Annotated in this window: 107 protein-coding genes (2 of these 107 cut by a window edge); 37 read left to right on the forward strand and 70 right to left on the reverse strand. The window is 67.7% G+C overall.

Features of this window, described 5'->3' with window-relative positions; all coding sequences use genetic code 11:
- Window positions 1-1,390 carry the 3' portion of a phosphoenolpyruvate synthase gene (ppsA, locus tag FBY39_RS00375; protein ID WP_141929716.1) on the forward strand. Its footprint begins 998 nt before the window's first position, so 1,390 of the gene's 2,388 nt are visible here — the last part of the coding sequence; the start codon falls outside the window, past its left edge; its stop codon occupies window positions 1,388-1,390.
- 22 nt (window positions 1,391-1,412) lie between these two features.
- Here ppsA and FBY39_RS00380 read toward each other — a convergent pair whose 3' ends face one another.
- Entirely contained in the window at window positions 1,413-1,859 is a 447-nt protein-coding gene (locus FBY39_RS00380) for a pyridoxamine 5'-phosphate oxidase family protein (protein ID WP_222115638.1), read from the reverse strand.
- 328 nt (window positions 1,860-2,187) lie between these two features.
- Between FBY39_RS00380 and FBY39_RS00385 the strand changes: the two genes are divergently transcribed.
- From FBY39_RS00385 to FBY39_RS00410, 6 genes are all read left to right on the forward strand, one after another.
- Window positions 2,188-2,568 carry a helix-turn-helix transcriptional regulator gene (locus FBY39_RS00385; RefSeq protein ID WP_141929717.1) on the forward strand — a complete coding sequence of 127 codons (381 nt, stop codon included), beginning with the start codon at window positions 2,188-2,190 and terminating at the stop codon, window positions 2,566-2,568.
- Window positions 2,565-4,259: a SulP family inorganic anion transporter gene (locus FBY39_RS00390; RefSeq protein WP_141929718.1), complete on the forward strand. Its 1,695-nt coding sequence runs from the start codon at window positions 2,565-2,567 to the stop codon at window positions 4,257-4,259. The genes FBY39_RS00385 and FBY39_RS00390 overlap by 4 nt, the downstream gene beginning before the upstream one ends.
- 283 nt (window positions 4,260-4,542) lie before the next feature.
- Entirely contained in the window at window positions 4,543-5,247 is a 705-nt protein-coding gene (locus tag FBY39_RS00395; RefSeq protein WP_141929719.1) for a TetR/AcrR family transcriptional regulator, read from the forward strand.
- A complete protein-coding gene (locus FBY39_RS00400; protein WP_141929720.1) occupies window positions 5,240-5,632 on the forward strand; it encodes a hypothetical protein in 393 nt (130 codons plus the stop codon). Before FBY39_RS00395 ends, FBY39_RS00400 begins: the two co-directional genes overlap by 8 nt.
- Before the next feature lie 163 nt (window positions 5,633-5,795).
- Window positions 5,796-9,221, forward strand: a complete 3,426-nt coding sequence (locus FBY39_RS00405; RefSeq protein WP_141929721.1) for an LPXTG cell wall anchor domain-containing protein — start codon at window positions 5,796-5,798, stop codon at window positions 9,219-9,221.
- A gap of 464 nt (window positions 9,222-9,685) precedes the next feature.
- Complete coding sequence (locus tag FBY39_RS00410; RefSeq protein WP_141929722.1) at window positions 9,686-10,147, forward strand: BLUF domain-containing protein; 462 nt, start codon at window positions 9,686-9,688, stop codon at window positions 10,145-10,147.
- A 285-nt stretch (window positions 10,148-10,432) separates the two neighbouring features.
- Here the strand turns inward: FBY39_RS00410 and FBY39_RS00415 are convergent, their stop codons facing one another.
- The 6 genes from FBY39_RS00415 to FBY39_RS00440 form a co-directional block, all read right to left on the reverse strand.
- The gene (locus tag FBY39_RS00415) at window positions 10,433-14,044 is read right to left on the reverse strand and encodes an RICIN domain-containing protein (RefSeq protein ID WP_260837377.1); all 3,612 of its coding nucleotides are present in this window, start codon (window positions 14,042-14,044) and stop codon (window positions 10,433-10,435) included.
- A 132-nt stretch (window positions 14,045-14,176) separates the two neighbouring features.
- Window positions 14,177-15,940 (reverse strand): beta-galactosidase family protein, encoded by a 1,764-nt coding sequence (locus FBY39_RS00420; RefSeq protein ID WP_141929723.1) that lies wholly within the window; start codon window positions 15,938-15,940, stop codon window positions 14,177-14,179.
- Entirely contained in the window at window positions 15,933-17,480 is a 1,548-nt protein-coding gene (locus tag FBY39_RS00425; RefSeq protein ID WP_141929724.1) for an alpha-N-arabinofuranosidase, read from the reverse strand. The genes FBY39_RS00420 and FBY39_RS00425 overlap by 8 nt, the downstream gene beginning before the upstream one ends.
- Before the next feature lie 89 nt (window positions 17,481-17,569).
- On the reverse strand, window positions 17,570-18,916 hold the full coding sequence (locus FBY39_RS00430; RefSeq protein ID WP_141929725.1) for a sugar ABC transporter substrate-binding protein: 1,347 nt from the start codon (window positions 18,914-18,916) through the stop codon (window positions 17,570-17,572).
- A 91-nt stretch (window positions 18,917-19,007) separates the two neighbouring features.
- On the reverse strand, window positions 19,008-19,955 hold the full coding sequence (locus FBY39_RS00435) for a carbohydrate ABC transporter permease (protein ID WP_141929726.1): 948 nt from the start codon (window positions 19,953-19,955) through the stop codon (window positions 19,008-19,010).
- Window position 19,956: 1 nt separating this feature from the next.
- Entirely contained in the window at window positions 19,957-20,880 is a 924-nt protein-coding gene (locus FBY39_RS00440; protein WP_141929727.1) for a carbohydrate ABC transporter permease, read from the reverse strand.
- 122 nt (window positions 20,881-21,002) lie between these two features.
- On the opposite strand from FBY39_RS00440, the gene FBY39_RS00445 reads away from it, so the two are divergent.
- Complete coding sequence (locus tag FBY39_RS00445; protein ID WP_141933746.1) at window positions 21,003-22,040, forward strand: LacI family DNA-binding transcriptional regulator; 1,038 nt, start codon at window positions 21,003-21,005, stop codon at window positions 22,038-22,040.
- Between the two features lie 316 nt (window positions 22,041-22,356).
- On the opposite strand, the gene FBY39_RS00450 is transcribed toward FBY39_RS00445, so the two are convergent.
- The 3 genes from FBY39_RS00450 to FBY39_RS00460 are packed head-to-tail and all read right to left on the reverse strand — an operon-like array spanning window position 22,357 to window position 24,154.
- Window positions 22,357-22,725, reverse strand: a complete 369-nt coding sequence (locus FBY39_RS00450; protein WP_141929728.1) for a CrcB family protein — start codon at window positions 22,723-22,725, stop codon at window positions 22,357-22,359.
- Window positions 22,722-23,141, reverse strand: a complete 420-nt coding sequence (locus tag FBY39_RS00455) for a CrcB family protein (RefSeq protein ID WP_141929729.1) — start codon at window positions 23,139-23,141, stop codon at window positions 22,722-22,724. The genes FBY39_RS00450 and FBY39_RS00455 overlap by 4 nt, the downstream gene beginning before the upstream one ends.
- The gene (locus FBY39_RS00460) at window positions 23,138-24,154 is read right to left on the reverse strand and encodes a glycerophosphodiester phosphodiesterase family protein (RefSeq protein WP_141929730.1); all 1,017 of its coding nucleotides are present in this window, start codon (window positions 24,152-24,154) and stop codon (window positions 23,138-23,140) included. The genes FBY39_RS00455 and FBY39_RS00460 overlap by 4 nt, the downstream gene beginning before the upstream one ends.
- A 168-nt stretch (window positions 24,155-24,322) precedes the next feature.
- Between FBY39_RS00460 and FBY39_RS00465 the strand changes: the two genes are divergently transcribed.
- The 4 genes from FBY39_RS00465 (at window position 24,323) to ligD (ending at window position 29,301) form a co-directional block, all read left to right on the forward strand.
- A complete protein-coding gene (locus FBY39_RS00465) occupies window positions 24,323-25,240 on the forward strand; it encodes a Bax inhibitor-1/YccA family protein (RefSeq protein ID WP_141933748.1) in 918 nt (305 codons plus the stop codon).
- 93 nt (window positions 25,241-25,333) lie between these two features.
- The gene (locus FBY39_RS00470) at window positions 25,334-27,364 is read left to right on the forward strand and encodes an alpha/beta hydrolase (protein WP_141929731.1); all 2,031 of its coding nucleotides are present in this window, start codon (window positions 25,334-25,336) and stop codon (window positions 27,362-27,364) included.
- Window positions 27,365-27,438: 74 nt separating this feature from the next.
- Window positions 27,439-27,768, forward strand: coding sequence for a helix-turn-helix domain-containing protein (locus FBY39_RS00475; protein WP_141929732.1), 330 nt, complete (start codon window positions 27,439-27,441; stop codon window positions 27,766-27,768).
- A 303-nt stretch (window positions 27,769-28,071) separates the two neighbouring features.
- A complete protein-coding gene (ligD, locus tag FBY39_RS00480; RefSeq protein ID WP_141929733.1) occupies window positions 28,072-29,301 on the forward strand; it encodes a non-homologous end-joining DNA ligase in 1,230 nt (409 codons plus the stop codon).
- Window positions 29,302-29,412: 111 nt separating this feature from the next.
- Here the strand turns inward: ligD and FBY39_RS00485 are convergent, their stop codons facing one another.
- From FBY39_RS00485 to guaB, 11 genes are all read right to left on the reverse strand, one after another.
- The gene (locus FBY39_RS00485) at window positions 29,413-30,807 is read right to left on the reverse strand and encodes a glycosyltransferase (protein WP_141929734.1); all 1,395 of its coding nucleotides are present in this window, start codon (window positions 30,805-30,807) and stop codon (window positions 29,413-29,415) included.
- Window positions 30,807-31,253, reverse strand: a complete 447-nt coding sequence (locus FBY39_RS00490) for a nitroreductase/quinone reductase family protein (protein WP_141929735.1) — start codon at window positions 31,251-31,253, stop codon at window positions 30,807-30,809. Before FBY39_RS00490 ends, FBY39_RS00485 begins: the two co-directional genes overlap by 1 nt.
- A gap of 40 nt (window positions 31,254-31,293) precedes the next feature.
- The gene (guaA, locus tag FBY39_RS00495) at window positions 31,294-32,877 is read right to left on the reverse strand and encodes a glutamine-hydrolyzing GMP synthase (protein ID WP_141929736.1); all 1,584 of its coding nucleotides are present in this window, start codon (window positions 32,875-32,877) and stop codon (window positions 31,294-31,296) included.
- On the reverse strand, window positions 32,874-33,398 hold the full coding sequence (locus tag FBY39_RS00500) for a DUF3817 domain-containing protein (RefSeq protein ID WP_141929737.1): 525 nt from the start codon (window positions 33,396-33,398) through the stop codon (window positions 32,874-32,876). The genes guaA and FBY39_RS00500 overlap by 4 nt, the downstream gene beginning before the upstream one ends.
- Before the next feature lie 96 nt (window positions 33,399-33,494).
- Window positions 33,495-38,534: a metallophosphoesterase gene (locus FBY39_RS00505; protein ID WP_141929738.1), complete on the reverse strand. Its 5,040-nt coding sequence runs from the start codon at window positions 38,532-38,534 to the stop codon at window positions 33,495-33,497.
- Window positions 38,531-40,435: a fibronectin type III domain-containing protein gene (locus FBY39_RS00510; RefSeq protein ID WP_141929739.1), complete on the reverse strand. Its 1,905-nt coding sequence runs from the start codon at window positions 40,433-40,435 to the stop codon at window positions 38,531-38,533. The genes FBY39_RS00505 and FBY39_RS00510 overlap by 4 nt, the downstream gene beginning before the upstream one ends.
- A 273-nt stretch (window positions 40,436-40,708) precedes the next feature.
- Window positions 40,709-41,536 carry an SURF1 family protein gene (locus FBY39_RS00515; RefSeq protein ID WP_141929740.1) on the reverse strand — a complete coding sequence of 276 codons (828 nt, stop codon included), beginning with the start codon at window positions 41,534-41,536 and terminating at the stop codon, window positions 40,709-40,711.
- A gap of 8 nt (window positions 41,537-41,544) precedes the next feature.
- Window positions 41,545-42,663, reverse strand: a complete 1,119-nt coding sequence (locus FBY39_RS00520; RefSeq protein ID WP_141933750.1) for a GuaB3 family IMP dehydrogenase-related protein — start codon at window positions 42,661-42,663, stop codon at window positions 41,545-41,547.
- Window positions 42,664-42,906: 243 nt separating this feature from the next.
- Window positions 42,907-43,182 carry a DUF2277 domain-containing protein gene (locus FBY39_RS00525; protein ID WP_141929741.1) on the reverse strand — a complete coding sequence of 92 codons (276 nt, stop codon included), beginning with the start codon at window positions 43,180-43,182 and terminating at the stop codon, window positions 42,907-42,909.
- Window positions 43,183-43,214: 32 nt separating this feature from the next.
- Window positions 43,215-43,865, reverse strand: coding sequence for a TMEM175 family protein (locus FBY39_RS00530; RefSeq protein ID WP_141929742.1), 651 nt, complete (start codon window positions 43,863-43,865; stop codon window positions 43,215-43,217).
- 39 nt (window positions 43,866-43,904) lie between these two features.
- Window positions 43,905-45,407, reverse strand: a complete 1,503-nt coding sequence (gene guaB / locus FBY39_RS00535; protein ID WP_141929743.1) for an IMP dehydrogenase — start codon at window positions 45,405-45,407, stop codon at window positions 43,905-43,907.
- A 419-nt stretch (window positions 45,408-45,826) separates the two neighbouring features.
- Between guaB and FBY39_RS00540 the strand changes: the two genes are divergently transcribed.
- The 4 genes from FBY39_RS00540 to FBY39_RS00555 are packed head-to-tail and all read left to right on the forward strand — an operon-like array spanning window position 45,827 to window position 49,906.
- The gene (locus tag FBY39_RS00540) at window positions 45,827-47,110 is read left to right on the forward strand and encodes a branched-chain amino acid ABC transporter permease (protein ID WP_141929744.1); all 1,284 of its coding nucleotides are present in this window, start codon (window positions 45,827-45,829) and stop codon (window positions 47,108-47,110) included.
- 9 nt (window positions 47,111-47,119) lie between these two features.
- Window positions 47,120-48,097, forward strand: a complete 978-nt coding sequence (locus tag FBY39_RS00545) for a branched-chain amino acid ABC transporter permease (RefSeq protein WP_141929745.1) — start codon at window positions 47,120-47,122, stop codon at window positions 48,095-48,097.
- A 43-nt stretch (window positions 48,098-48,140) separates the two neighbouring features.
- Window positions 48,141-49,088, forward strand: a complete 948-nt coding sequence (locus FBY39_RS00550) for an ABC transporter ATP-binding protein (RefSeq protein ID WP_141933753.1) — start codon at window positions 48,141-48,143, stop codon at window positions 49,086-49,088.
- The gene (locus tag FBY39_RS00555; protein WP_260837378.1) at window positions 49,085-49,906 is read left to right on the forward strand and encodes an ABC transporter ATP-binding protein; all 822 of its coding nucleotides are present in this window, start codon (window positions 49,085-49,087) and stop codon (window positions 49,904-49,906) included. The genes FBY39_RS00550 and FBY39_RS00555 overlap by 4 nt, the downstream gene beginning before the upstream one ends.
- Window positions 49,907-50,403: 497 nt before the next feature.
- Here FBY39_RS00555 and FBY39_RS00560 read toward each other — a convergent pair whose 3' ends face one another.
- Window positions 50,404-51,669 carry an ABC transporter substrate-binding protein gene (locus tag FBY39_RS00560; protein WP_141929746.1) on the reverse strand — a complete coding sequence of 422 codons (1,266 nt, stop codon included), beginning with the start codon at window positions 51,667-51,669 and terminating at the stop codon, window positions 50,404-50,406.
- 254 nt (window positions 51,670-51,923) lie between these two features.
- Here FBY39_RS00560 and FBY39_RS00565 point away from each other — a divergent pair, with 254 nt between their 5' ends.
- Genes FBY39_RS00565 through FBY39_RS00575 form a run of 3 tightly spaced genes read left to right on the forward strand, consistent with a single transcriptional unit; the run spans window position 51,924 to window position 54,747 of the window.
- Window positions 51,924-52,136: a heavy-metal-associated domain-containing protein gene (locus FBY39_RS00565; RefSeq protein ID WP_141933755.1), complete on the forward strand. Its 213-nt coding sequence runs from the start codon at window positions 51,924-51,926 to the stop codon at window positions 52,134-52,136.
- A 53-nt stretch (window positions 52,137-52,189) separates the two neighbouring features.
- On the forward strand, window positions 52,190-54,412 hold the full coding sequence (locus tag FBY39_RS00570) for a heavy metal translocating P-type ATPase (RefSeq protein WP_141933757.1): 2,223 nt from the start codon (window positions 52,190-52,192) through the stop codon (window positions 54,410-54,412).
- Window positions 54,409-54,747 (forward strand): metal-sensitive transcriptional regulator, encoded by a 339-nt coding sequence (locus FBY39_RS00575; RefSeq protein ID WP_141929747.1) that lies wholly within the window; start codon window positions 54,409-54,411, stop codon window positions 54,745-54,747. Before FBY39_RS00570 ends, FBY39_RS00575 begins: the two co-directional genes overlap by 4 nt.
- Before the next feature lie 3 nt (window positions 54,748-54,750).
- Here the strand turns inward: FBY39_RS00575 and rarD are convergent, their stop codons facing one another.
- Together rarD and groES are read right to left on the reverse strand one after the other, a co-directional pair.
- Window positions 54,751-55,659 carry an EamA family transporter RarD gene (gene rarD, locus FBY39_RS00580; RefSeq protein WP_141933759.1) on the reverse strand — a complete coding sequence of 303 codons (909 nt, stop codon included), beginning with the start codon at window positions 55,657-55,659 and terminating at the stop codon, window positions 54,751-54,753.
- Window positions 55,660-55,920: 261 nt separating this feature from the next.
- A complete protein-coding gene (groES, locus tag FBY39_RS00585; protein ID WP_120775280.1) occupies window positions 55,921-56,217 on the reverse strand; it encodes a co-chaperone GroES in 297 nt (98 codons plus the stop codon).
- A gap of 142 nt (window positions 56,218-56,359) precedes the next feature.
- Between groES and FBY39_RS00590 the strand changes: the two genes are divergently transcribed.
- Window positions 56,360-57,547: a THUMP-like domain-containing protein gene (locus FBY39_RS00590; RefSeq protein ID WP_141929748.1), complete on the forward strand. Its 1,188-nt coding sequence runs from the start codon at window positions 56,360-56,362 to the stop codon at window positions 57,545-57,547.
- 35 nt (window positions 57,548-57,582) lie between these two features.
- Here the strand turns inward: FBY39_RS00590 and FBY39_RS00595 are convergent, their stop codons facing one another.
- From FBY39_RS00595 to coaA, 9 genes are all read right to left on the reverse strand, one after another.
- Entirely contained in the window at window positions 57,583-58,230 is a 648-nt protein-coding gene (locus FBY39_RS00595) for a hypothetical protein (protein ID WP_260837380.1), read from the reverse strand.
- Window positions 58,227-59,291, reverse strand: a complete 1,065-nt coding sequence (gene tsaD, locus FBY39_RS00600) for a tRNA (adenosine(37)-N6)-threonylcarbamoyltransferase complex transferase subunit TsaD (RefSeq protein WP_141929749.1) — start codon at window positions 59,289-59,291, stop codon at window positions 58,227-58,229. Before tsaD ends, FBY39_RS00595 begins: the two co-directional genes overlap by 4 nt.
- Window positions 59,288-59,875, reverse strand: coding sequence for a ribosomal protein S18-alanine N-acetyltransferase (gene rimI, locus FBY39_RS16635; protein ID WP_141929750.1), 588 nt, complete (start codon window positions 59,873-59,875; stop codon window positions 59,288-59,290). The genes tsaD and rimI overlap by 4 nt, the downstream gene beginning before the upstream one ends.
- Window positions 59,872-60,534 (reverse strand): tRNA (adenosine(37)-N6)-threonylcarbamoyltransferase complex dimerization subunit type 1 TsaB, encoded by a 663-nt coding sequence (tsaB, locus tag FBY39_RS00610; protein ID WP_141929751.1) that lies wholly within the window; start codon window positions 60,532-60,534, stop codon window positions 59,872-59,874. Before tsaB ends, rimI begins: the two co-directional genes overlap by 4 nt.
- A gap of 10 nt (window positions 60,535-60,544) precedes the next feature.
- The gene (tsaE, locus tag FBY39_RS16490) at window positions 60,545-61,069 is read right to left on the reverse strand and encodes a tRNA (adenosine(37)-N6)-threonylcarbamoyltransferase complex ATPase subunit type 1 TsaE (RefSeq protein ID WP_260837381.1); all 525 of its coding nucleotides are present in this window, start codon (window positions 61,067-61,069) and stop codon (window positions 60,545-60,547) included.
- Window positions 61,070-61,123: 54 nt separating this feature from the next.
- Window positions 61,124-62,248, reverse strand: coding sequence for an alanine racemase (gene alr, locus FBY39_RS00615; protein ID WP_186336909.1), 1,125 nt, complete (start codon window positions 62,246-62,248; stop codon window positions 61,124-61,126).
- Window positions 62,245-62,718, reverse strand: coding sequence for a holo-ACP synthase (locus FBY39_RS00620; RefSeq protein ID WP_141929752.1), 474 nt, complete (start codon window positions 62,716-62,718; stop codon window positions 62,245-62,247). Before FBY39_RS00620 ends, alr begins: the two co-directional genes overlap by 4 nt.
- Before the next feature lie 94 nt (window positions 62,719-62,812).
- The gene (glmS, locus tag FBY39_RS00625; RefSeq protein WP_141929753.1) at window positions 62,813-64,666 is read right to left on the reverse strand and encodes a glutamine--fructose-6-phosphate transaminase (isomerizing); all 1,854 of its coding nucleotides are present in this window, start codon (window positions 64,664-64,666) and stop codon (window positions 62,813-62,815) included.
- Between the two features lie 87 nt (window positions 64,667-64,753).
- Window positions 64,754-65,707, reverse strand: a complete 954-nt coding sequence (gene coaA, locus FBY39_RS00630; protein WP_396652233.1) for a type I pantothenate kinase — start codon at window positions 65,705-65,707, stop codon at window positions 64,754-64,756.
- 175 nt (window positions 65,708-65,882) lie between these two features.
- Between coaA and FBY39_RS00635 the strand changes: the two genes are divergently transcribed.
- Window positions 65,883-66,827, forward strand: a complete 945-nt coding sequence (locus FBY39_RS00635) for a Ppx/GppA phosphatase family protein (RefSeq protein ID WP_141929754.1) — start codon at window positions 65,883-65,885, stop codon at window positions 66,825-66,827.
- Here FBY39_RS00635 and FBY39_RS16815 read toward each other — a convergent pair.
- From FBY39_RS16815 to FBY39_RS00675, 8 genes are all read right to left on the reverse strand, one after another.
- The gene (locus tag FBY39_RS16815; protein ID WP_396652293.1) at window positions 66,824-67,084 is read right to left on the reverse strand and encodes a DUF4573 domain-containing protein; all 261 of its coding nucleotides are present in this window, start codon (window positions 67,082-67,084) and stop codon (window positions 66,824-66,826) included. The genes FBY39_RS00635 and FBY39_RS16815 overlap by 4 nt on opposite strands.
- A gap of 48 nt (window positions 67,085-67,132) precedes the next feature.
- Complete coding sequence (locus FBY39_RS00645) at window positions 67,133-68,728, reverse strand: HNH endonuclease signature motif containing protein (protein ID WP_141929756.1); 1,596 nt, start codon at window positions 68,726-68,728, stop codon at window positions 67,133-67,135.
- Window positions 68,729-69,070: 342 nt separating this feature from the next.
- Entirely contained in the window at window positions 69,071-70,426 is a 1,356-nt protein-coding gene (gene glmM, locus FBY39_RS00650) for a phosphoglucosamine mutase (protein WP_141929757.1), read from the reverse strand.
- Between the two features lie 14 nt (window positions 70,427-70,440).
- Window positions 70,441-70,914 (reverse strand): 30S ribosomal protein S9, encoded by a 474-nt coding sequence (gene rpsI, locus FBY39_RS00655; RefSeq protein WP_141929758.1) that lies wholly within the window; start codon window positions 70,912-70,914, stop codon window positions 70,441-70,443.
- A gap of 27 nt (window positions 70,915-70,941) precedes the next feature.
- Window positions 70,942-71,388: a 50S ribosomal protein L13 gene (gene rplM, locus FBY39_RS00660; protein ID WP_141929759.1), complete on the reverse strand. Its 447-nt coding sequence runs from the start codon at window positions 71,386-71,388 to the stop codon at window positions 70,942-70,944.
- A 225-nt stretch (window positions 71,389-71,613) separates the two neighbouring features.
- Window positions 71,614-72,312 carry a CPBP family intramembrane glutamic endopeptidase gene (locus FBY39_RS00665; protein WP_141929760.1) on the reverse strand — a complete coding sequence of 233 codons (699 nt, stop codon included), beginning with the start codon at window positions 72,310-72,312 and terminating at the stop codon, window positions 71,614-71,616.
- Window positions 72,313-72,338: 26 nt separating this feature from the next.
- A complete protein-coding gene (locus FBY39_RS00670) occupies window positions 72,339-72,875 on the reverse strand; it encodes a hypothetical protein (RefSeq protein ID WP_141929761.1) in 537 nt (178 codons plus the stop codon).
- Between the two features lie 336 nt (window positions 72,876-73,211).
- Entirely contained in the window at window positions 73,212-74,102 is an 891-nt protein-coding gene (locus FBY39_RS00675) for a CPBP family intramembrane glutamic endopeptidase (protein ID WP_141929762.1), read from the reverse strand.
- A gap of 34 nt (window positions 74,103-74,136) precedes the next feature.
- Here FBY39_RS00675 and FBY39_RS00680 point away from each other — a divergent pair, with 34 nt between their 5' ends.
- From FBY39_RS00680 to FBY39_RS00720, 9 genes are all read left to right on the forward strand, one after another.
- Complete coding sequence (locus FBY39_RS00680) at window positions 74,137-74,733, forward strand: low molecular weight phosphatase family protein (protein WP_141929763.1); 597 nt, start codon at window positions 74,137-74,139, stop codon at window positions 74,731-74,733.
- Between the two features lie 80 nt (window positions 74,734-74,813).
- The gene (locus tag FBY39_RS00685) at window positions 74,814-76,400 is read left to right on the forward strand and encodes a polysaccharide biosynthesis tyrosine autokinase (RefSeq protein ID WP_141929764.1); all 1,587 of its coding nucleotides are present in this window, start codon (window positions 74,814-74,816) and stop codon (window positions 76,398-76,400) included.
- Window positions 76,401-76,623: 223 nt separating this feature from the next.
- Window positions 76,624-76,821, forward strand: a complete 198-nt coding sequence (locus FBY39_RS00690) for a hypothetical protein (RefSeq protein WP_141929765.1) — start codon at window positions 76,624-76,626, stop codon at window positions 76,819-76,821.
- Window positions 76,822-77,188: 367 nt separating this feature from the next.
- Window positions 77,189-78,577 carry a sugar transferase gene (locus FBY39_RS00695; protein WP_313901672.1) on the forward strand — a complete coding sequence of 463 codons (1,389 nt, stop codon included), beginning with the start codon at window positions 77,189-77,191 and terminating at the stop codon, window positions 78,575-78,577.
- Window positions 78,578-78,593: 16 nt separating this feature from the next.
- A complete protein-coding gene (locus FBY39_RS00700; protein WP_141929766.1) occupies window positions 78,594-79,655 on the forward strand; it encodes a glycosyltransferase in 1,062 nt (353 codons plus the stop codon).
- A complete protein-coding gene (locus FBY39_RS00705) occupies window positions 79,652-80,803 on the forward strand; it encodes a glycosyltransferase family 4 protein (protein WP_141929767.1) in 1,152 nt (383 codons plus the stop codon). Before FBY39_RS00700 ends, FBY39_RS00705 begins: the two co-directional genes overlap by 4 nt.
- 71 nt (window positions 80,804-80,874) lie before the next feature.
- Window positions 80,875-82,197 carry a hypothetical protein gene (locus tag FBY39_RS00710; protein ID WP_141929768.1) on the forward strand — a complete coding sequence of 441 codons (1,323 nt, stop codon included), beginning with the start codon at window positions 80,875-80,877 and terminating at the stop codon, window positions 82,195-82,197.
- The gene (locus FBY39_RS00715) at window positions 82,197-83,231 is read left to right on the forward strand and encodes a hypothetical protein (RefSeq protein ID WP_141929769.1); all 1,035 of its coding nucleotides are present in this window, start codon (window positions 82,197-82,199) and stop codon (window positions 83,229-83,231) included. Before FBY39_RS00710 ends, FBY39_RS00715 begins: the two co-directional genes overlap by 1 nt.
- Window positions 83,232-83,236: 5 nt before the next feature.
- On the forward strand, window positions 83,237-84,322 hold the full coding sequence (locus FBY39_RS00720) for a glycosyltransferase family 1 protein (RefSeq protein ID WP_222115639.1): 1,086 nt from the start codon (window positions 83,237-83,239) through the stop codon (window positions 84,320-84,322).
- Here FBY39_RS00720 and FBY39_RS00725 read toward each other — a convergent pair whose 3' ends face one another.
- From FBY39_RS00725 to FBY39_RS00745, 5 genes are all read right to left on the reverse strand, one after another.
- Window positions 84,323-85,795 (reverse strand): lipopolysaccharide biosynthesis protein, encoded by a 1,473-nt coding sequence (locus FBY39_RS00725; RefSeq protein ID WP_160132844.1) that lies wholly within the window; start codon window positions 85,793-85,795, stop codon window positions 84,323-84,325. It lies immediately after the preceding gene.
- Between the two features lie 19 nt (window positions 85,796-85,814).
- Complete coding sequence (locus FBY39_RS00730; protein WP_141929772.1) at window positions 85,815-86,681, reverse strand: glycosyltransferase family 2 protein; 867 nt, start codon at window positions 86,679-86,681, stop codon at window positions 85,815-85,817.
- The gene (locus tag FBY39_RS00735) at window positions 86,678-87,694 is read right to left on the reverse strand and encodes a polysaccharide pyruvyl transferase family protein (RefSeq protein WP_160132846.1); all 1,017 of its coding nucleotides are present in this window, start codon (window positions 87,692-87,694) and stop codon (window positions 86,678-86,680) included. Before FBY39_RS00735 ends, FBY39_RS00730 begins: the two co-directional genes overlap by 4 nt.
- A 179-nt stretch (window positions 87,695-87,873) precedes the next feature.
- Complete coding sequence (locus tag FBY39_RS00740; RefSeq protein ID WP_141929774.1) at window positions 87,874-88,572, reverse strand: polysaccharide pyruvyl transferase family protein; 699 nt, start codon at window positions 88,570-88,572, stop codon at window positions 87,874-87,876.
- 146 nt (window positions 88,573-88,718) lie between these two features.
- Window positions 88,719-89,168: a VanZ family protein gene (locus tag FBY39_RS00745; RefSeq protein WP_160132850.1), complete on the reverse strand. Its 450-nt coding sequence runs from the start codon at window positions 89,166-89,168 to the stop codon at window positions 88,719-88,721.
- 122 nt (window positions 89,169-89,290) lie between these two features.
- Between FBY39_RS00745 and FBY39_RS00750 the strand changes: the two genes are divergently transcribed.
- Entirely contained in the window at window positions 89,291-91,075 is a 1,785-nt protein-coding gene (locus FBY39_RS00750; RefSeq protein ID WP_260837382.1) for a DUF4012 domain-containing protein, read from the forward strand.
- A 63-nt stretch (window positions 91,076-91,138) separates the two neighbouring features.
- A complete protein-coding gene (locus FBY39_RS00755) occupies window positions 91,139-91,684 on the forward strand; it encodes a cell wall protein (protein ID WP_141929776.1) in 546 nt (181 codons plus the stop codon).
- A 47-nt stretch (window positions 91,685-91,731) separates the two neighbouring features.
- Here the strand turns inward: FBY39_RS00755 and FBY39_RS00760 are convergent, their stop codons facing one another.
- Entirely contained in the window at window positions 91,732-92,445 is a 714-nt protein-coding gene (locus FBY39_RS00760; protein ID WP_141929777.1) for an endonuclease/exonuclease/phosphatase family protein, read from the reverse strand.
- Window positions 92,446-92,564: 119 nt separating this feature from the next.
- Here FBY39_RS00760 and FBY39_RS00765 point away from each other — a divergent pair, with 119 nt between their 5' ends.
- Together FBY39_RS00765 and FBY39_RS00770 are read left to right on the forward strand one after the other, a co-directional pair.
- On the forward strand, window positions 92,565-93,569 hold the full coding sequence (locus FBY39_RS00765) for a glycoside hydrolase family 6 protein (RefSeq protein ID WP_141929778.1): 1,005 nt from the start codon (window positions 92,565-92,567) through the stop codon (window positions 93,567-93,569).
- A gap of 120 nt (window positions 93,570-93,689) precedes the next feature.
- The gene (locus tag FBY39_RS00770; RefSeq protein ID WP_141929779.1) at window positions 93,690-94,652 is read left to right on the forward strand and encodes a response regulator transcription factor; all 963 of its coding nucleotides are present in this window, start codon (window positions 93,690-93,692) and stop codon (window positions 94,650-94,652) included.
- A gap of 146 nt (window positions 94,653-94,798) precedes the next feature.
- Here FBY39_RS00770 and FBY39_RS00775 read toward each other — a convergent pair whose 3' ends face one another.
- Window positions 94,799-96,244 carry a glycosyltransferase gene (locus FBY39_RS00775; protein ID WP_141929780.1) on the reverse strand — a complete coding sequence of 482 codons (1,446 nt, stop codon included), beginning with the start codon at window positions 96,242-96,244 and terminating at the stop codon, window positions 94,799-94,801.
- A 35-nt stretch (window positions 96,245-96,279) separates the two neighbouring features.
- Between FBY39_RS00775 and FBY39_RS00780 the strand changes: the two genes are divergently transcribed.
- Both FBY39_RS00780 and FBY39_RS00785 read left to right on the forward strand, forming a co-directional pair.
- Window positions 96,280-98,034 carry a cell wall metabolism sensor histidine kinase WalK gene (locus FBY39_RS00780; protein ID WP_260837383.1) on the forward strand — a complete coding sequence of 585 codons (1,755 nt, stop codon included), beginning with the start codon at window positions 96,280-96,282 and terminating at the stop codon, window positions 98,032-98,034.
- Window positions 98,031-99,200: a hypothetical protein gene (locus FBY39_RS00785; RefSeq protein WP_141929782.1), complete on the forward strand. Its 1,170-nt coding sequence runs from the start codon at window positions 98,031-98,033 to the stop codon at window positions 99,198-99,200. The genes FBY39_RS00780 and FBY39_RS00785 overlap by 4 nt, the downstream gene beginning before the upstream one ends.
- Here the strand turns inward: FBY39_RS00785 and FBY39_RS00790 are convergent.
- Together FBY39_RS00790 and truA are read right to left on the reverse strand one after the other, a co-directional pair.
- Window positions 99,178-99,774 carry a hypothetical protein gene (locus tag FBY39_RS00790; protein WP_141929783.1) on the reverse strand — a complete coding sequence of 199 codons (597 nt, stop codon included), beginning with the start codon at window positions 99,772-99,774 and terminating at the stop codon, window positions 99,178-99,180. The genes FBY39_RS00785 and FBY39_RS00790 overlap by 23 nt on opposite strands.
- A gap of 66 nt (window positions 99,775-99,840) precedes the next feature.
- A complete protein-coding gene (truA, locus tag FBY39_RS00795) occupies window positions 99,841-100,677 on the reverse strand; it encodes a tRNA pseudouridine(38-40) synthase TruA (protein ID WP_141929784.1) in 837 nt (278 codons plus the stop codon).
- A gap of 145 nt (window positions 100,678-100,822) precedes the next feature.
- On the opposite strand from truA, the gene FBY39_RS00800 reads away from it, so the two are divergent.
- Entirely contained in the window at window positions 100,823-102,868 is a 2,046-nt protein-coding gene (locus FBY39_RS00800) for an acyltransferase family protein (protein ID WP_141929785.1), read from the forward strand.
- Between the two features lie 83 nt (window positions 102,869-102,951).
- Here FBY39_RS00800 and rplQ read toward each other — a convergent pair whose 3' ends face one another.
- The 20 genes from rplQ to rplN all read right to left on the reverse strand — a co-directional run.
- Window positions 102,952-103,521: a 50S ribosomal protein L17 gene (gene rplQ, locus FBY39_RS00805; protein WP_141929786.1), complete on the reverse strand. Its 570-nt coding sequence runs from the start codon at window positions 103,519-103,521 to the stop codon at window positions 102,952-102,954.
- 35 nt (window positions 103,522-103,556) lie between these two features.
- Window positions 103,557-104,546 (reverse strand): DNA-directed RNA polymerase subunit alpha, encoded by a 990-nt coding sequence (locus FBY39_RS00810; RefSeq protein WP_141929787.1) that lies wholly within the window; start codon window positions 104,544-104,546, stop codon window positions 103,557-103,559.
- A 167-nt stretch (window positions 104,547-104,713) separates the two neighbouring features.
- Window positions 104,714-105,112 carry a 30S ribosomal protein S11 gene (gene rpsK, locus FBY39_RS00815; RefSeq protein WP_141929788.1) on the reverse strand — a complete coding sequence of 133 codons (399 nt, stop codon included), beginning with the start codon at window positions 105,110-105,112 and terminating at the stop codon, window positions 104,714-104,716.
- A gap of 33 nt (window positions 105,113-105,145) precedes the next feature.
- Window positions 105,146-105,520, reverse strand: coding sequence for a 30S ribosomal protein S13 (gene rpsM / locus FBY39_RS00820; protein WP_141929789.1), 375 nt, complete (start codon window positions 105,518-105,520; stop codon window positions 105,146-105,148).
- A gap of 146 nt (window positions 105,521-105,666) precedes the next feature.
- Window positions 105,667-105,783 (reverse strand): 50S ribosomal protein L36, encoded by a 117-nt coding sequence (gene rpmJ / locus FBY39_RS00825; RefSeq protein WP_141929790.1) that lies wholly within the window; start codon window positions 105,781-105,783, stop codon window positions 105,667-105,669.
- 97 nt (window positions 105,784-105,880) lie between these two features.
- On the reverse strand, window positions 105,881-106,102 hold the full coding sequence (gene infA, locus FBY39_RS00830; protein WP_017201569.1) for a translation initiation factor IF-1: 222 nt from the start codon (window positions 106,100-106,102) through the stop codon (window positions 105,881-105,883).
- Between the two features lie 257 nt (window positions 106,103-106,359).
- Window positions 106,360-107,349 (reverse strand): hypothetical protein, encoded by a 990-nt coding sequence (locus FBY39_RS00835; protein ID WP_141929791.1) that lies wholly within the window; start codon window positions 107,347-107,349, stop codon window positions 106,360-106,362.
- 462 nt (window positions 107,350-107,811) lie between these two features.
- Window positions 107,812-108,486, reverse strand: coding sequence for a DsbA family protein (locus tag FBY39_RS00840; RefSeq protein WP_160132853.1), 675 nt, complete (start codon window positions 108,484-108,486; stop codon window positions 107,812-107,814).
- A gap of 16 nt (window positions 108,487-108,502) precedes the next feature.
- Complete coding sequence (gene map, locus FBY39_RS00845; protein ID WP_141929793.1) at window positions 108,503-109,339, reverse strand: type I methionyl aminopeptidase; 837 nt, start codon at window positions 109,337-109,339, stop codon at window positions 108,503-108,505.
- Window position 109,340: 1 nt separating this feature from the next.
- Window positions 109,341-109,964: an adenylate kinase gene (locus FBY39_RS00850; RefSeq protein ID WP_141929794.1), complete on the reverse strand. Its 624-nt coding sequence runs from the start codon at window positions 109,962-109,964 to the stop codon at window positions 109,341-109,343.
- Window positions 109,961-111,283: a preprotein translocase subunit SecY gene (gene secY / locus FBY39_RS00855; RefSeq protein WP_141929795.1), complete on the reverse strand. Its 1,323-nt coding sequence runs from the start codon at window positions 111,281-111,283 to the stop codon at window positions 109,961-109,963. The genes FBY39_RS00850 and secY overlap by 4 nt, the downstream gene beginning before the upstream one ends.
- A 103-nt stretch (window positions 111,284-111,386) precedes the next feature.
- Complete coding sequence (gene rplO, locus FBY39_RS00860) at window positions 111,387-111,986, reverse strand: 50S ribosomal protein L15 (protein ID WP_141929796.1); 600 nt, start codon at window positions 111,984-111,986, stop codon at window positions 111,387-111,389.
- A complete protein-coding gene (rpmD, locus tag FBY39_RS00865; protein ID WP_045275468.1) occupies window positions 111,986-112,171 on the reverse strand; it encodes a 50S ribosomal protein L30 in 186 nt (61 codons plus the stop codon). Before rpmD ends, rplO begins: the two co-directional genes overlap by 1 nt.
- Window positions 112,171-112,857: a 30S ribosomal protein S5 gene (gene rpsE / locus FBY39_RS00870; protein ID WP_141929797.1), complete on the reverse strand. Its 687-nt coding sequence runs from the start codon at window positions 112,855-112,857 to the stop codon at window positions 112,171-112,173. Before rpsE ends, rpmD begins: the two co-directional genes overlap by 1 nt.
- Complete coding sequence (gene rplR / locus FBY39_RS00875) at window positions 112,854-113,213, reverse strand: 50S ribosomal protein L18 (RefSeq protein ID WP_141929798.1); 360 nt, start codon at window positions 113,211-113,213, stop codon at window positions 112,854-112,856. Before rplR ends, rpsE begins: the two co-directional genes overlap by 4 nt.
- A 2-nt stretch (window positions 113,214-113,215) precedes the next feature.
- The gene (gene rplF, locus FBY39_RS00880; protein ID WP_141929799.1) at window positions 113,216-113,752 is read right to left on the reverse strand and encodes a 50S ribosomal protein L6; all 537 of its coding nucleotides are present in this window, start codon (window positions 113,750-113,752) and stop codon (window positions 113,216-113,218) included.
- Window positions 113,753-113,758: 6 nt separating this feature from the next.
- Entirely contained in the window at window positions 113,759-114,157 is a 399-nt protein-coding gene (gene rpsH / locus FBY39_RS00885; RefSeq protein ID WP_141929800.1) for a 30S ribosomal protein S8, read from the reverse strand.
- 112 nt (window positions 114,158-114,269) lie between these two features.
- Window positions 114,270-114,860, reverse strand: a complete 591-nt coding sequence (gene rplE, locus FBY39_RS00890; RefSeq protein WP_141929801.1) for a 50S ribosomal protein L5 — start codon at window positions 114,858-114,860, stop codon at window positions 114,270-114,272.
- A 2-nt stretch (window positions 114,861-114,862) separates the two neighbouring features.
- Entirely contained in the window at window positions 114,863-115,222 is a 360-nt protein-coding gene (gene rplX, locus FBY39_RS00895) for a 50S ribosomal protein L24 (RefSeq protein WP_141929802.1), read from the reverse strand.
- 4 nt (window positions 115,223-115,226) lie between these two features.
- Window positions 115,227-115,343: the 3' portion of a 50S ribosomal protein L14 gene (rplN, locus tag FBY39_RS00900; RefSeq protein WP_141929803.1), read on the reverse strand. 252 nt of this gene lie beyond the right edge of the window; the window shows 117 of its 369 coding nt (coding positions 253-369); the start codon falls outside the window, past its right edge; the stop codon is at window positions 115,227-115,229.

Below are 115,343 nucleotides of genomic sequence, written 5' to 3' on the forward strand. Positions count from 1 at the left end.
ACCCGAGACCGTCGTGGCACGACGCGACGGGACGGTCGTGCGGCGCTACACACTGAGGGAGCACGGCGGCGAGGTCCTCGCGACCGGCCGTGCGGTCGGCGAGAGGATCGGGGCCGGACGCGTGCGCGTCATGCACGACCTCGCGCAGATGCACCTGTTCCAGACGGGCGACGTGCTCGTCGCCGACCGCACCGACCCCGACTGGGAGCCGATCATGAGGCGTGCGTCCGCGATCGTCACCGACAGCGGCGGCCGCACATGCCACGCGGCCATCGTGGCGCGCGAACTCGGCATCCCCGCCGTCGTCGGAACCGAGACGGGAACACATGCCCTGACCGACGGAGCCGACGTCACCGTGTGCTGCGCGGAAGGAGACGACGGCGTCGTCTATCGCGGCATCCGGGACTTCACGATCGACGAGACGCCACTCGACGTCCTCCCCGACCTCCCCGTCGATCTCATGCTGAACGTCGGGGTCCCCGACCAGGCGTTCGCGCTCGCGGAACTCCCGAACCACGGAGTGGGTCTTGCCCGACTGGAGTTCATCGTCGGGAGCACCATCGGCATCCACCCCCGCGCGTTGCTGGAGTTCGACACCCTGCCGGAGCCGCTCAAGACGCAGATCGCCGAGCGCACGGCTGCGTACCCGACGCCGCGCGACTACTTCGTCCGACGCCTCGCCGAGGGGATCTCCACGATCGCCGCCGCGTTCGCCCCTCATCCGGTGATCGTCCGCATGAGCGACTTCAAGACGAACGAGTACGCGACTCTTCTCGGCGGCGAGGCCTTCGAACCGCACGAAGAGAACCCGATGCTGGGATGGCGCGGCGCGGCGCGGTACACCACCCCGAGTTTCCGGGGGTGCTTCGATCTGGAGTGCGAAGCCCTCCGTCACGTGCGCGACCTGATGGGCCTGACGAACGTCAAGATCATGATTCCCTTCGTCCGGACCGTGGATGAGGCGGCCGCCGTCGTCGCTCTCCTCGCGGAGAACGGCTTGCGCCGCGGTGACAACGGACTCGAGATCGTCATGATGTGCGAGATCCCCTCCAATGCGCTCCTGGCGGACGCGTTCCTCGATCACTTCGACGGGTTCTCCATCGGCTCCAACGACCTCACGCAGCTCACGCTGGGCGTCGATCGTGATTCCGCCGCCGTTGCGAGCGCGTTCGACGAACGGAATCCCGCCGTGCTCGCCCTCCTCGAGCTCGCCATCGACGCGTGCAATCGCCGCGGCGCGTACATCGGCATCTGCGGGCAGGGCCCCTCCGACCATCCGGAACTGGCCGAGTGGCTGCTCGCCCGCGGCATCCGTTCGATGTCGCTCAACGCCGACGCGATCGCCGGAACCTGGATGCGGTTGGCGAGCGCGGCAACAGCGCACGCGTGAGTGTGCGCGGTTGCCGCGATATTCAGCTGTCGCGCGTCGATGCGACGTAGCGCGACGGTTCGGGCCCGCGGTCGAAGCGGCGCCCCGTGAGCGAGGCCGGGGTGATGCGGACCCACCGGTACTTGAGCGTCGGAATCCATGACCGAAGCGGAAGTGCATCGGCCGCGTCGATCTCGCGCTGCAGGTCCAGGCGCTGAGCGACGCCCTTCATGATGACGCTCGCCGCCGTCGTGTCGTCGTACTCCTCCACTTCGAACGCGACGCGCGGGTTCGCCGAGAGGTCGGTGAGCTTCGACCCGGGCGCCGTTCGGAAGAGGAGTCGAGGTCCGTCGAGGACGTAGTTCACGGGGTAGATCTCGGGCTCGCCGTCGACGCACACCGCCAGCCGTCCGAGCTCGCCCCGTTCGAGCAGGCTCCAGCACTCCTCGTCGTTCAGCACGGATACGACCGCGTCGTCCATCCCACTCATGACGTCACCTCCCCGTGACAGGGCCGCTCCGCGGCTCCTCCCCTCCACCGAAGCCCACGCCGTCGCCCGGAGCGGGGACGAAGGTCCCGCGAAAGCTCACCCCCCTCTCCGCCGAGAAGACTCGAACTGCGCGGATTTCGGCCTCGGGCAAGCAGTTCGAGTCTTCTCGGCGACCAGGGCCTCGGGGCTACGACCAGGGCCTCGGGCCTGCGACAGGGGCTCGGGCCTGCGCCAGGGCCTCGGGCCTGCGACAGCGCACGGGCCCGCGTGGCATGATGGATTCATCAACTCATCATCCAGACCGGATGCCGCGAAGGGACGAGGTGCCATGGACGGTCCCCTGAGCCACGACGGCCCGCTCTACGAAGTGAAAGCCAACCTCTTCAAGGGACTCGCGCACCCCGTACGGGTCCGGATCCTCGAGATCCTCATCGCGGCCGACGAAGTCGCCGTCGGCACCCTCATCGATGAGCTGCGGATCGAGGCATCCCACTTGTCTCAACATCTCGCCGTGCTTCGACGGCACCGCCTCGTCGTCTCCGAGCGACGGGGAAGCCAGGTCTTCTACCGTCCGGCGTTCCCCGAAGTGGCCACCCTGCTCCACACGGCGCGGAAGCTCCTCGGCGACATCCTGACCCAAGCGCAGCAGCACATGCGCGACGCGAAGGACCTCCCCGTCCTTCCCGAGCGGGTCACGGACTCGCGGTGAACGTTCGCGGCTACGTCGCGCCCCTCCTTCCCGGTCTCTCGGACTACCGCGGTATCGGACGCACCTGGCGCGGGGATCTCGTGGCCGGCATCACTGTCGGGATCGTGGCTCTCCCGCTCGCTCTCGCCTTCGGTGTCAGCTCCGGCGTCGGCGCTGACGTCGGACTCGTCACCGCGATCGTCGCGGGCATCGTCGCCGCCGTATTCGGCGGCTCGAACGTGCAGGTGTCCGGACCCACGGGCGCGATGGTGGTGGTGCTCGGCCCCATCGTCGCGACCCAGGGGCCCGAGGTCGTTCCGCTTCTGAGCCTCATGGCGGGACTCTTCGTGCTCGTCGCGGGGGTCCTCAAAGTCGGGCGTGTCGTGTCGTACATCCCGTGGCCCGTCATCGAGGGCTTCACACTCGGGATCGCCGTCATCATCTTCGTGCAGCAGATCCCTGCGGCCCTCGGGGCGACGCCGGGCCCGAGCACCAACACGCTCGTGGCGGCGGCCCAGGCACTCCCGACGGTGTCGTGGCCGGAAACGGGATGGTCGCTCGCCATCGCGCTCGGGGTCGCGGCGATCATGCTCGCCCTCCCCCGTTGGAACCGGCACATTCCGGCATCCCTTGTGGCGATCGTCGTACTGACGGCCGTTGCGACGCTGACGCACCTGCCGATCGCCCGGATCGGCGAGCTTCCGTCCAGCCTGCCCGCCCCCGCGCTACCGACCGTGACACTGCCCCTTCTGGCCGCGCTGGCGGGGCCTGCGCTGACGGTCGCGGCTCTCGCGGCGATCGAGTCGCTGCTCTCGGCACGCGTTGCGGCGTCGATCTCGAACACGGGACCGTACGATGCCGACCGCGAACTCGTCGGCCAGGGTCTGGCATCCGTGGCATCCGGTCTCTTCGGTGGGATGCCGGCGACCGGCGCCATCGCACGGACCGCCGTCAACCTCCGCTCGGGCGCCCGGACACGGCTCGCCGCGGTGGTCCACTCGCTCGTCCTGATCGCTGTCGTGTATCTCGCGGCGACGGCCGTGTCGCAGATTCCGCTCGCCGCGCTGGCCGGAGTGCTCATGATCACGGCGACGCGCATGATCTCCCGCTCGACGGTGCGGAGCGTCGTCAGCGCCAGCAGGTCCGACGCCGCTGTCTTCATCGGGACCGCCGTCGTGACGGTGTCCTTCGACCTCATCATCGCGGTCGGCATCGGGATCGCCGCCGCCGCGTTCTTCGCGCTCCGCACCCTCGCGGCATCCGGTGGCGTGCACCGCGAGGACATCCCCGGACCATCCCAGCCGACGGACGACGAGATCGCCCTGTTCCGCCTCGACGGCGCTCTGTTCTTCGGGGCCGCGGACCGGATGATCGACGAAGTCAACCGGATCCGCAACGTGACGGTCGTCATCCTGCGACTGTCTCAGCTGCAGGTCCTGGATGCCACGGGGGCCCGCGTCATCACGGAGCTCATCCAATCCCTCGAGCGGAGGAACATCACCGTGCTGATCAAGGGGATTCAGGAGCGCCATCTGCTCCTCGCGACCCGGGTGGGTGTCATCTCGTCGCTCCGTCATCAGAATCACCTCTTCGCGGATCTCCCCTCGGCCGTCGAGCATGCCCGCAGCCACGTCCGCCGCGCCCACGAGCACGACAGCCCCCACTCCGGCGCCGACCCCGGCCCGGGCCCCGACTCCGCCGAGAAGACCTGAACTGCGCGAATTCCGGCCCGAAACGAACGGTTCGGGTCTTCTCGGCGGACAGGCGTCGGCCCAGCGCGGGGCGGCGGGCCAGCGGACAGGCGCCGGCCCAGCGCGGGGCCGCGGGAAGCACACCGCCCGGGTGCAGCGGCGCGTTCACGGGAGGGAAACACACGGCACTGAGCGCGAAACATGCGAAGGCTAGCGTCGAGGCACCGCCTTCTCAGGGACGAGCAAATGAGCCAGCCCGCACCACCTCCCACGATCTCGCACACGCCCGCGTTAGCCTGGCAGCGTGCCTCCTGCCGCCGCGAGCTCCCGCGACGCACTGCTCGACGCCGCGGAGGAGCTCCTCGCCTCGGCCCCCTCCGAGCCGCTGTCGGTTCGCGCGGTCTGTGCGCGCGCGGGGGTGCAGTTCCCCACGCTCTATCACTTCTTCGTCAACAAGCAGGGCCTCGTGGATGCCGTCGCAGACCGCGGCTTCGTCTCTCTCGCCTCCGAGATCGAGAACTCGACGGCAGCCGATCCGCGGTCGATGCTCGGCGAGATCTGGAACGCGCACATCCGAGCGGCCCTCGCCACTCCCGCCCGGTACGCGCTGATGTACGGCTCGACGACGGTCGGCGAGGTCGCGGCGGGGGCGCACCGCGTCGAGCGGGTCGCAGCATCCCGACTCACGTCGATCGCCGCCGGCGGCCAATTGACGACGACGACGGCGTCGGCGGCCGTCTGGCGGCTTTCGACCGCCGCGATCGGGGCCTGCCTCGCGATCATCGCGGACCCCACGTTGCATCCCTCCTCGACGGATGCCGCACGCTCGGGCATCGTCGATTCACTCCTCCACGCGAAGGCGACGCCCGCCGCGAACACAACGCTCCGCGCTCGAGCCGCCGCATTGCATGCGGCACTGGCCGACGCTGCGACGCCCGACCTGCCGCTCGGCAATGAGGAGGCGGCACTGCTCGCGAGGTGGCTCCACCGTCTCGCGGAGGATGACTGAGCCGAGTCCGGCGCGCGCGATCCGGGATGCCACTCCCCCTGCCGTTGCATGGCTCAACGCCCTCGCGGGCGCCGACAGGGCGCGCATTTCCGGCCTCCTGCACCCCGACGTCGTGCTCATCGATGCGAACACCCAGTACGTCAACGGCGCCGAGTCGGTTCTCCGACGACTCCGCGCTGACGACGTCTTCCACGGCGCTCAGGTCCGCATCGGCGACCTCCACCACGCCGAGAACTCGATGAACGGCGACACTCTGACGGTCGCCGAGGTTCACCTGCACCTCCCCGTCTCCGCCGACGCGACGGCCGAGTATCGCCTCGTGATGGCACTCTCCGCCGATGCGGGGGTCGTTCGACGGATCGTCATCGACTCCGAGAATCTCTGACGCAGCGGCGAAAACGCCGCACCGGTAAATTCCGCGTTACCGGGGTGTAACGCGGCTATAGACATCTCTATAACATCGTTAGCCTCGCGAAGGGAGCCGATCCCGGTTCTCGTTCCGAGCGGTGCGCCCGAACGCACTGCGTCCATCTCTGCATCGGAGTCTCGTGCGAACTCACTCACCCCTGCGCGCGCGCATAGCCGTCGTCACGACGGCGCTCATCGCGCCCGCGCTTCTCTTCAGCTCCGCCCCCGCGGCATCCGCCGTCGCGCCCACTGACGGAGTCGTCGCCTCCGGTGACGACTGGACCGTCACCACCGCCCCGGGCGGCTACCTCGTCACGTTCCAGCTCGACGAGGCACTGCCGATCGTCAGCGATGCCCCCACGATCGTCGTCGACGGCGAGACCATCGGCCTCGCGACGGAATCCGCCGACGGCCTGTCGCTCTCGGTCGTCACGGCCGACCCGAGCGTCGCCACCGCGCGCGACGTCGAGAAGGGATGGGCCTCGGGAGACGAAGAGAAGGCCGCCGAGTCGCCGTCCGTCGAGACGACCACGGAGGAGACGAACGACGTCCTTCTCCGCCAGATGAGCCGCCTCGCTCCCTTCGCCGCGACGGAGGACCCCAGCGACCTCGGAGAGTTCACCGTCACCGAGGCCGAGTACGACTTCGGCGACCGCGCCGTCGCACTCGCCGGAATCGGCGGCATCCGTGGCGAGATGACCGGAAAGATGTACCTCACGAGCGCATCCGGCGAGCGCCCGACGGTCATCTTGCTGCACGGACGCCACGGCTCGTGCGCCACCGGCACGTCCAACCCCCTGCGGTGGCCCTGTGGACCCAACCAGGTCAACGTCCGCTCGTACCAGGGCTACGAGGGCACCGGACGCGCGCTCGCATCGCGCGGCTACAACGTGCTGTCGATCGCCGCGAACGCCGTCAACTCCAACGACAACCAGCTCGCGCTCGACTACGGCGCGAAGGCACGTGGGCAGCTCATCCTCGACACGCTGTCGATGCTGGATGCCGCCAACTCCGCCAAGCCCGTCGCCTTCGACGACATCAGCTGGCCCGCCGCCGACGGCACCGTGACGAGCGTCACGCGCACGCTCGACGAAGCCCTCACCTACGCCACGAAGCGCACCGACGCGCCGGCCGCCGCTGCCGGTGTGACGGCCGCGAGCCTTGCGGGCCGCTTCGATCTCGACAACGTCGGCATCATGGGGCACTCCCGCGGTGGCGAAGGGGCGACCTCGGCTGTCACGCTCAACCAGGCACTGGAAGACCCGTTCGGCATCGTCTCGGTACTGCCGCTCGCTCCCGTCGACTTCGGGCGCATGACGATCCCCGACGTGCCGATGGCCGTCTTCCTCCCCTACTGCGACGGCGACGTGTCGAACCAGCAGGGACAGCACATGATCGACGACTCGCGTCACGCCTTCGGGGATGACGTCCTGCGTTCGGCCGTGTGGATCATGGGCGCCAACCACAACTTCTTCAACACCGTGTGGACCCCCGGCCTGTACCCGTACTCGACGAGCGACGACTGGACGACGAGCGACACGACCTCGAGCTGTGCACGAGCGGATGCCACGCGCATGAGCCCCGAGCAGCAGTATCAGGTGGGCGTGTCGTACATGACCGGCTTCTTCCGCCTCACGATGGGCGGCGAAACGCAGTTCCAGTCGCTGTTCGACGGTTCGGCGACTCCGACCACGCCGCGGACCTCGTACGCCGACGTCCGCGTGATGGCCAGCCAGCCGGCATCCGCCACGACACTCGTCACCGACTTCGCTGGCGCGAGCAGCCTCATCCGCACGAGCGGTGCCGCATCGGCTCAGGTGTGCGCGAACGCCGAGACGAGCAGCTCGATCGCTCCGCCCATGCCGTACTGCACCCTGCAGGACATCGGCACATCGCGGGTTCCGCACTGGACCCCCGTGCGCTTCGGCCTGAACGTCACGGCGACCCCCGTGACGCGCGTGCTGTGGACCGGCGGATCCAACCCGGCGGCACCCAGCACCGGTGAGCTGCGCGTCTCCGTGCCGCAGGGCCAGCGCGACGTCTCGTCACGATCGCAGCTGACGGTCAAGATGGCTCCGGACCGCACGGTGCCCCTCGGCACCGACGTGACGATCAGCGTCATCGACGGGGCAGGACAGACCTTCAGCCGCAAGGTGTCGGAGATCAACCCGCTCGCCATCAACCGGATGCCCGGCGGCACCAACACGCGGCTCAACAAGATCGTGCTGCAGCAGGTGACCATCCCGGTTTCGGAGATGTCCGGCATCAACCTCGCGGATGTGCGCGAAGTGCGCTTCACGGCCGGGGTGGGCGCCGACGGTACGGGAGCGGGCGGGCTCTACCTGTCCGACCTCGCGTTCGACACCCCCACGAGTGCGCCCGCCGTCGTGCAGACGCGGACCGCGGTCAACATCGCCTCGACGACGATCGAGGAAGGCTCCGGCCCCGGCACCGCCGATGTCGCCGTCTACCTCAATCGCGCCGAGACGGCACCCGTCACCGCGTTCGTCAGCGTCCTCGGGTCGGCAACGGTCGCCTCGGCCGTGCAGCAGGTGACGTTCGCCCCCGGACAGACCTGCGTCACTGTCACGATTCCGACGGGCGGAGACAGCGCCGCATCGGCCAACCCGACGAGCGCGTTCACGGTGAGCGCGACCAACTCGACTCACGCCGTCATGGGTACGGACGCCTTCGGCCGTCTCATCGTGCGCGAAGACGACGGCGTGACCGGTGCGCTGCCCGAGGCGCCGACCGTCGGAGTGCAGGGTGACGCGTGTGCGGAGCTCGCAGCTTCGACGACGCCCGGTGAGCTCCTGACTTCCGCCGAGGATGTCGCCCCGGGCGAGCCCCTGACACTGACCGGCACGGGATTCCGCGCCGGTGAGACCGTCGCGTTCTCGATGGGCGACGAGATCGTCGAATCCGCGGTCGCCGACGCCGATGGCGTTGCCGAGGTCGAGGTCACGAGCGCCGAGGACGCCGAGCTCGGCGCCTACACGGCGTCGGCCCTGGGACTCGGATCGGGTCGCGTGCTCGAGGCGACCGTCTCGCTGCTCGCACCCACGTCGGTCGACATCGCCCTCAGCGAGGACAGCAGCCTCATCGAGGGCGAGCCGCTCACGGTCATCGCGACTGTGACGGGCGAGGTCACCGACGGCACGGTCTCCGTGATCCAGGTGTCGGATGCTCGGGCCCGGTTCGCCGCAGCGGAAGCCGCGGAAGACGTCGTGCTGGGAACGGCCGAGGTCGTCGACGGTGTCGCGACGGTGACGCTCGCCGAGGGTCTCGACGCGGGCTCGTACGCGATCGCCGCCCGCTTCGAGCGGACCGAGGTGGCTTCGGCATCCGTGTCGGACACACTCGAGTTCACGATCGTCGTCGCATCCGACGGCAGCGGCGGCGGCTCGGGCACCGGCGGCACCCCGGCAGCGGGCGGGTCGAGCGGCCCCCTCGCCATGACGGGAGGCACCGGCATGCTCGGCTTCCTCCTCGCGGGTCTCACGATCCTGGGTGGTGGCATCGCCGCACTGATCGTCCGACGCCGCCGCGTCGCGTCGATCGGCTGACCGGCACGCGCTGAGCCGAGCGGATAACGGGGAGGGTCGCCGAATCGGCGGCCCTCCCCTTCGTCCGTCCGCGGTGTCCCCGCCCATGTCGCGAGAAGACCCGAACTGCGCGTTTCGCGGCTGCAGACGCGCAGTTCGGGTCTTCTCGGCGGACGGGGCGCAGTACTCAGGCGAGGAGTAAACGGCCTGTGAAGCAGGATCGGGCCCTGATGTCGGACGCGGCGGTTAGCCTGAAGCAGATGGATACGGACCAAGATGACTGATATCGCCGACGCTCTCTGGGCCCGCGTAGATGAAGGGTTCTACGTCGGGAGCCACAACGGAACATTCCTCGGATGCATCGAGGTGTTATCCGACGGACGATTCGCCGCCCTCGACGCACACACACGCCCGCTCAGCACGCACACGCGCCTCGACGAAGCAATGCACGCGGTGGCGTCTACGGGAGCCGACGGGTCGCGCGAATGACGCGCTCCGCTCGCGACAGCACACTCTTCTCGCTCGTCTATGCGAGTACGGCGACTTCGCCGCTCGACGACGACGCCCTCGCGGCGTTGCTGCACCACGCCCGTGAGAGCAACGCCGCGAATGACATCACGGGTCTCCTGCTGTACCGGAGTGGACGGTTCGTCCAGTTCCTCGAGGGCCCGGAGCACAGCATCCGCACCCTCTACGGCAAGATCGCGCAGGATCCGCGTCACAGCGGCATGCGAACGCTTGACGAAGGCAAACCGACCGCACGACAGTTCGCGGACTGGACGATGGCGTATCAGCCCGTCGCAGATCCCTCGACCCCGCTTCCCCCGGGGTTTCGCAGCACGTTCGACGATCTCGACAGCGCGAACGACGCCGACAATGTCCTCCGCGCGACGCGCGAGCTCAGTCTCTGGTTCCGGGTTCGCAATCGCCCGATCGCCCCGGCCTGACGTCACGTTCCCGCGAGGGCCGAGGCCGGCGCCGGCGCCACCTGCATCCGTCGCTTCTCGTGAGCTTCCCCCTCACGCCGTCGCGCGCACATGCGGCCGCGCTGGAGTCCCACGTCTTCTCGGTGCCGCGTGTCACGGCCCTGCCCGAGAACGGGTCGCGTCTTCTCGCCGACCGGGCGTCGACCCCGGGCGAGGCCCGGCCCCCACTGCCGAGAAGACCCGAACCGTCCGCTGAGGAGCGGAATTGCGACGGTTCGGGTCTTCTCGGCAAACGGGGCCGGGGCCTCAGGAGGCGCAGCCTCCCGCGGGAAGCGGGGCCACGAGGGAACGCTCGACCTCGGCTCCGTCGACGACACCGGTCAGCGCGAGGCCGATCTCGCCCGCGGGGATCGACGCCATCCGAGAGTTGAGCGCCACCGACACGCGCTTGCCGGGGGCGAGGTCGCTGAACGACTTCGTTCCGTAAGGCGTGGTAGCCGTGATGTCCACCGGCACGTCGCTCGTGTTCGTCAGCGTCATCGTGACGTACGCCTTTCCGGCGATGCATCGGATGCTCGATGCCACGGTCGCCTCGAGAAGCGGCGGCTCCTCACGGCTGAACGTCACGGTGTACGTCCGCGTCGCACCGCCCGGCGCAGTGACCGTCACCGTCGCGACGGGATCGGCCTCACTCGCCTGCGCGATGGAGACGCTCGCGTTCCGATCGACGGGCACCGCGCGCACCACGGGGAGCGCGACACCCGCCCACGACGCCTCGTACTCGGCACGGTCGGGCGTGAATCCCTCGAGCCCAGCCCCGTCGAGCGTGAGCGCGGCGAGATCGGCGACGTCCGCTGTGCCGGCAGCGGCCGCGTAGATCTCGACCTCCGAGACGATCATGTGCGTCGCGGGATACGCCGTGAGCACGACGCGCACCTGGTCGGCCTGCACACCCGCCAAGGGGACATCGACGACGGGCGCCGTCCCGTTCCCGGGCGTCGGTACCGTGACGATGCCGGTCGGCGTCCACGCACCGGTACCGGTCCGGGTCTCGACCGTGAGGGTCTGCGCCCAGCTCGTGCTCGATCCGTCCTTGTAGAAGTGGATCTTCACGTGCTCGACGCGCTCCCGCTCGGCGAGCGCATACGTCAGGGTGTCGGTGGCGTTCTTCGTACCGGAGCGCCAGTTCGACCATCCCTTGTCGCTCGTGATGCCGTTCTTGGTGCGGTCGACGCTGTAGGACGAACTCTCCGTGAAGCTCGCCGTCGCCGTGCTCGCCGGAGCGACGTTGGCTTCGCCGGGCGTCGTGAGGATGACCGCGAGAGACGCTCCCAGCGTCGGGTTCGCGGGGTCCGAGGTCGTCGCCGTCCCCGTGACCCGCACGACACCCGTCGATGCGAACGACGCGTCGCTCAGGCCAGCCCAGTCCCACTCGACGGGCAGTTCGCTCGCCGCGTCACCGACGCGCACCGTGACGGTCGTCGGCGCATCGGACACGACGCGGTCGAGATCGACGCCCGCGTAGGTCGTCAGCGACGTCGGCTCGGTCGCGCGGTAGGAGCCCACCTCGACCGTCACGACCGCCTCGAACTCGGCCCCGAAGAGATCCGTACCGGTGCCGGTCACCGTCTTCGTCCCGGCGGTCGACCAATCGACACCGGAGGCGTCCCACTGGACCGCGGCCCGGCGCTCGACACCGCCGCGGTAGTTCAGCGTGACCTGTCCGGGAAGCGTCGCCGCGACACCCGTCGGGGTCGTCGTCGACACGGGAGAGACACTCGTGATCCCCGTGTCGGCGAGCGTCCAGCGCTGATTGTCGGCATCGCTCGTCGTCCACAGACCCACGCGCGACCCGTTGGCGGTGCTCTGACCGTTCACGTCGAGAACGCGCTGATCGGCGACGCTGAGCAGCGAGTACGTCTTCCCGTCACCCGTCGAGGCGATCCACTGGAGGGACGGATCGGATGCCGCGGCCTCGACCGCCGCACTCGAGAGCACGGCGTCTCCCCCGGCGACGCCGAGGAGGCGCCCATCGCCGGCCTGGAGTGCGAACCTGTGACGGTTCGTCCCCTCGCCGTCGATCGTGCGGACCGTCCAGGTCTGCGCCACGGCCGTCGCAGGCGTCGTCGCCCCCGTCCGGATGACGAGCGTCGACGGGTCCGCCGCGAGCGCGAGCCCGCTCTGGACGCCGAACAGCTGGTAGCTGTGACCGTCGCGGAGGGCGGGGGCGTCATCCGACACCTCCGACACTCCACTGATGACGAGGGTCGCGACCGACTTCGCCGGCACCGAGACGACAGCCTGTCCGCGCGCTGCGTCGACGGGCACCGGGGTGCCGGCCACGAGGGCGTTCGCGGTCGGGTCCGCAGCGGGCGACTCCGTCGTGATGATCGGCGTGACGGTCGCGCCCGGTGCGATGGAGCCGAACTTCGAGAGGTCGATCGTGAGGTCGCGCGCTGTCGTGTCGGTGTTGATGTGCACGAGCGTGACGTCGTCGGCGTCACTCGAGATCGCCGCGGTCGTCTGCGTGTTGTCGGTCTGGATCAGGCGGTCGCCGGGGTGGATGTAGTGCGTGTAGTTGCGGATGGTGTTGTACTTCGCGTTCGTGAGGACCTTGCACGAGGGGTCGGCGTCACCGTCGGCGAGCCGGCGCAGCGAGTTGCCGTCCGCGTCGCAGTCGAAGTCGATGAAGACGCTCCCCCAGTTCAGACGCTCGACCTTCTCCATGTTGTAGAGGTCTTCGACCGGCTGCCACAGCACCCACGCGGTCGGTTCGAGTTCACGCAGGTCGTCGGTGATGCGCGAGGCGATGCCGAGTCCGTTGTCTATGTTGGTCTGGTTGAACCCGACGCCCGACGTGTCCCAGTTGCCCTCGATCTCGCTCATCCACAGGGGCTTGTCGGCGCTCTTGGCGATGTCTCGCACGGCGACACGGCCGGAGGTCCCGTACGTGTGCACGTTGAGCTGCGACACGGCGTTCTTGGCCTCGGTGCTCCATCCGTTCCAGTTGGTCACGAAAGTGCCGGGGTTCGTCTCGTCCATCGCCGAGATCTCGACGTCGGTCGTGGCGGTCTCGAGCCGCGCCTGCAGCGCCTTGATCATCGCGTCCTGACGAGCGGGCCCGATGTGGGCGCCCTCTTGGCGGCTCGCCGTCGTGGGCCAGCCGTCCTCACCGATCCGCGTCGACCAGTAGTTGGTGTTGGGCTCGTTGAACGGGTCGAGAGTCTCGAACTCGATGCCGTGCGTCTCCTCGAGGTACTCGACGACGTTGACGAGGTAGGAAGCGAACGCGTCCATGTCTTCGGTCGCGAGCTGCTCGGACGTGGCGCTGTCGATCCCGCCCGACACGAAGCCGCTCTCCGTGAGGAAGTACGGCGGGGAGTTGCTGAACGCCTCCCACTTCGTGATCTTGTCGGCGAGGGCATCGATCCACCACCGCTGCGTCTCGTCGGCGCTGAAGTCGTAGTGCTCGGGGTTCTCACCGTCCCACGCGGCGGCGTAGCGATCGCGATCGGCGTACGTCGAGGTGATGGGACCCTCGGCGTCGGACTCGCCCAGCTCGGCCGCCCACCACCCGTCGACCGCCCCGCCGGGGCGCAAGTACGACGGTACGTCCGTCGCGTTCCCGCCGCCGATGTTGTAGCGCGCGATGTTGAGGTTGAGCCCGTCCTCGCCGAACACCTTCTGGAACAGGTCTTCGCGGACGTCTTCGGGGTAGCCGCCGGTCGCGTTGGCGAACCAGACGAGGCTCGTCCCCCATCCCTCGAAGGGATCCGAGGCATATGCGGGGTTGGGGGTGATCGTGACGGGGGTTCCCGCCGCGACGGCCGCCTGCGGAGCGCCCGCGAGCGCACCGGCCAGCAGGGCCGTCGTCGTAACCGCAGCGAGGATCTTCGCTTTACGTGACTTCATCGTCATCCGTTCCAGACGGCCATCGTGGTCGTCGATCGTGGTTTCCAGGAATTGTTTACGCAAACAATTAGCGGTAACACGGAGCATAGAACGCTGCCGGATGCTGCGCAACCGGCATCCCGGCCCCGGATTTCCGCCTTAAAACTCGGTATGCCCGAGATCGGGCTCCGAGACGAACCGCACGTGCGCCGGTGCCGCCTGGAGCTCGAAGATGATCAGTTCGTTCTCCCCCGCCCGGACGGCTGGTGCAGGGACGTACAGCGTGTGCTGGGGTCCGCGCGACCAGTACCGACCGAGGGGGAATCCGTTGATCCACGCGACGCCTTTGCCCCACGTGGACGTGTCGAGGTAGAGATCGGCCGGGGCATCCACCTCGAACCGCACGCGCGCGAACGCGGGCCCCACGACCGCGGCTCCGGGAGCGGAGGCTCCCTCCAGCGCAGTCCGGACGGGGTCGATCGACGAGACGTCGAACGTCAGGACGTCCCACTGCTCGACGGGTCGGCCGTCGACGCGGACGTCTCCGACGAGCCCCTTCGGCTCCCCGATGCGCGGGCCGTAGTTGACGCGCCCCTGGTCCTCCACGAGGAGCTGGAGCAGACCGGATGCATCGACGGGAAGCGCCAGCGCATGATCGTGGTGGTCGCGGGCGAGCACGCCGACGGGCACACCGTCGACGGAGACGAGAGCACGATCGCGTACCTCGTCGACCTCGAGCGCAGCGGACCCTTCGACATCGATTCGCGACCGGTACACCGCGAAGCCGGTGAAGGCGCCGAGCTCGTCCATCGTCGGCACGTGGGCGAACGACCGCCACTCGCCGAGCCGGTCGACGACCTCGGCGAGCGGCACCGCCTCGCCGATCGTCGCGGTCGGCGTCGGCGCCGGGCCGCGCGCGGAAGGGACATCGTCCTCCGCGAGGTCGGTGTACTTCGCGAGCACCTCGCGGAACGCCCAGTACTTCTCGGTGGGCGCTCCGGATTCGTCGAGCGGTGCGTCGTAGTCGTAGCTCGTGACGAGCGGCTGATACACGCCCTTGTCGTTCGCGCCGTTCGTGAAGCCGAAGTTCGTGCCGCCGTGGAACATGTAGAGGTTCACCGATGCGCCCGCGGCGAGCAGATCGTCGAGATCGCGTGCCGACTCCGCGACAGAGGTCGTGTGGTGGTGGGCTCCCCAGTGGTCGAACCACCCGTTCCAGAACTCCGAGCACATGAGCGGTCCGGTGGGCTGATGGCGCCGCAGGGTCGCGAGCCTCTCGATCGAACGGGAGCCGAACGACGCAGTCTTGTGGAGTTCCGGGAGACTGCCGTTCTCGAGCATCTCCGGTGTGGGCTGATCGACGGTCGTGAGCGGCACGGAGATTCCCACCCCGCGGTTGATCTCGATGAGACGCTGGAGATAGTCGCGGTCGGCGCCGTACGCGCCGTACTCGTTCTCGATCTGGACGAGGATGATGGGTCCGCCCCGATCGATCTGCCGCGGGACCAGCACGGGCGCGAGCTGGGCCATATATCGCTCGATCGCCGCGAGGTACTGCGGCTCGTTGCGCCGGACGCCCACGGTGCCCGACCGGAACAGCCATCCCGGCAGCCCGCCGTTGTCCCACTCGGCGCAGATGTACGGGCCGGGGCGGACGATCGCGTGCATTCCCTCGGCCGCGACATCGTCGAGGAAGCGTCCGAGATCCAGTCGACCGGTGAGATCGAACTCGTCGGCGCTCGGCGCGTGCGCGTTCCACGCGACGTAGGTCTCGATCGTGTTGAGCCCCATCTGCCGCGCCTTGCGGATGCGATCACGCCAGAGGTCCGGGTGCACGCGGAAGTAGTGCAGCGCGCCGGAGAGGATCTGGAAGGGGCGGCCGTCGAGTTCGAAGTTCTCGTCGCCGATGCGGAAGTCAGACAAGCGAGTCCTCCTCGGTCGCGGCCAGGTCGAGAACCGACCAGGACAGGGCGGGCACGGTCACCGAGACGACGCTCGATGCGCCGTCGTGCGTCACGTCGACCGCGGTGAGCGGAGCCATACCGACCGGCTGCGACGACACGGAGTTGGTGGCGTGGCGGTCTCCGCCGTCGGGCGTCGTCAGCGTCTCCGCATCGATCAGCACGGCCCCCGCCGCCGCCAGGTCGATCGTCAGTTCGGCAGCGTCGGTGGTCGATCGGTTGGTGATGAAGACACGGATCGACCCGCCGTCGACGGTGGCGACCGCATCCACGAGCGGGGCTCCCCCCACGAGCGCGGTGTCGTGAGTCGGCGCATCCACGACGGGGACAACGACGCGTCCCTTCGCGAGAGCGGCCGTCCGCTGGAAAGGGAAGAAGGTGGTCTGCCGCCACGCCGGGCCGCCGGGCTCGCACCGGATCGGTGCGATGACGTTGACGAGCTGCGCCTGATTGGCCATCGTCACTCGATCGGCGTGACGCAGGAGCGACGCGAGCAGGGAGCCGACGACGACGGCATCCGTGACCGAGTACTCGTCCTCGATGAGACGCGGATGCTCGGGCCACGCGCCCGTCAGCACGCGCGGCTTGTCGACCTCGTTCCAGCGCGTCTGGTACCAGACGTTCCACTCGTCGACGCTGATGCCGACGGGATGCGCGGAGTCGGGGCCCGCGCCCGCCTCGTCGATGATGGACGCGACGGTCTCGATGTACCGATCGAGCGCGGTGCCGGATGCCAGGAAGCTGTCGACGTCGCCGTCGCGCTCCTCGTAGTAGGCGTGGAGGGAGATGTGCTGGACGAGTCCCGCCGTGTGCCGGAGCACGGTCCGCTCCCACTCGCCGAACGTCGGCATCTCGGCGTTGGAGCTCCCCGCGGCGACGAGCTCGACCTCCGGATCGATGAAGCGCATCATGCGGGCCGTCTCCGCGGCGAGCCGTCCGTACTCGTCGGCGGTCTTATGACCGATCTGCCAGGGGCCGTCCATCTCGTTGCCGAGGCACCACAACCGGATTCCGAGCGGGGCGTCGGCGCCATGGGCGCGGCGGAGGTCCGACAGCGCGGTGCCACCGGGATGATTCGCGTACTCCAACACATCGGCAGCGGCCTCGATGCCGCGCGTGCCGAGGTTCACGGCGTACATCAGCTCGAGCCCGGCGTCGCGGGCCCAGTCGGCGAACTCGTGGAGCCCGACCTCGTTCGTCTCGCGGCTGTGCCACGCGGCATCCAGCCTCGCGGGACGCGCGTCGCGCGGCCCGACGCCGTCCTCCCAGCGATAGCCCGACACGAAGTTGCCGCCGGGATACCGCACGGTCGTCGCGCCCAGCTCGACGACGAGGTCCCGCACATCGGTGCGGAAGCCATCGGCATCCGCTGAGGGATGCCCGGGCTCGTAGATGCCCTCGTAGACGCAGCGCCCCATGTGCTCGACGAACGTGCCGAACAGACGGCGCGGCACGTCCGCGAGAGTGGCGCGCGGATCGATGGCCAGGCGGGCCGTGAACATCGGAGGACCTTTCGAAGAGTGGCGCGAAGGGATGCAAGGCGAGGGATGCGACGACCGTGCGGGCCGCCGCATCCCCCTCCTCACGGGGTTCAGTCGACGGTGAAGCCCTGCTGGTTGCCGTAGTCGACCAGCTGGTCCTGCCACTCCATGAGGCCGTCGTTGAGGTCGCCGGCGTTCAGGTACGACTGCCCGACGGTGTCACCGAAGATGCTGTTCGCGTAGACCTGGTAGGGCAGGTACTGCCAGCCGCTCGGAACGTTCCCCGCGGCGTCGACGAGCACCTCGTTGATCTTCTGACCGCCGAAGTACTCCGACTCGGCGTTGAGGAACTCCTCGGACTCCAGGTCGGCCGTCGTCGCCGGGAAGCCGCCCGATGCGAGGAAGACCTCGATGGATGCCGGGTCGGAGTTGAGCCACTTGAGGAAGGCCGCCGCGAGCGCGGGGTTCTCACTCTGCTTGAGGACGACCTGGCCGCCGCCGCCGTTCTCGGCCGACACGGGCGTCCCGTCGTAGGTCGGCATGGGCGCGACGCGCCAGTCGCCCGCACCGTCGGGGATGGAGGATTCGAACACACCGGGCATCCAGGCGCCGGTCAGCAGCGTCGCGATCGTGCCGTCGCCGAGGCCGCGGTACCACTCGTCGCTCCAGGCCGGGATGGTGGAGAGGAGGTCGCCTTCGACGAGGCGGTTCCAGTTGTCGGCCCACTTCTTGGAGCCCTCGTCCTGGAGGTCGATCGTGACGTCGGTGCCGTCGGCACTGAACGGCTGGCCACCTGCCTGCCAGATCATGCTCGTCGTGAAGCCGGCGTCACCCGTGTCGGCGGCGATGTACGCGTCGGGATTGGCGGCGTGCAGCTGCTCGGCCGCAGCGACGTACTCGTCGTACGTCGTGGGGACCTCGATGCCGTACTCGTCGAAGACGCTCGCGTTGTAGAACATGGCCATGGGACCGGAGTCCTGGGGCAGTCCGTAGACGGCGTCGCCGACCGTGACGGCGCCCCACGGTCCGGGGGTGTACTGATCCTCGAGGTCGCCGAACCCGTAGGGGGTGAGGTCGACGAGCGCGTCGGCGAGGGCGAACTGCGGGATCGCGTAGTACTCGACCTGCGCGACATCCGGGGCGCCCGAGCCCGCCGTGATGGCGTTCTGGAGCTTCGTGTACTCCTCGGTGTTGGTGCCGGCGTTGACGAGGTTGACGGTGACGTTCGGGTACTCCTCCTCGAACGCGGCGACCTGCGCCTCGGCGGACGGCGTCCAGCTCCAGTACGTGATCTCGCCGCCGGCCTCGAGCGCTGCCTCGAGCTCGTCGGCGCTGCCGCCGCCCCCGGCGGAACCGCCGTCCGATGAGCAGCCGGCGAGCGTCAAGCCGAGCGCGAAGACGGATGCTGTGGCCACGGCGACTGTGCGCAGGCGCCGTGAGGTGGTGATTGTCGACATCGGGTTTTCCTTTCGTGAGTTCACTTCGTTGTGCAGGGAGTGGGCGGGTGCCCGGGGAAGAAGGAAGGGCGTGGAGCGGTCGCCGTCAGGGTCACTGCTTGACGCTTCCCGCGCTGAGGCCCGACTGCCAGAACCGCTGGAGGAACAGGAAGGCCACGACGATGGGCACGATCGTGAGCAGCGACCCCGTGATGACGAGGTTGTAGATCGGCTGCGCGGCCACCCCCGAGGCCTGCGCGCTCCACTGGCTGAGGCCGACGGTGAGGGGGTACCAGGTCGGCTCGCTCAGCATGATGAGCGGGAGGAAGTAGTTGTTCCAGGTCGCGACGACGGCGAACAGCAGCACCGTGACGATGCCGGGGGCGAGAAGCCGCAGGGAGATCGTGAAGAACGTCCGGAACTCCCCCGATCCGTCCATCCGCGCCGCTTCGAGAAGCTCGGTGGGCACCGCGTCGACGGCATACGTCCAGATGAGATACAGACCGAACGGGCTGATGAGCGAGGGCAGGATGACGGCCCACGGCGTGTTCGTGAGGCCCAGCTGGCTGAACATCAGGAACGTGGGAACCGCGAGGGCCGTCCCGGGGATCGCGATCGCGCCGAGCACGACCGCGAAGACCGCCCGACGCCCGGGGAAGTCGTACTTCGCCATGCCGTAGCCCGCGACGGTCGCGAGGAGCGTCGCACCGCCCGCGCCGACGACGACGTAGAGCAGTGTGTTGCCGAACCACTGCACGAAGATCCCGTTGCGGTACGTGAGGGTGTCGACGATGTTCTGCCACAGGTTGAAGTCCGACCCGAACCACAGCCCGAAGGTCGAGAAGAGGTCGCCCTGGTCCTTCGTGGCGTTGATGAGCAACCACGCGAGAGGAACGATCGAGTAGATGATGAAGACGGTCATGACGATCGTGAGGACGATCGACTTCCGCTGCCGCGGCGGCGTGCGGCGGATGTAGTTGGGCCGACGCCGGAACGCCCTCGCGGGCGCCTGGACGATGGCCTCGGTCGAGTCGGCGGTGTTCGCTGCCTGGACGCTCATCTCAGCGCACCTCCTGTCGGGAGCCGCGCAATTGCACGATGTATGCGATCGCGGCCGTGATGATCCCCATCACGATGGCGACCGTCGCGGAGTAGTTGAACTGCTGGCCCGCGAAGGAGAGGTTGTACGCGTACATGTTGGGCGTGAAGTAGCTCGAGATCACGTTGGGGGCGAGGTTCTTGAGGAGGTTGGGCTCGTTGAACAGCTGGAAGCTCCCGATGATCGAGAAGATCGTGGCGATGACGAGAGATCCGCGCAGAGCCGGGATCTTGATGCCCGAGATGATGCGGAACTGATCGGCGCCGTCGATCTCGGCCGCTTCGTACAGCTCGGTGGGGATGACCTTGAGCGCCGAGTAGAAGATGAGCATGTTGTAGCCCAGGAACTCCCACGTGACGATGTTGCCGATGGAGGCGAGGATCCACTCGCTGCTGAAGGGCTGCAGCAGGTCGAATCCGATGAGGTCGTTGATCGAGCCCGACAGTCCGAACTGATTGCCGTAGATGAAGCCCCAGATGAGGGCCGCGACGACGCCGGGGACGGCATACGGCAGGAAGATCGCGATGCGGAAGAAGCCGCTGCCGTGGAGCCTCGCACTGTCGATGGCGAGAGCGGCGACGAGCGAAAGCGCCAGCATGATCGGCACCTGCACGACGAGGAACAGCGTGACGCGGAAGAGCGACTCCCAGAACTTCGGGTCTTGGAAGAGCGCCGCGTAGTTCTCCAGTCCGACGAAGGCGTTGCCGCCGACGAGCTGCTGGCGGAAAAGCGTGAGGATGAGCGCATACACGACCGGCGCCACGAGCACGGCGACGAAGACGATCATGAAGGGGCCGATGAACGCCCATCCGCGCCAGTCCCTGCGAGGACGAGCGGACCGGCGGACGAGCGGCTGAGCCGCGGGCGGTGCTGACGCCGTCGTCATAGTCCAATTCCTTCGTTGAAATCGATCCCGGATGTTTACGCGAACATCTCGGATCGTGAGCATAACATGTTTGCGTAACCATGCACACGATAGGCTTCAACGAAGACGGGGAACAGGGAGCGATGACGCTGATGGGCACCGACAGATCACGACGACGCGCGGCATCCATGGCCGACGTCGCTCGACACGCAGGCGTGTCGTCGCAGACGGTGTCCCGCGTGGCGAACGGTCTGAACAACGTCGACCAGTCGACCCGCGAGAAGGTGCTCGCGTCGATGCGGGCCGTGGGATACCGGCCGAACGGCGCAGCACGAGCCTTGAAGTACGGGCGTTTCCACACGATCGGCGTCATCATGTTCACCCTCGAGACGCTCGGGAACGTGCGGACCCTCGACGCGATCGCGACGGAGGCAGGGGCCGCCGACTACACGCTCACCCTCATGCCCGTCCCCGACCCGACGATGGGGGCGGTCTCCGGCGCCTATCGCCGACTCACCGAGCAGGCCGTCGACGGCATCATCATCGTGTTCGAGGCGTCGCTGCTCGACCGTGTGGAGATCACCCTGCCGCCGGGCCTTCCCGTCGTCGTCATCGACTCCAATGCGGGATCGGGTCTCGCCGTCGTCGATACGGATCAGGCGCTCGGCGCGCGCCAGGCCACCGAGCACCTGCTCGGGCTGGGCCACCGCAACGTGTGGCATATCGCCGGACCCACGTCGTCGTTCTCCGCCTCGCACCGCGCCGAGTCGTGGCGCGCGACACTCGAGCGCGCGGGGATCGAGCCTCCCGAGATGCACCACGGCGACTGGACGACCGAGGGCGGGTATCGCATCGGCCTCGAGCTCGGTCGCCGCCCCGAGGTGACCGCCGTGTTCGCCGCGAACGATCAGATGGCGCTCGGCGCGATGAAGGCGTTCCACGAGCTGGGGCGCGATATCCCCGGTGACGTCAGCGTCGTCGGCTTCGACGACATGGACGAGGCCCGCGCCTTCTGGCCGCCGCTGACGTCCGTGCGGCAGAACTTCCGCGAGGTCGGCAGGATCGCGATGGAGAACCTGCTCGCCCAGATGGCCGACCCCGACCGCGCCCCCGACATCACCCTCATCCCGACGGAACTCATCGTCCGCGAGAGCAGCGGCCCCCCGCGCCCCCGCGCCTGACCCCGGCATTCCCCCACCCCGGCCCGCCGCGCTCCGGTCCGCATCGCGCTCCGGCCCGCCGCGGCATCCGCTCGCCCGGTCCGCATCGCGCCCCGGTCCGCCGCGGCATCGGCTCGCCCGATCCGCCGAGAAGACCCAAACCGCGCCGAAATCGGCCCGGATACAACCGTTCGAGTCTTCTCGACGACGCGAGGCAGCCCCGACCGAAGACCCCGGGCCCTTCGCCGAGAAGACCCGAACTGCTCCCGAGAGAGCGAATTGGCGACGGTTTGAGTCTTCTCGGCAACGGGCGGGAGGGAGGCGCGGGGCGGACGAGTCAGAGCGCTCGGGCGAGGAGGAGCCCGAGAGCTGCGGCGAGCACCGTCACCAGCACCGTTGCCAGGGCGTTCGCGAGCGCGCTCCCCCAGGCACGGCGTTCGACGAGCAGCACGGTGTCCACGATCGCGGTGCTGAACGTCGTGTAGCCGCCGAGCACACCGGCCCCGAGGACGAAGAGCCACGCGGCCTCCCCCTCCGCGAGGCCCGTCACGAACCCGAGGAGGAGCGAACCCGTCGTGTTGACGACGAGAATCCCCCACGGGAACCGGGTTCCCAGCATCCGCGTGACGGCGGCATCGACGACGAACCGCGCCGCCGCACCGATGCCTCCCCCGAGCGCTGCCAGCACGAAGACGAGGGCGTTCATGGTGCGGCATCCGTCGTCGTGGGATGCCGCGGCGGCAAGCGCCTCCCGAGAACGAGCCCGATCGCGGCCAGCACCAGGCCGCCCGCGACACTGCCCACGGCATAGAGAACGCCCACCCCCGGCTCGGACTGGAGGAGGAGCGCCGTGTCCGTCGCGAGCGCGCTGTACGTCGTGAACCCGCCGATGGCGCCCGTTCCGACGAAGAGCCGCATCTCGCGCCGTCGCGGCGTCTCCTCGCGACGACCCAGGGCCCCGATGAGCAGGCCGAGTGCCAGTGACCCGACGAGGTTCACGGTGAGCACTCCCCACGGGATGCCACCCTCCCCCGCCGCCGTGAGCACGACCGCCTCGCGGGCCGCCGTGCCGATCACGCCGCCCGCGAACACGAGGAGCACGAGCCGCAGGGGAGGCCTCACGGACCCTCCCGGAAGAATCCGACGCCGAGATCCGGATGGTCGACGAAAACGCCGTCCACACCGGCATCCCGGATCACGCCCCACTCTCCCTGCCAGTCGCCGAAGGCGCCGGGCGAACGAGACGACCGGAACTGGCCGATGAGGAACGTATTCTCGGGGCGGCATGTCCACGTGAAGACCCGTAGCCCGCGCGCATGCGCGTCGGCGACGATCGGGGTCGGTCCCGTCAGCCGGCCGAGCTTGTCGGGGGCGAGGATCATCCTCTTGTCGACGCTGATCCCGTCGACGAGGCCGACGAGCGCGTCGAGGCCCGCGGGCGCCGCGGTCTCGCGGTACGTGGGCGCCCCCTTGCCCTTCCGAACCACAAGGTCGTACGGGCGCCCCGCGGCCTCCAGCAGGTAGATGTACAGCGCAGGGATGCCGCGTTCCCGCAGGCGCAGCAGCACGGTCGATTCGAACGCCTCGATCGTGAGCGGCAGCTGCCCGCGGCTCCAGCCGGCGGCATCGAGCTCCGCGTGGACGAGGTCGGCGACGTCCCACCCGAGGCTCTCGAAGTAGGTCGCGTGCTTGATCTCCAGCACGACGCCGACTTCGCGTCCCTGTTCGAGCGAGCCCGCGCGCACGAGGTCGAGGACGTCCCGGAGTCGCAGCACCGGCTGCTCGTCATCGAAGGAAGAACTCGAGGGACGCACCTGGGGAAGCCGCTCACGGCACCGCAGCCTCGCGAGTTCGTCCCACGTGAAGTCCTCCGTGAACCAGCCGGTGAGCTCTTTCCCGTCGATCGTCTTCGTCGCCCGTCGACCGGCGAACTCGGGACGCTCGGCGACATCCGTCGTCCCGGAGATCTCGTTCTCGTGACGCACGACGAGCACGCCGTCCTTCGAGACGACGACGTCGGGTTCGACGGCGTCCACACCCATCGCCAGCGCGAGGTCGTACGACGAGCGCGAGTGCTCGGGCCGATACCCGGGGGCGCCCCGGTGGCCGATGACGAGCGGATGGCGGCGCGGCACCGTCCCAGGCTAGTGCGCGCACCCCGTCGCATCCGTGTCACGCGGCCGCGTGAACGGCGCTCATAGCCCACTCACAGTCGTCGTCAGGGAGCCGTGGGGCACCCGTCCGGTATCGTTGACGCCAGTACAGCACAGCGCTGGCAACCCCGACTTTGGAGTGTGAGAGCAGTGGCCCTCAACAACCCCGCATTCAACAACCCGGCCTTCCAGGACCCGAAGGCCGTCCGCACGTACCCCGGCGGCTCGCAGGCGGCCAACCTGGGCGGCAACACGCAGTTCGCGACCGCCCAGCGAGCCGGCACCGACGCCGCCGCGCAGGCCCACCTCGAGGGCATGTACGCAGCCCCTTCGGCGGGCGCGGTCGAGACCGACCGCATGTCGTACGAAGACACCATTTGGAAGACGGTAGGCCTCTTCGGCATCCTTCTCGTCGGCGCCGTCGCGGGCTGGATCTGGACGATGGCACCCGTCGCCGAGACCGGCGCACCCACGATCCTTCCCTGGATCATCGGCGCGCTCGTCGGGTTCGTGCTCTCGATGGTCATCATCTTCACGTCGCGCAAGAAGATCCGCCCCGCGCTGATCTTCGCGTACGCCGCGTTCGAGGGACTCTTCGTCGGAGGCATCTCGGCCTTCTTCGAGATGATGTTCGAGGGCATCGTCCTGCAGGCGACGCTCGCGACCCTCTCGGTCGTCGGCGTGACCCTCGCGCTCTTCGCGAGCGGCAAGATCCGCGCGTCGAAGCGGGCGACGAAGATCTTCCTCATCGCGATGTTCGGCTACCTGGCCTTCTCGCTCGTGAACGTCCTGCTCATGGTCTTCAACGCTCCGATCGCGGGTGGCCCCTTCGGCCTGCTGAGCCAGGAGGGCCCGCTCGGCATCCCGTGGGGCGTCATCATCGGCGTGTTCGTCGTCATCATGGCCGCCTACTCGCTCGTGCTCGACTTCGATTCGATCCAGCGCGGCGTCCGCAACGGCGCCCCGCGTCAGTACGGCTGGCTCGGCGGCTTCGGCATCATGGTCACCGTCGTCTGGCTCTACGTCGAGATCCTGCGCATCATCGCGATCGTCCGCGGCAGCAACTAGTCTCCGCGTCAGCGTTCGCACGAAGGGTCGCCTGCGGGCGGCCCTTCGTCGTTCCCGCACGGCCGGTTTCTCGTCGCCGCTTATAGTGTCGGGATGAGTGCGTCGCGGCATCCGTTCACGAAACTGCTCGCGAGGACCCTCGTCGTAGCCGCTCTCACGGGAGCCTTCTCTCTCACGGATGCCGGTTCGCCTTCGCGCGCCACAGCAGCTCCCGTCCCTGCTCCCGCCGCGACGTACGACGTGGACGAGTGCGTCGAGGAACTCCCCCTCGCCTACCGCGACCGCGTGCGGTGCGGCACCTTGACCGTGCCGGAGCGTCGCGGCGACGGTGCCGACCCCGAGCGCACGCTCGAGCTTCCGGTCACGATCATCGAAAGCAATTCGGCCGATCCTGCCGCCGATCCGCTCGTCATCCCCACGGGCGGTCCGGATGGGGTGACGACCGGGGAACTGCCGTCCTTCCTCGCGGACGCCGAGTGGGCGACGGACGGGCGCGACCTCATCCTGATCGAGCAGCGCGGCGGGCTGCGGGCGGAGCCCTCGCTCGCGTGCCCCGAGCTGTCGCTGACGCAGTTCATCGATGACGGCACGCTCCTCTCCGGGGACGCTGCCGACGTCCGGCGCGTGCGGCAGATCGAGCGATGCCGTGATCGCCTCACGGAAGACGGCGTCGACCTCGGCGCATACACGAGCGCCGCGACAGCCGCGGACCTCGCCGAGCTTCGCGCCGTGCTCGGCTACGACGCCTGGAATCTCTACGCGCGTTCCTACAGTTCCCGCCTCGCGCTGACGACGATGCGCGACCGCCCCGATGGACTGCGCGCGGTCATCCTCGACGGCGCCTATCCGCCTCAGCTGAACCGCTACGAAGCCGCGCCCGCGGCGACCCTCGACGCCCTTTCGGCACTTCTGGCCCGGTGCGAGAGTGTCGAGCGCTGCCGGACGGCCTACCCGGAGTTGAGGGAGAGTCTGGAGGACGTCCTCGATCGTGCCGCCGACGCGCCGATCACGATCGAGGCGACGGCGCCGGTGGAGCGATCCGCGCTCCGCGTCGAGTTGACGGATGCCGCGGTGCTCGACGGCCTCACCTCGGCGCTTCGCGACCCGCGCTCGGCGCGCATTCTGCCGTTCGTGATCGATCAGCTCTCCGCAGGCAACGACGACGTCATCCTCCCGTTGGTCGAAGCGAACCTCGCGGGGTTCGAAGCGAGAACGGGTCTTGAACTCTCACTCGAGTGTGCCGAGGAGGTGCCGTTCAACGACGACGCGCGCATTCAGGAGGCTCTCGGCGCGGACCCCCTGCTCGATCATCTCCGCGTGCCTCCCGTGAGGGAGGAGTGCGAGGCCTGGGGTGTCGCGGCGCTCGGAGATAACGAGAGGGCGGCCGTGACCAGCGGCATCCCGACACTCATCGCCACGGGCGGCCTCGATCCTCAGACGCCGCCCAGCTGGGCCGCCACCGCCGCCGAGGGGCTCTCGCAGGGATTCGTCGTCGACTTCGCGAACATGGGCCAGGGCGCCGTGTGGCGGGCGGACTTCGACGCGTGCGCGGCATCCGTCGCGGCGGCTTTCCTGCGCGACCCGACCGTCGCTCCCAGCGCGCCGTGCATCGGGCGCGCCGCGAGCACCGCCTTCCTCACGACGGCGGACATCGACCCCTCCTCGGCGATGTACCGTCTGGACCGCGATCTCGCCCGCGACCGCGACCCCGTTCAGCTCGGGCTCGCGGCGGTGCTCCTCCTCGCGCTCGGCGCGACCCTCGTCTACGGCATGTCCTACGGCGTGATGTGGCTCGCGCGGCGACGCGGCCCGGCGCCGGAGGGTGCCGTCCTCGCCGCGTCTGTCGCGGCTGCGGCGAACCTCGCGTATGCGGGGGCGCTCGCGGCGATCGCGATCCGCGCCGATCCCGTCCTTCTCGACTTCGGACTGCCCGCGGGCGCATGGCCTCTCGTCCTGCTGCCGTTCGTCGGGATCGCGTCCACGATCGTGCTCGTCGTCCTGCTCGTTCGCGCGTGGCGCGGCGGAGACGGCACGAGCGGGCATCGGGTCGCACTCTCGCTCGCTGCGGTCGCGTCCATCGTGTTCGCCGTGTGGCTTCTCGCCCGCGGGTTCCTCTCACTGTGACGTCGGCCGACACGGCGTTCTGCCGTGAGCGGAACCTCCCGACGCGATCGCCGTGGCTCACGTACCGTATGGCCATGGCCGAGCTCATCCCGATGCCGACGAAGAGCGCTCCGACACCGGAACCCTTGTGGCGGGAGCTCGTGGGTGAGCGCCTGCGGCACCTGCGGCACGAGCGCGGCGAGCGACTCACCGACACGGCCGAGCGCGCCGGGGTGTCACCGCAGTATCTGTCCGAGGTCGAGCGCGGCTTGAAGGAACCCTCGAGCGAGATGGTCGCCGCGATCGCCGGCGCCCTCGATCAGTCGCTGCTCGACCTGGCCGCGGGCGTCGTCGAGGATCTCCGCGACCGCTCCCGTGCCACCGCCGAGCCCGCGCGCCGCACCCCCTTCGCCCTCTCCGCCTGATCCGCTCCCCCGCCCCGCCCCGCCGCAACCCGGCACCCGGCCCGCCGGCGTGAACCCGAGCCCCTGTCGCCGAGAAGACCCGAACCGTCCGATTTCGGCGTCCGCGCCAGCAGTTCGAGTCTTCTCGGCATCCGTACCCTCACCGTGCCGGGCCGACCCTCGCGCCGCGCCGCCGCCCGGCGCCCCGCTGCCGAGAAGACCCGAACTGCGCGATTCCGCGGCGAAAGGCCGCAGTTCGGGTCTTCTCGGCGGACAGGAGCCCGAGCCGGGCCGGAGCCGGGCCGAGGGGGTAGCGTGAGCGGGGTGAGCGCGCGCAAGGAAGTGTTCCTCGACGTCGGCGGCCACGAGGTGCGTATCTCGAGCCCCGACAAGGTCGTGTTCCCCGAGCCCGGGCTGACGAAGCTCGACATCGTCGAGTACTACCTCTCGGTATCGGACGCCGCGCTGCGCGGCGCGGGCGGACGCCCCATGGTCCTCAAGCGCTTCGTGAAGGGCATCGCCGAAGAGGCGTTCTTCCAGAAGCGCGTGCCCGAGAACCACCCCGACTTCATCGACACCGCGACGCTCCACTACGCGCGAGGCACCTCCGCGGAGGAGGCCGTCATCAGGGATGCCGCGGGCCTGGCCTGGATCGTCAACCTCGGGTGCCTCGACCTCAACCCCCACCCGGTGCGCGCCGAGGACCTCGATCACCCCGACGAGCTGCGCATCGACCTCGACCCGATGCCCGGCGTCGACTGGTCGCAGATCGTCGACGTCGCCTTCGTGGCACGCGAGGTGCTCGACGACGTCGGGCTCGTCGGCTGGCCGAAGACGAGCGGATCGCGCGGCCTCCACATCCTCGTCCGCATCGCCCCGCGGTGGGACTTCCGCGACGTCCGTCTCGCCGCGGAAACCCTCGCCCGCGAAGTCGAGAACCGCGCACCCGGTTTGGCGACGGCGCGATGGTGGAAAGAGGAACGCGGCGAGAGCGTCTTCGTCGACTTCAATCAGAACGCCAAGGATCGCACGGTCGCCTCCGCCTACTCCGTGCGACCGCTTCCGGATGCCCGCGTGTCGACGCCGCTCGAATGGGACGAGGTCCGCGTGCGACGTCCCGAGGAGTTCACCGTCCGCACCGTCCCGGCCCGCTACGCCGACATCGGCGATCCGCACGAAGGGATCGATGCCGCGCCGGGAACCCTCGACGGCCTCCTCCAGCTCGCCGCCGACCTCGGCCCCGCGGAGAAGCCCCCGCGTGGGACGGACGGGTCGGGACGCCGCGCATCGACGATGCCGCTCATCGAGATCGCGCGTACGAAAACGAAGCCCGAAGCCGTTGCGGCGCTGACGCAATGGAAGGCGCAGCATCCCGCCGCCGCCGCGCAGCTTCATCCCGCTGACGAACTGGTGGACGGAATGCGGGGTTCGTCGTCGCTCTGGTACCGCGTGCGCGTGAACCTGCAGCACGTGCCCGAGGCGGAGAGGCCCCCGCAAGAGAAACTGCTCGCCGATTACGACCCGTGGGCGGGCAAGACCTGGCCGGGTCGCTGACAAGACGGATACCGCAAGCCGGCGTGCCATAACTCCACCTCAGGTGCCCCTTGCGTCCCGGTCAGGGTGCCGCAGCCCCCGCTCAGACGGAGTTATGACACACGGCCCGTGTCAGCGGCGGCGGCTCGGGCGTCCGAGAACGTCGCGCGCGGCCTGCGCGAGCGCCGCCATGGCGTGTGCGGGGTCGACCGCTCGCGCCGACTGCACGGCTTCGACGGCCAGGCGGTGGTGCAGGTCCGGGTCGCTCAGCACGCTGACGATCGCGTCTGCGAGCGCGGGGACGTCACCGTCGGGAACGAGCACGCCACCGCCGCGGCCGAGGAGCTCCCGCGGGCCGTACGGCGCGTCGTACGACACGACGGGGCATCCGTCGGCGAGCGCCTCCACGATCGCGAGGCCCTGGCCTTCGTACGCGGACGTCGAGAGGTAGGCCGCCGCTTCACGCAGCACCCGACCCGGCTGCTCGGTCGAGCCCCGCAGCACGACGCGCGCTTCGAGGCCGAGCTCGTCGATGAGCGCCTGCACGGCAGCCTTCTCGGGGCCGTCACCGTAGATGTCGAGCGTCGCGTCGGGCACGCGCGCGACGACGTCGGCGAACGCCCGAACGGCGTGATCGAGCCGTTTTCCAGGCGCGAGCCGGTTGAGCATCACGACGCGGCCGTGCACCCTCTCAGACGAGGAAGGGACGGATGCCGCGGCCTCGACGCCGTGCGGCACGACAAGGTGCACGCCGGTGTCTGCGAAGCGGTCGGTCACGTCGGCCCGTTGGGCTTCCGTGGGCCACAGGACGGCGTCGAACCTCTCCGCGAGTGAGAACCACCGCTCCCACAGGGCATTGACGGGAGCGTCGGGCGTGTACGGCGGCTCCAGGTGGACCGTGTGCACGGTGTGCAGCAGTCGGACGGACTCGTCGTCCCACCCCGCGATGAGCTCGCCGAGCTGACGGGACTCGCAGATCACGATGACGGGCCGGTCCGCGGCATCCGCTCGAAGTCCCTCGACGACGGCGGCGAGCCATGCGCGATACAGGGCGCCGAAGCCGTCGACGACACCGGCGACGCGTCCGGAAGAGTCGTAGGCGACGACCGGGGCGTCGCTGATGTGCCAGTCGGGATCACCCGCGATGACGGGGAGCCCGACGGCCGGGCCTCCCGAAGCGTCGGCGACGACGCGGTACTCCAGGGCAGGATCAGGATCCCCCGGATGCACCGCGTCGAGGAGCCATCCGGCGGCACCGCCGTTGTCCGCGGCCGCCTCGTCGAAGAGGTTGCGCATGCGGTCGGGAGACGTGATGAGGTCGCGTCCGTCGAACGCCGCGCGGTGGCGGGCGTGATCAGCCGGGGTGCCGGGATCGACGGTCAGGAGCAGCGGCCCTCGCCCTCCGTGCACTCCCGCCGCCGCCATCTGACGGGCTCGAGCCAGGGTGGCGAGGGTGTATCCGCCGTCCATGTCGGGGATGAGCCGACTGGAGAGGATGACGTACTCCGCCTCGGGGAACTCAGCCATCAGGATGCCGCCACGATGCGGAAGACCGGGAAATCGGGCGCGATCTCGCGCAGACGCTCGTCGGGCGATGACGCGTCGACACCCTCGAAGAAGCGCCCCACCTCCCACGCCCATGCCGTGAGGTAGGCGCGCAGGATCGGCGGCTTCTCGGCGTCGGGCACTTCGTCGATACGGATCTCCTCGATGCGGCGCCCACTCGCGAGGCGTCCCTCACGGGAGACGCGGATGTTCCGGACCCACTGCGTATGACCGCGCGGCGAGACGAGATATCGTTCGCCGCCGACGCGGAGCGGATTGACGGGCGTCGATCGCCACTCCCCACTCGATCGACCGCGGACCGACAGCACGCGACTGCCGGCGAGCGGCAGCCCGATCTTCGTCAGCCATCCCACGACGCCGTTGAAGACTCCGTCGATTCCGGTCGGCTTGACGTAGCGACGTGTCATCGCGCCATCATCCCACGGGGCGCGTCTGTGTCGCCCGTCGTCACTCCCACTCGATGGTGCCGGGGGGCTTCGACGTGACGTCGAGCACGACGCGGTTCACTTCGCGGACCTCGTTCGTGATGCGGTTGGAGATGCGCGAGAGCACGTCGTAGGGAAGACGAGTCCAGTCGGCGGTCATTGCGTCTTCCGACGACACGGGGCGCAGCACGATGGGATGCCCGTACGTGCGGCCGTCGCCCTGCACGCCGACGGAACGCACGTCTGCGAGGAGCACGACGGGGCACTGCCAGATCTCTCCGTCGAGCCCCGCCTTGGTCAGCTCTTCGCGGGCGATGGCGTCGGCGTCACGCAGAATCTCGAGGCGGTCAGCGGTGACCTCACCGACGATCCGGATGCCGAGGCCGGGCCCCGGAAAGGGCTGGCGGCCCACGATCGCTTCGGGGAGTCCGAGTTCGCGGCCGATGGCGCGCACTTCGTCCTTGAAGAGGGTCCGCAGCGGCTCGACGAGTTCGAACTGAAGGTCTTCGGGAAGACCGCCGACGTTGTGGTGCGACTTGATGTTGGCTGTTCCGCTTCCGCCACCGGACTCCACCACATCGGGGTAGAGCGTCCCCTGCACGAGGAAGCGCATCGGCTCGCCCTCGGCGGCGGCTTCCGCGATGAGATCGGCCTGGACCTTCTCGAACGAGCGGATGAACTCGCGGCCGATGATCTTGCGCTTCTGCTCGGGGTCGCTGACGCCCGCGAGTGCGTTCAAGAACTGCTCGCGCGCGTCGACCGTCACGAGGCGCACACCCGTCGAAGCGACGTAGTCGTTCTCGACCTGCTCGCGCTCACCCTTGCGGAGGAGCCCGTGGTCGACGAAGACCGCGACGAGCTGATCGCCGACGGCCTCGTGGACGAGCGCCGTCGACACGGCCGAGTCCACGCCGCCCGAGAGCGCCGACAGCACGCGACCCGATCCGACCTGTTCGCGGATCCGCGCGACCTGCTCGGCGATCACGTTGCCGCTGTTCCAATCGGCGGGGAGGCCGGCGGCCTTGTGCAGGAAGTTCTCGATGACCTTCTGTCCGTGGTCGGTGTGCTTGACCTCGGGATGCCACTGGACACCGTACAGACGCTTCTCATCGCTCCCGAACGCCGCGACGGGTGTCGCCGCCGTCGAGGCGAGTACGTCGAAGCCCTCCGGTGCGCGTGCGACCTGGTCGCCGTGACTCATCCACACGTTCTGCGCGGTGGGCTGATCGGCGAGGAGCACCCCGCCGTCGTTGGCGACGACGGCATCCGTCGCACCGTATTCGCGAAGACCCGTGTGCGCGACCTCGCCGCCGAGGGCCTGCGCCATGACCTGGAAGCCGTAGCAGATGCCGAGCGTCGGGACGCCGAGCTCGAAGACGCCGCTGTCGAGCGACGGGGCACCGGGCTCGTACACCGACGACGGACCGCCGGACAGGATGATGCCGACGGGGTTCTTCGCGGCGATCTCGGCGGCCGAGGCCGTGTGGGGGACGATCTCGCTGTAGACGCCCGCCTCTCGGACGCGTCGGGCGATCAGCTGCGCATACTGCGCGCCGAAGTCGACGACGAGGACGGGGCGCTGCGACGTTTCGGTCTGCTCGGTCAACGGGAACCTTCCGCTGCGGGGATCGTGTCGGGGGATGCTTCGGCCGCTTCACGTGCTGCGAGATACCCGCGCACCTCGCGGGCGACGCGTGCTTCCATGAAGAAGGAGAGGAGGGGGACGATGCCGCCGAGCGCCAGGACCACGAGCCGCGGGAACGGCCAGCGCATGAGGCTCCAGACGCGGAAGCACGAGATCAGGTAGACGACGTAGAACCAGCCGTGGGCGACCAGGATGAACAGCGAGATGTTGAAGCCGTCTCCGACGGAGATCATCTCGCAGTCGTTGGTCATCGGGAGGAAGAGCGACCACCACTCGCATCCGGGACCCGCGATGACGGGAGCGAACCAGAGAAACCCGCCAGAACCGCCCGCGAAGAGCTCGACGTGCAGCGGCGTGTACTTGAGGATCATCTCGGCGACGAGCAGAAGCAGGCCGACGCCCGTGATGGTGGAGCAGATCTCGTAGAACCGCGTCGCTCCGCGGATCGCCGGGAAAGAGGCGAGCTTGGGGGCACGGGGCATGACGCCCATTCTACCCGGGGGCACTGACCCGACCGCGCCGACGGCGAACCGCCGCCTCACCCGAGCGAGCGGGGTGAGACGGCGGTTCGTGAACGCTCAGCCGGCGGCGGGGAGCGTCACCTGGATGAGACCGGCGGGGAACCGGTCACGCGCCGACACGTACAGCAGGTCGCGCTCGGCGTCGATGGAGACGCCGTAGACCTTGTTGCCGTACGCGTGGGCGCTGAGGCGCTGCACGAGCGACAGGTCGGCCGTCGAGTACACGCTCGCACCCGACGCGTCGAACGTGATGCCCTGGTGCCCGACGACGACGATGCCGGCTTCCGCGTCGACCGCGATCGAGCGGAAGTCCGCGTTCGGGTGCGCGAGGCGGTCGAGGAGCGCGTAGTCCGCTCCCCCGTAGACCCGGATGCCCTCCGTCGAGCCGGCCGCGTCGCTGTTGCTGACGTAGATCCGGTCGTTCACCGCGTCGTAGGCGACACCGTGGGTGCTCCACGCTCCGCCGTCCGCGGGGCCGGCGACCGTGCGGATGAGCTCGCCCGTCGTGGCATCCATGACGTCGAAGCCACCGCCGCGGACGGCGCCGAACACGCGACCGTTGACGAGGTCGACGTCCATCCCGCGCACGCCGCCCGTGAAGGCGAACGGACCACGGACGCGCTCGCCCGTCTCGGCATCCATGACGACCCAATTGCTCCCGAAGGCGACGTAGAGGTGGCCGTTGGCGGCGTCGTAGGCGATGTCGCGCAGGCCGTCCTGAACAGGATCTGCCGTGGGAGCGGAGATCGTGCGCACGACGGCATCCGTCGCCGGGTCGACGACGTGGACGCGCGCGGGGCGCATCTCGTCGGCGAGGTAGACGAACCCGGTCTCGGGATCGACCGCCGACCCGACGGGCCGCACCTCGGGCTCGGTCGCCTCCGTCGGGATCGCCGCGAGCGCTCGCGCGATCCACGGCTCGACCGGCTCCTCCGCCTTGGGCAGTTCGGCCGGAAGGGCGACCCGCACGATCCCCGCCGGGAACCGGTCGCGCGCCGAGACGTACAGCATGTGGGATGCCGGATCGATCGAGACTCCGTACACCTTGTTGCCGTACTTGTGCGCCGACAGACGCTCCACGAGCGTCAGGTCGCTCGCACGGTAGACGGACGCGCCGGATGCATCGAACGTGATCCCCTGGTGACCGACCACGACCGTTCCCGTCGCCGGGTCGACCGCGATCGAGCGGAAGTCCGCACCGCCGATGGCGAGCGTGTCCAGCAGGGCGTAGTCCGCACTGCTGTAGACGCGGATGCCCTGTGTCGATCCCTCTGCGTCGCTGTTGCTGACGTAGATCAAGTCGTTCGCCGCGTCGTAGGCGACGCCGTGCGTGCGCCATGCACCACCGTCGGCGGGACCGTCGACGGTCCGGATGAGAGCGCCCGTCGCGGCATCACGGACCTCGAAGCCGGAGCCTCGGAGTCCGCCGAACACACGACCGCCCGTGAAGTCGGCGTCGAGTCCTCGCACGCCGCCCGAGAAGGCGAACGGACCCGCCACCTTGGCGCCGGTCTCGGCATCCATGACGACCCAGTTGCTGCCGAACGCCACCGTGATGTTTCCCGTCGCGGCGTCGAACGCGAGGTCGCGCAGTCCGTCCTGGACCGGATCGGTCGTGGGCGCCGAAAGGGTGCGCACGACCTTGTCGGTCTTCGGATCGATGACGTGCACGCGAGCGGGACGCATCTCGTCGGCGAGGTAGAGCAGACCCGTCTCGGGGTCCACCGCCGAGCCGACGGGACGGATCTCATCGGCTCCCTCGGGCGTCTCGGTCGGGATCGCCGTGAGTGCGGTCGCCGTGTAGGGCTCCTCGACCGGATCGGTCGGGTCCGTCGGATCGGTCGGGTCGGTCGGGTCCGTGGGATCGGTCGGGTCCGTCGGGTCGTCGTCACCCGTGCGGATGCTGACCGTCACAGCCTTCGCGTCCAGTTCCTCGCCCGGAGGGTTCAGGCGGAAGTCGCGGTTGGCGACGAACACGCGCTGGTGCTCCTCATCAACCGTGATGCCATAGCCGTCCTTGCCGAACTCCGGTCCGACCTGGTCGACGAGGAGCGCACCAGTCTCGAGGGCGTGCACCGAGAAGCCGCCGCGATCCGCCGCCGTGCCGGTGTACCCGACGTAGAGAAGGCCGCGTTCGCTGTCGATGTCGACCTGGCGGGCACCCGCGCGCACTTCCTTCTCCCAGAGGAGGCGGAAGCCGTCGTTCGCGGCGAAGGCCTGGAGGTCGGGAGTACCCGGAACACCCTGGAACTTCGTCGTCACGACGGTGCCGGTCGCGGGATCGGCGGCGACGTAGTACGCATCCGCCGTCCCGTTGATGACACCGAGCGACTCACCCGTCGAGGCCCGGAAGACCTCGACACCGCGGGCAGGGACCGCCTGATAGACGAAGTCGTTGACGGGGTCGACATCCATCGAGCGCTGCGATTCGATGATGGGATACGGCCCGCGGACGACCTGCCCGAATGTCGCGTCGGCGATCGACACGACGACCCAGTTGCGGTTCTGCTGACCGACGTAGAGAAGCTCCTTCTCCTCGTCGACGCCGAGGTCGCGGATGTTCTCGGGGAGGGTCATCTCACGCAGCACGGCATCCGTGTCCGGATCGATCTCGAACACCTTCCGCCCGTTCTGGTCGCCCAGATACAGGACGTCGCGACTCTGGTGGTACGCGACTCCCGCCGGGAGCGCCGCTGTGTGGGCACCGCCGACACTGTTCGGCATGACCGAGTCGAGGTGCGTCAGGTGCTCGTACGCATACGCCTCCGCCGGCGGTGCGACGACGCGCGTGCTCTCGGTGACGGCGTACGGAACGAGCTCTTCGCCGGGAGGGTTCAGGCGGAAGTCGCGGTTGGCGACGAACACGCGCTGCTGCTCCTCGTCCACGACGATGCCGTAGCCGTCCTTGCCGAACTCCGGTCCGACCTGGTCGGCCAGCAGGGCGCCGCTCGCGAGCGAGTGCACCGAGAAGCCACCGGCGTCCGCGCCCGTGCCGGTGTATCCGACATAGAGGAGACCCTGCTCGCTGTCGATGTCGACCTGACGCGCACCGGCGCGCGCTTCCTTCTCCCACAGGAGGCGGAAGCCGTCGTTCGCGGCGAAGGCCTGGAGGTCGGGAGTACCCGGAACACCCTGGAACTTCGTCGTCACGATCGTGCCCGTCGCGGAGTCGGCCGCGACGTAGTACGCATCCGCCGTCCCGTTGATGACACCGAGCGACACGCCCGTCGACGCCCGGAAGACCTCGACGCCACGCGCGGGAACCGCGACGTACACGAAGTCGTTGACGGGGTCGACATCGATCGACCGCTGCGATTCGATGATCGGGTACGGTCCGCGCACGATCTCACCGAACGTCGCGTCGGCGATCGAGACGACGACCCAGTTGCGGTTCTGCTGGCCGACATAGAGAAGCTGGTTCTCTTCGTCGATCCCGAGGTCGCGGATGTTCTCCGGAAGGGTCATCTCGCGCAGCACGGCATCCGTGTCGGGATCGATCTCGAAGATCTTCTTCCCGTTCTGGTCGCCCAGGTATAGCACATCGCGCCCCTGGTCGTACGTAACGCCCGCGGGGAGCGCCGCCGTGTGGTCGCCGCCGACGCTGTTGGGCATGACGGCGTCGAGCTGAGCCGTCTGCTCGTACACGAAGTCGCCGGTCGGCTCCTCGGGATCGGTCGGATCGGTCGGGTCGGGATTGGGCTCGCAGCCGAGGCAGGGAGCAGGCGTTCCCGGGTCGATGACCTGGGGCTCGACGCCGTCGACGACGAGCTTCTTCCCGTCCTTCTTCGTGATCGTGAACCCGTCGAGGAACGATCCGTCCGCCGTGCGCGACTCGAACCGCAGAGTGCCGTTCGCGACATCGACGACCTGGTAGGTCTGCATCCCGGCGACGAGGCGGCGCAGATGAGCGTCGTTCTCGTTCCAGTGGCGCGGACCGGTCTCGTAGAACTTCGATCCGACGCTCGACGACACGTAGACGGGCCCCGTGTGGCTCAGCTCGGGATCCGCACCCTCGGGCAGGTTCTGCTCGTTGGCGAGGAGGTTGCCCCGCCCGTAGGCGTGGTCGTGCCCCGACAGCACGAGGTCGACATTGTGCTTTTCGAGGATGGGTCCCCACGCCTGACGGATGCCGAGATTGTTGCGGCCCTCGTCGAGCGAGTAGACCGGGTGGTGGAAGTAGACGACCGCCCACTCACCAGGGTTCTCGGCGAGGACGGTGTCCAGCCACGCCCCCTGGATCGCGAGCGCCTCGGTGCTCACGATGTTGCTGTTGAGCGACACGAAGCGCACGCCCTGGTGATCGGTGAAGTACACCGATCCTTCGAGGTCGTCGTAGATCTCGCCCTCGCCGGAGGGTCCGTTGTCGGGGTACGTGAACTGGTTCTGCCACTGCTGCGACAGGCGGCCCTCGTATTCGTGGTTGCCCGGCGTCGTGAGGAACTGCTGCGTGCCGAGCGTGTACGAGAACGCGTCGTACAGCTCACCCCACTGCGCATCCGACTCGGCGTCGTTCACGAGGTCGCCGATCTGCAGCACGAGGTCGGCGTTCGGCCGGTCGCGGAAGGCGTTGCGCACCACGCGCGACGCATCCGAGTGGATGCCGTTCTGGATGTCACCCAGATAGATGAACGAGAAGTTGTCCGCCGCGGCCGACGCCGTCTCGAAGTCCTGCCATTCGCTGTAGTTCGTGCCGTCGCCGACGCGATACATGTAGGCGACGCCGGGCTGCAGAGCCGACAGTGTCGCGGTATGAATGGCCTGCGTGTAACCGAGATCGGTGGTCTGCTCGACCCTCGACTGCGCGAGCGTCTTCTGCACCCCGGCCGGGTAGGGCGCGGGAGTGAGCGAGCGGAACTCGACGAAACCATCCTTGACCTCAGTCGATGAACGCCACGAGATCACCTGCTGCGTCGTCGGGTCTTCACCCGGCACGAGAGTAATGCGGTCGGGCACGCGGATGGGTGCGTAGCGCTCTTCAGCGGGAACGGATGCCGCCTGGGCCGGCGTCGCGACGAGCGCGCCACCCGCCAGGGCGACGGCGACAGCGATGCCGCCGGCCACGAGGCGCGGGAATGTGCGATGACGAGCCATCGTCATGCCGCCTTTCGGTTGCGGAGGAACGTGCGGGAAAGGACGATGCCGCCGCCCGCGGTGAGGAGGGCGCCGAGGGCGATGAGGCCGATCGGCAGCGCGCCGCCCGTGGCGGGGAGCGCGGCGGTGGGGGCACCGGGTGCGCGGGTCACGACGATGTCGACGCGAGCCGTCAGCCCGGACTCGAGGCCGCGCACGACGATCGAGTGTTCACCGGGCGCCGTGTCCTGAGGGATCGTGACGGTTGCCGAGATCGCGCCGGTGTCGGTCGCGGTCGACAGCGCGAGCGTCACGGGGGTCGAGTGCAACTCGACGGCGACGCGCTCACCCCCGCCGAACCCGGCACCCGATACGGTCAGCTGCCCACCGGGAGCGACCGACGTGTCGCTGAGCGACAGGGTCGGCTGTTCCTCGCCCGGATCGGTCGGGTCGGTGGGATCCGTCGGATCGGTCGGGTCCGTGGGATCGGTGGGGTCCGTCGGCAGCGCGGGAGGCGCGATGCCCTCGCGCGTCGAACCGGGACCGCCGGCCCACGCCACGTCATCCGTCACGACCTTGCCGTCGGCGGTCTTTGTGATGGTGAAGGAATCGAACAGCGCGCCGTCGACCGTGCGCGCTTCGAGGTGCATACGCCCGTCATCGGTGACGTCGACGGTTTGGAAGAGCTGCACGTCACGTCCCATGACGCGGAGGTTCGCGCCGTTCGTGATCCAGTTGTTGGTCTCGGCGGGATCGGGCACGTACATCTTCGGCCCCGCGACGCTCACGAGGTAGACGGGACCCGTGTGGCTCGTCTCGGGGTCGACCCCCTCGGGGAGATCCTGCTCGTTGGCGATCAGGTTTCCGCGACCGTAGGCGTGATCGTGACCCTGGACAACGAGGTCGACGTCGTACTTCTCGAAGATCGGAAGCCACGACTCCCGGAGCCCGGCGTTGTCGCGACCGCTCGTGACCGAGAAGATCGGGTGGTGGAACGTGACGACCGTCCACTCATTCGGGTTGTCGGCGAGGACGCCTTCGAGCCACGCCGTCTGGGCCGCGCGGTTCGCCGTGTTCATGGCTTGCATGCTGTCGAGGCTGATGAAGCGCACGCCCTGGTAGTCCACGAAATAGACCGTCTCGGCAAGCGTCGGCTGCCCCTCCGGTCCGTTCAGGGGATACGCGAACTGGGCGCCCCAGTACCGCGAAAGGTCAGGACCCGGGTAGTACTCGTGGTTGCCCGTCGAGGCGATCACGTTGAGGTACTGATTGGCGAAAGCGGCAGCCTCGTGCCACTCGCCCCATTCGGAGTCGCTCGTCTCGGTGTCGATGAGGTCGCCCGCGTGCACGACGGCACGTGCGTAGGGGCGCGCCTCGAACGCCGCTCGGAACGCGCGCGACGTGTACGCCTTGTTGTCGTTCTGCGCGTCGCCCTGGGCGAGGAAGCTGAACCCTCCGACGGCGTCTGCCGCGGTGGTGAACTCGAGCCATTCCGACCAGGTCTCACCGTCGCCGACCCGATACACGTATGTCGTGTCGGGTTCGAGTCCCTCGATCCTCGCGGTGTGGTGCGCGACGTCGTAGCCGAGGTTCGCCTCGAACTCGATCGTCGATGTCGCCGTCACGGTCTGCTGACCCGAGATGACACTCGGGCCGCTCAGCGCCCACTGCACCTGCGGGGTGGTGACGGCATCCGACGTGCGCCACGTCACCGACTGGCTGGTCTCCGGGGTCACCGTCGGCGTCAGGATGACGCGATCGGGAACCGCCGTCGGAGTGTGAACGATGGCGGGATCGATGGCGGGTGGCGCCAGGCCGCCTCCGGGGGTGGACGCCGCAACGGCGACACCCCCCGCCATGCTGGTCAGACCGAGGATCGCGACAGTTGCTGCTGCCGTGATCATCGCGGGACGGCCGAATCGGGGCACGCGGAATCACCTCTTGGAAACACCGGCTCGGGTGCCGGCTCGACGAGCGCCGGGGGGCGCGGCACGTCACGGAACGACGCGCTCGATTCAGAGTCTGGCGAGCGGGCGCGGCATCCTGAGGCGACTTCTTCCGCTCTTTGCCGAGTGTTCATTCAGCCGCATGAGACCAGCGTTCTCGAGGAGCGGGCACGAGAAAGGCAGCACTGACCGAACAGGCGTAGACAACCGCCCGTTCATCTCCCGGCCACGCGCCTCTGAACCAGCCGGCCGGGGTCAGGAACTCGCGGCGGCTTCGTCTTCGAGGTCTTCGAGCTCCTTCTCCCACGCGTCCTTGGCAAGGCGGTACCAGAGGTAGAAGGCGAAGCCCGCGAAGACGGCCCACTCGGCGGCGTAGAAGATGTTGAGCCAGTTGACGGGGTTCTGCTCGGCGGGCGGCGGCGATGAGATGTCGTCGAGGGATGCCGCCGCGGTCTGCGACGCGATGTAGGAGCGGTAGACGTCGAGCCCCTCGGTGTCGTGCCATCTGCTCAGCAGAGCGGCCGGTGACATCCGGCTCATCGCGAAGGGATCGGCGCCGCGTCCGGGGACGAAGGGACCTTCGTCGGAGATCAGGCGACCCGTCACCGTGACGGGTGCGCCGGCCTCGTCGTCGAGTTCTGCGGCAGCCGACTCCGCCGCGTCGAGCGTCGGCGCCCATCCGATCGCGACCGCGACCGAGGTCGGGACGAGGACGTCGGCGATCCGCAACTGCCCGGTCACCCAGTAGCCCTCGACGCCGTCGTTGAAGCGGGACTCGACGATGAGGAAGTCGCCGGGAACCCACGAGCCCGACACCTCGACGCGCTGACCGACGAGCGGCTCCGGGAGGTACTCGCCCGGGCCGGCCACGTCGGCGAGAGGACGGACGTCCTCCGTCGCCCCCGGCGGCGCGGGGTTCGTGTCGATCGCCCGCCCGAGCTGCCACTGCCCGAGCCACGCGAAGACACCCGCGACGACGAGACACAGCAGCAGCATCGCGATCCACTGCGGCCGCAGCATGACCTCGCGCAGCGTCGGCGGAAAGACCTCGGGCGGTTCCTCCGGCGCGGACACGTCAGACATGACGGACGTCATCGCGTGCTGTACGGCGCGACGACCACCTCGACGCGCTGGAATTCCTTCAGGTCGGAGTAGCCCGTCGTCGCCATCGACTTGCGGAGAGCCCCGATGAGGTTCGCGGTGCCGTCGGCGACGGGCGCCGGCCCGTAGAGGATCTCCTCGAGCGGCGCGACCTGCTCGACGCGAACGCGGCGTCCGCGCGGGAGCCGCGCGTGGTGCGCTTCCGGACCCCAGTGGTATCCCTGACCAGGCGCATCCGTCGCCCGAGCGAGCGCGACGCCGAGCATGACGGCATCCGCTCCCATGGCGAGGGCTTTGACGATGTCACCCGACGTGCCCACTCCACCGTCGGCGATGACGTGGACGTAGCGGCCACCCGACTCATCGAGATAGTCGCGACGCGCGCCGGCGACATCGGCGACGGCCGTCGCCATCGGAGCGTGGAGACCGAGGGTCGCCCGTGTCGTCGATGCCGCTCCCCCGCCGAAGCCGACGAGCACGCCCGCCGCGCCGGTGCGCATGAGGTGGAGGGCGGCCGTGTAGGTGGCGGCGCCGCCCACGATGACCGGCACGTCGAGGTCGTAGATGAACTTCTTGAGGTTGAGCGGCTGGTCGACGCTCGAGACGTGCTCGGCCGAGACGGTCGTTCCCCGGATGACGAAGAGGTCGACACCGGCCGCGACGACGGTCTCGTAGAGGTCCTGCGTGCGCTGAGGGGTGAGGGCACCGGCGACAGTGACACCGGCCGCGCGGATCTCGGCGAGGCGGTCGCGCACGAGCTCGGGCTTGATCGGCTCGGTGTAGAGCTCCTGCATCCGTCCTGTCGCGTCGCCCTTGTCCATGCCCGCGATCTCGGCGAGCAGGGGCTCGGGGTCGTCGTAGCGGGTCCAGAGGCCCTCGAGGTCGAGGACGCCGAGCCCGCCGAGCTGCCCGAGCATGATCGCGGTGCGGGGGCTCACGACGGAGTCCATCGGAGCCCCGAGTACCGGGATGTCGAAGCTGAAGGCGTCGATCGACCACGTGGTCGAGACGTCTTCCGGATTGCGCGTGCGCCGCGAGGGCACGACCGCGATGTCGTCGAACGTGTAGGCGCGACGCGCGCGCTTGGCGCGACCGAGTTCGATGTCCATGCTCACCCGATCAGCCTACTCGGGGCCACCCCCTACCCGCCGAGAAGACCCGAACTGCGTACTTTCGGACCCAAACCCGACGCTCTGCGTCTTCTCGGCAACCGGGCGCCGGGCCTCGGGCACCGGGCTCAGGCCGAACCTCGGGATCCGAGAAGACCCGAACTGCGCGGAATTGGGCCCGAGAACGACGTTCTGCGTCTTCTCGGCAACCGGACACCGGATGCCGGCGGTGGCAGCGCGCCTTCAGGCGGCGTAGCGGCCGGCCTTGATGGCGCGGGCCTTGCCCTTGGCCGCCTCTTCTTCGCGGTTCTTCGGCGGCGCGTTCGTCACGAGCGCGTCGAGGAGGTGCTGCGTCGCGTGCGAGATCTCGTGGACGGCGCGGTCGAAGGCCTCCTGATTGACCTTCGACGGCTTCGTCGTGCCCGCGATCTTGCGGACGTACTGCAGGGCGGCGGCGTGGATCTCCTCGGACGTCGCGGCCGGCTCGAAGTTGTGGAGAGTGTGGATGCTGCGGCACATGCCCCAGACGATACGCCGGGGCGCGGCATCCGTCAGCCCCCGGAATGCCCGGTCGACTCGACCCGCCCCGCACCACGTCGTCGGATCACCGCAGAGAGCGGCGCGTTGAAGACGTAGGCGAGGAACGCCCACGATCCGATCCAGGGGGCCAGGACGATCGTCACCGCGCCGCACGCGAGCGCGACGAGTCCGTCGCTTCCCCCCGCGGCAGCTTCCGCCTTGGCATCGTCCTTGAGCAGGTGCCCGTTCTTCGCGGCGGCCCACGTCCACGTGGCGACGCCCATCGCCGTCGCGAGGAAGAAGTTGATCGGCAGCAGGATGCGGCCCGCGAGGTACTCGGAGTACTCGTCGACGAGGCTCGTGGTGAAGGGGATCAGCACGATGAAGAGCAGTCGGCCGTTGTTGAGCCACAGCAGCACGGCATCCGCGCGCGCGATGAGTCGGAACTGCGTCATGTGGATGACCCACAGGCCGCTCAGCAGCGCGAAGCTGATGGCGAACGAGAGGAAGTTCGGCCACATCCCGCCGAGGGCTGCCCACAGGGATGCATCGGAGTCGACGGTGCCGAGCGCCGTCGTCGTGAGGTCGAGCACGAGAAGCGTCGCCGCGATCGCGATGACGGCATCCGTGTACGACTCGACGCGCGCGGCCGAGTAGAAGACAGGTCTCTGCTCGCGTGCCATGCCGCTCAGACTAGCGAGAGATATCTCTCCCGCAGCCGGTCAGCGCTTGTAGTTGGGCGCCTCGACCACGATCTGCACGTCGTGCGGGTGCGACTCCTTGAGGCCCGCCGCCGTGATCCGCACGAACTTGCCCTTCGCCTTGAGCTCGTCGATCGTGCGGGCGCCGACATAGAACATCGACTGCCGAAGACCTCCGACCAGCTGGTAGGCGACGGCCGAGACGGGTCCGCGATACGCGACCTGACCCTCGATGCCCTCGGGGATGAGCTTGTCGTCGTTGGGAACGTCGGCCTGGAAGTACCGGTCCTTGGAGTACGACGTCTTCTTGCCACGCGTCTGGAGCGCCCCGAGCGATCCCATGCCGCGGTACTGCTTGAACTGCTTGCCACCCTGGAAGACGATCTCGCCGGGCGATTCGTCGGTGCCCGCGAAGAGCGAGCCGATCATGACGGCATCCGCCCCCGCGACGAGCGCCTTCGCGATGTCGCCCGAGTACTGCAGTCCACCGTCGGCGATGACGGGAACGCCCGCTTCGCGCGCGGCGAGGGATGCCTCGTAGACGGCGGTCACCTGCGGGACGCCGACGCCCGCGACGACGCGCGTCGTGCAGATCGATCCCGGCCCGACGCCCACCTTGACGGCGTCGACTCCCGCGTCGATGAGCGCCTGAGCGCCCTCGCGCGTCGCGACGTTCCCGCCGATGACATCGATGTGTGCGAACGAGTCGTCGGCCTTGATCCGGCGGACGATGTCGATGACACCCGCGGACTGCCCGTTGGCCGTGTCCACGACCAGGACATCGACCCCCGCGTCGCGCAGCGCCTCGGCGCGCTCCCACGCGTCGCCGAAGAAGCCGATCGCGGCGCCCACGCGGAGTCGTCCGTGCTCGTCCTTCGTCGCGAGGGGATACTTCTCGCTCTTGTCGAAGTCCTTGATGGTGATGAGTCCCGCGAGCTTGCCGTCGTCGTCGATGAGGGGCAGCTTCTCGACGCGGTGACGTGCGAAGAGGGCGATGACGTCGTTCGCACCGATCCCGACGTGACCGGTCACGAGACCCTCGGTCGTCATGACGTCGCGAACGACGGTGGTCTGTCGTTCGAAGCCCGAGACGAAGCGCATGTCGCGGTTCGTGATGATGCCGACGAGACGCCCGTCATCGTCGATGACGGGGAGACCCGAGATGCGGTACTCGCCGCACAGGGCGTCGACCTCTTCGATCGTCGCGTCCGGCGTCGTCGTGATGGGGTCGGTGATCATGCCGGACTCGCTGCGCTTGACCCGGTCCACCATCGCCGCCTGGTCGGCGATCGAGAGGTTGCGATGGATGATGCCGAGCCCACCTTCGCGCGCGACGGCAATGGCCATGCGGGCCTCGGTCACGGTGTCCATGGCGCTGGAGATGAGGGGTGTCGCGACGGTGATGCGACGCGTCACGCGGGAGGAGGTGTCCGCCTCGCTCGGGATGACGTCGGTGTGCCCCGGAAGGAGCAGCACGTCGTCGTAGGTCAGACCGACGATTCCGAACGGGTCGTTGTACTCCATGTGATCTCCTGCGGCGGGGTGTGATCGGCCCAGGGGCCGCCCACGGGTAGCAAATTCGGGGTGATCTTGATTCTAAGCGGCGCGCTTGCCGATTTGTTCCCGCGTGACCACGAGATCCGCGCAGTTCGCGCGGTCGGGGTTCCGATGGCCGTGCAAGACGCGAAACTTGCCGTTTTGATTCGTCATCGTGCTCACCCTCGCGCACTTCGCGTGGTTCCGATTCGGTCACGGCTACAGAAAGAGAGGTGTGCGAAACACTCATGACACATTAGGGTCGTACCGTCGTTCATCACGGCCGATTGCGACCCGAGCTTCGGTGCGCGTGGTGCTGGCTTGGAGGTTCTGTGGGTCCTACGACTGTGATCGCTAGGCGACCGCGGCGATGGCTGCTTGTCGTCGCCGCCGCGCTGTTCGCGGCAATGATGCTTTTTCTCCAGGCGCCGCAGGGTGCCTGGGCGGATAGCGACGATCCCCCCGAAGAACAGGAAGTCACCGACTTCTACTTCGGCGGCATCGTCACGAACGATGATGAGCCCGTCGCGGGCGTCACCATGACGATCGAAGGCAACGGTTTCGACGCCGAGACCGTGACGGATGCCGAGGGGCGCTGGCGCCTCTACGTCCCCGAGAAGGAGACGTACGTCCTCACGATCGACGAGTCGACGCTCCCGGATGGGGTCATCGTCGACCCCACGCTTCTCGCCGAGGGCATCCAGCCCATGCAGGGGACGTCGGGCTCGTTCGAGGTCGAGTTCGGCCTGACCGGTTCCAAGATCATCAACCTGTTCTTGGGGGCGGGTGAGCGCGTGACGACGTCGTTCTTCGATCAGTTCGTCGAACGTGTCATCAACGGCCTCAACTTCGGTCTGCTGCTGGCCCTCGCATCGATCGGCGTCTCGCTGATCTTCGGAACGACGGGCCTGACGAACTTCGCGCACGCCGAGATGGTGACGTTCGGCGCCATCATCGCGGTCGCGCTCGGCGTGGGCCTGCAGATTCCGATGTGGTTGACGATCCCGATCGTCATCATCGTCGGCGGCGCGTTCGGCTGGGCTTTGGATGCCGGACTGTGGAAACCGCTCAGGCGCAAGGGCATCGGTCTCGTCCAGCTCATGATCGTGAGCATCGGACTCTCTCTCGCGGTGCGCTACCTCTACCAGTTCCTCATGGGCGGCGGCACGGTGCAGCTCCCCGACGCCGGGGCTCCCAAGATCCAGATCCTGGGACCCATCCGGCTGTCGGTCATCGACATGATGTCGATGGGCATCAGCATCGTCGTGATCGTCGCCGTGGCGTTCTGGCTCCTGCGGACTCGCGTCGGAAAGGCCACACGCGCCATCTCCGACAACCCGGGCCTCGCCGCAGCATCCGGAATCAATGTCGACGGTGTCATTCGCACGGTCTGGATCATCTCCGCAGCGCTGGCGGCCCTCGCTGGCATCCTGTGGGGCTACTTCCGTCCGGGCGTCCGCTGGGACATGGGTGTGCACATCCTGCTGCTCATCTTCGCCGCGGTCACCCTCGGTGGCCTCGGAACAGCGTTCGGCGCGCTCATCGGCTCGATCATCGTCGGCCTGCTCGTGGAGGTCTCGACCCTCTGGATGCCGTCCGACCTCAAGTACGTGGGTGCGCTCGCCGTGCTCATTCTCATTCTGCTCGTCAGGCCACAGGGAATCCTGGGCCGCAAAGAGAGACTCGGTTAGGAGGCGACCATGGATTGGGGAGGCATTCTCAACAACACCGCGGGTTGGCTGTTCAGCCCGACGACGATCGCCTATGCACTGGCGGCGACCGGACTTGCGGTTCACTTCGGCTATACCGGCCTTCTGAACTTCGGTATGGCGGGCTTCATGGCGATCGGCGCGTACAGCTACGCGATCTCGATCCTGTCGTTCGGGCTGCCCTGGTGGCTCGGCATCATCATCGGAATGGCGGGCGCAGCGGTCTTCGCGCTCATCCTCGGTATCCCGACGCTGCGACTGCGAGCGGACTATCTCGCCATCGTGACGATCGCCGCGGCCGAAATCGTGCGCCTCATGTTCACCACGACGGTGTTCGACGAGTGGACGAACTCGGCCGACGGGCTCGGCGGATACCACGAGGGATTCCGCGCGGCGAACCCGTTCCCGCCCGGAACGTATGGATTCGGCCCGTGGGTGTTCTCGGAGACGGCCCTGTGGGTGCGTGTCTTCGGACTCATCCTTCTGGCGATCGCAGTCTTCATCGTCTGGTCCGTCATGCGCAGCCCGTGGGGTCGCGTGCTGAAGGGCATCCGTGAAGACGAGGATGCCGTGCGCTCGCTCGGCAAGAACGTCTTCGCCTACAAGATGCAGTCGCTCGTGCTCGGTGGCATCTTCGGAGCCCTCGGTGGCGTCGTGTTCGCACTGCCGTCCGCAGTGGTCCCGGCCACGTACACGACGAGCCTGACGTTCTTCATCTGGACGATCCTGCTCCTCGGTGGCGCTGCCACGGTGTTCGGCCCCGCTCTCGGTGCCGTCATCTTCTGGGTGATCATGGCCTTCCTCGACGGCGTGCTCCCGGCACTCGCGTCGTCGGGCATCCTGCCGATCTCGCCCATCCAGGCGGGCACACTGCGCTTCGTCCTCGTCGGCGTCGCGCTCATGCTGCTCGTCATCTTCCGCCCACAGGGCATCCTCGGAAACAAGAGGGAGCTGACCTTTGTCAAGTAACAGCACTCCCCCCGACGCCGGCACTCCGCCGACGACAGGGAGCATCCGCCGCCCCAAGACCGAAGGTCTTGCCAAGGGCGCACCCGTCCCCGGGGTGGCGAAGTTCGACCCGATCCTCGTCGTCGACAAGGTCACGCGCCGCTTCGGCGGCCTCACGGCCGTCGACGTCGACCACCTCGAGGTGCCGCGAAACGCCATCACGGCGCTCATCGGCCCCAACGGTGCCGGCAAGACGACGCTCTTCAACCTGCTGTGCGGCTTCGACAAGCCGAACACGGGCACCTGGAGCTTCGACGGCAAAGACCTGAGCGGCATCCCGTCGTTCAAGGTCGCCCGCATGGGTCAGGTGCGCACCTTCCAGCTCACGAAGGCACTGTCGCTGCTGACAGTGCTCGAGAACATGAAGCTCGGCGCCCCGCACCAGAAGGGCGAGCGGTTCTGGTCGAGCATGATCCCGGCGATCTGGCGCAAGCAGGACACCGAGATCGAAGAGAAGGCACACGGCCTTCTCAAGCGGTTCAAGCTCGACGCGAAGTCCGAGGACTACGCCGCATCGCTCTCGGGCGGTCAGCGCAAGCTCCTCGAGATGGCCCGTGCGCTCATGAACGACCCGACGCTCGTCATGCTCGACGAGCCGATGGCCGGGGTCAACCCGGCCCTCACGGAGTCGCTGCTCGACCACATCCTCGATCTGAAGGATCTCGGTATGACCGTGCTCTTCGTCGAGCACGACATGCACATGGTCCGTCACATCGCCGACTGGGTCGTCGTGATGGCTGAGGGCCGCATCGTCGCGGAAGGGCCGCCCGACACCGTCATGCAGGACCAGGCCGTCATCGACGCGTACCTCGGTGCGCACCAGGACGTCGACCTCGGTGTCGTCACGGGTCGCGTCGAGGGTGAGCTGAACACCTCGGCGATCGAACTGCTGGAAGAGATCGACGAGGCCGAGGCCGACGATCTCGCCCAGGCTGAGGAGGAGAACAAATGAGCCAGCCATCGACAGGCTCGGTACCCGCCTCGGGTTCGAGCGATTCGCGCACCCGCTCGGGTGACGCTCCCCTGGGTGAGGGCGCCAAGAGCGACCGTGTCGTCGTCGAGGTGAAGAACCTCGACGCGGGCTACCTTCCCGGCATCAACATCATCAACAGTGCCAACCTGATCGCTCACAAGGGGGAGCTGATCGGCATCATCGGACCGAACGGCGCCGGCAAGTCGACGCTTCTGAAGTCCATCTTCGGCATGGTGAAGGTGCGCGGCGGCGAGATCACCGTCAACGGCGAGAGCATCGTCGGACTCAAGTCCGACAAGCTCGTCAAGCGCGGCGTCGGGTTCGTCCCGCAGACGAACAACGTGTTCCCGTCGCTCACGATCGAAGAGAACCTGCAGATGGGTCTGTATCAGCGGCCCAAGGCGTACTCCGAGCGCTTGGAGTTCGTCACGGGCATCTTCGCGGAGCTGGGCAAGCGCCTCAAGCAGCGCGCGGGTTCGCTCTCCGGCGGTGAGCGTCAGATGGTGGCGATGTCGCGGGCGCTCATGATGGACCCCGCCGTCCTGCTCCTCGACGAGCCGTCCGCGGGTCTGTCGCCGGTGCGTCAGGACGATGCGTTCATTCGCGTCTCCGACATCAACAAGGCGGGCGTGACGACGATCATGGTCGAGCAGAACGCGCGCCGCTGCCTGCAGATCTGCGACCGCGGTTACGTGCTCGACCAGGGCCGCGATGCCTACCACGGCACGGGCCGCGAGCTCTTGAACGACCCCAAGGTGATCGGCCTGTACCTGGGTTCGCTCGGTCAAGAGGACTGACACCGACAGAACGAGGGAGGGGGCGGATGCTGCGGCATCCGCCCCCTCCCTCGTTCTATGCCCGCTCCAGCTCTTTCGCTTGCCTCAAAGGGCGGGCTGCGCGGGGTTGTGACCGCCCTTTGAGACAAGTGAACCGCGGGATGCGAGGAGGTGCCGCTTTGCTGCCGCTGAGCCCCGCCGTGCCGCACTGACGCTGACGCTCGGACCTCTTCCCGCTCACTTGTCTCAAAGGGCGGCCTGCGCGGCGTTGTGACCGCCCTTTGAGGCAAGTGAACCGAGGGATGCCGCGGCGAGGACAGCTGCACAGCCCCTCCTACTCATGGGCTCGGCCGCACGCACAGGGCCTCCTGTTCACTTGTCTCAAAGGGCGGGCTACGCGGCGTCGTGACCGCCCTTTGAGACAAGTGAACCGCGGAGTGGCGTCCTCCCCACGGCAGAAGGCCCCGGTTCCTCGCGGAACCGGGGCCTCCTTAGCTAACGAATCAGCTGATCAGAGATCAGTTGATGCGAACGTAGTTGTTGCCGTCCTCGTACTGGTAGACACCGATCGTCGCTTCGGTCGGGTCGCCGGCCTCGTCGAACGCGACGCCACCGGAGTAGCCGTCGTAGTCCGCGACGCCGCCGCCGAGGATGATGTCGGCGCAGTCGGCGAACGTGTCGCACTTCTCGCCCTCACCAGAACCACCGGAGACCTCCTGGAGGCTGCCCGCGATGTCGGCCGGAGTGGTCGAGTTCGCCGCGAGAGCCGCGAGAGCGAGGAGGACCACAGCGTCGTAGGACTCGCCCGCGTACGAGAAGTCCTCGAGCTCCGACCCGTCACCCTGCTCGAGCCACTGAGCCGAGACGCGCTCCTGGAAGTCATCTGCGAGCTTCGGTCCGGGCAGCGTGCCCTTCGAGCCGGCGATGTCGACGGGCATGTCGGCACCCCACTGCGACAGGTTTCCGTCGACGAAGTAGAACTTGTCGCCGGCGAAGCCGCTCGAGACGAACGTCGGGACGATCGTCGACGTCTCCTCGAACCCGATGACCGCGATCGCGTCGGGGTTCTGGGCGAGGATCGACGAGACCTGAGCCGAGAAGTTCGTGTCACCGGCGTTGTAGGACTCGCTGGCGACGACCGATCCACCCGTGCTCTCGAACGTCTCGGTCAGCGCGGCCTCGAGGCCCGTGCCGTACGCGTCGTTGAGGTAGATGATGCCGAGCGACGAGTTGCCGTCTTCGGCGATGAGGTTTCCGAGGACCTCGCCCTGGAGCAGGTCGGACGGAGCCGTGCGCCAGTACAGGTTGTCGTCGTCCCACGTGGTGAAGTCGGGCGAGGTGTTGGCGGGCGAGAAGGTGATGACGCCCGCGCCGACCGCCTGGTCGAGGAAGAGCTTCGTGACACCCGAGGATGCCGCACCGATGAGCGCCTGCACGCCGTTGCCGAGGAGACGGGGAACCGTCGTCTCGTATGCCTTGTTGTCGGTGTCACCCGAGTCGCCGTACTCGACCTCGACGGTGATGCCCTTGGCGGCCTCGTTGATCTCGGCGACGGCCAGGCCGACACCGGCTTCCTCGGGCGGGCCGAGGAAGGCGAGCGAACCGGTCTGGGGCAGAACCGTTCCGATGCTCAGCGTGAGGTCACGCTCTTCGGTCGCGGGGGGTGCGCTGGTCTCGCCGCCCGTGCCGCCGCCGGCACAGCCGGCGAGGACGAGGGCGCTGGCGCCGGCGAGCGCAATGCCACCGAGAACGGTGGTCTTGCGCGAGCGGGTGAAGACGCTCATGTTTCTCCTTGTTTGAGTGAACACGGGCTCGGCTCGGGCGCCGACCCAGTAGCTCATAACCTAACGGCGCGCGGGTCTCTGCAATGTTGCCGTTCGTTAACGATGTGTAACGCGACCCAATCGTTATCAATCTGCACACTGCATTGAGAGAATTTCGAGCACGGAATACCCCTCGGGAGTATTCTGTTGGAGAATCACGTACCCCGGTAGGGTATGCGGGAAGACGCTTCGCGTTGGCGACGAGAGGGATGACGATGACGGAAATCAGCGAATACCGAGTGACGGGCATGACCTGCGGCCACTGCGAGGCCTCCGTGCGCCGTGAAGTCACCCAGATCGCAGGGATCGAACGCGTCGATGTGAGCGCACAGACCGGAGCGCTGATCGTCGAGTCCACGACGCCCGTGACGGATGCCGCGATCCTCGCCGCCGTCGACGAAGCGGGCTACGAGGCGGTGCGCGTCTAGTGGCATCCCCGACCTCCGCCTCCGACGCCCGGATCGAGCTGGACATCGGCGGCATGACGTGCGCGTCGTGTGCGAACCGCATCGAGAAGAAGCTCAACCGCATCGACGGAGTCGAGGCATCCGTCAACTATGCGACCGAGAAGGCGCTCGTCCGGGCGCCCGCCGGGTTCGACCCCGCCGTCCTCGTCGCGGAGGTCGAGAAGACCGGATACACCGCGCACGTGCCGCAGCCGCCATCCGCCGACGAAGACGAGTCGGCCGACCCCGAGCTGACCGGTCTGCGTCAGCGACTCATCGGCGCCGTCATCCTCAGCGTGCCCGTCATCGTGCTCGCGATGATCCCGGCGCTGCAGTTCACGTACTGGCAGTGGGCGTCCCTCGCCCTCACCGCCCCCGTCGTCGTCTGGGGTGCGTGGCCTTTCCATCGCGCTGCCTGGATCAACCTGCGCCACGGCGCCGCGACGATGGACACCCTCATCTCGCTCGGCGTCTCCGCAGCCTTCCTGTGGTCTCTCTACGCGCTGTTCCTCGGGCATGCCGGGATGCCGGGCATGACCCACGGCTTCGAGTGGACGGTGAGCCCGGGCGACGGCGCCGGCCAGATCTACCTCGAGGTCGCCGCGGGAGTGACGATGTTCGTCCTCGCCGGCCGCTATGTCGAAGTGCGCTCGAAGCGCCGCGCGGGGGCCGCCCTGCGTGCACTGCTCGAGCTCGGCGCGAAAGACGTCGCGGTGCTCCGGGACGGTACCGAGCGTCGGATCCCGATCGCCGAGCTGCGCACCGGCGACGAGTTCGTGGTTCGCCCGGGCGAGAAGGTCGCGACGGACGGCGTCGTCGTCAGCGGCGTTTCCGCGATCGACGCTTCTCTCGTGACCGGCGAGTCGGTGCCGGTCGAAGCGCGTGCCGGCGACTCCGTCATCGGGGCGACGCTCAACGCGGGCGGACGACTCGTCGTGCGCGCGACGCGAGTCGGCGCCGACACGCAGCTCGCGCAGATGGCACGCCTGGTCGAAGAGGCGCAGTCCGGGAAGGCGCGCGCACAACGGCTCGCCGACCGCATCTCGGGCGTCTTCGTCCCGATCGTGCTCGTGCTCGCCGTCGGAACTCTCGGCGCATGGCTCGCGCTGGGGTTCGACGCGGCATCCGCCTTCACCGCCGCCGTCGCGGTGCTCATCATCGCGTGCCCGTGCGCCCTCGGACTCGCGACACCGACGGCGCTGCTGGTCGGCACGGGGCGCGGAGCCCAGCTCGGCATCCTCATCAAGGGGCCGGACGTGCTCGAGCAGTCTCGCGCGCTCGACACGATCGTGCTTGACAAGACGGGCACCGTGACGTCGGGGCGCATGGCGCTCACCGACGTCCTGCCCGCGGAAGGGGTCGACCGCGCCGAGCTCATCCGCCTCGTGGGCGCTGTCGAGCACGCGTCCGAGCACCCCCTCGCCGTTGCGATCTCCCGGGCGGCCGAGGACGAGCTCGGACCACTCCCTTCCGTCGAGAGCTTCCAGAGCGTCGCCGGCGCAGGCGTTTCCGGCGTCGTCGACGGTCACGCGATCATCGCCGGGCGTCGCACGCTGCTCGCGGACTGGTCCGTCCCGCTCCCCGCGGCGCTCGAGGCAGCGATGTCCGCGGCGGAGGAGAAGGGCCGCACGGCGATCGTCGTCGCGTGGGACGGCGAAGCCCGCGGCATCCTGGTCCTCGCCGACACGGTCAAGCCCACGAGTCGTGCGGCCGTCGCTCAGCTCCGCTCACTGGGGCTCACTCCCGTGCTGCTGACGGGCGACAACCCTCGCGCCGCGCACGCGGTCGCCGAGGAGGTCGGGATTGAGATCGTGCACGCCGGAGTCCTGCCGGCCGAGAAGGTGGCGATCGTCGCGGGCCTCCAGAGCGAGGGTCACTCGGTCGCGATGGTCGGCGACGGTGTCAACGATGCCGCGGCGCTCGCGCAGGCCGACCTCGGCATCGCGATGGGGACGGGAACGGATGCCGCGATCGAGGCCGCCGACATCACCCTCGTGCGCGGAGACCTCGGCGCCGCCGTCGACGCCATCCGCCTGTCGCGTTCGACGCTGCGGACCATCCGCGGCAACCTCTTCTGGGCGTTCGCGTACAACGTCGCGGCGCTCCCCCTCGCAGCCCTCGGGCTGCTCAACCCGATGATCGCGGGGGCTGCGATGGCTCTGTCGAGCGTCTTCGTCGTCGGCAACAGCCTGCGTCTGCGATCGTTCCGCTCTCACACCGCGGATGCCGCAACCCGACCCACTCGGAGGACACCATGATCGACTTCCCCACCGATGCCCCGACCACCGACACCGATGCCACAGACGTCCATGCCTCGCACGGGTACATCACCGACAAGGAGAAGTACCTCAATCGGCTCAAGCGGATCGAGGGTCAAGCCCGCGGCATCCACAAGATGGTCGACGACGAGAAGTACTGCATCGACATCCTGACGCAGATCAGCGCCCTGACGTCGGCGCTCGAAGCGGTCGCACTGGGTCTCCTCGACGATCACCTCCGCCACTGCGTCGTCGATGCCGCACGGCTCGGCGGTACCGAGGCCGACGAGAAGATCACCGAAGCGACGCAGGCGATCGCGCGCCTCGTGCGCTGAGGATCACCGGCGAGCGCGCGACCGTCGCACGTGCACCAGTGAGTCGACGGTCAGCACGAGGAGCGCGATCCACACGAGCCCGAACCCGATCCACCGCTCGAGGGGCATCGGCTCGCCCAGGATGTAGGCGCCGGTGATGAACTGCAGGATCGGGGCGATGAACTGCAGCAAACCGATGACGGTGAGCGTCGTGCGACGCGCGCCCGCGGCGAAGAAGAGGAGCGGGATGGCGGTGATGGCGCCCGCGAGCGACAGCAGGATCGTGTGCTGCACGCTGACCGTCCCCATGGTCAGGCCCGTCGTCGCCCCCACGACGGTGAGCAGGACTCCCGCGACGGGAAGCAGCCACAGCGATTCCAACGTCAGACCGCTCACAGCGTCGACGGACGGGCCCACACGCTTCTTCACGAGGCCGTAGAGACTGAAGCTCGTCGCGAGGGTGAGGGCGATCCACGGGAACGACCGGTAGCCGACGATGATGACGACGACGGCGGCCGCCGCGAAGCCGATGGCGATCCACTGGGTCGTGCGCAGCTTCTCGCGCAGGACGAACACGCCCAGCAGCACCGTTGCGATCGGGTTGATGAAGTATCCGAGGCTCGTCTCGATGACATGACCGGTGAGTGCCCCGATCATGAACACCTGCCAGTTGACGTAGATGAGTGCGCCGGCGAGCGCCGTGAGCCCGAGAAGGCGCGGCTGCCGCATGATCCGGAGCAGGGCGCTCCACGAGCGCGTCACGGTGAGCAGAAGCGCGCAGAAGGCGAGCGACAGGAAGATGCGCCATGCCACGAGCTCCCACGGCCCCGTGGGAGCGAGCAGGACGAAGTACAGCGGCAGGAACCCCCACAGGAAGTACGCCGAGAAGGCGTAGACACCGCCGAGCGTCCGCTCTCGTGCCGCGAGAGCGATCGCTCCCGTATCGGTGACGGGGACGCCGCCCTCGGCTTCCGCCGCCGCGCCGATCCGGTCGAGCACCGAATCGCTCGTCGGGGATGTCGGGTCGGTCTCGCGGGTCACCGCACCAGCCTAGGACCGCACGCCCACACGACGGCGCGTCCTGCGTCGGCGGGACTGCCGTCCACCGAGCGATGTCTGCCAGAAGAGGGACGCTGCAGGCCGATACGACGAAGGACCGGATGCCGAAGCATCCGGTCCTTCGTGAAAGGGGTGTCAGCGAACGACGACCGCGAGCACGTCGCGTGCCGAGAGCACGAGGTACTCGTCGGCGCCGAACTTGACCTCGGTGCCGCCGTACTTGCTGTAGAGAACGCGGTCGCCGACGGAGACGTCGATCGGAACGCGGTTGCCGTTGTCGTCGATGCGACCGGGGCCGACGGCCACGACCTCGCCCTCCTGCGGCTTCTCCTTGGCGGTGTCGGGGATGACGAGACCACTCGCGGTGGTCTGCTCTGCCTCGACCTGCTTGATGACGATGCGGTCCTCGAGCGGCTTGATGGAAACCGACACGGTTTACCTCTTCTTTCTTGAGACTGAAGACTCGTTAGCACTCTGACGTCGAGAGTGCTGATGCAAGTCTAGGGACGAGTTGGCACTCCCGCAACGTGAGTGCCAACCCTGTGTCGTCGCGTGTCGGTCGTAGGCTGGCCGGATGCTGATGGCCGAGCTCACCGCCCTGCTCACACCCGAGGGACTCCGACTGCTCGACGCCGTCGACTCCGTCGACTCGACGGACGATGTCGCCCGCCTCGTCTCGGGCCTTCGCGCGTCGGGCCACTCCCCCGAGCTCGTGACCGCCGTCGTGACGCAGGCGCGCCTGCGCACGCGCGGCAGGGCGAAGTTCGGCGAGCTGGCCGACCGCATGCTCTTCACGCGCGCCGGTCTCGAACAGGCGACGCGCCTCGGCGTCGCCGTGCGCCACGCGGCCCGCTTCCGCAACGCAGGACTCGAGCGCGTGGCCGACCTCGGCTGTGGAATCGGCGGCGACGCCCTCGGTCTTGCTGGCCTCGGACTGCACGTCGACGCCGTCGATGTGGACGACGTGACTGCGGCCATCGCGGCATACAACCTCGCGCCCTTCGGCCAGGACGCGACCGTGCGTCAGGGAACAGCAGAGGACAGCGACCTGTCGGCCGTCGACGCGGTCTGGCTCGATCCGGCCCGACGGACCGCCGGCCACGGTGACACGAGCCGCACGCGCGCCGAGGACTGGTCTCCGTCGCTCGACTGGAGTTTCGAGCTGTCCACCCGGATGCCGACCGGCATCAAGCTCGGCCCGGGCCTCGACCGCACGAGCATCCCGGACCATGTCGAGGCCCAGTGGGTGAGCGCCGAGGGCTCGACGATAGAGCTCGTGCTGTGGTCAGGCGCCCTCGCGCGCGAGGGGGTTCGGCGAGCGGCACTCGTGATCCGGGGCGAGGCGGCGCACGAACTGACGGCGAGCGCGGATGCCGCGGACGAGCCGCCGCGCGCACTCGGCACCTACCTGCACGAGCCCGACGGAGCGGTCATCCGGGCACGCCTCATCGGCGACGTGGCGCGGTCTCTCGAGGCGGGCGTCCTCGACGAGAAGATCGCCTACCTGACGTCGGATGCCGCGGTGACGTCCCCGTTCGTGCAGTCGTTCCGCGTGCGCGAGACGCTGCCCGCCGACGCGAAGAAGCTCGGCCAGGCACTGCGGTCGCGCGGGATCGGGCGGCTCGAGATCAAGAAGCGGGGCGTCGACATCGACCCGGCGGTGCTGCGGCGGACGCTCAAGCTCAAGGGCGAGGAGGAGGCGACGCTCATCCTGACGCGCGTCGGGGCGAAGCGGATCGCGATTCTCGCCGACCGCGTGTGAGCTGAGCTTCCGCGCCCCGATCGAACAGGCGCCGCTCAGACGAAGAGGGTGCCGGTGCTGGACGCCCAGAGCAGCCAGCCAGCGCTGTACAGGAGCGACACCGCCGCCAGCGCGAGCGACCAGATCGCGAGGGCGCGGCTCTCACCGGGTCGGCGCAGGGACACGATCCCGACGATGAGTCCGATCAGCCCAAGGGGGAATCCCCAGCCCACGACGAGCGACACGGCCAGTCCCGCGATGGCGAAGGCGAGCGCCCAGCCGGCGAGGCCGCGCGTCGGGCGCGGCTCGGGCATGATCCACTCCACGGGGCGATCCTCCGTACCGGGCTCCGCGGGGGCCGACTCGACCGTGAGGCCGACGGGTTCGGTCGGAAGCCGCTGGAAGCCGCCTCGGTGCACCCCCGGCAGGACGGTCGCCTGACCCAGCTCGACGTCCGGCGAGGGCTGCTCGATGACGGGAGCAGGCGGGCGGGGAGGAAGCGGAGGCGAGTCGCCGGGGTCGACGGTCGCGCGGCGGCGCAGTCCTCCCGTGACCCCCGCATCGGAGCCGGCGGTTGCGGCATCCGCGGCCTTCGTCGGGGAGTCGGTCACCGGGCGCACGTCGGGCGCGGTGTTCGAGCGGCGCGTCGCGGGAGTGGCATCCGTCGTCTCCGGCTCACGGGGCCGACCGACGTCGTCGTTCATGCGACCCCCTCGGCGACCTGGATCTCGGTGACGGGAAGCGTCGAATCGGCTCCGAACGCGAGGGTCGACGGGCGACGGCCCGAGCGGATGAGGTCCGCCGCGAGGGCGGCGATCATCGCACCGTTGTCGGTGCAGAGCGAGAGCGGAGGGATCCGCACGGCGACCCCGGCCGCAGCCGCCCGTTCGAGGGCGACGTCGCGCAGCCGCCGGTTGGCGATGACGCCTCCGCCGAGCAGCAGGCGGGGAACGCCGTGATCGGCGCACGCGGCGAGGGCTTTCGTCACGAGGACGTCGACGACCGCTTCGCGGAAGGATGCCGCGACGTCGGCGACCGGAATCTCCTCGCCCGCAGCCTGCCGCTGTTCGATCCACCGCGCGACGGCGGTCTTGAGTCCCGAGAACGAGAAGTCGTAGCGGTGCGCGGCCATGTCCGACGCGCGGGAGAGCCCACGCGGGAAGCGGATCGCCGTCGGATCACCCTCTGCTGCCGCGCGATCGATCTCGGGGCCGCCGGGGTACGGCAGGCCGAGCACGCGCGCGACCTTGTCGAACGCTTCGCCCGCGGCGTCGTCGACCGTCTCGCCGAGCAGCTCGACATCGCTCGTCAGGTCGCGCACGAGAAGGAGCGACGTGTGTCCGCCCGAGACGAGCAGTGCGACCGTCGGATACTCGACGTCGTCGCCCGTCAGGATGTCCGCCGCGATGTGCCCCACGAGGTGGTTGACGGCGTAGAGGGGCCGGTCGAGCGAGACGGCGAGCGCCTTGGCCGCTCCGACGCCGACCATGAGCGCACCGGCGAGTCCGGGTCCGCTCGTCACCGCGACGGCGTCGAGATCGGACAGCGACACGGATGCCTCGGCGAGCGCCGCCCGGATGGCGGGCTGCAGCGCCTCGAGGTGGGCGCGCGCGGCGACCTCGGGGACGACCCCGCCGTAGCGCGCGTGCTCGTCCATGGAACTCGCGATCGTGTTGGACAGCAGCGTGCGTCCTCGAACGATCCCGATGCCGGTTTCGTCGCAGCTCGTCTCGATGCCGAGCACGAGAGGCTCGGTCGTGTTCATGTGCACCACCCCGTCCCGGGCAGGGCGCGGTCCTGAGGCGATCCGCCATCGTGAGGCGGTTCTGCCGCCCCAGCATCCTCAGAACCGCGGATCTCCTCGGCACCGCGCGGGTCGGCAGCGCCGCGGTGAGCGTGCCACCCCGACAGGTCGAGCTTCATGACGACGGCGTCGACGTCATCGGGCTGGTAGTAGTGCGGGCGGCGGGCGATCTCGAGGAACCCCTCCGAGGCGTAGAGCGACTGCGCGACGGGGTTGTCGGCCCGGACTTCGAGGAACACCTCGCGCACCCGACGACGCGCGGCCTCTTGGAGCAGGGCTCCGAGCAGGGCGCGCCCTCTCCCCCGACCCCGCGCGGCGTCGGCGATCGTGATGGTCTGCACATCGGCATCCTTCGCCGCCGCTGCGGCGCGGAGACCGGCGTAGCCGACCGTGCGATCGGCCAGGACGTCGACGATGTAGTAGCCGTGCGGCGACTGAAGCTCTTCGCGCATCATCGCGTCGGACCACGCGTCGGTGGGGAACGACGCGCGCTCGATCGCCATGATGGCGTCGAGGTCGGCGGATGTGGCGCGGCGGATCGTCACACGCCCACCTTCTTGGGTCCTGCCGAGAGGGTGACGTCGGGCGCGCGGAGGTAGAGCGCGTCTTCCGGCGCGACGACGCGGTCGGCGGCGAGGGCGCGGGCGGCGACGAGTGCGACCATGGCGGCCGAGACGGATGCCGCATCGCGGCGCTCCACGCCGAGTCGGCCGAGCAGGGCGTCGAGCTCGTCGCGGGGCACGAGCGCAGGTTCGGCGGTCCGCACGGGGAGTCCGTCGTCGTCGAGGCCGTCGTAGACCGTGTACGCGAACTCGCGGCGGCGTGCGTCGGTGACCACGGCGAAGCCGAGCGCGTCGGGGTCGGCGAGCAGGATCGACAGCGCGACGGCATCGTGGCTCACGACGGGGACGACCGGGATGCCGCGACCCATCGCGAACGCGCGGGCGGCGGCGATCCCGACCCGGAGGCCCGTGAAGGGCCCCGGCCCCATGCCCGCTGCGACATGCGTGAGGGTCACGGGGGTCGGGGCGACGGTGGCTCCGATCGGACCCAGTCCCGCGTCGGCGAGCGCTTCGACGAGGAGGTCGCCGATGACTTCGGCGTGTCCGAGCGGATTCGCGCTCGAGGACTCGGCGCGGATGAGCCCATCGGCCTCGACGACCGCGACGGCGGTGCCGAGAGACGTGTCGATGCCGAGGATCACGTCGTCCAGGCTACCGGCCCGCTTCCGCGGCATCGCGGCGCGAGATCGTCACGAGACGCGGCGTCTCGGCGTCGAGGTCCTCTCCGTGGCCGAATCCACCGCACGCCGTGTCGACGCCGCGGCCATTCCACTCGCGGTCGATCTCGACCTCCCACCACCGGTCGGCGACGGCCGCGGCGAACGGAGCACCCCATTCGGCGACGACGACCGACCCGGGGAAGTCGATGTCGAGGTCGTCGAGCTCGGCGCCCGACCCCAGCCGGTACGCGTCGACGTGAACGAGCGGCGGCCCGTCGACGAGCGAGGGGTGCGTGCGGGCGATGACGAACGTCGGGCTCTGGACGGGTCCGCGAACGCCCAGTCCTGCGGCGATCCCGCGCGTGAGGGTCGTTTTCCCGGCGCCGAGCGGCCCCGTCAGGATCACGAGGTCGCCGGGGCGGAGCATCCGTCCCATCTCTTCGCCGAGCTGCTCCATCTGCTGCGACGAGGTGATCTCGCGGGCTCCCGCGAGCGTGTCGAATTCTGTCGTGCTCACGCTTCCTCCAACGCTCGGACGCTCTGTTTCATGCCGGGAGATGCCGCCGGGGCGTCATGCCTGCATGTGCCGCCGGGGCACCCTGGGGCCGATGCGCGTGACGATCTCGTAGTCGATCGTGCCGGCGGCATCCGCCCAGTCCTTCGCCGCAGGCGCACCGAGCGTCGGATCGCCGAACAGGACGACCGCGTCGCCCACTCCGACGGGATGGTCGCCCACGTCGACGACGAACTGGTCCATCGCGATGCGCCCCGCGACCGCGAAGTCGCGGCCGCCGATGCGCACGGGTCCGCGCGACGAGGCCTGCCGCGGCACCCCGTCGGCGTAGCCGAGCGGCACGAGCACGAGGGTCGTCTCCCGATCGGTGCGGTGCGTGTATCCGTACGAGACGCCCGTGCCCGCGGGCACGCGGCGCACGGCGGCGACCGACGCCCGGAGGGTCATGGCGGGGCGGAGGCCGAGATCCGCCGACGAGCGATCCGCGAAGGGCGAGAGCCCGTAGATGCCGATCCCGACGCGCACGGCATCGAGCCGCGCCTCGGGGAGGTCGATCGCGGCGTGAGTGGCCGCGAGGTGGCGGATCGGGGGGCGCAGACCCACGGATGCCGCCTGGCCGACACCTTCCATGAACGCATGGAGGGCCGCTCTGTCGTCGTCGGGGGTCGTGTTGGAGAGGTGGCTGAAGATGCCGACGACGCGGAGCCTCCCGATGCGCTCGAGGCGCGCGGCCTCGGCGAAGACGATGCGATAGTCGGCGGGGGCGATGCCGTTCCGCGAGAGTCCCGTCTCGATCTTGAGGTGGACCGTGACGGGATGGTCTCCGGATGCCGCGGCCGCGGCGCGCGTGAGCTGGTCGTACGACGAGATGCCGAGCTCGATGCCCGCCCCTGCGGCTTCGCGGAAGTCGGCGCCGGGGGCGTGGAGCCACGCCACGACGGGCGCGACGATCCCTCCCCGTCGGAGGGCGAGTGCCTCGCCGATGTCGGCGACGCCGAGTCGCGCGGCTCCCCCGGCGAGCGCCGCGGCCGCTGCACGGACGGCGCCGTGGCCGTAGCCGTCGGCCTTCACGACGGCGAGCACCTCGACGCCCGTGAGCCGACGGAAGTGGCGGACGTTCGCCTCGATCGCGCCGAGGTCGATCGTCGCCTCGCGCATCGTGCCGGCCGGGAGCCCGCTCATACGCCGCTCCCGTCGTCGGCCCGGTCGGAGATTCGCGCGTTCGTCAGAGCATCCGGGCCAGATCCTCCGACCTCGGCAGGCTTATCCGACGCCTCGGTCGCGCCGGACACAGAGTCTCCGACCGACTCCGCGACGACATACGCCGTCGCGAGACCCGCATCGTGCGACATCGACAGGTGAAGGGCGGTGATGCCACGACCCGCGACCACGGCGGCGGTCGAGCCCGAGAGCGTGAAGCGTGGGCGCCCGGACGGCTCGGGGGTGACGTCGATCTCCGTCCAGTGCACGCCGTCCGACCCGCCGAGTGCCTTGATGAGCGCCTCCTTCGCGGCGTAGCGCGCAGCGAGCGAGCGCGGTGCCAGCGGCCGCTCCCCGGGCGTGAAAAGGCGGTCGAGCAGACGCGGCGTGCGCGCGAGGGAACGCTCGAATCGCGCGATGTCGACCAGGTCGATCCCGATCCCGACGATCATGTGGTCCTCCGCGGCGTCCGGTGCGCGCGGTCTGTCACCCGCAGTGTTCCCTGCGTGGGGGGCGACGGGACGCGGCATCCGTCACTTTATCGCTCTACTCGACGGTGACCGACTTCGCGAGGTTGCGCGGCTGGTCGACGTCGAGGCCCTTGGCCGTCGCGAGGCCCATTGCGAAGATGTGCAGCGGGACGACCGTGAGGAGAGCTTGGACCATGGGGCTCGACAGCGGGATGCGCAGCACCTCATCCGAGATCGGCAGCACGGCGGCGTCGCCCTCCTCGGCGATCGCAATGACGCGCGCACCGCGAGCGTGGATCTCGCGGATGTTCGAGACGACCTTGGAGTGGAGAAGCGGCGATTCGCGCGGCGACGGGACGATCACGAAGACGGGCTGCCCCGGCTCGATGAGCGCGATCGGACCGTGCTTGAGCTCACCCGCCGCGAAGCCCTCGGCGTGGATGTAGGAGATCTCCTTGAGCTTGAGCGCACCTTCGAGAGCGATCGGGTATCCGACGTGGCGCCCGAGGAAGAGCACCGAGCGCGTGTCCGCCATCCAGTGCGCGAACTGCTCGATGCGCTCCTGCTCGACGTCGAGGATGTGCTGGATCTTCTCGGGAGCGGATTCGAGCTCGAGGACGTGCTGCGCGACTTCGGTCGACGAAAGCTCGCCGCGAATGAAGCCGATGTGCAGTGCGAGGAGGAACTGCGCCGTGATCTGCGCCACGAAGGCCTTAGTGGATGCCACGGCGACTTCGGGCCCCGCGTGGGTGTAGACGATGGCATCCGATTCGCGGGGAATCGTCGCGCCCTGCGTGTTGCAGATCGACAGTGTCTTGGCACCCCGCTCGCGCGCGTACTTGACGGCCATGAGGGTGTCCATCGTCTCGCCGGACTGGCTGATCGACACGACGAGCGTGTTCGGGCCGATGACGGGGTCGCGGTAGTGGAACTCGTGGGCCAGTTCGACGTCGACCGGAACACGCGCCCAGGCCTCGAGGGCGTACTTGCCCACCATGCCGGCGTACGCCGCGGTGCCCGCCGCGATCACGACGATGCGGGTGATGTCGCGGAAGAGGTCGTCGAGTCCGTCGAGCTCCGGGATGGCGACGACGCCGTCGCGGACGCGGCCGCGGAGGGTGTTGGCGACGGCCTCGGGCTCTTCCGAGACCTCCTTGGCCATGAAGCTCGACCATCCGCCCTTCTCGGCGGCGGACGCATCCCACGTCACTTCGAACGGCTCGACCTCGACCGGGTTTCCCGTGAAGTCGGTGACCTCGACACCCGCAGGAGTGATCGCGACGATCTCGTCCTGTCCGATCGCGAGGGCATTCCGGGTGTGCTCGACGAACGCGGCGACGTCGGAGCCGAGGAAGTTCTCGCCCTCGCCGAGCCCGATGACGAGCGGCGAGTTGCGGCGCGCGCCCACGACGAGTCCGGGGTGGTCTTCGTGGACGGCGAGGAGCGTGAAAGCCCCCTCGAGCCGGTTGACGGTGGAGCGGAACGCCTCGACGAGGTCGCCGCCGTTCGCGCGGTACTCGCGTCCGAGGAGGACTGCCGCCACCTCGGTGTCGGTCTCGCTGCGGAACTCGTGGCCTTCGCTGACGAGGTCGGCTTTCAGGTCGGCGTAGTTCTCGACGATGCCGTTGTGGATGACGGCGAGCTTGTCGTCGTCCGCGAGGTGCGGGTGCGCGTTGGCATCCGTGGGTCCGCCGTGCGTCGCCCACCGGGTGTGGCCGATCCCGGTCGTGCCGCCGGCGAGTTCGTGAGCCTCGAGGTCGTCACGCAGCACTTGGAGCTTGCCGGCGCGCTTTCGCATGACGAGGTCGCCATCCGTGTCGATGACGGCGATACCGGCCGAGTCATAGCCGCGGTACTCGAGTCGGGCGAGGCCCGCGAGCAGGATGGGCCGACTGTCGCGGGGGCCTACGTATCCGACGATTCCACACATGGCGACAATCGTACGATCGTTGGTTTGCGAGGAGGCTGAACGAGCGTGTCGCGGCGCGGCGCGGTGCCTCAGCGGGGATGCCGCTGGCTACAGCTTGCGCAGGAGAACTCGTTCTACGGCATGGTTCGCCGCCTTCTGCAGCACGAGGGTCGCGCGGTGCCGCGTGGGGAGCACGTTCTCCACCAGGTTCGGCAGGTTGATCGTGTTCCAGAAGTACAGGGCGCGCTCGACGGCTTCGTCGTCGGTCAGGCTCGCGAGGCGGTTGAAGAACGAGTTCGGGTTGCTGAACGCCGCACGCCGCAGCGCGAGGAAGCGATCGATGTACCACTGCGTGATGTGCTCGGCGTCCGCGTCGACGTAGATGGAGAAGTCGAACAGGTCGCTCACCGCGACGTCGTTGGGTGTCGGCGGCGGCTGCAGCACGTTGAGTCCCTCGACGATGACGACGTCGGGGCGTCTCACGGTGACGTGAGCATCGGGGACGATGTCGTATCGCATGTGCGAGTAGAACGGCGCACGGGCTTCCGGGGCACCGCTCTTGACGTCGGTCAGGAACTCGACGAGAGCCCGCCGGTCGTACGACTCAGGAAAGCCCTTGCGGTCCATGAGGCCGCGGCGTTCCAGCTCAGCGTTGGAGTAGAGGAATCCGTCCGTCGTGACGAGCTCCACTCGGGGTGTTCCCGGCCAGCGGCTCATGAGTTCGCGCAAGAGCCGCGCGATGGTCGACTTGCCGACGGCCACCGATCCGGCGACCCCCACGATGAAGGGCGTTGTCGTGTCGGGCTCACCGAGGAACGCGGATGTCTCTGCCCCGAGCCGTTTGGTCGACTCCGCGTAGAGCGAGAGCATGCGCGACAGCGGAAGGTGCACCTGAGCGACTTCGGCCATGTCGAGCCGGTCGCCGAGTCCACGGATCTGGACGATCTCGGTCTCGGACAGGGGCTGGGCCATCCCCGACGCGAGTCGAGCCCACTCCGCGCGGGGGATCTCGCGGTAGAGCGAGTCGGCACGGGTGGTCTCGGTCGCAGCGTCGGCAGACATCGCGCCCATCGTAGCGGGCAGTGCGGCGGGAACGGCCGGGCCGGCGGGGGTGTGCCATAACTCCGCCTGTGCGGGTAGGGTCACGCGGTTCAGCCGCGCGATGGCGGGATTCTCCGCGACTGCCGCGTCGGATCAGGCGGAGTTGTGGCACGGGCAGCCCCGATAACCTGAACTCGTGCGCCTCGGAGTCCTCGACATCGGATCCAATACCGTCCATCTTCTCGTCGCGGATGTCCGCCCCGGCGGTCGTCCGTTGGCGACGACCAGCAAGCGCACGGTCTTGCGGCTCATGCGATACCTCGCTCCGGACGGTTCGATCACGGAAGAGGGAGTCGCCGCGCTCGTGTCGGCGGTATCGGCAGCGCGTGCCGTCGCGGCATCCGAGAAGGTCGACGAGCTGCTCGCGACGGCGACGTCTGCCGTGCGGGAGGCGACGAACGGTGCCGACGTGATCGCCCGTGCCGAAGAGGCACTCGGTCAGCCGCTCCAGGTCCTCGGGGGTGAGACGGAGGCGCGCTACACCTTCCTGGCCGTGCGCCGTTGGTTCGGTTGGGCGGCGGGCCAGATCCTGCTGTTCGATATCGGTGGCGGTTCACTCGAGCTGGCGGCGGGGTCTGATGAGTTGCCGGATGCCGCGGCGTCGGTGCCGCTGGGGGCCGGCCGCACGACGATCCAGTTCCTCCCCGTGGACCCTCCGGGCGAGGAGGATGTCGAGCGGCTTCGCGAGCATGCGCGGGAGACGCTCGCCCCGGTCGTGCAGTCGTTCTCGTCGCAGCCTCGTCCGGATCATGTGGTCGGGTCGTCGAAGGCGATCCGCTCCCTCGCGAAGCTCGTCGGATATCCGGTACCGGGATGGTCGGGGATCGAGCGGATGCTGCTTCCCCGTGCCTCCCTCGGCTCGTGGATTCCGCGACTCGCGCGCATCCCCGCGGATGCACGGCAGGAGCTTCCCGGAATCACGGCGGACCGTACCTTCCAGATCGTGGCAGCGGCGGTCGTCCTGCACACCGCGATGACGGCGATGGACGTGGATGAACTCGAAGTGTCGCCATGGGCCCTGCGCGAAGGTGTCCTGCTGCGGTACATCGAGTCGCTGTCCTGGAGCGCGCCCAGCGTTTAGCCCTGCGCGTCTCGCAGCACGTCTGCGAACGTCTTCCCTACGTGAAACCGGGTTCGCATCCCGCGCAACGGTGCCACCGTCCGCCATCCGCGCAACGGTGTCACCCTCCGCCATCCGCGCAACGGTGTCACCCTCCGCCATCCGCGCAACGGTGCCACCCTCCGCCATCCGCGCAACGGTGCCACCCTCCGCCATCCGCGCAACGGTGCCACCGTCCGCCATCCGCGCAACGGTGTCGCCGTCTGCCATCCGTGCATCGGTGCCACTGGACGCTCCACGCGCGCACGGCGAACGCGTAGCTCAAGCTATGCCGATCGCCGCGTCGAACTCACAGCAGCCCGATCTTCTTCCGCAGGGCCCGAATGGCGCTGCGCCCGTATGGCATCAGCGTCACGCCACCCCTTCCGCTCCGGCGGGGGCGGGAACCTCCAGGCCCATGACCACGACGCCTTCTCGGGTAGCGCTTGCGACGGGATGCCGCTCCCCGGCGGGCCGTGCAGCACGAACGCCTCCCGCCCGTGCCTCGTGATCTTCCAACCGTTGTTGTGAAGAAGCATGTGATGGTGTCGGCACAGGAGGATGCCACGGTCGATGTCGGTGCGACCGTGATCGGCACCCCAATGGTCGCTGTGATGGGCCTCGGTGTAGGACGCGGGACGATCGCACCCGGGCCATCGGCATCCGCCATCGCGAATCGCGAGCATGACCCTCTGCGAGCGACTGAAGAGTCGCTGTTCGCGGCCGAGCTCGAGCGGGTTGCCTTCGCCGTCGACGTGCGCCGCGACGGTACCCGTCTCGCACACCGCGCGATCGATGAGTGAGCCGGGAACTGCCACGCCCCGGTCCTCGGTGTACCCGGTGGCGAGGAGCCGGTCGTAGAGGTCGCGCTGCGAGGAGCCGTCACTGACCACCACGAGGCGGACGCCGGGCTGGCGCGCGCCGAAGACGTCTTCGGCGCTGGCAAGCGACCCGGCGCGAAGCACATCGAAGACGAGGTCATACGCGAGCTGCTCGTTCGAGCGCCCGTCTGACGCCAGCGCGTCGGCCTGAGCCTTCGCTTCGGAGTCGACGAACCGGGGCCCACCGCGACGCGGCCTGAGCGCGGCATCGATGATGGACTGGACCCACGCCGCCGCATCGTCGTCGAACACGAGATGACCGTGGTGCTGACCTGCCCGATCGGTCCACATGCGAAACGACCTCGCCTGATACCGGTCGGCGAAGCGTTGTTCGGCGCCGGCGGGGTCGAGGGCGTCACGTACGGCCCGTGATCGCGCGCGCAACTCTTCGACAGAGATGCCCGGCGCCTCGGCCAGCAGCTGCGATGCCGCGATAGACCAGACATGGACCGCTTCGTCGGCGGATTCTGCGTCGCCGGTCGGCGGCTCACCGAGACCGCCGCGGATCGCCTCGTGCTGATCGAGAGTGATCCGACCGCGCAGAAGACGGGCCCCCAGCGACGCATGCCACGGTTCGGGGACGCCGCGGTCAGTGGTCGACTCCGCAGCATCCGACAACTCCTCGGCGCCGGATGCCGGCTGCGCCACCGGCGTCACGGGCGTGGGGAGCAGCGACTCTCCCGCCTGCACAGCCTTTCTCGCATCGGCCGCCGTGCCACCCGTCAAGGATTGGATCATCGCTACCGGGGTGCGATGGCCCCGCGTGCCGGCGAGCCCGCGGTAGCCACGGTCACGGTGCGAGCGACGCGCGGCGACACCGGCAGCGATGATCGACAGGCGCTCCACGCTCGTGCGCAGAGCTGCCGATCGCTCGAGCACCGCGACGAGATCGTCGTCGCCCAGCGACTCGACTGCCGCGACCAATCCGTCAGCCTCGACATCGAGGCACGGCACCTCCCCCAGGCGACGGAGGAGTCGCTCGAGATCGGTCAGAAATGCCATACGTCAAGCATGCCAGGCGCATCAGTATCGTATTTTGGTTCGACGCGATCTGTGGATAAGTTCCTGCGCGGCGCGGGTCTCGATACGTCGGCTGCGCCGACTACTCGACCAGCGGGAACGCGGCAGACCCAACGGAATCAACCAGCGGCAACGCGGCAGACCCAACATAAGCAACCAGCGGCAACCCGGCAGACCCAACAGAAGCAACCAGCGGCAACCCGGCAGACCCAACAGAAGCAACCAGCGGCAACCCGGCCGACCCAACGGAATCACCCCGCGGGAACCCCGCCCCACCCACGGGGAACCTACTCCGCACCCCGCCCCGAACGGACGAACCGAGCGTCAGAGCGCCAGTCGGGCCCGGACGACGTCGGCGAGCCGGTCGGCGATCTCCTGGGCCTTGAGCGCGTCGGCCGCTTCGACCATGACCCGCACGAGCTGCTCGGTGCCCGACGCGCGCAGCAGAACGCGCCCCGTATCTCCGAGCTCCGCCTGGGCCTCCGCGACGGCCTCGCTCACGCCGGAGTCGTCGACGCGAGTGCGGTCGACGTCCTTGACGTTGACAAGCACCTGCGGGAAGACCGTCATGACGGATGCCAGTTGAGCCAGGGTCTTGCCCGTCCGTGCCATCTCGCTGACGAGGTGAAGGCCCGTCAGCAGACCGTCGCCGGTCGTGGCGTAGTCGCTCATGATCACGTGGCCGGACTGCTCGCCGCCGAGCGAGTAGCCGCCCGCTGTCATCCGCTCGAGAACGTACCGGTCGCCGACACCCGTCTGTTCGACGTGGATGCCCTGCTCGGCCATCGCGCGGTGAAGCCCGAGGTTGCTCATGACGGTGGTGACGAGGGTGTCGTCGACGAGGCGTCCGCGTTCCTTCATCGACACCGCGAGGATGGCCATGATCTGGTCGCCGTCGACGATCTTGCCGTTCGCGTCCACCGCGAGGCACCGGTCGGCGTCGCCGTCGTGCGCAATGCCGACGTCGGCGCCAACGCGCACGACGTGCGCGGCGAGCTGCTCGAGGTGGGTCGACCCGACACCTTCGTTGATGTTGAGGCCGTCAGGATCCGCCCCGATGAGCGTGACCTGAGCTCCCGCGTCACGGAACGTCTCCGGCGAGACTCCGGATGCCGCGCCGTGCGCGCAATCGAGCACGACGTGAATTCCGTCGAGACGGTGATCGAGCGAACCGAGCAGGTGGATGACGTAGCGGTCCTCGGCGTCGGCGAAGCGACGGATGCGACCGACCTCAGCGCCCACGGGCTGGAGCTTCGGCGCGTCGAGGGCGGCTTCGATCCGCTGCTCGACGACGTCAGGGAGCTTGACTCCGCCACGGGCGAAGATCTTGATGCCGTTGTCGGGCGCAGGGTTGTGGGATGCCGACACCATGACGCCGAAGTCGGCGTCGATGTCGGCGATCAGGAACGCCGCCGCCGGCGTCGGCAGGACACCCGCGTCGTAGACGTCGACCCCCGACGAAGCGAGGCCCGCCTCGACGGCGGCGGAGAGGAACTCTCCCGAGATACGCGGATCGCGTGCAACGACGGCGGTGAGTCGTCGCCCTGCTGCTTTCCGCGCCTCGGCAGAGCGGCCCTGGCCCAGGACGACAGCAGTCGCCTGGGCCAGGTTGAGAGCGAGATCCGCCGTGAGGGGGCCGTTGGCCAGCCCCCGCACGCCGTCCGTGCCGAAAAGCGGCATCGGATGCGAACCGATCAGCGCTTCGAGTACTGAGGCGCCTTGCGGGCCTTCTTGAGACCGGCCTTCTTGCGCTCCTTGACGCGAGCGTCGCGCGAGAGGAAGCCCGCCTTCTTCAGCGTCGGGCGGTTGTTCTCGAGGTCGATCTCGTTGAGCGCACGGGCGATGCCGAGGCGGAGCGCGCCGGCCTGACCCGAGGGGCCACCACCCGAGATGCGGGCGACGACGTCGTACGCGTCGGTGAGGTTGAGCACCGTGAAGGGGTCGGTCACGAGCTGCTGGTGCAGCTTGTTGGGGAAGTAGTCCTCGAACGTGCGGCCGTTGATCGTGATCGTGCCGGAGCCGGGGACGACGCGCACGCGCGCGATGGCCTCCTTGCGACGGCCGACGGCTGCGCCCGAGACGGAGAGCACGGGGCGCTCTGCCGCCACGACGGTCTGGTCGACGGGGGTCTCGGTCGAGTAGTTGCTGGTGTCTTCGATGTTCGCCACGAGTATGTCCTTAATAGTGGGCGGCGCTTACTGGGCGACCTGGTCGAGGGTGTACGTCGTCGGCTGCTGGGCACCGTGGGGGTGCTCGGCGCCGCGGTAGACCTTGAGCTTGCGCAGCTGCTGCGCACCCAGGCTGTTCTTCGGGAGCATTCCGCGAACGGCCTTCTCGACGGCGCGGACGGGGTTCTTCTCGAGCAGCTCGGCGTAGGTGACCGACGACAGACCGCCCGGGTAACCCGAGTGGCGGTAGGCCTTCTTCTGCTGGAGCTTCTGACCGGTCAGGGCGACCTTCTCGGCGTTGATGATGATGACGAAGTCACCGGAGTCCATGTGGTTGGCGAAGGTCGCCTTGTGCTTGCCACGGAGGAGAGCCGCCGTGTGCGAGGCGAGACGGCCCAGAACGACGTCGGTCGCGTCGATGATGAGCCACTCGCGCTGGACTTCGCCAGCCTTGGGGGTGAAAGTGCGCGTCACAGTAGTGCTGCTTTCTTGATTCGAACGGAGAGGTTCGTGAATCCCGCTCCGGGGCGCTTCGTCGATCGAGGATCGGGAAGGGCGCCAGTGGAGGGCTCACGTTCGCGGTGGCAGTCAGCAAGACCGCACACCAAAGGTTTAGCTTACGGCATCCGGCTCTCTGCCCCAAACCGGAGAGATCTGAGACGGACGGCGAGCCCCTCCCCCGGTGCATCGCCGTCCGTCTCAGACAAGGAGGAGCCCGACGCCGATCGCGTTGAAGACGACGTGGGCAAGCAGAGCAGAGGCGAGTCGCCTCGTGACGAGAAGAAGGATGCCGCAGGCCACGCTGACGAGCAGTGGCCCGAGGAGCGTGGCCATGGTCGTCGCCGCGCCGAGGCTCACCGCGTGGAGGAGCACGAACACGACGGTGGAGAGAGTGATCGCCAGGATGCCGGCGAGCGTGCGTCCGAGACCGCGGAGAGAGTCGGCGAGCGCCGCGACGATGACGCCGCGGAAGAACAGCTCTTCGACGATCGGCGTCACGAGCGCGGCGCCGAGCACGAGCACGACGAGATCGGTCATCGACAGTTCGACCAATCCCGCCTGCAGCGATCCCATGGTCGGCGCGACGAGTTCGACGAGCGCACGGAGAAGGAGGCCCACGGCGAGGCCGAGGCCGATGTCGCTCCAGCGCCAGATGAAGAGGACGCTCCGCACGCGGCCGGGTCCCGCCCAGACGGATGCCACGACGACGGCCGCGATCAGGGGAGCGGAGAACGCGGCGATGGAGACGAGCGACGCGAGCCAGTATGGCCATTCCGGCGGCGTGCGAAGGGCGAGCACGACGAAGGTGCTCGCGACGACGGCCGCGAGCGCGACGACGAGGGTGCGCGCGGGCCGCAGATAGAACGACGATGACCCCGGGCGGGTGCCCGAGGTCATCGTCAGTTGGTCGTTCAGGTCAGCCGTCAGCTCTTCTGGGTGCGACGACGGGCAGCAGCGGCTGCGGCGGCGATACCACCGAGGCCGACAGCGCCGACGCCTGCCCAGATGGCTGCGGCCGGAACCGCTCCACCTGTGGCGGGCAGTGCCGCACCGCTCGAGGGGCTCGGCGACGCCGCTGCGGCGACGGCAACGACGGTCGTGCCGAGGACGGTTCCGTCAGGCGCGGCCACCGAGACGGTGTACGAACCCGGGACCGTCGGCGTCAGCTGCGCCGAAGCGGTGCCGTTGACGACGGGCTTGGTCACGCTCGCACCGGGCGCGGAAGCGACCAGCACGATCGACGCGAGGGTCGCACCCGTGGGCGGGTTGACGGTGAAGGTCACGAACTCGTAGTCGCCGAGGCCGGTGGCGGTGATCGTGACGGGGGTTCCCGGCGTGACGGTGTTATCCGACGCGGTCACGGGAGCGGAGGGCGGGTACGTGTCGGCGAGCGCCGCAGAAGCGCTGCCGAAGATCAGCAGACCGGCGATGCCGGCAGCCGCAAGTGTCTTCTTCAGCATGTGTATATTCCTCACAGATTGGAGCATGGAGTTCGGTACGAGGGGGGCGGCGACGCTGGCAAATGAAATTCCCTGTCAGCCGACTCTAAACGACTCGCGAGGGCAATTCCAGGTTCCTAAGTTACCAGCAGGTAACAGCTTTCCCACGCGTGTCCGCCATTCGGGGGACGCCCGATCTGGAACATTAGACGGTGCTAATGTAGGCCGTTAGGGGGACAAATCCGCCCTATTTGTCATCCGTTTGGGGGACACGAAAGCGTCGATTCTCCGATTTTGTCCCCTCTTCGGGGGACACGCCTCGGCAACCCGCTGTGTTTCGGTGTGTGCCGGGTTGTTTCAGGAAAGAACAGCCTGCGCAGCGGCGAGCACGAGGTATGTGGCATTGAAGCCGACGTGCACGAGCACGGCTCCCCAGATACGGCCCGTGAGAACGACGAGGGCGCCGCACACGAGTCCGAGCAGGAGCACCGATACCGCCGCGGTGAGGTCCATGTCGCGAAGGAGCGCGTGGGTGAGAACGAAGAGTCCCGTACTGGCGAGGACCGCGGCGATCCCCGCGGCGAGCTCTCCGAAGCGGCGACGGAGGAGCCCGTAGACCGTCACCAGGATGACGGCTCGGAAGAAGAACTCTTCGACGACGGGAGCGATCGCGACGGCTCCGACGGCGTCTGTCAGCACCCACTCGGGGCTCGGTCGCCCATCCACGAGCGGCACCGACGGGAAAACCGCCGCTCCGTACTCGGCGGCTTCGACCCACCCCTGGATGATGCGCAGCGCGAGCGCCAGGCCAGCCGCGTAGAGCAGGTCCAACGCGCGGAATCGCAGGAGTCCGACGGGTCGAGACCGAACCAGCGCATAGATCGCCACGCCCCCGAACGCCACCCACAGGACGGCGAGCGACACCACGCCCGACTGCGGCGATTGCCACAACATGTCGATCAAAGTGGCCGCGCCCAGAGCGACCGCGAGAGCGAGAAGCGCAACGGCGAGGAGGCCCTCCCGCCACTGGCGCAGGGTGCGCGAACCGAGCCGCCAATCCGTGCGTGCCGGACGAGAGCGTCGCCGACGAGGTGCTCCAGAGTCGTCCATCGCGTCGGACGCAGCCGCTTCGCCGGGCGCAGGGATCGCGAAGGCGTCGAGCGTCGCGGCATCCGTCTCCGGACTCCCGCTGTGATGCGCTTGGGACGCGTCTCGTCGCCCCGTGCGATCGCTAGAGTGGTCAGCCACGCGACCACGTTAGCGTGCCCCGGAAAGGCGGCCGATGTTCCAGATCCTCACGGTCTGCACCGGGAACATCTGTCGCTCCCCCCTCGCCGAACAGCTCTTGCGAGCACGTCTGGGCGACCTGGGTGCCGTCGTCTCCAGCGCCGGAACCCGCGGTCTGGCGTCGTGGCAGATGACTCCGGAAGCGCAGCATCTCGCGGTTCATCTGGGAATTCCTGCGGCCGATGCCGACGCCCACAGGTCGCGCTTCCTCACCGAGCAGCATCTCGAGACACCCGACCTCATCCTCACGATGACGCGTGAGCACCGCCGCGCTGTGGCCGAGCTGGCGCCGGCGCGTCTGCGGTCGACGTTCACCATCCGGGAGTTCGCGCGCGTCGCGGCTGTCGTGCCCGCGGCCGAGATCGTGGCGGCCGCCGACGAGGGCGGGACGGATGCCGCGGCACGAGTGCGTTCGGCCGTGTCGGCGCTCGCCGCAGCCCGGGGTCTCAGCATCCCTCCGAGCGACCCGCTCGACGACGATGTGATCGACCCTTTCCGCCAGCCGTGGGAGGTCTACCAGCAGTCAGCAGCTCAGCTTCTACCTGCGATCGAGGCGGTCGCAGAGGTCGTGAGAGTGGCTGTTACCAGGTAGCTCCCGAAACATTCCGGCAACAGGACGTTGTGGTGGCTGTGTCAGGATGGGCCGCGAATGATGCGACACCGAGAGGCACCATGGAGCTCACCGACTACATCCGGATCCTTCGCAAGAACTGGATCATCATCGTCGTGGCGACGCTGCTCGGAGTCGCGGTCGCGGCCGGCTACTCGCTGACCCGCACGCCCCAGTACGAGGCCCAGAGCACGGTGTTCGTCTCGAGTCAGACGGGCGCCACGATCGGCGAACTGCAGCAGGGATCGAGCTTCACCCAGTCGCGCGTCACGACCTACGCCAACCTCGTGACGACCCCCATCGTGACCAACCCGGTGATCGCAGAGCTGGGCCTCGGGATGACGGCCAACGCCCTCGCATCGAAGGTGGAGGCGTCGAGCGCCGTCAACACGACGCTCATCACGATCACCGTCACGGACGACGATCCGGTGCTCGCCGCGGACATTGCGAACGCGCTCGGGGCGAGCCTCACGGCTGCCGTCGAGTCGATCGAGACGGTCGGCGAGACGGGGAGCCCCGTGCGCCTGACACGCGTGCGCGACGCGTTGCCGCCGCTCAGCTCGTCGAGCCCCAACGTTCCGCTCAACCTTGCGCTCGGTGGCCTCCTCGGGCTTGCCGCGGGCCTCGGCATCGCGGTACTTCGAGCGATTCTTGACACCCGTATTCGGACGGCACGCGACATCGAGCAGGTGACCGATCGTCCGATCATCGGTGCGATCGCCTTCGACCCGAAGGCGAAGGATCGTCCGCTCATCGTGCACGCAGATCCGCTCAGTCCGCGTGCGGAGTCCTTCCGCGGGCTGCGGACCAACCTGCAGTTCCTCGATATGGGCGGCCGATCCTCGTTCGTCATCACATCGAGCGTCCCGAGCGAGGGAAAGTCGACGTCGACCATCAACCTCGCGATCGCCCTCGCCGATGCGGGCAAGCGCGTCGCTCTGCTCGATACCGACCTCCGCAAGCCCAAAGTTGCGGAGTACCTCGGGATCGAGGGTGGGGCTGGTCTCACCGACGTTCTGATCGGACGCGCGCAAGTGAGCGATGTCATGCAGGTGTGGGGACAGCGCAGCCTCTACGTCCTCCCCGCAGGCAAGGTGCCGCCTAACCCCAGCGAGCTCCTCGGCTCTTCGCAGATGCGGTCACTTCTGGAACTCCTCGAGCGGGAGTTCGACGTCGTGCTCTGCGACGCGCCTCCGCTTCTGCCCGTCACGGATGCCGCGATCCTCGCGAAGGCAACGAGCGGTGCTCTTGTAATCGTTTCGGCGGGACGCACCAACCGGCACCAGCTGTCTGGCGCGGTCGAAGCTCTGGGCACCGTCGGCGCAAAGATCGCCGGAATCGTCCTCACGATGGTCCCGATGCGCGGCCCGGACTCGTACTACAACTACGGATACGGGTACGGCTACGGGTACGGCTACGGGCAGGAGAAGACCGCCTCAGAGCGTAAGCGCGCGCGAAAGGGACGCTCCGCGCCCATCGCCACCGTGCCCGCACTCGACGATTCCCCCGCAAGCGTGGACGTGCAGTCCATCCCCGCTCCTGCCCCCGGACCTGGCACGACGGCGGCGAACGGGGACTGGCTGGATTCCACCTTTGGTGACTCGGATTCCCCGCCGCCGACCGAACGCGGGCGCACGTCCCGTCGGTAGCTCCCGCGCCCCGGTGACCACGAAGTGTTCACCGGGGCGACCTACCGATGCCACAGGCGCCATTCATCCGCGAGAAACACAGATTCCGGCTCGCTGCGCGATTCCCACGGCCTCCAGGCTGCAGGGGACACCATCACAGTCGTCTGCGTCGGGCGCGCTCTCGCTCTCATCGACGCCGGATGGTGGACCTCGCCGTCGATCGGGCGTCGTCGCGGTTGCGCCTATGAGTCAGCAGATCACCGTCGCGGCACTGACTGACAACTGCGCGGGAGTCGAGTTGTTTCGCGAAACGCCGGGCGATCCGGCGTCGCAATCGCTGGCGTGCGTGCAGACCGATTCCACAGAGATCGCTCTGACCGTTTCACCGCCCGATTCGGGAATTGTGCTGTGGACGGATGATGTGGTCGCGAGGGTGCGCTGAGACAATTCGGCAGCCGCCCACGGCGCGCGCTGCGGATAGTTTCGGATGACGCTTCCGATAAATCACTGTTACGGGCAGCGAAGATTGTGCGCGCGCGGGTCCAACATTTGGTAACGTCACATTCATCGTCATCGTCGTGACATCACCCGAGATATCCGCGCGGCGTTGACCAAGTGATTCACCGAGTCGGCGAGGACTCCCGATCCAGAAGGGTGTACCTCCGGCAGTGGATATCTCGATCTCCGACGTGGCTCCGAAGTCTGCGGAGCATTCGCCGAACCGCGAAGTGAAGAGGGACGCAAGCGTTCCCCCGGCCGAACGAGCTCCGCGCGCGAGAGTCGGGTGGCGTCGGCGGTACGCACGCCGCTTGTTCATCACTGACTCTCTCGCGCTCGCGTGGGTCGTGTATGGGACGCAGTTGCTCTGGCTCGGCAACGACTCGCCTGAGGTGCGCGGCCTGACGATGGTCTCGTACTGGATGTTCTCCGCAGGGCTCGTCGTGGCCTGGATGATCGCGCTCGCGCTCGCCGACACGCGCAGTGACCGCGTCATCGGCGTCGGCAATACCGAGTATGTGCGTGTCGCCGACGCCAGCTTCCGCCTCTTCGGGTTGGTCGCGATCCTCGCCTTCCTCTTCCAGGTCGAGGTCGCCCGAGGCTACCTGCTCATCAGCCTGCCCCTCGGCATCGCTGTACTGGTTCTCGCGAGATGGCTGTGGCGAGGATGGTTGGGGGCACAGCGCACGATGGGCGAGTACGCAGCCCGAGTGCTTCTTGTCGGATCCTTGGAGTCCGTGACGCAGATCGCGAGCGAACTTGCTCGCACACCGAATGCCGGGTATCGCGTCGTCGGTGCCTGCGTGCCGTCTGGCAAGGTTGCCGACACGATTCCCGGAACGGCCATTCCGATCATGGGCAACGTCAACGCTGTCGAGAGCGCGATCGAGGTCACGGGAGCGGACACCGTCGCCGTGACGAGCACCGACGATCTCCCGCCGCAGAAGGTGAAGGAGATCTCGTGGGGTCTCGAGGCCGGGCGCCAGCACCTCGTGCTCGCGCCCAACATCACCGACATCGCCGGCCCGCGCATCCACACGCGACCGGTCGCCGGCCTTCCTCTGATCCACGTGGAGACTCCCCGCTTCTCCCGCGGCCAGCGAGTCGTGAAGCGTACCTTCGACATCGCGAGCTCGTCCGTTCTCATCGTGCTCCTGTCTCCCGTTCTCATCGCCGTCGCACTCGCCGTCAAGCTGACGAGCAAGGGGCCACTCCTGTTCAGCCACGAGCGGGTGGGCATCAACGGTCAGCCGTTCCACATGCACAAGTTCCGCTCGATGCGCGTCGGCGCCGACGCCGAGCTCGCAGCACTCTTGAAGCAGCAGGGAACCTCCGCCCAGCCGCTGTTCAAGATCCAGAACGACCCCCGGATCACGCCGATCGGCCGTGTCATCCGGAAATACTCGCTGGATGAACTGCCGCAGCTCTTCAACGTGTTGGGAGGCTCGATGAGCCTCGTCGGGCCCCGCCCACAGGTCGCCGCGGAGGTCGCGCTGTACTCGGACGCCGCTCGACGACGCCTCCTCGCTCGGCCAGGCATCACGGGGCTCTGGCAAGTCAGTGGGCGCTCGACGCTCGACTGGGACCAGACCGTACGCCTGGACCTCTACTACGTCGAGAACTGGTCGCTCCTCGGCGACATCGCAATTCTCGTGAAGACCGTCAAGACCGTCGTCTCCCCAGGGGAGACAGCACATTGAGATTGGGAAGTCGGCCGTGACCAGGGTTCTTCACGTCGTCGAGTGTTACGATGCGGGCGTAGGCCGCGCGGTCGATCGATGGATCACGCTTTCCCCGCAGCACGAGCACCACCTCCTCTGGGAGGGGCTGCAGTCTCCGGATGACGTGGAAGGCGTTATGTCTCATCTACGAATGCCGGCCGGCTTTCTCGCCCGCATCCGCGCGGTGCGGCAGATGGTCAACGGTATCCATCCCGACGTTGTCGTCGCCCATTCGAGCTGGGCGGGCGTATACACACGCGCGCGATCCGTCGACGCGCCAGTGCTGTACGCGCCTCATGCCTACAAGTTCGAGGACCCGTTGCAGCATCCACTTTTACGCGCTGCATATCGAGGTGCCGAGGGGATACTGGCGAAACGCACATATGCGACCATCACGCTGACCCCCCGGGAGGACGCTCTCGCGCGGTCGCTCGATCAGCAGGCACGTACCCTCCGGGTTCCCAACGCATCGACCTTGGCGCCAGGGGCGAGTCATCGTCCGAGTGATCGTGTCGACAACACCATCGCCATGATCGGTCGGATCTCTCCCCAGAAGTCCCCAGACTTCTTCCTCGAGGTTGCGTCGCGAGTTCGCGAACAGAACACTGACGCCCACTTCGTGTGGGCTGGTGACGGCGACGTTGGACTGCGCAATCAGCTGGAGGCCTCGGGTGTCGAAGTGACGGGGTGGCTAAAGGGCAAGCAGTTGCGCGACTTCCTCGAACGGCCATTCGTCTACTTTCATTCTGCCGGCTACGAGGGGTTCCCGCTCAGTGTCCTTGACGCCGCGGCGTTCGGGCACCCCGTCATCGTCCGTGACATACCGGCTTTCGATGGCCTCGACCTCTGGCGTTGCGAGTCGACCTCGTCGGCTGCGCGCGCGATTCTGTCCGTCCTCGAAAGGGGAAGCGGGCATCGCCGCGCCGCGTCGGCGGCTGAATCACTCGTCAAGCACATGAACGAAGAGGTGCAGGCAGCTGCAGTGGACGCCGTGCTGAGCGAGTTTCACAATCGATCGGCACGACGTCACGAACTCACGTCGGGTAGGCCCGAATGACTGGAGAGGCACCCACGTCCGCGCAATCTCGGCGCCTGATAATCGTCGATCACAGCGGCGCACCCGGAGGCGGACAACTTGGCCTCGCGCGGTACCTCGCCCAGCCCAGCGAGTACGAGCGCACCGCCATCTTCATTTCAGGCGGTGAGATCGCCGAGCGGGTATCGCTCGCTGGAGTGGAGACGATCGTCCTCGATCCTCAGCGGTCACACAGCCGTATGGGTTTGCTTCGAGCAATACCTCGCCTCAGGTCGACACTTCGAGCCATCGACGATGACGCCATCATCGTGTCAAACAGTGGATACGCCTCGCTCGCCCTGGCACTCTCACGCCTTCCGCATCGGCGGCTCGTGGCGTACCTGCGCACAGAGCCGACGCCCCCCGACTCTCACCCGGTAAAGAAGTGGTTTGACACCACCGTCGTCTACTCGCGATTCGCTGGCTACTTGGCAAACAGCAACTGGACGAAGGCTGCCATTCCGCCCAAACTAGCGAAGCGACCGTCGAGGGTCGCCTACCCCCTCTCTGGTCTGCGCGCGTCAGACAGTGCCGGGCGGAGGCCACCTCTCGCCGACAGCAGTCAAGTCCGGATCGCCTCCTTCAGCCGACTCGACCGCTGGAAGGGCCTCGACACACTGCTGGATGCAGCCGACCTACTCCACGGCGACGGGCTCTTGGGTCGTGAGCTTTCCGTGGACATCTTCGGCGGCAGTCACGACACCGACGGGTCGTACGCTGACGCTCTTCGAGCGCGGGCATCGAGCGCCGCATACCCAGTGACCGTGCACGGTCATATCTCCGACGTCTCCCCGCGGATGCGCGAGGCGGATATCGTGGTCGTTCCGTCATTGCACCCGGAACCGTTCGGGCAGGTCATCGCTCAAGCGATCTCGCATGGCTGTGTGGTCATCGTGTCGGATCAGGGCGGCGCCGTGGAGCAAGTGACAGACGGACACAACGGACTGACGTTCCGAGCCGGAGACGCTCTCTCGCTCGCTGATGCTATTCAGCGAGTCGTCCGAACACCTGGCTTGAGCGGGTCTTTGTCAACTCACGCCGCTCACTACGGTGAGCGGATGAGCGACTCTGCACTCGCATCCCATTTCGATCACGCCGTCTCGGACCTCGTCAGCGAGATAGGTGTGTGATGACGGTCGCCGCACCTGATTCGCGGAAGCGCCCCCTGGGACGATCCGCGCGGACTCCCGATCCAACCGGGATGGACAACGCTGTCGAGATTCCCGTGCTGATGCACTGGACATGGTCGCCCCTGGGACTTCTGCTTGTCATTCCGCTTCCGTCTCTCATCGGGTCGCTGCTGATCCCGGGCCGAGACTTCCGCAGCATGTGGGGCCAGCCTTCGCTTCTGTCCGGTGACTTCGCGCTGGCCTTGCTCGTTCTCGTCCTGGTCATCGGACTGCTCTTCGCTGCAGCGGGGCCCCTGTACCTCGGACGAACAACCATCCGGATGACGCAACGGCAGGTCACCTGGCTCTCGCACTCCGTCGTGGTCATCGCGACAGTGACATTCGCCGCATACGCCGTCTGGCTGGGACTAGGGGTCATTCGCGGCCTCTCCCCGTCGGTTCTCATCGGTGCGCTCAATGGCGAGTTCGGCGTGATGAGCACGATCAAGAACCGGTTCCTAGCCCCAGTGTCCGGAGTCACAACGTGGATGCACCTGGGAGTGCTCCTCGGACCACTTCTCATACTTCGAAAGCGGGCGACGGGCAAGAGCATCGCCGCTCCACTCCTGGTTCTGTTCGCGTTGGCTGCCTTCCGCGCTTTCTTCGTGAGCGAGCGCCTGGCGCTGGTTGAACTCGGCGCCGCCACTCTCGTGGCCTTCCTCATGGTTCGGGAGCGACCGCCCTGGCTCCTCGCACGCCTCCCCCGCGCCATTGCCTCCTTCGCTCTTGCCTGGGGGGTGCTTGTCGTCTTCTTCGCTGCTCTCGAGTACAACCGATCCTGGCTCAACTACTACGCCGAACAAGACAATGACGGATTGCTCGCGTTCGCTTGGAACCGTCTGCTGGGTTACTACGCCACTGCCGTGAACAACGGCGTTTTGTATGGGCAGGCCAGCCCGCCGGACTACAACTTCGCGTCACTGGTCCCCGGCGTGAGCGAGATTCCGCTCGTTGCGGGATCGAGCCGCTTCCGGCAGTACGAGCTCCTGCTCGAGTCGACCTCGAATCCGGAGTTCAACAACATCTCAGGGCTCACGGTTCCCCTCGCTGCGCTCGGTGTGTGGGGAGGGGCGGCGTTCTTCGGAGTTCTGGCGATACTGATCGTCACGCTGGCGCGCGGCGTCCGACGCGGGAGCGTCCTCAGCTTCCTGACGTACTCGGTCATAGCCATCGGGATACTCGAGCTCAGCAGGATCTACTACTACAGCTCATCGAGGTTCCTCGTCATCGCTCTGGGACTCGTTGCTCTCTGGCTCACCTACCCACGTCGACGACTCCCTACCCGAAGCGTCGCCCTCTCTCCGCCCAACCTCGCCGATTCGACACGACTCTCGAGAACTCTAGAAGGAGCCTGATGCGTCGAACTGGAACTCCCCTGACCGTCGTCCATGTGCTTCCGGACCCAGAAAAGTACCCGGGTCCTGTCGAGAACCCCTATACCGCCCTCGTCGTCAAGAATCTGGATCCGGCGACCATCCGTAGCGAGTACTTCCAGTGGACCCGCGTGTTCTGGACCAGGTTCGACATCGTGCACTTCCACTGGCCCGAGTACATGACCCGACACCGCCGCAAGTCGCTCGCTTTCGTGAAGTGCATGCTGCTCTGGGCCTTCATCCTTCGTGCACGCCTGACGAGATCAGCCGTTGTCAGGACGGTGCACAACGTCCGGCCTCATGAGCAGGGGACTCGGCTCGAGTCGATCGTTCAGGCAGCATTGGATCGAGCGACCACCCTCTGGATCGTGCTGAACCCAACAACGGTTACTACGGACGCGGGGCGAACTCGGCTCATTCCCCACGGCCACTATCGCGACTGGTATACGATGCCTTCCGAGACGGCTATGTCCGGCCAGGTCCTGACATTCGGTATGCAGCGCTCGTATAAAGGGACCGGCGCCCTCATCAGCGCCTTTCGAGAGCTCGACAGCGCCGAGCAGTGGCTGAAGGTCTGCGGAAAGCCGGCGACCGAACAAGACAAGCGCGACCTCGAGCACCTTGCGGCAGGGGCGTCCACGGTCTCAATTGACCTGAGATTTCTCGATGACGACGAACTGACCCGCGAGATCGCGCGGTCCGAAGTCATCGTGCTTCCTTATCAGGGCATCCATAACTCTGGCGCAGCGCTCCTGGCCCTTTCTCTAAATCGCCCCATCGTGGTACCACGGTCGGCGTCGACCGAGTTGCTCTCCGTCGAGTTCGGCCAGAACTGGGTACATCTTTATGACGGGCCACTCACCGCGAGCAGTCTCGCCGAGTCACTCGCGCATGTCCGGGGCGCCGACCGCGAAGACGAACTCGACATGTCCTCGAGGGACTGGGATCATCTCGCGAGGCAGCTCGAGGACGCGTACATTGAGGCCGCAGCTTTGGTGAAGTCGGGACATCGTTGATGCCTGTGTCCGCACCGATCTGGGTGAACGCGCGCTTCTTGACTCAACCTGCCACGGGCGTCCAGCGTTTCGCAGATCAGATCTCCAGGGAGCTCTTTCAGCTTGATCCTCGGATCGCGTTCGTCGCACCCCCGGAGTCCTCGCGTCCAGACTGGATTCCTGAGGAGAACTTCATAGTCGTCGGTCGTCGGCGAGGCCACGCTTGGGAACAGATCGACCTGCCTCGAGCGTTGCGGAGGGCGGGAAGACCGGTATTGCTGAATCTCGCCAGCACGGCGCCGATGAGCTACTCAAACCAGATAGCCACTCATCACGACATCACCTACGTTCGCTACCCGACGAGCTTCTCCCGTCCGTTCCGAGTCCTTTACCGCTTGATCGTGCCAAGATTCCTGAAGTCCAGCCGAGCACTCATCACGGTGAGCGAGTTCTCGAAGCGGGAGATCGCCTCTCACTATCGCATCGACCCCGACAAGATCGAGGTCGTGCCGAACGCGGTCGACAGCAGATTCAAGCAGGGAGAGCCGTCGTCCCCTCGACAGCCCTACATCCTCGCTGTGTCCTCACCGAACGAGCACAAGAACTTCGCGCGACTGCTGGCCGCATACGATTCGGTTGCGGATTCGATCTCATCTGATCTCCTCATCATCGGAAAGCAGACCTCGAGCTTCTCCGCGCAGGACTATGCCGCGAAGGAATCGGATCGGGTCCGGTTTACGGGTCGCGTGTCCGACGCGGAACTCATCGAGCTCTACCAGGGAGCCCACGCTTTCGTGTTCCCGTCCCTCTACGAAGGCTTCGGGATCCCGCCGATCGAGGCTCAGCGGTGCGGGGTGCCCGTCGCATCATCTGACGCGGCATCGCTTCCGGAGGTTCTAGGAGAGAGTGTCCTGTATTTCAACCCTCTCGACACCGAGTCGATCGCGAGTGCACTCGTCGAGATCGACTCGGACACGCAACTGCGTGCCGCTCTTCGCCAGTTCGGATTCGCGAACGCCGATCGATACAGCTGGCGTAGGTCGGCAGAACGGGTCCTGCGTGTCGCGAACGGGCTCTCTTCATCCGCGAGGCCACCCGCAACTGTCGACTGACTAGCCCCGACGACGAAGTCGAGCGGTGACAGAGCCTGCCGCGGACCGCATCAGGTTCCGGTTCTCGACTCCTGCAAGCACCCATAGCAATGCCGAATAGAGCGTAAGGCCGGCGACGCCAACCGGCACAGCGAAGGTCCAGAATGCATTCGATGCCACGGCCCACGGCGTGAACTGCAACGCGAGGATCGCTCCAAGCGGAAGGACCGCCGCAAGAGCGCACCGCCCGATCTGAAGCAGATACTTCCCGATGTGAATGCCAACGGCGCGCCGGAGGACGACGAGGCGAACCGGCCATGTGACGAACCGTGCAAGGCGAGAGAACGCCACTCCAAGGACCCCGAATGGCGCGAACGCGAATACTAGAAGCACGCTGACGACGTTCTGCAGGACAGCAAGCCAGAGCGCGGAGGCCGCTTTTCCCGTGGCGAGAAGCGCGTTCCGATCGAAGTACATCACTGCTCCGAGGGCCCAGCCCGGGGCGAGGATCCAGAGGATTGGCACAGCATCTCCCCACCCGGGCCCGAAAAGCGCGGGAACGATCTGCGCAGCGAGCACCGCAACCAGGCCGAATATGCCGACACTTACTGCGGAGGCCGCGAACGTGAGCTGACGGAAGATGCGGTTGAGGCGAACCGGGTCGTCCTGAACACGCGAGAAGGTGGTGAGCGAAACGCGAGCGATGACGGACGTCACCAGTTCGATGAGTATCGTGCCGAGTCGTTGAGCAAGGAAGTAGTACCCAAGCTCAGTCGGGGTGAAGAGGGCTCCGATCACGATCTTGTCGATGTTCGCCTGAATGGCGTCCATCAAGTCGACACCCAGGATCGCCCCGCCTACCTTCCAGAGCGCTCGGAGTGAAGTCCACGAGTACTGGAAGCTAGGCCGCCATTCCGTCGATGCCCACAGAGCGATGACCGCTGCCAGCGCTGCGACGAGCGTCTGCGCCACGAGGGCCCACACTCCCCATCCGACCAATGCCAGGGGGATCGAGACAAGCGCGCCGCAGAGCGCGCCGACGAACTGTCGAATCGAGAGCGGTTTGAAGTCGAGGTTGCGTTCCAGCAATGCCGCGGGCACCTGCGAAAGTGCGCTGATCGGGAGGGCGAGACTCAACACTTGCAGAATTGGTGCCAGTGTCGGAGCCGAAAGCAGAGACGCGATGAGCGGAGCGGATGCGGCAAGTGCGACGGCGAGCACGAGTGCGATCACCAGTGAAGTCCAGAACGCTGTCGATGCGTCACGATCGTCCAGTGACTTGCGTTGGACCAGCGCCCGACTGAAGCCAGAGTCACTGACGACCTGGAGAACAGCGGTGACGGACGTTGCGAGCGCCAGCAGTCCGAAATCGGCAGGCGTAAGCACCCTCGAAAGGATGACCAGCACGAGCAATGAGATCAGGCGAACTGACCACCGCTCGAGAACGACCCACCCAATGGAACGAGTCGCGCGGCCGCGCAGGTCGTCACTCATGCCGCGATGCCAAGCCGTGTCACGACGCGGAGCGGGAGACTTTGCGAGACAGGCGGGCAGCCACACGGCGCGTGGTGTCGAGGAACGCCCGCGGCCCAAGAGCAGCGAGGAAGCGCGAGGTCGGTGTCCCGGGGGCTCGAACGCCAAACTCAGACTCGAAACGCCGCCCCGCAGGACGGGAGATGCCTGTCAGGGCCTTGCCTGAGTGGTTCTCGCCCGTGTCCACGTTGTAGACCGCGCCGTGGAACGGCAACGGCAACAAGCTCCACCCCTCCCCGCTCAACCATGTGCGAGCGTCGCGATGGGCCCCGAGGATGCGGGGCAGTCGTTCGCCGTACGCTGCCGCGATTTCATCCTGGCTGGCGTCAAGCGTCAGACCGGCCGGTATCGCGTAAGCGTCAACGCTCACGATATGGCACGTTCCGCAGGTTCGATGGAACTCCCGAACCTGACGATACACACCAGCGGAATGCGAGTAGATCCAGCCCCGCTCGATCACCCAACCCGCCTGACCCGGGTTGGCCTTAGTGAAGCTTACGAGCCGGCTGCTCACATAGTCGTCGGCATCGAAGATCATGATGTAATCGGGTGCGTGATCCTGGGCCGCAATCAACCCGAGGCCGATCTTCGTACCTTTATCCCACACGAAGGACTTGAGGTCCGTCTGCGGCCCTGAGGGCGGCGCGGGCGCGGGGAAGTCAACCTGCACGAACTCAACGTGAGGGGGAAGAGCAAAGGACGGTCGCCGGTTGCCGACGATGATCACCACAAAGTCGTCGTCGTCCTGGGCGCAGACGGAGGCCAGGGTCTCCTCGAGGAGCGACTCGACCTTGCCGTAGTCAGCGGAATTCTGCGGATGACGCAGGGATGTTACGAACGCAATCATGAAACAGCTGCCGCCAGCAAGGAGCGTGCTTCATCAAGATCTGACACGAGATGCGCTGTCGAGAACGCGCCCGAGTAGTCACGCATGATCTGACTCACCTTCTGGTAATTATTGTCGAGCACGACGTGCGGAATCCCCATGAGAGCGGCCAGGACATGCGCGTGAAGACGATCTGTTGTGACCATCGAAGCGGAGCTATAGAGGTCGACCGCTGAAGCGATGTTGACGGAGTTTATCGATGAGATGATCGAGTGAGCGATGCGATTCGGTATCACAACAGGCATGAAGCGCAGACGTTTGCGGCCCTTCGAATAGAACCGGGTGACCATCGATGCGGATCGGTACAGACGCCAAGACCTCGAACTGTCCATCAAAGCGACCCAGTCCGTAACCGTGATGTCGGCACCGGGGAGCCAGGCGTCGGTGACCGACGCCAGGCCGGAGGACGCTTCCTTATCTGCTCGCGCGATGACGATGACTCGGCCGGGCTCCGCTTCAGACCGCTCGATCGCGGGCGCGTCCCAACCGAGGGCCATGTCAGGGCAGAAGGACACGCCGACGTCCGGCAACTGTTGCGCGGCCCTCTCCATCGAGAGAGAGTCCCGGATCAGAACGTGAAAGTCGGGGTGGGCACCAATGATCTCGTTGGCACTCGCGGCGCGATCCTCGTCGCCGAAAAGGATCGATTGTGGCAGCTGGATCACCTTGTAATCGACAAGATCCCGCGCGACCTTCTCACGAAGTATCTGGTGCCCGGGCCACAGGTCTCCGAAGTTCCCGCCTCCGTGCAACAGCACGACGCCTTCGGGCATCGCCCGGCGAAGCGCATCAGGATCGTACGACCAGAGGTCGCAAATGTAGCGAATCCTGAGCCCGAGGCGTTCGAAGTATGCAACCTCGCCCGCCCAAATCAATGAGTCGCCGATGTTTCGCTGATTCGGTGCATCGATCAGCGCAACGTCTGTGACGCCGCCTAGTTGCGCGGAAAGCGCATCCATCGTCGTCTTTCGCACGTTCTGAAGGTGCTGAAGGTCCTCGGGAGCTAGCAACGTCCGCCCTTTCTGACGGTTCAAAGATGATGCGAGCTCCCCCAGGTCGGGCAACGCAAGCGACGCCGAACGGCTGTGCCGACAGTGCCCGTAGCCCGCCATCACTCTAGGGCATAGGTGACGGCCACCACGGCCAGAAGCGATCAGAATTCACGTGATCGTAGCCAAAGGTCACGCGGAAACGCGTCCAGCAACGGCTGCGGATCCCAATCGAGACGGGGCGCGCGAGCGTCGAGGGCGTCCGAAACGGATTGACTGAACGTCGGCAGCGACCGCCCGGTGCCTTCGTAATAGTCCTCATACTTGAACATCGATTCGGCTCCCGGGCGTACGGGAGAGACAGCGACACCAAGTGCATCAGCGATCACGATCCCGTGAAGCGAAGACGTGACAACAACCCGGGAGGCCGCGATCGTGCGCATCACTGTCATGAAGTCGCGGCGAGGACTGAGAAGTCCCGGCGCTCCCTGCCAGGACGCGAAGTCGTGCAGATTCGGCAGGCTCGTGACTTCGATCGTCGGACTTTCCGCACGAACAACCCCGAAGAGAGACGGGGCCAGCAAACCCGGGTCACCGAAGACCGCTGGAGCGACGATCCCCCGAGCCATGAGGGCTTCCGCCGTCAAGGGACCGCGCACCGCACGCACGTCTATATCTCGGGACCCGACGAGTTCTCCCGACACCTTGCCGTTGACTCCCGACCCCCAGATGACATCGCCGTCTTGAGCGAAGTGCAACACGCTGCCTACGGACAGAAGACGGACTCGTCGCGCTGCCGAGGGCTCTTTCGGCGCGAGCGCTGCGGCTACCGCGGGACCGAGCATGTCGCCGAAGTTGTTCACTGGTCGGCGAACAGGCAGAAGGCGCCCGAGGGGCCCGCGAACGACGGGGCGCTGTGGGTTCCAATGGAAGAGCTCTACTCCGCCGATGTCTGTCACTGACTCTCCACACTCCTCTGATCGTGTCGACGCCGCCGACCGGTGCGACCCTATCGTGCTCGCGTGTCTGGCATGTTCCGAGACGTGACGCCCACGAGGACGGCGCCGAATGCGGCGCCCAGAACGTTCGCAACGACGTCCAGCAGGCTCGCGGTCCGCTGCGTGAGGAACAGCGCCTGGCCGACCTCGATGACCCCGCTTGCAGCCAACGCCAGCGGCACGGCAAGAATCCACCGCCGACGAAGGATGAGCCCGGCGAGGATGCCGAGCGGCACGAACATTGCCACGTTCGCACCAAACTCGATACGCGGGTAGGTGAGCCATGGCACCGCCTCGCTGATCGCGCGCAAAAGTCGCGCGATTCCGCGATCTATCGGCACAGGCCAGAATGCGATGGCGGCGAGCGCGAGAGCATAGAGACCAAGCAGAACTGCAGCGATCGGTCTCCTGCGAGAAGAATCGGTGTCGCGGATAGACGTTGCTGACGCGTTGGTATCCACCGGGAACTCCCCTCTTGGGACGCTGCCACGGTGCCGCGCAATGACTGCGACGATAGCGCCTCGTGTGTGCCCGTGCACGCACATCGCCCGACTTCCCAAGGACGACCGTTTATGGTGGACGGGTGACCGAGTCCGCGACCACCCGGCCCATGCGTATCGCGGGCCGCGTTTTCGCGTGGGCGCTCGGCGCCTTTCTCGTTCTGATGCTCATCGGTGCACTGTGGGTCGCGGCACGCGGTGCGCTCGCATACGGCCACTTGCGCGCTGTGCAGGAGGACGCTGCGACGGCGCGTGAGCAGCTCGCCGACCCGGCCGCGGCGGCATCCGTCATCGAGTCGATCTCGCGCGAGACGTCGGCTGCCCGCGGCCTCACGAGCGATCCCGTGTGGTCGCTCGCTGAGGGGCTTCCGTGGGTCGGTCCGCAGCTCGCTGCCGTCTCGACGATCGCGGCCGCGGCTGATGACGTGGCGAGCACAGCACTCACTCCACTCGTCGATGTGGCGGCGTCGTTCTCGATCGACGCGCTGCGCCCCCAGGGCGGGCGAATCGACCTGAGCGGGTTCGTCGAGATGCAGGATGCCGCGCAAGCGGCCGCCCGCGGGCTCGGCGGCGCGTCGCAGGCTGTGGACGCCCTCGACCGGCCTGCACTGCTCTCCCCCCTGCGCGACGCCGTCGACGAGGTCGCGGGCCTGCTCGACGAGAGCCTCGTCGCCGCCGACGCCGCCGCTCGCACGACCGCGTTGCTACCGGCGATGCTCGGCGCCGACGGCCCTCGCGACTACCTCGTGCTCTTCCAGAACAACGCCGAGTGGCGGTCGCTGGGCGGAATCCCCGGTGCGATGGCTCTCATCCACACCGACAACGGCACCCTGACGCTCGCGGCTCAGGACTCGACGGAGGGCTTCCCGCGCTACGACGAGCCCGTGCTCGATCTCGGCCCCGAGGTGACCGCGATCTACGGCGAGCGCCCGGGTCGCTGGATGCAGAACGTTACGCAGGTGCCCGACTTCAGCGTCTCGGCAGCGCTTGCCCGCGAGATGTGGCTGCGTGAGCACGGTCAAGAGGTCGACGGCGTCATCTCGATCGACCCCGTTTCTCTGTCCTACCTGCTCACCGCGACGGGACCCGTGACCCTCGCGGGTGGCGACGTCCTCACGTCCGAGAACGCTGTCAGCATGCTCCTCAACGAGGTGTACCTGCGCTACCCCGACCCGGCCGACCAGGACGCCTACTTCGCGAGCGCCGCTGCCGCGGTCTTCGGCGCGTTGGCGTCAGGGCAGGCCGAGCCAGCTCCGCTCGTCGAAGCCCTCACGCGAGCCGCCGACGAGCGCCGCCTCATGCTGTGGAGCGCGCACGAGGCCGATCAGTCGCTGCTCGCCGACACGACACTCGCCGCCGGACTTCCGGTGAGCGACCGCACGGCCTCTCGTTTCGGCGTCTACCTCAACGACGGCACGGGCTCCAAGATGGACTACTACCAGCGTGCGACGTCCACGATCGAGTGGCAGTCGTGCGCGACCGGCGCGTCAGGCACGACGGGCGAAGCGAACCTGACCGTGACGCTCGCCAACGAGGCTCCCGCGGATGCGGCATCCCTCCCCCGCTACATCACGGGCGGCGGCAACTACGACGTCCCCGCGGGAACGGCGCGCACGATCACGTACGTGTACCTTCCCGAGGGCTTCGACCTGATCGGATCCGAGCTGACGACGGGTGCCGGATTCGGTGGCGGAACGCACAACGGCCACCGCGTCGTGAGCTTCACCGTCGACCTCGCACCGGGCGAGAGCGCGACCGCCGTTCTGACGGCACGCACGACCGAGCCTTCTGCTTCGACGCTCATCGTCGACGGCACCCCGACCACCTCGTCGGTCGACGCGGTTGCCGCATCCTGCGACACTCCGTAGACTTCACCGCAGGCGCCGTCGCTTTTCTAGCGACCGGCGCCTTGTTTCGGGGGGAACAAAGCTATGCATGCACGACCTTGGTACACCGCGTCAGCCCTTGCGCTGACCGCGACGATCCTCGCGGTGCCCGCCGCGGCGTCCGCCACGACCATCTATCCTCCGTCGGGTTCGTGCACCACATCGCCTGCCGCGGTGGGTCCGGGTGAGACCCTGCAGTTCGCCTGCCAGGCGGCTACCTTCTCGTCGAATGAGACGGTCACGATCACGGTGACCGGAGAGAACGGCGCCGGAGCACGCATCGGAATGGTGCGTTTCGCCATCACGACCGCGAGCGGCACCGCCGAGGCCTCGGCGGACGGCTCGCTTCGTTCCGTCCCGATCACGCTCCCGTCTGACGCAAGCGGCACTTACAACATCGCTGCGCTCTCGGCGACGTCGGTGGGCGGCACCGCCGCCGCCACGATCGCCACGGCAGACGGCGCCCTGCCGGTCACCGGACTCGGAGGCAGTGCAACGCTCGGCATCCTCGTCGGCGGAGGCGCCCTCGTCGCTGCCGGACTCGCGCTCGGAGTCGCCGCTGTCATGCGGCGCCGCGCGCACGCCGACTGACTCGCGCACCGAGAAAGACCCGGGCGCCGCGAGCTGCGGCATCCGCCTCAGGAGGCGATAACCGCCTGCGCGGTGACCGTTCGACTGATCCCTGGCTCGGGGTGCGCTGTCACGAGGATCGGCAGGTGGTCGCTGCGGCCCTGCGGCAGGGTCCGCACGCGGTCGATCTCGAACCCCACCGAGGTCGCGAAGTCGTAGTGCCCTCGGAAGAACCGGTAGCGAGTGTAGGTGCGCGAGTCGCTGAGGTTGAGTTCGTATCCCTGCGCCCGAACCGTCTGCCCGAGGTTCTCTTTGAACACCGGGTAGTTGTAGTCGCCCACCATGAGCGCGGGAACACCCTCGCCCAGCTGCTGCAGTTCCGCCAGTGCGGTGCGGATCTGGTGTCGCCGGAGTGAATTGAGCGCCGTGAGCGGGGCGGCGTGGAACGACGCCACGATCACTTCGCGGTTGTGGTCGATGTCGTGCAGCCTCACGCCGAGCAGTCGTTCCTCGGCGGGCTTGAGCACGCGGTCGTGCAGCGACTTCTTGAGCGCGAGAGAGCGGACCTCCAGCGGACGGAAAGTGCTCTCGCTGTAGTACACCGCGAGTCCGAGTCGGTTACGCTGCGTCGAATCGGCGAGCTTCAGCCCCGAGATGTCGTCGGGGATGTCGGTCGTGTCGACCTCTTGGAGGCACAGCACATCCGCCGAGTAGCGCTCCACGAGGGCGGCGAGCTCGCCGGCGGCGCGGTGCTTGCGCAGGTTGTACGAAATGACCTTCATGACGAGACAACAATACGAGCGCTCGCGCGCGAGGGCGAGACACGCAGGCGACCATCAGGACACTCAAAGGCGAACACGGGGTATCAACGCTTCGGGAACTGTGCCGATAGAGTCCCCCCGTGACGACACCTCGACAGCGCCGTTCGCTCATCCGCCCGCAACTCCTCTGGGTCGTGGGTGGCGCGGTCGTCGTTGTCGGGGCGATCATCGCACTCGCCGTGACCCTCTGGCCGGCCGTCTCGGCGGCAGGAGCGCCCGGCCCCGGCACGAAGATCCTCGCCTCCGCTCACTCGAAAGCGAGCCTTGCGGCCGAGGAGCTCCCCGAGGGCATCGAGCGTGAGGCGGCGCAGTTTCTCTCCGAGCAGCCGACGGCGTACTGGCTGACCCCCGAAGCCGAGCCCCTCGAGAGGGTCACGCAGCGCATCGCGAGCCTGGCCGACGAGGCCCGCGCGCAATCGGCACGCCTCGCCGTCGTCGTCTACGGCCTTCCGGGTCGCGACTGCGGCAACTTCTCGGCGGGCGGTCTCGCTCCCGCCGACTACGAGGAGTGGACGGGCGCTATCGGGAAGGCGCTGACGGATGCCGCAGACGTCGAGCCGATCGTGATCCTGGAGCCCGACAGCCTCGCCCTCGCCCCCGAGTGCGGGAACGTCGAGGAGCGGGTGGCACAGCTCACGAACGCGGTGGAGGCCCTGGCATCCGATTCGACGTGGATCTACCTCGACGGCGGCCATTCGAACTGGCTTCCCGTGAGCGAGATGGCCGCCCTCATCCGGCAGGTGGGCAATCAGGATGCCGTGCGGGGATTCGCGACCAATGTCTCCAACTTCAACGCGACAGACGACGAGATCGGGTACGCCCACTCCCTGTCGGCGCGCACCGGAGACCTGCACGCGATCATCGACACCTCCCGCAACGGCGCGGGCTCGAACGGTGAATGGTGCAACCCGCAGGGGCGTCTGACGGGAGAACCCGGCGGCACGATCGGCGACGACATCGTCGACACGAACCTCTGGATCAAGCCGCCCGGCGAGAGCGACGGCACGTGCAACGGCGGTCCAGCCGCGGGGCAATGGTGGCCGGAAGGGGCGCTCGAGCTGACCCAAGCGGCGCCTCACCGCTGACAGACACGCCCGGAGGGTTTGAGGGGTCGCCCATTCTCGCGATATCCTCAGGTCACGCGTGGAATTCCACTGGGGTCGGGCACCGCGCAGGTTTGCATCCGTGAGAGAAGGCACCTGCACATGAACCCCTCTGGCGACGACCAGCTCAAAACCGCCGTCATCATCGAAGACGACCCCGAGATCCGCCATGTTCTCGCAGAGGTCCTGGAGTCGGCGGGGTTCTCGACGGTGTCGGTCGGCAACGGTCTCGATGGCGTCCGCGCCGTCCTGAAGTACCAGCCCATGCTCACGACCCTCGACGTCAACATGCCCGGGATCGACGGCTTCGAAGCCGCCCGCCGCATCCGGGCCCAGTCCGACACCTACATCATCATGCTGACGGGACTGTCGGACGAGGCCGACGTCGTGACCGGACTCGGAGCCGGCGCCGACGACTACCTCCTCAAGCCGTTCCGGCCGCGCGAACTGCGCGCGCGCGTCGAGGCGCTCATGCGCCGCACCCGCATCACCGACGGACTCCCCGCGGCCCCTGTGGCCCCGAGCCAAGGCCGCGTCGGCCCATCGTTCCCCGGCGCTCGCCCCGTGACGAGCACGATTCCCACGATTCGCGAGACACCCGTCGATCGCATCGACCGTTCCGTGCCGTTCGACTCGGCCGTCCGCGTCGGCGGGCCCGCGCGCGGACCTCAAGAGATCGTTCGACTCACCGAGACGGGATCCGACGTCGCGACGCTCCCCGCCGACACCGGGTGGTTGACGCACCGCGACCTGCACCTGGACCCCGACAGCAGGACCGTCCGGCGCGGCGGCGATGACGTCGAGCTGACCCGGACCGAGTTCGACCTGCTCGCGACGCTCCTCGAATCGAAGCGTCGCGTGCGCAGCAAAGCCGATCTCACGCTCGTCCTGCGCGGCGAGTCCTATGTGACGAGCTACTACGTGGGGGATGCCGACAAGCGAGCCGTCGAGGCTCACATGACGAATCTGCGCCGGAAGATCGGCGACAACCCCACCAATCCGCGCTACATCGAGACCGTCAGAGGCGTCGGATACCGCCTCACGTCTGAGAGCAGCGGAACATGAAGGGACGACCGGGACACCCTCCCCAGAGGATGCCCCGATCGTTCTCTCCCCCTTTTCTCGGGGCGGGCCCACGCACGCTGGATCGGATTCGGGTTCCTTTCCACCGCTCCCAGACGCGGGAGCCCCAAGCCTGTGACCTCCGTACCTCAGACCTTGTAGCCGTGTTGGCGTCGGATGAGTTTGAAGAACATCGACAGTGTCTGCAGGACCGTGACGGCACCCACGATCGGCCAGCCGATCCACAGGATCGTCGACTGCACCATGGGTCCGAGCATCGACCAGATCACCGCGAGCGCGACGACCACCGCGACGACTACGATGAGCGGCGTCCAGTGGCCGAGACCGGCCCCGCGCTCGGCCTTCGCCTGCATCGCCCAGTTGTCGACCTTCTTGTGCGACAGGAAGCGCGTCCACGACCGAGCGAAGTAGCTGAGCCGCAACCACATGTAGACCTCTGCGGGCAGCAGCGTCACCGCGAACAGGATGTCGCGGGCGTTGCGGTTCTTCATCGTCATCGCCATGCGGAGGTTCAGCAGCATCGCCATCCCGATGGGAATGAGCCACCACGCCGAGAAGACGAACGCGTTGATCGAGAGCGACCCCGCGAGCAGCGTCACGAACGCGACACGCACGAAGAGGTTCGTCAGCATCCCGAGGTTCTCGAGCCAGCGCACGCGCAGGTTCGGGTGGAACGGCTGGCCCTTCGTGTCGCCGCGCTGACCCGGCCACATGAGCTCGATAGCACCGTAGGTCCACTTGACCTGCTGAGCGTCGAGGGCCCGGAGCGTCGTCATTCCGCCGACGTCGGCGCGCGCGTAGGGGCTGATCTTCGTGAGGTAGCCGGCGCTCTTGATCTGGAGAGACAGGAGCGAATCCTCGACCTCGCTGTCCTTCACCCACGGAGTGGACTGGTGGTTCTCCTTCATGACCTCGCGGAGAGCCTGCGTCGAGAAGATCGAGAACTGCCCGCCGAGCACGGCCATGTTGCGGCCGCGCAGCAGGTTGTGCATGTTGAACGCGGCGAACTGCGAGCGCTGACCCGTGATGAGGAACTTGGAGATGAAGCCCTTGATGGGCCGGTCGTCGATCGAGTAGATGGCGGAGATGCCGCCGATGCGGGTGTCCGAGACCGCCTCGGCCTCGAGGTACTCGACAGCCTTCGCGTCGGCGACCGTGTCACCGTCGACTCCGAGCAGGTAGTCGTAGCCCTCGACGAGCGTGTAGCCGTAGTTGAGCGCGCCGACCTTCTTGTCGGGGTTCTTGCCGATGTCGTGCACGAAGACCTCGGTGAACTGCTCACCGAGCTCGGTGACGAGCTCATGCGGCCCCGCGAACTGCGACGCGAGCTTGACCGTCGCGTCGGAGGTGTTGTTGACCACCACGTGGATGACGTCCGGGACGCGCGTCTGCCCGAGGAGGCCTCGGATGACATCCGCGATCGACTCCTCCTCGTTGTAGGCCGGGATGATGCATCCGATCGTCGAACGGTGGACCGACGTGTCATCGAGCACCGCCTGGAAGTCCTCGGCGAACCCGGCCGAGCGCACGGGGATCAGCTCTCCCGCGGTCTCGTGCTCCGTGATGCGCTCCATGCGACTGTCCTATCCGATCGGAGGTGTTCGTTCTGATGAGGAAGACTCTGCCGGACCTGACGCAAGCTCCCCCTGTCGAACCCATGACATCGCCGCAAGGTTTCCGCAAGATCGCCGCAACGCTCGAATCGGGCGCGATACCGACGGCGGCACCCGGAAGCCTCGAGCGCCCCGACTCACGGACCCGCTCCATCTGGCTGACGCAGCTCATGCTCACGATGGCGATCGTCATCATCACGGTCCTCGTCCTGATCGCGCATCCCGAGACGGCGGACCAGTGGAATTTCGGTGTGGGCGTTCTCACAATCATCGTCCTCACGATCGTGACCCTCGCCGTGCCGTGGAGCCGATTGCCACGGAACTACGTGCTCGCGGTTCCGTACATCGACGCACTCGCCGTCGGCCTCATCGCCGCCAACACGGATCTGCGATTCGGGTACATCTGGGTGCTTCCCGTCATGTGGGTCGCGATGCACTTCGGAGCCGACGCGCTGGCAGGACTCCTCGCGACCATCTGCGCCATCCTGATCGTCCTCGTCGGAGGCAATCCGTCGCCCGAAGCGGGCCTGCGCCTGGTCGTCGTCGTCCTCTCGCTGTCGTTCATCGGGATCACGGCGCACCTCGCCACGCGACGGGCGCGCGCACTCCGGGCGCTTCTGCGCCGTCAGGCCGTTCGCCTCAACCGCACGGTCGAGCGCCGGTCCGACCAGGATCGCCGCACGACCGAGATCCTCAACGGCATCGACACGGCGGTCGCGCGCATCACCCTCTCGGGGCGCGTACTCGCGATCAACAACGCCTATGCGGAGCTGTACTCCATCGATGCGGCCGACACCTCGGCACCCGCGCGATCCGTCGAGTACGACGGCCTGCGCGGCATGCCGATCCCTCCCTCGGAGCGCCCGCTCGCGCGTGCCGGCCGGGGCGAGATCTTCACCGACGCACGCGTCTGGCTGTTCACCCCCGGCGGCGAATGGCGGGTGCTCTCCGTCACCTCGAAGCGGCTCGCCGCGAACGAGAGCGAAGGCACGACGATGCTGCTCCTCGCCCAGGACGTCACGGCGATCACCCACGCGCAGCGGGAGCGCGAGCGGCTCACCGCCATCGCATCGCACGAGCTCAAGCATCCCCTGACGGTCCTCATCAGCACGGCCGATCTCGCCCTCGAGAGCGACGAACTGACCCCGCGCATCCGCGAGCGCATCGAGACGATGCTCCACGCGAGCGAGCGGATGCTGGACATGACGACGAGCATGCTCCGCACGTCGCGCACGGCGTTCTCGGCGCGCGATGCGCAGGACGACATCGACGTGCGCCAGCTGCTGTGGGACTCCGTCGACTCCTTCCGCCCGACCGCTGCGACCCACGACGTCGAGTTGCGGCTCATCGCCGACGAGCCGCTCCTCGTCGTCGCAGACGGATTCCGGCTCCGGCAGGTGATCGACAATCTCGTCAGCAACGCGATCAAGTACACCCCCGCCAACGGCGGAGTCAGAGTCGAAGGGCACGTCGACGGCGAGCACGTCTCGCTCGTCTTCGCCGACACCGGGATCGGCATCTCGAAAGCCGACATCTCCCGCATCACGACGCCGTACTTCCGCACGGAAGAGGCGAAGGACACCGCGGGGGGAACCGGCCTCGGACTCAGCATCGCGAAGGAGATCGTGACGGCTCACGGCGGCTCCCTCGCGATCGAGAGCACCCTCGGCGGAGGAACCAAGATCGAAGTACGCCTGCCCCGCGGACGACACACGACTGTCGGCGCTTCGACGAGGGAGGAACGGCGATGATCGTCCCACCCGCTGTCGACACGGCGATCGTGCTGACCCTGGCGGCAGTGACGACGCTCGCGACCATCGCGACGGTCGGACTCGGATTCCTCTCGCGCCCAGGGCGACCGACGCTGCTGTGGTCGATCGGGTTCGCCGTCGCCATGACCGGCACCTTCGCCGTCGCCGCAGGGCACCTGAACGGCGACGAGATTCTTCGCCGCGCGGGACTCGGGATCCTCATGGGCGCACCAGCCCTCCTCTGGTCGGGCTTCCGCGCGCACTGGGGGCTGCGCCCCTGTGCGTGGTTCGGGCCCATCGTCACGGCGGCATCCGTCATCCTCCTCACCCTTCCGCCGCTCCAGCCTTACTTCCCCGAGCTCTACCGGTGCGTGTTCTTCCTCGCGGCGCTGTTCGCGGGACTCTTCGTCGTGGATTGGGCGCGTGTCGGGTCGCGGACACGCGATCCCCTCACCGCACCCCTCGCCGCGGCGTCCATTGCCTTCGTCGCCGTCGGGATCGGTGTCGCGGCCAGCTGGATCTCCGACGCCCCCGGCATGCGCGACTTGGAACTGGCGCGCGTCACCTCATCGATCGGGATGCTGGTCTACGTCTCGTGCGCCACGGCAGCGGTCGTCGCCATCTCCACCCGTCACGCACGCGCGGCGCGACGGGATGCGGCCGTCGGCGATTGGGACGCCTTTCGAGAACTCGCGGGCGTGCACTCCCGCGAGGCGATACGTCGTGGCGAACCGCTCTCGGCCATCTACCTTCAGCTCGACGACCTGGACGACATCCGCCGCGCGGAAGGTCCGGGACTCGTCCTCCGCCTGACCCGGCTGTTCGTCGACGAGGTTCGCGAGGTCTTCCCGACCAGCGCGCTGATCGACTCGCCGAGCCCCGGTTCTGCTGTCGCGCTCGTGAGCCTCGGCGACTCCGCCGTCCGAAGCCGATTGCGCACGCTGCTCGAGCGGATATCCACGCTGGACACGGGCGGCCGGCTGCCGATCCACCCCTCGGCAAGCGCCGGGTGGGCACCTTCCTCGATCGTCGGCTACGAAGTCGACGCGCTGCTCTACATGGCGCGCGAAGCGGCTGTCGTCGCATCGCAGGACGGCGGCGACCGGTGGGAGCGCGTCGGCGTCACGGTCACCGATCGGATCCTCAGCCGCTCAGCGCAACCGTAAGCGTGTCGCTCACGGTCTGCTTCGCGTACTCGGTCGATGTCGGCGTCGTCTGCACGAGGAAGTCATAGGTGAACTGCAGCGTCACATGCGTCGCTTCGGCCGGGACCGGTCCGACGTTGAACGTCTGCGAGTAGCTGTACGGAGACAACACGAGGTATCCGGGCGCGACCGTCGCGGTGTCCGTCTGAGGTTCGAGCGCCGCGAGCGTCGCATCGCCCGTGCCGGGGACGGCGAGCATCTGCGCACGCTGCAGGTACACCTTCTGGCCGTCGGCGGGGGTCACGGTCGTGGTCATGCTGATGCTGACGGGCTTGATGGCATCCGCTGTCCACCGATCCATCGACAGGCTCGACCAGTAGTCGACCGTCGCCGCCACGGCACCGGCCGTCAGATCGCGCTGCGTCGCACCGGTCGAAAGGTCGTTGGGCACGGGCGTCGGGACCGACGTCGACGTGCTCGTCGAGGTCGGTGACGCCGAAGAACTGGGGTCCCAGGGCGCGGGACCGCACGCCGCAAGGCCCGCGACGGCGAGGAGGGCGAGGGCGGCGAGAGAAGAGCGACGGACGGCGTGCATAGGTCTCCGATTCGACGGATCCCGCGACGGCAGGACGTGCCGCAAGTCTATCGACGCACCGGACCGCTACTCGGCGTCGCGACGGGCGCGCGTCTGCTCGGCTCGTGCGGCGAGGAGATCCTCGGCGGGATAGCCGACCTCGGTGAGAGTGAGTCCCCGTGCCGCGAGCACCTTCACTTCGGGCACGCGCTCACCGGCATCGCGAATGGATACCACGTCGTCGACGTCGAGCTTTCCCTCACCGACCGCGACGCACGCTCCGACGAGTGCACGCACCATGCTGTGGCAGAAGGCATCCGCCTTGACGTTCGCGACGAGAACTCCCCGGTCATCGCGCCGCCAATCGAACTCCAGAAGAGTGCGGATGGTCGTGGCCTCGTCGCGTGGTTTGCAGTAGGCGGCGAAGTCGTGGAGTCCTCGCAGCGAGCGCGCCGCGGCATCCATCGCGTCGACGTCGAGTCGTGAGCGCACAGACGTCGTCCGCAGCCGCTCGAGCGGATCGTATCCGGTCACCTCGTCGGCGAGACGGTACTCATACCGTCTCCACACGGCCGAGAAGCGCGCGTCGAAACCGGCGGGCGCCTCCGTCACGCGTCGGACGGCCACGTCGGAGTACGTCCCCGTGGCACCCGTCACCCGCGCGGCGAGTGCGTCGACGGCGGATGCCGGTGCGCGCCGGGCTTCGAGCCGCGCCCGCTGGGTGTCGTCGAGATCGAGGTGGGCGACTTGACCGGCCGCATGCACACCCGCGTCCGTACGCCCCGCGACGACGAGTCGAGGCTCCCCGCCGAGGATGCGCGTGAGCGCATGCTCGAGCGTTCCCTGCACGGTACGCAAGCCGGGCTGGCGTGCCCATCCGCGGAAGTTCGTGCCGTCGTAGGCGATGTCGAGCCGGATCCGCACCCACCCAGCGTACTGAGACTGACGTGTCGGCGGCGCGGGGTGTCCGCGTGCGACGCTCGTCGTCGTCGCTTCCGCGCGGGATCAGTGGAGTGTCGGGGCCGCGACATAGACTGTCGGTCGCCCACGCCGAAGATCAGGACTCCCCGTGCCCACGACCCCGACTCCCCGCTATGCGGGTCTCGACGGTCTCCGGGCGATCGCCGTCGGGCTGGTCGTGGTGTACCACCTCTTCCCGCCCTTCGTGCTCGCCGGCGGGTTCATCGGCGTCGACGTGTTCTTCGTCATCAGCGGATTCCTCATCACGACCCTCCTGCTTCGGGAGCACGCGGCGACAGGGAGGATCCGGCTGGGTCAGTTCTGGCTCCGCCGCGCACGACGCCTCCTTCCCGCACTCGCGCTCGTCGTGACCGTGTGCGCGACCGCCGCCTGGATCATCGGCGGCGACATCCTCGTGCGCCTGGGCGAGCAGGTGCTCGGCGCATTCACGTTCAGCTACAACTGGCTGTCGGTCGCCGCCGGCGCCGACTACTTCTCCGGGACAGCGCCCGAACTCTTCCGCAACTTCTGGTCACTCGCCGTCGAAGAGCAGTTCTATGTGCTGTGGCCGCTCGTGCTGCCGCTGTTCCTTCTCGTCCGCGGGCGTTGGGCGCGGGTCACGGCTCTTGCGGGACTCGCCGCGGCATCCGCTGTCTGGATGGGAGTCGTGACGGCGTCGGGCGGGATCACCCGCGGCTACTTCGGCACCGACACTCATGCGTTCGGGATCCTGCTCGGAGTCGCGGCGGCGTTCGCCCTGGAGCCCGTCCTGACTCGCGCCGCATCGACGACGCCCGTCGTGGTGCTTTCGGGTGGGTGGAAGGTCGTCGCCCCGCATGCCGACCCCGCTCGCGCACGACTGCGCACGACGACGACCTCCGTAGGCGTGACGGCTCTCGCCGTCATTCTCGCCGTGGCCTTGATCCCCGCGACGCCGACGCCCGCGACCTTCCCGGGAGCCGTGCTGCTCGCGAGCCTCGCGGCGGTCGCCGCTGTCGCCGCCGCCGTCTGGCCGGGGTCGGCATTCGGTCCCGCTCTCGACAACCGCCTCATGCGCTGGATCGGCGACCGCTCGTACGGCATCTATTTGTGGCACTGGCCCCTCCTCGTCCTGGCGGTCGCGGCCTTCCAGCGGTCGGGACCGGAAGCGGGATTCTCCCCCGTGCTCGGCGTCTGCGTGCTCGTCGTCACGCTTGTCGTCGCCGAGCTGTCGTACCGTCTGCTCGAAATGCCGATCCGACGACTCGGCTTCCGAGGTGCCGGTCGCGCACTCGTCCGTCGCCTGCGCGGAAACCCCGTGCGACGTCTCGGCGCCGTCACCGTCATCACGGCAGCCGTCCTCGCTGTCGGGGGAACGTCGGCCGCGATCGCTGCGGCACCGGATGCCGGAAGCGCCCAAGCCGTCGTCCAGGCCGGCGTCGACGCCCTCGAAGAGGCCGACCGCGCGTACACGGCGACGCCCGTGCCGAGCTCCCCTCCCGCTGAGCCGAGCGCCGCACCCCCCGCCCCGTCGGGGGCACCATCGGCTCCTGCGCCCCGCGAGACGATGCGCGGCCCCTTGACGTCGGTCCCCGCCCCGACCCTCGAACCCGTCGTGGTGACCGGCGACCAGGTCACGGCGATCGGCGACTCGGTCATGCTGGCGTCGGCGCCCGCGCTTCTCGAGAGGCTCCCCGGGATCTCGGTGGATGCCGCGGTGTCTCGGTCGTCCTGGGCCGGACCGGGGATGCTCGAGTCGCTCGACGCCGCCGGCGCGCTCCGGCGCTATGTGGTCATCGCCCTCGGCACCAACGGGCCCGTCGATGCCGGTTCGCTCGAGCGGATGATCGAGATCGCGGGCCGCGACCGTCTCGTCGTCCTGGTCAACGCGTACGCACCGCGCAACTGGATCGACGGCGTCAACGCCGACCTCGCGGCTGCGGCAGAGCGGCATCCGAACGTCGTCGTCGCCGATTGGGCGGGTGCGATCGGCGGCCAGACCGACCTTCTCGCCGGCGATCGGATCCACCCCGGCAGTGCGGGTGGCCGGGTCTTCGCCGACCTGGTGGCCGACACCATCGAGGATGCCGAGAACGAGCGAGCCGAACGGCGCTACGACCTCCAGGCCCGTCTCTACGAGAACCTGCGGACTCGGCCGGTGCCGGAGGCCGAGTAGTCCGCATCCTTGCCCCTGAGGCAACGAAAGAGGCCCGCGTCCTTTTCGGACGCGGGCCTCTTTCGTATCGTGCGTGTCTTCGCTTACGCCTTGTCGCTCTTGACGGCGTCCTCGGCGTCAGCCTCGGCAGCAGCGCCCTCTTCCGGCGACTCAGCACCGGCGTCGGCCGCGTTGTCCTCGGCGGGAGCGTCCTCGACAGGAGCGTCCTCGACGGTCTCCTCCGCGGGCTCTTCGGCGGCGGGAGCGGCGGGCGCCTCCGCAGCAGACTTCTTCGCCGACTTCGGCTTCTTCGTCACGGGCTCGAGAACGAGCTCGATGACGGCCATGGGGGCGTTGTCGCCCTTGCGGTTTCCGACCTTCGTGATGCGGGTGTAGCCACCCTCGCGGTCGGCGACGAGCGGCGCGATCTCGGTGAAGAGAACGTGCACGACGTCCTTGTCACCGATGACCGACAGCACCCGACGGCGCGCGTGCAGGTCGCCGCGCTTGCCGAACGTCACGAGACGCTCGGCGAGCGGGCGAAGCCGCTTGGCCTTGGTCTCGGTCGTCTTGATGGACTTGTGCGTGAACAGAGCTGCCGCGAGGTTCGCGAGCATCAGGCGTTCGTGGGCAGGACCGCCGCCGAGACGGGGACCCTTCGTGGGCTTGGGCATTATCAATTACTCCAGTGTCAAAGTCGATCGAAAGATCAGACGGTCTCGTCGTCGTAGCCGCCGTAGAAGTGCGCACCGTCGAACCCGGGAACCGAGTCCTTCAGGGACAGACCGAGCGAGACGAGCTTGTCGCGCACCTCGTCGACCGACTTCTGGCCGAAGTTGCGGATGTTCATGAGCTGCGTCTCCGAAAGGGCGACGAGCTCAGACACCGTGTTGATTCCCTCACGCTTGAGGCAGTTGTACGAGCGGACCGAGAGATCGAGGTCTTCGATCGGCATCGACAGCTCGTTGGAGAGAACGGTCTCGACCGGCGCGGGGCCGATCTCGATGCCCTCAGCCTCGACGTTCAGCTCGCGGGCGAGACCGAACAGCTCCGTCAGCGTGCGACCGGCCGAAGCGACCGCGTCACGGGGAGCGATGCTCGACTTCGTCTCGACGTCAAGCACGAGCTTGTCGAAGTCGGTGCGCTCTCCTGCACGCGTCGCGTCGACGCGGTACGAGACCTTGAGCACGGGCGAGTAGATCGAGTCGATCGGGATCTGACCCGCCTCGGCGTACTCGTTGCGGTTCTGCGTCGCCGAGACGTAGCCGCGGCCACGCTCGATCGTGAGCTCGAGCTCGAAACGCGCCGTGTCGTTGAGCGTCGCGATCACGAGCTCGGGGTTGTGCACCTCGACACCCGCGGGAGCGGAGATGTCGGCAGCGGTGACTTCACCCGCACCCGTCTTGCGCAGGTACGCCGTGATGGGCTCGTCGCGCTCGGACGAGACGACGAGCTGCTTGATGTTGAGGATGATCTCGGTGACATCCTCCTTGACACCCGGGATGGTGCTGAACTCGTGCAGGACGCCGTCGATGCGAATCGACGTGACGGCTGCGCCGGGGATCGACGACAGGAGGCTGCGACGCAGCGCGTTTCCGATCGTGTAACCGAAGCCGGGCTCGAGCGGCTCGATGACGAAACGGCTGCGGAACTCCCCGTTCTTCTCCTCGGTCAGAGTGGGACGCTGTGCGATGAGCACTATGTGTTCCTTTCGATCACGTGCCCGCTATATGACACGTGCGGTGGGTGAGGTGTTGAGTTTTTCTCGTGGGATGCCCGGGACCGAGCATCCGAGTCTCGATACGGCCGGCGCGCTCTCCGCAGCGGATGATGCCGGGGAGCGACGCGAGACCGTGCGGAAAGTGCTTAGACGCGGCGGCGCTTGGGCGGACGGCAGCCGTTGTGCGCCTGCGGCGTCACATCGCTGATCGAACCGACCTCGAGGCCCGCAGCCTGGAGCGAGCGGATCGCCGTCTCACGACCCGAACCCGGGCCCTTCACGAAGACGTCGACCTTCTTGACGCCGTGCTCCTGCGCCTGGCGTGCAGCGGACTCCGCGGCCATGCCGGCGGCGTACGGCGTCGACTTGCGAGAGCCCTTGAAGCCCACGCCACCCGAAGACGCCCAGCTGATGACGGCGCCCGACGGGTCGGTGATCGAAACGATCGTGTTGTTGAACGTCGACTTGATGTGGGCGTGGCCCAGCGCGATGTTCTTCTTCTCCTTGCGGCGCGGCTTGCGCGCGGCGGACTTGGCCTGTGCCATTGCTCTGTTCTCCTAAACCCTGGGGACCGCGCCTTAGCGCGCCTTCTTCTTGCCGGCGACCGTGCGCTTCGGGCCCTTGCGGGTACGCGCGTTCGTCTTCGTACGCTGACCGCGCACGGGAAGGCCGCGGCGGTGGCGCAGACCCTCGTAGGAACCGATCTCGACCTTGCGGCGGATGTCGGCGGCCACTTCGCGGCGGAGGTCACCCTCCACCTTGTAGGTGCCTTCGATGTAGTCGCGGAGAGCGACGAGCTGGTCGTCGGTGAGGTCCTTGACGCGGAGGTTCTCGTCGACCTCGGTCGCGGCGAGGATCTCGTTCGAGCGGGTACGGCCGATGCCGTAGATGTACGTGAGTGCGATCACCACGCGCTTGTCGCGCGGGATGTCTACGCCGGCAAGACGTGCCATGCGAATCTCCTAGGAGTTGTGGAGGTGTGGAGCATCATCGGTGCCCGGGCCTCCGCCCGAGGTGTCCCCCGCTCGCGCGGGATCTGATGGTGCCGTTGTCGTATTGAGTTGTATGTCGGGGCGGATGCCGGAGCATCCGCCACCGATCAGCCCTGACGCTGCTTGTGACGCGGGTTCGACTTGCAGATGATCATGACGCGACCGTTGCGGCGGATGACCTTGCAGTGGTCGCAGATGGGCTTGACTGAGGGCTTGACCTTCATGGTGTTTTCCTGTTTCGCTGTCTTCACCGGCATCCGGATCCGGCACGCCGCGGTTCGCGGCATCCGTTCCCGGACGGGGTGTTACTTCTCGACCGGTCTAGCGGTAGCGGTAGACGATGCGCCCGCGCGTGAGGTCGTAGGGCGAAAGCTCCACGACGACGCGGTCTTCGGGGATGATGCGGATGTAGTTCTGCCGCATCTTTCCGGAAATCGTCGCGAGGACCTTGTGACCGTTGCTGAGCTCAACGCGGAACATCGCGTTGGGCAGCGCCTCGGAGATCACGCCCTCGATCTCGATGACTCCGTCTTTCTTCGCCATACGCTCGCTAACACTCGAGCAGACCGGTCGGTCTGCGGATGGATGGGTTCGGTACTTCGACACGCCAATAAAGGCGCAAGGCACCAAAGATCGACTATACGTGATATCGGACCCACCGGCAAACCACCCCAGCCCCGCAGCGCCCTCCTCCGCCGGCGCATCGCCGAAACGACACTCCCCGCGCGAGCCGATGCTTCTCGTGCGCACATTCCGCATCGGCTCGTGTGCGCCGTGCCGTCTCGCGACGCCGCGCAGCGTCATCCCGGTGGCCGGACGTGGAACGCCGCCAGGCGCTCGCCGAGCCGTTCCGCCGTGACGATGTGCATGCTCCCCCATCGAGGCATCCGTCTGTTCGTCGTGCCCCGGATCCAGTCCTCGCGCATCTTCTCAGCCACCATCACGTCGAGCGGGTCGTGTCCTTCGGGACGCATGGCGGGGTCTCGGTACTTCACCTCGCCGTCGAACTCACCCCAGGCGCGGACGTCGTCGAGTCCGAAGTCGACGTAGTAGTAGCCGCCGAACGGCGCCGCGATCGCCACCTGGAGGCGCGGCGCGGCGAAGCCCAGACGGATGAGCTGCAGCCTGCTGACACTCTCGCCCGGAAGCTGCGCCCGACCGTCCGCCATCGCCAGGATGCGTCGACCACGGCGCACCCCGCGCGCTCCGCGAATACGTTCGAGACGCTCGGTCACGGCATCGGAGAATGCCGCCGCGGCATCCTCGTCGTACTCTCGGGTGCGCTCATCGAAGGCGACCCTTCTCAGCGCGGCGTCAGCGACCGAGACGCCCGCTTCCTCGGGAGCCAGCCGGATCATGTCGGCAACCGTCCGAGCGAGGCCTGTGCACGTGACTCCTTGCACGACGGCACGGTCGGACTCCTCGATATCGGCGTTGTGCCGCGCGACCCCGCTTCGGGCCGAGCTGACATGACCGTCGGCGCTACGCCCCGCGAGATGCACTCGCTCAGGATCAAGCCGGTAGAGAGGCAGCTGCCAGAGGACGGCGGCAGACACGAACGCGTTGATCGGGTCTCCGCCGCGACGCCCCCGGTCGACCGCGACGACGCGAAGGAGGTGACGCGCTTCCGCCTGCGCGGCTCTCCATACCGAGCCGTCGACATAGACGCCGTGGTGCACCCGGACCAGCTCGCCGCCTTCCACGGCCTTCGCCATCTGGCGGCTGGAGAGCCCCCGCTCCTCGAGAACACGTCGAGACAGCAACGCACTCCGGGCAGTGTCGACATCCATGAGCCCAGACTGGCGCTCGGCCGGGTGCGCCCTGCGCACCGAGGTTCGATCGGTGAGGAACTCCTCGATCGCGCAACCTGGGGAGGGGAGGTTGTGCACTCCGTGCGACTCAGGAGGATGCCGCGAACCGACATGCCCTCGCCCGATCAACGCGCTACGTGCGTGCGCATCGTGTCGACTCGCACTCTGCGTAGCGTCTCGCCCATCCAGTCGCCGAGGCCACACGGCGCGTGCCGTCTTCCGTTGGTCTCGGACCCACCGCGCCCACCCCCGCTGGTCCCGGAGCCGCGCAGCGCCCACCCCCGCTGGTCGAGTAGCCGCGCAGCGGCGTATCGCGACCGCCCCGCGATGGAAGCTCGGATCTCGATACGCGCCTGCGGCGCTACTCGATCAGCGGTGGGGGCAGCACCCGGCGATCCCAGATCAGCGGTGGGGGCAGCACCCGTTGCTCCAGGGGACGGGTCAGCCCAGGCGAGCGACGAGGTCGGCCTCGGGGTCGCCCGTCAGCTGGATGAAGTCGCCGTTCAGCACGACCGTCGGAGTCCCCTGACCACCCGTTTCCGGGTTCTCCGGGATCTCGCGGGTCTGGGCATCGACGAAGTCGACGTACTCGCGATCGGTCACGCAGGCGTCGATCCCCGTCGCACCCGCATCGGATGCCGCGGCGATGAGTTCCTCGTCCGTCAATCCCGGTCCCGTGGGATCCGTCGCGAAGATGGCCTGCATGAACGGGTACGCGGCGTCGGGCTCGGCCTCGGCGACGCAGTAGAGCGCGTTCGCCGACCGCTTCGAGAAGTCGGTTCCGGAGGCGGCGTTGAGACTCGCGAGAGCGACGGGGAACAGGTTGACCTGAAGATCCCCCTGCTCCAGCAGATCATCGACGGTCGAACCGTACTCGCGCTCGAAGTCTTGGCAGTGCGGGCAGTAGAAGTCGAACCAGATGTCGAGTTCGTTCGAGCCGCTCCCGACCTCGATCGCCCCCGTCTCGGAGTTGATGCCCGCGCCTGCCGGACGGGGTCCGGGCGCGTTCGCGGAGTTGTTCATCCACACGACGAGGGCGCCCACGAGCACGAGTGCCGCGACGACTCCGACACTGATCCAGATCGCGAACCAGTTCGTCTTCTGTGCTTGTGCCATGACTTCCTCTCCGGCGTCAGCCGATGGGTCGGGGAACGACGCCGAACGGAGCGAGACCCGCAGCGCCGCCATCGTGGGCGGTCAGGACCCAGATACCGCCATCATGCACCGCGACGCTATGTTCCCAATGCGAGCCAACCGTGCCGTCGAGGGACGACACCGTCCACCCGTCGTCTTCGATGAACGTCTCCTGGTCACCGATGACCACCATCGGCTCGATGGCGAGAACGAGCCCCGGCCGAACCTCGGGACCCGAGTCCGCCACACGATAGTTGAAGACCGAGGGCGACTCGTGCATCTTCCGCCCGATACCGTGCCCGACGTAGTCGCGAAGGATGCCGTAGCCGCCTTCCGGTGCGTGCCTAAGGATGTGCCCTTCGATCGCGGCGCCGATCTCGGCGAGATGACGTGCCGACGCGAGCGCCGCGATGCCGGCCCACAGAGAGCCCTCCGTCACCTGCGAGAGACGCTCACGTTCGGCGACGACCTCGGGTCGCGACTCATCCGGGATGACGACGGTGAAGGCCGAATCGCCGTTCCATCCGCGGTACTCCGCACCGGCATCGATCGAGACGATGTCGCCGGGAGCGAGCACGCGGGGCCCGGGAATCCCGTGCACCACCTGTTCGTTGACGGATGCGCAGATCGTGTGGCGGTACCCGCGCACCATCTGGAAGTTCGACACCGCACCACGAGACGTGATGACGGCGGATGCCGCGGCATCCAACTCCAGCGTCGTGACGCCCGGCGCGAGCAGTTCGCGCGCCGCATCGAGTGCCGCGGCGGTGATACGACCGGGTTCGACCATCGCCCGCAGCTGGGCGGGCGTCTTGTAGATCGAACGGCGGAGCACGTCAGACGGCGGCAGGAACGATCCCGCGCGCAGCCAGCGCCGAGAAGATCCGCTCGGTCACTTCGTCGAGGGATCCGACGCCGTCGATCGAATCGACGAGGCCGTGGTCGCGGTACACCTCGAGGATCGGCGCCGTCTCGCGCTCGTAGATCGAGAGACGGTTGGCAATCGCCTCTTCCGTGTCATCGGTTCGACCCTGCTCGAACGCGCGTCGCATGAGCCGGTCCATGCTCACGGCCCGCGGAACACCGAGCTCCAGGACAGCGGTCAGAGGCGCTTCGCGCTCGTCCAGGTACGTATCGAGGAGTCCGAGCTGCCCGAGGTTGCGCGGGAATCCGTCGAGGAGGAAGCCCGTGGCGGCGTCCGGCTGGGTGAGCCGATCGCGCACGACCTCGAAGGTCAGTGCATCCGACACGAGGTCTCCCGCGTCGATGATCGACTTCACCTGGCGGCCGAGGTCGGTCTCGTCCTTGATGTTCTGACGGAAGACGTCGCCCGTCGAGATCGCTGCGATGCGGAACCGCTCTGCGATGCGCTCGGCCTGCGTCCCCTTGCCTGAACCCTGCGGCCCGACGAGGACGAGCCTCGCGGGACGCGGGGCCTCGTGCTGTTCGGCATCCGTCATCGAAGAAGCCCCTCGTAGTGGCGCTGCTGAAGCTGAGCATCGATCTGCTTCACGGTCTCGAGACCGACACCGACGATGATGAGGATCGACGCGCCACCGAACGGGAAGTTCTGGTTGGCACCCACCGTCGCGAGGGCGACGAGCGGGATGAGCGCGATGAGGCCGAGGTAGAGCGAGCCCGGGAGCGTGATGCGCGTCAGCACGTAGTCGAGGTACTCGGCGGTGGGACGACCCGCGCGGATGCCGGGGATGAATCCGCCGTACTTCTTCATGTTGTCGGCGACGTCGACCGGGTTGAAGGTGATCGCGACGTAGAAGTAGGTGAACCCGACGATCAGGAGGAAGTAGATCGCCATGTAGAGCGGGTGATCGCCCGAGACGAGGTACTGCTGGATCCACGCCACCCAGCCGGGAACGTCCTGACCAGGCTGCGGCTGGTTGAACTGCGCGATGAGCGCGGGGATGTACAGCAGCGACGAGGCGAAGATGACGGGCACGACACCGGCCATGTTGACCTTGATGGGGATGTACGTGTTCGTGCCGCCGTACGTGCGGCGTCCGACCATCCGCTTGGCGTACTGGACAGGGATGCGCCTCTGAGACTGCTCGACGAACACGACGAGCGCCACGACGACGATTCCGACGGCGAGGACGAGGAGGAACACCTCGAAGCCGCGGGACTGCCAGATGGCCCACATGGCGCCGGGGAACGTCGCGGCGATCGAGACGAAGATGAGGAGCGACATGCCGTTGCCGACACCGCGCTCGGTCACGAGCTCGGCGAACCACATGATGAGGCCCGTACCGGCCGTCATCGTGACGATCATGAGTAGCTGCGCCCACCACACGTCGTTGGTCAGCAGCTGCTCGCACTCCGGGATACCCGTGGCGCCGAACAGCTGGCCGCTGCGAGCGACCGTGACGAGCGTCGTCGACTGGAGCAGCGCGAGCGCGATCGTCAGGTAGCGCGTGTACTGCGTCAGCTTGCCCTGGCCCGACTGACCCTCCTTGTAGAGGGTCTCGAAGTGCGGGATGACGACGCGCAACAGCTGCACGATGATCGTCGCGGTGATGTACGGCATGACGCCGAGCGCGAAGATCGACAGCTGCAGGAGCGCGCCACCCGAGAACAGGTTGACGAGCGAGAGCAGACCTTCGGTTCCCGCCGAATCCCGCAGACAGGACTGCACGTTCGGGAAGTCGACGAAAGGCGCCGGCACGTGTGCGCCGAAGCGGTAGATCGCGATGATCGCAAGAGTGAATGCGATCTTCCGTCGTAGGTCGGGTGTACGGAAGACCCGCGCAATGGCGCTGAACAAGACGATGCCTCCAGAGGGGGGATGCGGATGCGCACGCGGCACCCGCGAACCCAGATTAGCCCAGCGGGGGCCGGAGGTCGTCCTCCGGCCCCCGCTGAGGCTGCTACTTGACCGTGCCGCCTGCCGCGACGATCTTCTGCTCGGCAGAACCCGAGACCTTGTCGACCGTCACATTGAGCTTGACCGAGACGTCTCCGGTGCCGAGCACCTTGACCTTCTCGTTCTTGCGCACAGCGCCCTTGGCGACGAGATCCGCGATCGTGACATCTCCACCGGCCGGGTAGAGCTCGGCCAGCTTCTCGAGGTTCACGACCTGGTACTCGACGCGGAACGGGTTCTTGAATCCGCGGAGCTTCGGGGTGCGCATGTGCAGCGGCATCTGCCCACCCTCGAAGCCGACCTTGACCTGGTAACGGGCCTTCGTGCCCTTGGTACCGCGGCCTGCGGTCTTACCCTTGGAGCCCTCACCGCGACCGACACGGGTCTTCGCGGTGTTGGATCCGGGGACCGGACGCAGGTGGTGCACCTTCAGCACACCGGGACGCGACGCGGGAGCGTCGTTCTTCGGCGCGGACTTCTTGGGCGCATCCTTGGCCGACTTCTCGGCAGCGGGCTTCTTCGCGGCGGCCGGCTTCTTGGCGGCAGCCTTCTTGGGCGGCGTCGTCTCGACGACGTCGTCCTTCTTCTCAGCCTTCTCGGCCATTAGTCGATCTCCTCAACCTTCACGAGGTGCGCGACGGTCTTGACGTAACCGCGCGTCTGCGCGTCGTCGGGACGGACGACCGAGTCGCCGATCCGCTTGAGACCCAGCGAACGCAGCGTGTCGCGCTGGTTCTGCTTCTCGCTCACCTTGGACTTGACCTGCGTGACCTTCAGACGCTCGGCCATCAGACACCTGCCTTCGCAGCAGCCGCGGCCTCGGCCTCGGCACGGACAAGACGGGCCGGAGCGACCTGATCGAACTCGAGGCCACGACGTGCGGCAACCGCACGGGGCTCCTCGAGCTGCTTCAGCGCCTGGACCGTCGCGTGGACGATGTTGATCGTGTTCGACGAACCGAGCGACTTCGACAGGACATCGTGGATGCCGGCGCACTCGAGCACGGCGCGCACGGGACCACCCGCGATAACACCGGTACCGGCAGCGGCCGGACGCAGCAGCACGACGCCGGCAGCGGCCTCACCCTGCGTGGGGTGCGGGATCGTCGAGCCGACGCGCGGCACACGGAAGAAGTTCCGCTTGGCCTCTTCGACACCCTTCGAGATGGCGAGGGGCACTTCACGGGCCTTGCCGTATCCGACGCCGACGACGCCGTTGCCGTCGCCCACGACGACGAGCGCCGTGAAGCTGAAGCGGCGACCGCCCTTGACGACCTTCGACACACGGTTGATCGTGACGACGCGCTCGAGGAACTGGCTCTCGTTGCGGTCACGACCACCGCGCTCCCCACGGTTGGGGTTGCGCTCGCGACCACCGCGACGGGGCTCGCGCTCCGCGGCGGTCTCGGCGGGAGCCTCGGCCGGAGCCTCAGCAGCTGCCTCTACGGTCACGTTGTTCTCCTTGTTATCCGTCACAGGTTCAGACCTCCCTCGCGGGCGCCGTCGGCGATTGCCGCGACCCGACCCGCATAGCGGTTGCCACCGCGGTCGAAGACGACGTCGGAGACGCCGGCAGCCTTCGCGCGCTCGGCGACGAGTTCGCCGACCTTGCGCGCCTTGGCGGTCTTGTCACCCTCGAAACCGCGCAGGTCGGTCTCGAGCGTGGAGGCGGAGGCGACCGTGTGCCCCTTGCTGTCGTCCACGAGCTGCACGAAGACGTGGCGCGCCGAGCGGGTCACGACGAGGCGCGGACGATCGGCGGTGCCGACGACCTTCTTGCGAAGGCGGGCGTGACGACGCGAACGAGCGTCGGACTTTGACTTGAGAGCCATGGTTACTTACCACTCTTTCCGGCCTTGCGGCGAACGACCTCGCCCGCGTACCGCACACCCTTGCCCTTGTACGGCTCGGGCTTGCGGATCTTGCGGATGTTCGCGGCGGCCTCACCGACGGCCTGCTTGTCGATGCCGCTGACAGTGACCTTGTTGTTGCCCTCGACCGTGAACGTGATGCCGGCGGGGGGCTCGACGAGCACGGGGTGCGAGAAGCCGAGGGCGAACTCGATCGAGCCGCCCTTCTGCGCGACGCGGTAACCCGTTCCGACGACCTCGAGGCCCTTGGTGTAGCCCTGGGTGACACCGACGATGTTGTTGCTGATGAGCGTGCGGGTCAGGCCGTGGAGCGAACGCGACTCGCGCTCGTCGTCGGGACGCGTGACGAGCACCTGCGCCTCTTCGACCTTGACCTCGATGGGGCGGGCCACGGTGAGCGAGAGCTCGCCCTTGGGGCCCTTGACAGCGACGTCCTGGCCGGCGACCGTGACGGTCACTCCGGCGGGGATGTCGATGGGAAGACGTCCGATTCGCGACATGTCAGATCACCACACGTAGGCGAGAACTTCTCCGCCCACGCCCTTCTGCTCGGCCTGACGGTCGGTGAGAAGACCGGAGGAGGTGGACAGGATCGCGACGCCGAGGCCACCGAGGACGGTGGGGATCTCGGTCGACTTTGCGTAGACGCGGAGTCCAGGCTTGGACACGCGCTTGATGCCGGCGATCGACCGCTCGCGGTTCGGGCCGTACTTGAGCGTCAGCGTGAGGGTCTGTCCGACGCGGGCGTCCGAGACCTCCCAGCCGGCGATGTAGCCCTCCTGCTGGAGGATCTCGGCGATGTGGGTCTTGAGCTTGGAGCTCGGCAGCGCGACGGAGTCGTGGTGCGCCGAGTTCGCGTTGCGCAGACGGGTCAGCATGTCTGCGACCGGGTCTGTCATTGTCATGAGTTGCTTCTTTCGTTCATGCGGTTTCGGATGCCGTTACACGACATCCGACCTTCCTGATTCCGACGTCGAGCGGACGGGCGGGAAGCGCCGTCCGCTCGACGAGGGGGTGTTACGCCTGAGCGTCCTCGCCGCGGAACGGGAAGCCGAGGTGGCGCAGGAGTGCGCGGCCCTCGTCGTCCGTCTTGGCGTTGGTGACGATCGTGATGTCGAATCCGCGGACGCGGTCGATCTTGTCCTGGTTGATCTCGTGGAACACAGCCTGCTCCTGGAGACCGAACGTGTAGTTGCCGTGGCCGTCGAACTGCTTGGGCGACAGACCGCGGAAGTCGCGGATGCGGGGCAGCGCGAGGTTCACGAGGCGATCCACGAACTCCCAGGCACGGTCGCCGCGCAGCGTGACGTGCGCGCCGATCGGCTGTCCCTCACGCAGCTTGAACTGCGCGATCGACTTGCGGGCCTTCGTGACGAGGGGCTTCTGCCCCGTGATCTTGGTGAGGTCGTCGACCGCACCATCGATCACCTTGCTGTCACGCGCGGCCTCACCGACACCGGTGTTGACGACGACCTTCACGAGACCGGGGATCTGCATGACGTTCGCGTAGCCGAACTCGTCCTGCAGCTGCTTCTTGATCTCGTTGTGGTACTTCTGCTTCAGGCGCGGCTGGATCTTGCCAGCCGGCGCAGCAGTCGAAGTGCTCATATTCAGAGGTCCTTGCCTGACTTCTTCGCGTAGCGCACACGGACCGTGCGCTTGACGCCGTCCTTCGTCTGCTCCTCGACGCGGTGGCCGACACGGGTCGGCTTCTTGGTCGAGGGGTCGACGAGTGCGACGTTGGAGATGTGGATCGGGGCTTCCATCGTCTCGATGCCGCCCGTCTTGGTGCCGCGCTGGGTCTGGCCGACACGGCTGTGCTTCGTGACGTAGTTGACGCCCTCGACGATCACGCGGTTCTGCTCGGAAAGGACCTCGAGGACCTTGCCCTGCTTGCCGCGGTAACCGCCCTTGTCCTGCTTCTTGCCGTTGATGACCTGAACCAGGTCACCCTTCTTGATCTTGGCCATGGGGTCAGATCACCTCCGGTGCGAGCGAGACGATCTTCATGAACTTCTTGTCGCGAAGCTCACGACCGACCGGGCCGAAGATACGGGTGCCGCGGGGCTCCCCGTCGGTCTTCAGGATGAC

The organism is Microbacterium sp. SLBN-146, from assembly GCF_006715145.1.
Lineage (GTDB): Bacteria > Actinomycetota > Actinomycetes > Actinomycetales > Microbacteriaceae > Microbacterium.

Bases quoted from the DNA above. Each gene is read 5' to 3' on its own strand.
- rpmD (WP_045275468.1), bottom strand. From the start codon at position 112,171: ATGGCCGAGCGTCTGAAGGTCACGCAGGTCAAGTCCAAGGTGAGCGAG.
- rplR (WP_141929798.1), bottom strand. From the start codon at position 113,213: ATGGCTCTCAAGTCAAAGTCCGACGCTCGTTCGCGTCGTCACGCCCGC.
- FBY39_RS00445 (WP_141933746.1), top strand. From the start codon at position 21,003: ATGACGCTGATGGGCACCGACAGATCACGACGACGCGCGGCATCCATG.
- FBY39_RS00620 (WP_141929752.1), bottom strand. From the start codon at position 62,718: ATGATCGTCGGGATCGGGATCGACCTGGTCGACATCGCGCGATTCGAG.
- infA (WP_017201569.1), bottom strand. From the start codon at position 106,102: ATGGCGAAGAAAGACGGAGTCATCGAGATCGAGGGCGTGATCTCCGAG.
- FBY39_RS00500 (WP_141929737.1), bottom strand. From the start codon at position 33,398: ATGCCCCGTGCCCCCAAGCTCGCCTCTTTCCCGGCGATCCGCGGAGCG.
- rplO (WP_141929796.1), bottom strand. From the start codon at position 111,986: ATGGCCGAGAAGGCTGAGAAGAAGGACGACGTCGTCGAGACGACGCCG.
- FBY39_RS00505 (WP_141929738.1), bottom strand. From the start codon at position 38,534: ATGACGATGGCTCGTCATCGCACATTCCCGCGCCTCGTGGCCGGCGGC.
- FBY39_RS00435 (WP_141929726.1), bottom strand. From the start codon at position 19,955: ATGAGCGTCCAGGCAGCGAACACCGCCGACTCGACCGAGGCCATCGTC.
- FBY39_RS00475 (WP_141929732.1), top strand. From the start codon at position 27,439: ATGGCCGAGCTCATCCCGATGCCGACGAAGAGCGCTCCGACACCGGAA.
- rplE (WP_141929801.1), bottom strand. From the start codon at position 114,860: ATGAGCACTTCGACTGCTGCGCCGGCTGGCAAGATCCAGCCGCGCCTG.
- FBY39_RS00450 (WP_141929728.1), bottom strand. From the start codon at position 22,725: ATGAACGCCCTCGTCTTCGTGCTGGCAGCGCTCGGGGGAGGCATCGGT.
- FBY39_RS00540 (WP_141929744.1), top strand. From the start codon at position 45,827: ATGATGCTTTTTCTCCAGGCGCCGCAGGGTGCCTGGGCGGATAGCGAC.
- FBY39_RS00575 (WP_141929747.1), top strand. From the start codon at position 54,409: ATGATCGACTTCCCCACCGATGCCCCGACCACCGACACCGATGCCACA.
- FBY39_RS00520 (WP_141933750.1), bottom strand. From the start codon at position 42,663: ATGGACATCGAACTCGGTCGCGCCAAGCGCGCGCGTCGCGCCTACACG.
- FBY39_RS00690 (WP_141929765.1), top strand. From the start codon at position 76,624: ATGAGTCAGCAGATCACCGTCGCGGCACTGACTGACAACTGCGCGGGA.
- FBY39_RS00715 (WP_141929769.1), top strand. From the start codon at position 82,197: ATGCGTCGAACTGGAACTCCCCTGACCGTCGTCCATGTGCTTCCGGAC.
- FBY39_RS00565 (WP_141933755.1), top strand. From the start codon at position 51,924: ATGACGGAAATCAGCGAATACCGAGTGACGGGCATGACCTGCGGCCAC.
- FBY39_RS00470 (WP_141929731.1), top strand. From the start codon at position 25,334: ATGAGTGCGTCGCGGCATCCGTTCACGAAACTGCTCGCGAGGACCCTC.
- FBY39_RS00645 (WP_141929756.1), bottom strand. From the start codon at position 68,728: ATGGCATTTCTGACCGATCTCGAGCGACTCCTCCGTCGCCTGGGGGAG.
- FBY39_RS00835 (WP_141929791.1), bottom strand. From the start codon at position 107,349: ATGGATGTCGACACTGCCCGGAGTGCGTTGCTGTCTCGACGTGTTCTC.
- glmS (WP_141929753.1), bottom strand. From the start codon at position 64,666: ATGTGTGGAATCGTCGGATACGTAGGCCCCCGCGACAGTCGGCCCATC.
- FBY39_RS00775 (WP_141929780.1), bottom strand. From the start codon at position 96,244: ATGGAGCGCATCACGGAGCACGAGACCGCGGGAGAGCTGATCCCCGTG.
- FBY39_RS00555 (WP_260837378.1), top strand. From the start codon at position 49,085: ATGAGCCAGCCATCGACAGGCTCGGTACCCGCCTCGGGTTCGAGCGAT.
- FBY39_RS00665 (WP_141929760.1), bottom strand. From the start codon at position 72,312: ATGACCTCGGGCACCCGCCCGGGGTCATCGTCGTTCTATCTGCGGCCC.
- rpsM (WP_141929789.1), bottom strand. From the start codon at position 105,520: ATGGCACGTCTTGCCGGCGTAGACATCCCGCGCGACAAGCGCGTGGTG.
- FBY39_RS00430 (WP_141929725.1), bottom strand. From the start codon at position 18,916: ATGTCGACAATCACCACCTCACGGCGCCTGCGCACAGTCGCCGTGGCC.
- FBY39_RS00670 (WP_141929761.1), bottom strand. From the start codon at position 72,875: ATGCTGAAGAAGACACTTGCGGCTGCCGGCATCGCCGGTCTGCTGATC.
- FBY39_RS00590 (WP_141929748.1), top strand. From the start codon at position 56,360: ATGCTGATGGCCGAGCTCACCGCCCTGCTCACACCCGAGGGACTCCGA.
- FBY39_RS00545 (WP_141929745.1), top strand. From the start codon at position 47,120: ATGGATTGGGGAGGCATTCTCAACAACACCGCGGGTTGGCTGTTCAGC.
- rpmJ (WP_141929790.1), bottom strand. From the start codon at position 105,783: ATGAAGGTCAAGCCCTCAGTCAAGCCCATCTGCGACCACTGCAAGGTC.
- coaA (WP_396652233.1), bottom strand. From the start codon at position 65,707: ATGTCTGCCGACGCTGCGACCGAGACCACCCGTGCCGACTCGCTCTAC.
- FBY39_RS00490 (WP_141929735.1), bottom strand. From the start codon at position 31,253: ATGACACGTCGCTACGTCAAGCCGACCGGAATCGACGGAGTCTTCAAC.
- FBY39_RS00410 (WP_141929722.1), top strand. From the start codon at position 9,686: ATGACGCGCTCCGCTCGCGACAGCACACTCTTCTCGCTCGTCTATGCG.
- FBY39_RS16815 (WP_396652293.1), bottom strand. From the start codon at position 67,084: ATGCACGGATGGCAGACGGCGACACCGTTGCGCGGATGGCGGACGGTG.
- rpsK (WP_141929788.1), bottom strand. From the start codon at position 105,112: ATGGCACAGGCCAAGTCCGCCGCGCGCAAGCCGCGCCGCAAGGAGAAG.
- FBY39_RS00780 (WP_260837383.1), top strand. From the start codon at position 96,280: ATGAGGAAGACTCTGCCGGACCTGACGCAAGCTCCCCCTGTCGAACCC.
- FBY39_RS00770 (WP_141929779.1), top strand. From the start codon at position 93,690: ATGAACCCCTCTGGCGACGACCAGCTCAAAACCGCCGTCATCATCGAA.
- FBY39_RS00685 (WP_141929764.1), top strand. From the start codon at position 74,814: ATGGAGCTCACCGACTACATCCGGATCCTTCGCAAGAACTGGATCATC.
- rplX (WP_141929802.1), bottom strand. From the start codon at position 115,222: ATGGCCAAGATCAAGAAGGGTGACCTGGTTCAGGTCATCAACGGCAAG.
- glmM (WP_141929757.1), bottom strand. From the start codon at position 70,426: ATGCCGCTTTTCGGCACGGACGGCGTGCGGGGGCTGGCCAACGGCCCC.
- rplQ (WP_141929786.1), bottom strand. From the start codon at position 103,521: ATGCCCAAGCCCACGAAGGGTCCCCGTCTCGGCGGCGGTCCTGCCCAC.
- FBY39_RS00530 (WP_141929742.1), bottom strand. From the start codon at position 43,865: ATGGCACGCGAGCAGAGACCTGTCTTCTACTCGGCCGCGCGCGTCGAG.
- FBY39_RS00850 (WP_141929794.1), bottom strand. From the start codon at position 109,964: ATGACGGATGCCGAACAGCACGAGGCCCCGCGTCCCGCGAGGCTCGTC.
- rplF (WP_141929799.1), bottom strand. From the start codon at position 113,752: ATGTCGCGAATCGGACGTCTTCCCATCGACATCCCCGCCGGAGTGACC.
- FBY39_RS00840 (WP_160132853.1), bottom strand. From the start codon at position 108,486: ATGGCACAAGCACAGAAGACGAACTGGTTCGCGATCTGGATCAGTGTC.
- FBY39_RS00385 (WP_141929717.1), top strand. From the start codon at position 2,188: ATGGACGGTCCCCTGAGCCACGACGGCCCGCTCTACGAAGTGAAAGCC.
- FBY39_RS00760 (WP_141929777.1), bottom strand. From the start codon at position 92,445: ATGAAGGTCATTTCGTACAACCTGCGCAAGCACCGCGCCGCCGGCGAG.
- FBY39_RS00570 (WP_141933757.1), top strand. From the start codon at position 52,190: ATGACGTGCGCGTCGTGTGCGAACCGCATCGAGAAGAAGCTCAACCGC.
- tsaD (WP_141929749.1), bottom strand. From the start codon at position 59,291: ATGAACACGACCGAGCCTCTCGTGCTCGGCATCGAGACGAGCTGCGAC.
- alr (WP_186336909.1), bottom strand. From the start codon at position 62,248: ATGAGCGGGCTCCCGGCCGGCACGATGCGCGAGGCGACGATCGACCTC.
- FBY39_RS00515 (WP_141929740.1), bottom strand. From the start codon at position 41,536: ATGTCTGACGTGTCCGCGCCGGAGGAACCGCCCGAGGTCTTTCCGCCG.
- FBY39_RS00705 (WP_141929767.1), top strand. From the start codon at position 79,652: ATGACTGGAGAGGCACCCACGTCCGCGCAATCTCGGCGCCTGATAATC.
- FBY39_RS00485 (WP_141929734.1), bottom strand. From the start codon at position 30,807: ATGGCTGAGTTCCCCGAGGCGGAGTACGTCATCCTCTCCAGTCGGCTC.
- FBY39_RS00415 (WP_260837377.1), bottom strand. From the start codon at position 14,044: ATGACGATGAAGTCACGTAAAGCGAAGATCCTCGCTGCGGTTACGACG.
- FBY39_RS00730 (WP_141929772.1), bottom strand. From the start codon at position 86,681: ATGATTGCGTTCGTAACATCCCTGCGTCATCCGCAGAATTCCGCTGAC.
- FBY39_RS00560 (WP_141929746.1), bottom strand. From the start codon at position 51,669: ATGAGCGTCTTCACCCGCTCGCGCAAGACCACCGTTCTCGGTGGCATT.
- FBY39_RS00380 (WP_222115638.1), bottom strand. From the start codon at position 1,859: ATGAGTGGGATGGACGACGCGGTCGTATCCGTGCTGAACGACGAGGAG.
- FBY39_RS00725 (WP_160132844.1), bottom strand. From the start codon at position 85,795: ATGAGTGACGACCTGCGCGGCCGCGCGACTCGTTCCATTGGGTGGGTC.
- FBY39_RS00595 (WP_260837380.1), bottom strand. From the start codon at position 58,230: ATGAACGACGACGTCGGTCGGCCCCGTGAGCCGGAGACGACGGATGCC.
- guaB (WP_141929743.1), bottom strand. From the start codon at position 45,407: ATGGAGTACAACGACCCGTTCGGAATCGTCGGTCTGACCTACGACGAC.
- FBY39_RS00710 (WP_141929768.1), top strand. From the start codon at position 80,875: ATGGACAACGCTGTCGAGATTCCCGTGCTGATGCACTGGACATGGTCG.
- FBY39_RS00790 (WP_141929783.1), bottom strand. From the start codon at position 99,774: ATGCACGCCGTCCGTCGCTCTTCTCTCGCCGCCCTCGCCCTCCTCGCC.
- FBY39_RS00525 (WP_141929741.1), bottom strand. From the start codon at position 43,182: ATGTGCCGCAGCATCCACACTCTCCACAACTTCGAGCCGGCCGCGACG.
- rpsH (WP_141929800.1), bottom strand. From the start codon at position 114,157: ATGACAATGACAGACCCGGTCGCAGACATGCTGACCCGTCTGCGCAAC.
- FBY39_RS00755 (WP_141929776.1), top strand. From the start codon at position 91,139: ATGCATGCACGACCTTGGTACACCGCGTCAGCCCTTGCGCTGACCGCG.
- FBY39_RS00400 (WP_141929720.1), top strand. From the start codon at position 5,240: ATGACTGAGCCGAGTCCGGCGCGCGCGATCCGGGATGCCACTCCCCCT.
- FBY39_RS00425 (WP_141929724.1), bottom strand. From the start codon at position 17,480: ATGTTCACGGCCCGCCTGGCCATCGATCCGCGCGCCACTCTCGCGGAC.
- FBY39_RS00440 (WP_141929727.1), bottom strand. From the start codon at position 20,880: ATGACGACGGCGTCAGCACCGCCCGCGGCTCAGCCGCTCGTCCGCCGG.
- FBY39_RS00785 (WP_141929782.1), top strand. From the start codon at position 98,031: ATGATCGTCCCACCCGCTGTCGACACGGCGATCGTGCTGACCCTGGCG.
- FBY39_RS00680 (WP_141929763.1), top strand. From the start codon at position 74,137: ATGTTCCAGATCCTCACGGTCTGCACCGGGAACATCTGTCGCTCCCCC.